Origin of the sequence: Streptomyces sp. NPDC048496 (assembly GCF_043200055.1) — a bacterium.
Classification (GTDB): domain Bacteria; phylum Actinomycetota; class Actinomycetes; order Streptomycetales; family Streptomycetaceae; genus Streptomyces.
Genome location: NZ_JBICXB010000010.1, coordinates 55,840 through 170,415, shown reverse-complemented (window position 1 = coordinate 170,415; position 114,576 = coordinate 55,840). Strand labels below are relative to the sequence as shown.

The 114,576-nt window shown below is 70.4% G+C and carries 94 protein-coding genes, 1 other RNA gene and 7 pseudogenes (2 of these 102 cut by a window edge); 60 read left to right on the top strand and 42 right to left on the bottom strand.

What is annotated here, in order from left to right; translation table 11 throughout:
• The 5 genes and pseudogenes from ACGFSA_RS13780 to ACGFSA_RS13760 form a co-directional block, all read left to right on the top strand.
• Positions 1–774: pseudogene (locus ACGFSA_RS13780) on the top strand (hypothetical protein); its annotated part reaches 139 nt to the left of the window's first position; the annotation flags it as partial.
• A 12-nt stretch (positions 775–786) separates the two neighbouring features.
• Positions 787–1,733 (top strand): annotated as a pseudogene (locus ACGFSA_RS13775) (hypothetical protein); the annotation flags it as partial.
• 127 nt (positions 1,734–1,860) lie between these two features.
• The gene (glnII, locus tag ACGFSA_RS13770) at positions 1,861–2,895 is read left to right on the top strand and encodes a glutamine synthetase (protein ID WP_393303732.1); all 1,035 of its coding nucleotides are present in this window, start codon (positions 1,861–1,863) and stop codon (positions 2,893–2,895) included.
• A 99-nt stretch (positions 2,896–2,994) separates the two neighbouring features.
• Positions 2,995–3,492, top strand: coding sequence for a DUF6891 domain-containing protein (locus ACGFSA_RS13765; RefSeq protein WP_393303730.1), 498 nt, complete (start codon positions 2,995–2,997; stop codon positions 3,490–3,492).
• Positions 3,493–3,837: 345 nt separating this feature from the next.
• The gene (locus ACGFSA_RS13760) at positions 3,838–4,449 is read left to right on the top strand and encodes a winged helix-turn-helix domain-containing protein (protein ID WP_393303728.1); all 612 of its coding nucleotides are present in this window, start codon (positions 3,838–3,840) and stop codon (positions 4,447–4,449) included.
• Between the two features lie 71 nt (positions 4,450–4,520).
• Here the strand turns inward: ACGFSA_RS13760 and ACGFSA_RS13755 are convergent, their stop codons facing one another.
• Complete coding sequence (locus tag ACGFSA_RS13755) at positions 4,521–6,677, bottom strand: MMPL family transporter (RefSeq protein ID WP_393303726.1); 2,157 nt, start codon at positions 6,675–6,677, stop codon at positions 4,521–4,523.
• Positions 6,678–6,963: 286 nt separating this feature from the next.
• On the opposite strand from ACGFSA_RS13755, the gene ACGFSA_RS13750 reads away from it, so the two are divergent.
• Both ACGFSA_RS13750 and ACGFSA_RS13745 read left to right on the top strand, forming a co-directional pair.
• Positions 6,964–8,232 (top strand): sensor domain-containing protein, encoded by a 1,269-nt coding sequence (locus tag ACGFSA_RS13750; RefSeq protein ID WP_393303724.1) that lies wholly within the window; start codon positions 6,964–6,966, stop codon positions 8,230–8,232.
• Complete coding sequence (locus tag ACGFSA_RS13745) at positions 8,217–8,864, top strand: LuxR C-terminal-related transcriptional regulator (protein ID WP_393303722.1); 648 nt, start codon at positions 8,217–8,219, stop codon at positions 8,862–8,864. The genes ACGFSA_RS13750 and ACGFSA_RS13745 overlap by 16 nt, the downstream gene beginning before the upstream one ends.
• Positions 8,865–8,970: 106 nt before the next feature.
• Here the strand turns inward: ACGFSA_RS13745 and ACGFSA_RS13740 are convergent, their stop codons facing one another.
• Complete coding sequence (locus tag ACGFSA_RS13740) at positions 8,971–9,474, bottom strand: MarR family winged helix-turn-helix transcriptional regulator (RefSeq protein ID WP_393303720.1); 504 nt, start codon at positions 9,472–9,474, stop codon at positions 8,971–8,973.
• Between the two features lie 70 nt (positions 9,475–9,544).
• Here ACGFSA_RS13740 and ACGFSA_RS13735 point away from each other — a divergent pair, with 70 nt between their 5' ends.
• The 5 genes and pseudogenes from ACGFSA_RS13735 to ACGFSA_RS13715 all read left to right on the top strand — a co-directional run bounded on the left by ACGFSA_RS13735 (position 9,545) and on the right by ACGFSA_RS13715 (position 12,821).
• Positions 9,545–10,108, top strand: a complete 564-nt coding sequence (locus ACGFSA_RS13735; RefSeq protein ID WP_393303718.1) for a carboxymuconolactone decarboxylase family protein — start codon at positions 9,545–9,547, stop codon at positions 10,106–10,108.
• 50 nt (positions 10,109–10,158) lie between these two features.
• Positions 10,159–11,109: pseudogene (locus tag ACGFSA_RS13730) on the top strand (hypothetical protein); the annotation flags it as partial.
• A 381-nt stretch (positions 11,110–11,490) separates the two neighbouring features.
• Positions 11,491–11,814, top strand: coding sequence for a hypothetical protein (locus tag ACGFSA_RS13725; RefSeq protein ID WP_393303716.1), 324 nt, complete (start codon positions 11,491–11,493; stop codon positions 11,812–11,814).
• Positions 11,815–11,886: 72 nt separating this feature from the next.
• Positions 11,887–12,081 (top strand): annotated as a pseudogene (locus tag ACGFSA_RS13720) (2Fe-2S iron-sulfur cluster-binding protein); the annotation flags it as partial.
• Positions 12,082–12,116: 35 nt separating this feature from the next.
• Complete coding sequence (locus tag ACGFSA_RS13715; protein ID WP_393303714.1) at positions 12,117–12,821, top strand: TetR/AcrR family transcriptional regulator; 705 nt, start codon at positions 12,117–12,119, stop codon at positions 12,819–12,821.
• Positions 12,822–12,966: 145 nt separating this feature from the next.
• Here the strand turns inward: ACGFSA_RS13715 and pulA are convergent, their stop codons facing one another.
• The 7 genes from pulA to ACGFSA_RS13680 all read right to left on the bottom strand — a co-directional run bounded on the left by pulA (position 12,967) and on the right by ACGFSA_RS13680 (position 25,294).
• Complete coding sequence (gene pulA / locus ACGFSA_RS13710) at positions 12,967–18,279, bottom strand: pullulanase-type alpha-1,6-glucosidase (RefSeq protein WP_393303712.1); 5,313 nt, start codon at positions 18,277–18,279, stop codon at positions 12,967–12,969.
• A 398-nt stretch (positions 18,280–18,677) separates the two neighbouring features.
• On the bottom strand, positions 18,678–18,815 hold the full coding sequence (locus ACGFSA_RS13705; protein WP_393303710.1) for a hypothetical protein: 138 nt from the start codon (positions 18,813–18,815) through the stop codon (positions 18,678–18,680).
• Positions 18,816–19,310: 495 nt separating this feature from the next.
• Entirely contained in the window at positions 19,311–20,333 is a 1,023-nt protein-coding gene (locus ACGFSA_RS13700) for a LacI family DNA-binding transcriptional regulator (RefSeq protein ID WP_393303708.1), read from the bottom strand.
• On the bottom strand, positions 20,318–21,994 hold the full coding sequence (locus ACGFSA_RS13695) for a glycoside hydrolase family 13 protein (RefSeq protein ID WP_393303706.1): 1,677 nt from the start codon (positions 21,992–21,994) through the stop codon (positions 20,318–20,320). Before ACGFSA_RS13695 ends, ACGFSA_RS13700 begins: the two co-directional genes overlap by 16 nt.
• A 106-nt stretch (positions 21,995–22,100) precedes the next feature.
• Complete coding sequence (locus tag ACGFSA_RS13690) at positions 22,101–22,985, bottom strand: sugar ABC transporter permease (protein WP_393303704.1); 885 nt, start codon at positions 22,983–22,985, stop codon at positions 22,101–22,103.
• Entirely contained in the window at positions 22,982–23,998 is a 1,017-nt protein-coding gene (locus ACGFSA_RS13685) for a carbohydrate ABC transporter permease (protein WP_393303702.1), read from the bottom strand. The genes ACGFSA_RS13690 and ACGFSA_RS13685 overlap by 4 nt, the downstream gene beginning before the upstream one ends.
• A gap of 21 nt (positions 23,999–24,019) precedes the next feature.
• Complete coding sequence (locus tag ACGFSA_RS13680; RefSeq protein ID WP_393303700.1) at positions 24,020–25,294, bottom strand: extracellular solute-binding protein; 1,275 nt, start codon at positions 25,292–25,294, stop codon at positions 24,020–24,022.
• 407 nt (positions 25,295–25,701) lie between these two features.
• Between ACGFSA_RS13680 and ACGFSA_RS13675 the strand changes: the two genes are divergently transcribed.
• Together ACGFSA_RS13675 and ACGFSA_RS13670 are read left to right on the top strand one after the other, a co-directional pair.
• Positions 25,702–26,769 (top strand): LacI family DNA-binding transcriptional regulator, encoded by a 1,068-nt coding sequence (locus tag ACGFSA_RS13675; RefSeq protein WP_393303698.1) that lies wholly within the window; start codon positions 25,702–25,704, stop codon positions 26,767–26,769.
• A gap of 93 nt (positions 26,770–26,862) precedes the next feature.
• A complete protein-coding gene (locus ACGFSA_RS13670) occupies positions 26,863–27,864 on the top strand; it encodes a phosphatase PAP2 family protein (RefSeq protein ID WP_393303696.1) in 1,002 nt (333 codons plus the stop codon).
• A 189-nt stretch (positions 27,865–28,053) separates the two neighbouring features.
• On the opposite strand, the gene ACGFSA_RS13665 is transcribed toward ACGFSA_RS13670, so the two are convergent.
• Positions 28,054–31,044: a bifunctional [glutamine synthetase] adenylyltransferase/[glutamine synthetase]-adenylyl-L-tyrosine phosphorylase gene (locus tag ACGFSA_RS13665; protein WP_393303694.1), complete on the bottom strand. Its 2,991-nt coding sequence runs from the start codon at positions 31,042–31,044 to the stop codon at positions 28,054–28,056.
• Positions 31,045–31,182: 138 nt separating this feature from the next.
• Between ACGFSA_RS13665 and ACGFSA_RS13660 the strand changes: the two genes are divergently transcribed.
• Positions 31,183–31,698, top strand: a complete 516-nt coding sequence (locus ACGFSA_RS13660) for a pyridoxamine 5'-phosphate oxidase family protein (RefSeq protein ID WP_393303692.1) — start codon at positions 31,183–31,185, stop codon at positions 31,696–31,698.
• 77 nt (positions 31,699–31,775) lie between these two features.
• On the top strand, positions 31,776–32,141 hold the full coding sequence (locus tag ACGFSA_RS13655) for a DUF6191 domain-containing protein (RefSeq protein ID WP_393303690.1): 366 nt from the start codon (positions 31,776–31,778) through the stop codon (positions 32,139–32,141).
• A 30-nt stretch (positions 32,142–32,171) separates the two neighbouring features.
• Here the strand turns inward: ACGFSA_RS13655 and ACGFSA_RS13650 are convergent, their stop codons facing one another.
• A complete protein-coding gene (locus ACGFSA_RS13650; RefSeq protein WP_393303688.1) occupies positions 32,172–32,984 on the bottom strand; it encodes a putative protein N(5)-glutamine methyltransferase in 813 nt (270 codons plus the stop codon).
• A 197-nt stretch (positions 32,985–33,181) separates the two neighbouring features.
• Between ACGFSA_RS13650 and ACGFSA_RS13645 the strand changes: the two genes are divergently transcribed.
• A complete protein-coding gene (locus tag ACGFSA_RS13645; RefSeq protein WP_393303760.1) occupies positions 33,182–33,415 on the top strand; it encodes a transposase in 234 nt (77 codons plus the stop codon).
• Positions 33,416–33,652: 237 nt separating this feature from the next.
• A pseudogene (locus ACGFSA_RS13640) lies at positions 33,653–34,174 on the top strand (hypothetical protein).
• Positions 34,175–34,219: 45 nt separating this feature from the next.
• Here the strand turns inward: ACGFSA_RS13640 and ACGFSA_RS13635 are convergent.
• Positions 34,220–34,333 (bottom strand): annotated as a pseudogene (locus ACGFSA_RS13635) (YdcF family protein); the annotation flags it as partial.
• Positions 34,334–34,440: 107 nt separating this feature from the next.
• On the bottom strand, positions 34,441–35,802 hold the full coding sequence (gene glnA / locus ACGFSA_RS13630) for a type I glutamate--ammonia ligase (protein WP_358858499.1): 1,362 nt from the start codon (positions 35,800–35,802) through the stop codon (positions 34,441–34,443).
• A 273-nt stretch (positions 35,803–36,075) separates the two neighbouring features.
• Between glnA and ACGFSA_RS13625 the strand changes: the two genes are divergently transcribed.
• The 7 genes from ACGFSA_RS13625 (at position 36,076) to ACGFSA_RS13595 (ending at position 43,217) form a co-directional block, all read left to right on the top strand.
• Entirely contained in the window at positions 36,076–36,753 is a 678-nt protein-coding gene (locus ACGFSA_RS13625) for a DUF3105 domain-containing protein (protein WP_393303686.1), read from the top strand.
• 17 nt (positions 36,754–36,770) lie between these two features.
• Positions 36,771–37,484, top strand: coding sequence for a DUF305 domain-containing protein (locus ACGFSA_RS13620; RefSeq protein WP_393303684.1), 714 nt, complete (start codon positions 36,771–36,773; stop codon positions 37,482–37,484).
• A gap of 136 nt (positions 37,485–37,620) precedes the next feature.
• Entirely contained in the window at positions 37,621–38,046 is a 426-nt protein-coding gene (locus ACGFSA_RS13615; protein ID WP_393303682.1) for a CBS domain-containing protein, read from the top strand.
• Positions 38,047–38,146: 100 nt separating this feature from the next.
• Complete coding sequence (locus tag ACGFSA_RS13610) at positions 38,147–38,572, top strand: hypothetical protein (RefSeq protein ID WP_393303680.1); 426 nt, start codon at positions 38,147–38,149, stop codon at positions 38,570–38,572.
• Between the two features lie 61 nt (positions 38,573–38,633).
• A complete protein-coding gene (locus ACGFSA_RS13605) occupies positions 38,634–40,262 on the top strand; it encodes a multicopper oxidase family protein (RefSeq protein ID WP_393303678.1) in 1,629 nt (542 codons plus the stop codon).
• A gap of 87 nt (positions 40,263–40,349) precedes the next feature.
• Complete coding sequence (locus ACGFSA_RS13600) at positions 40,350–42,104, top strand: NAD+ synthase (RefSeq protein ID WP_393303676.1); 1,755 nt, start codon at positions 40,350–40,352, stop codon at positions 42,102–42,104.
• Between the two features lie 204 nt (positions 42,105–42,308).
• Complete coding sequence (locus ACGFSA_RS13595) at positions 42,309–43,217, top strand: type II CAAX prenyl endopeptidase Rce1 family protein (RefSeq protein ID WP_393303674.1); 909 nt, start codon at positions 42,309–42,311, stop codon at positions 43,215–43,217.
• Positions 43,218–43,556: 339 nt separating this feature from the next.
• Here ACGFSA_RS13595 and ACGFSA_RS13590 read toward each other — a convergent pair whose 3' ends face one another.
• The 4 genes from ACGFSA_RS13590 to ACGFSA_RS13575 all read right to left on the bottom strand — a co-directional run bounded on the left by ACGFSA_RS13590 (position 43,557) and on the right by ACGFSA_RS13575 (position 48,163).
• On the bottom strand, positions 43,557–44,753 hold the full coding sequence (locus ACGFSA_RS13590) for a globin domain-containing protein (protein ID WP_393303672.1): 1,197 nt from the start codon (positions 44,751–44,753) through the stop codon (positions 43,557–43,559).
• Positions 44,754–44,822: 69 nt separating this feature from the next.
• Entirely contained in the window at positions 44,823–45,740 is a 918-nt protein-coding gene (locus ACGFSA_RS13585) for an endonuclease/exonuclease/phosphatase family protein (protein WP_393303758.1), read from the bottom strand.
• Positions 45,741–46,036: 296 nt separating this feature from the next.
• On the bottom strand, positions 46,037–46,723 hold the full coding sequence (locus tag ACGFSA_RS13580) for a TetR/AcrR family transcriptional regulator (RefSeq protein WP_393303670.1): 687 nt from the start codon (positions 46,721–46,723) through the stop codon (positions 46,037–46,039).
• 150 nt (positions 46,724–46,873) lie between these two features.
• Positions 46,874–48,163 carry an MFS transporter gene (locus ACGFSA_RS13575; protein ID WP_393303668.1) on the bottom strand — a complete coding sequence of 430 codons (1,290 nt, stop codon included), beginning with the start codon at positions 48,161–48,163 and terminating at the stop codon, positions 46,874–46,876.
• A 137-nt stretch (positions 48,164–48,300) separates the two neighbouring features.
• On the opposite strand from ACGFSA_RS13575, the gene panB reads away from it, so the two are divergent.
• From panB to ACGFSA_RS13560, 3 genes are all read left to right on the top strand, one after another.
• Positions 48,301–49,185 (top strand): 3-methyl-2-oxobutanoate hydroxymethyltransferase, encoded by an 885-nt coding sequence (panB, locus tag ACGFSA_RS13570; RefSeq protein ID WP_393303666.1) that lies wholly within the window; start codon positions 48,301–48,303, stop codon positions 49,183–49,185.
• Between the two features lie 210 nt (positions 49,186–49,395).
• Positions 49,396–50,418: an ATP-binding cassette domain-containing protein gene (locus ACGFSA_RS13565; RefSeq protein ID WP_393303664.1), complete on the top strand. Its 1,023-nt coding sequence runs from the start codon at positions 49,396–49,398 to the stop codon at positions 50,416–50,418.
• Complete coding sequence (locus tag ACGFSA_RS13560) at positions 50,415–51,272, top strand: ABC transporter permease (protein WP_393303662.1); 858 nt, start codon at positions 50,415–50,417, stop codon at positions 51,270–51,272. Before ACGFSA_RS13565 ends, ACGFSA_RS13560 begins: the two co-directional genes overlap by 4 nt.
• Positions 51,273–51,286: 14 nt before the next feature.
• Here the strand turns inward: ACGFSA_RS13560 and ACGFSA_RS13555 are convergent, their stop codons facing one another.
• Positions 51,287–54,679: a BTAD domain-containing putative transcriptional regulator gene (locus ACGFSA_RS13555; protein ID WP_393303660.1), complete on the bottom strand. Its 3,393-nt coding sequence runs from the start codon at positions 54,677–54,679 to the stop codon at positions 51,287–51,289.
• Positions 54,680–54,888: 209 nt separating this feature from the next.
• Between ACGFSA_RS13555 and ACGFSA_RS13550 the strand changes: the two genes are divergently transcribed.
• A complete protein-coding gene (locus ACGFSA_RS13550) occupies positions 54,889–55,689 on the top strand; it encodes a site-2 protease family protein (RefSeq protein ID WP_393303658.1) in 801 nt (266 codons plus the stop codon).
• 23 nt (positions 55,690–55,712) lie between these two features.
• On the opposite strand, the gene ACGFSA_RS13545 is transcribed toward ACGFSA_RS13550, so the two are convergent.
• Positions 55,713–55,886 (bottom strand): hypothetical protein, encoded by a 174-nt coding sequence (locus ACGFSA_RS13545; protein ID WP_266986310.1) that lies wholly within the window; start codon positions 55,884–55,886, stop codon positions 55,713–55,715.
• Between the two features lie 99 nt (positions 55,887–55,985).
• Positions 55,986–56,696 (bottom strand): NADPH-dependent F420 reductase, encoded by a 711-nt coding sequence (gene npdG, locus ACGFSA_RS13540; RefSeq protein WP_393303655.1) that lies wholly within the window; start codon positions 56,694–56,696, stop codon positions 55,986–55,988.
• Between the two features lie 98 nt (positions 56,697–56,794).
• On the opposite strand from npdG, the pseudogene ACGFSA_RS13535 reads away from it, so the two are divergent.
• Both ACGFSA_RS13535 and ACGFSA_RS13530 read left to right on the top strand, forming a co-directional pair.
• Positions 56,795–57,028: pseudogene (locus ACGFSA_RS13535) on the top strand (hypothetical protein); the annotation flags it as partial.
• A gap of 65 nt (positions 57,029–57,093) precedes the next feature.
• Entirely contained in the window at positions 57,094–58,419 is a 1,326-nt protein-coding gene (locus ACGFSA_RS13530; protein WP_393303653.1) for an MFS transporter, read from the top strand.
• A gap of 35 nt (positions 58,420–58,454) precedes the next feature.
• On the opposite strand, the gene ACGFSA_RS13525 is transcribed toward ACGFSA_RS13530, so the two are convergent.
• Entirely contained in the window at positions 58,455–58,685 is a 231-nt protein-coding gene (locus tag ACGFSA_RS13525) for a hypothetical protein (RefSeq protein ID WP_393303756.1), read from the bottom strand.
• 58 nt (positions 58,686–58,743) lie between these two features.
• On the opposite strand from ACGFSA_RS13525, the gene map reads away from it, so the two are divergent.
• On the top strand, positions 58,744–59,601 hold the full coding sequence (gene map, locus ACGFSA_RS13520) for a type I methionyl aminopeptidase (protein WP_393303651.1): 858 nt from the start codon (positions 58,744–58,746) through the stop codon (positions 59,599–59,601).
• Positions 59,602–59,924: 323 nt separating this feature from the next.
• On the opposite strand, the gene ACGFSA_RS13515 is transcribed toward map, so the two are convergent.
• On the bottom strand, positions 59,925–60,596 hold the full coding sequence (locus tag ACGFSA_RS13515) for a PhzF family phenazine biosynthesis protein (protein WP_393303649.1): 672 nt from the start codon (positions 60,594–60,596) through the stop codon (positions 59,925–59,927).
• A 443-nt stretch (positions 60,597–61,039) separates the two neighbouring features.
• Here ACGFSA_RS13515 and efeO point away from each other — a divergent pair, with 443 nt between their 5' ends.
• Genes efeO through ACGFSA_RS13495 form a run of 4 tightly spaced genes read left to right on the top strand, consistent with a single transcriptional unit; the run spans position 61,040 to position 65,365 of the window.
• On the top strand, positions 61,040–62,176 hold the full coding sequence (efeO, locus tag ACGFSA_RS13510) for an iron uptake system protein EfeO (RefSeq protein WP_393303647.1): 1,137 nt from the start codon (positions 61,040–61,042) through the stop codon (positions 62,174–62,176).
• Positions 62,177–62,196: 20 nt separating this feature from the next.
• Entirely contained in the window at positions 62,197–63,492 is a 1,296-nt protein-coding gene (gene efeB / locus ACGFSA_RS13505) for an iron uptake transporter deferrochelatase/peroxidase subunit (protein WP_393303645.1), read from the top strand.
• Between the two features lie 33 nt (positions 63,493–63,525).
• Entirely contained in the window at positions 63,526–64,497 is a 972-nt protein-coding gene (efeU, locus tag ACGFSA_RS13500; protein WP_393303643.1) for an iron uptake transporter permease EfeU, read from the top strand.
• On the top strand, positions 64,430–65,365 hold the full coding sequence (locus ACGFSA_RS13495; protein ID WP_393303641.1) for a hypothetical protein: 936 nt from the start codon (positions 64,430–64,432) through the stop codon (positions 65,363–65,365). The genes efeU and ACGFSA_RS13495 overlap by 68 nt, the downstream gene beginning before the upstream one ends.
• A gap of 97 nt (positions 65,366–65,462) precedes the next feature.
• Here ACGFSA_RS13495 and ACGFSA_RS13490 read toward each other — a convergent pair whose 3' ends face one another.
• Positions 65,463–66,209 (bottom strand): bifunctional DNA primase/polymerase, encoded by a 747-nt coding sequence (locus tag ACGFSA_RS13490; protein WP_393303639.1) that lies wholly within the window; start codon positions 66,207–66,209, stop codon positions 65,463–65,465.
• A gap of 479 nt (positions 66,210–66,688) precedes the next feature.
• Between ACGFSA_RS13490 and ddaH the strand changes: the two genes are divergently transcribed.
• Positions 66,689–67,537, top strand: a complete 849-nt coding sequence (gene ddaH, locus ACGFSA_RS13485; RefSeq protein ID WP_393303754.1) for a dimethylargininase — start codon at positions 66,689–66,691, stop codon at positions 67,535–67,537.
• On the opposite strand, the gene ACGFSA_RS13480 is transcribed toward ddaH, so the two are convergent.
• Positions 67,534–68,535: a small ribosomal subunit Rsm22 family protein gene (locus ACGFSA_RS13480; protein WP_393303637.1), complete on the bottom strand. Its 1,002-nt coding sequence runs from the start codon at positions 68,533–68,535 to the stop codon at positions 67,534–67,536. The two genes, ddaH and ACGFSA_RS13480, sit on opposite strands and share 4 nt — an antisense overlap.
• 187 nt (positions 68,536–68,722) lie before the next feature.
• Here ACGFSA_RS13480 and ACGFSA_RS13475 point away from each other — a divergent pair, with 187 nt between their 5' ends.
• A complete protein-coding gene (locus tag ACGFSA_RS13475; RefSeq protein WP_393303635.1) occupies positions 68,723–70,051 on the top strand; it encodes a hypothetical protein in 1,329 nt (442 codons plus the stop codon).
• Positions 70,052–70,308: 257 nt separating this feature from the next.
• On the opposite strand, the gene ACGFSA_RS13470 is transcribed toward ACGFSA_RS13475, so the two are convergent.
• On the bottom strand, positions 70,309–71,616 hold the full coding sequence (locus ACGFSA_RS13470) for a multidrug effflux MFS transporter (protein ID WP_393303633.1): 1,308 nt from the start codon (positions 71,614–71,616) through the stop codon (positions 70,309–70,311).
• 79 nt (positions 71,617–71,695) lie between these two features.
• Here ACGFSA_RS13470 and ACGFSA_RS13465 point away from each other — a divergent pair, with 79 nt between their 5' ends.
• The 5 genes from ACGFSA_RS13465 to ACGFSA_RS13445 all read left to right on the top strand — a co-directional run bounded on the left by ACGFSA_RS13465 (position 71,696) and on the right by ACGFSA_RS13445 (position 76,231).
• Positions 71,696–72,697 carry a Gfo/Idh/MocA family protein gene (locus ACGFSA_RS13465; RefSeq protein WP_393303631.1) on the top strand — a complete coding sequence of 334 codons (1,002 nt, stop codon included), beginning with the start codon at positions 71,696–71,698 and terminating at the stop codon, positions 72,695–72,697.
• Positions 72,698–72,797: 100 nt separating this feature from the next.
• Entirely contained in the window at positions 72,798–73,571 is a 774-nt protein-coding gene (locus ACGFSA_RS13460) for an SDR family oxidoreductase (protein WP_393303629.1), read from the top strand.
• A 179-nt stretch (positions 73,572–73,750) separates the two neighbouring features.
• On the top strand, positions 73,751–74,629 hold the full coding sequence (locus ACGFSA_RS13455) for a PhzF family phenazine biosynthesis protein (RefSeq protein ID WP_393303627.1): 879 nt from the start codon (positions 73,751–73,753) through the stop codon (positions 74,627–74,629).
• Between the two features lie 460 nt (positions 74,630–75,089).
• Entirely contained in the window at positions 75,090–75,752 is a 663-nt protein-coding gene (locus tag ACGFSA_RS13450) for a ScbR family autoregulator-binding transcription factor (RefSeq protein WP_393303625.1), read from the top strand.
• Positions 75,753–75,829: 77 nt separating this feature from the next.
• Positions 75,830–76,231, top strand: coding sequence for a MazG-like family protein (locus ACGFSA_RS13445; protein WP_393303623.1), 402 nt, complete (start codon positions 75,830–75,832; stop codon positions 76,229–76,231).
• 193 nt (positions 76,232–76,424) lie between these two features.
• Here ACGFSA_RS13445 and ACGFSA_RS13440 read toward each other — a convergent pair whose 3' ends face one another.
• The 3 genes from ACGFSA_RS13440 to ACGFSA_RS13430 form a co-directional block, all read right to left on the bottom strand.
• Positions 76,425–77,234 (bottom strand): hypothetical protein, encoded by an 810-nt coding sequence (locus ACGFSA_RS13440; protein WP_393303621.1) that lies wholly within the window; start codon positions 77,232–77,234, stop codon positions 76,425–76,427.
• A gap of 712 nt (positions 77,235–77,946) precedes the next feature.
• Complete coding sequence (locus tag ACGFSA_RS13435) at positions 77,947–78,876, bottom strand: LLM class F420-dependent oxidoreductase (RefSeq protein WP_393303619.1); 930 nt, start codon at positions 78,874–78,876, stop codon at positions 77,947–77,949.
• A 418-nt stretch (positions 78,877–79,294) separates the two neighbouring features.
• Entirely contained in the window at positions 79,295–79,819 is a 525-nt protein-coding gene (locus tag ACGFSA_RS13430) for a DUF2231 domain-containing protein (protein WP_393303617.1), read from the bottom strand.
• 1,045 nt (positions 79,820–80,864) lie between these two features.
• Here ACGFSA_RS13430 and ACGFSA_RS13425 point away from each other — a divergent pair.
• From ACGFSA_RS13425 to ACGFSA_RS13415, 3 genes are read left to right on the top strand one after another with little or no spacing between them, the layout of a single operon-like run.
• Positions 80,865–81,335, top strand: a complete 471-nt coding sequence (locus ACGFSA_RS13425) for an archease (RefSeq protein WP_393303615.1) — start codon at positions 80,865–80,867, stop codon at positions 81,333–81,335.
• Positions 81,336–81,361: 26 nt separating this feature from the next.
• On the top strand, positions 81,362–82,345 hold the full coding sequence (locus ACGFSA_RS13420) for a CapA family protein (protein ID WP_393303613.1): 984 nt from the start codon (positions 81,362–81,364) through the stop codon (positions 82,343–82,345).
• Between the two features lie 5 nt (positions 82,346–82,350).
• Positions 82,351–83,778 carry an RtcB family protein gene (locus ACGFSA_RS13415; protein ID WP_393303611.1) on the top strand — a complete coding sequence of 476 codons (1,428 nt, stop codon included), beginning with the start codon at positions 82,351–82,353 and terminating at the stop codon, positions 83,776–83,778.
• Positions 83,779–83,909: 131 nt separating this feature from the next.
• Here ACGFSA_RS13415 and ACGFSA_RS13410 read toward each other — a convergent pair whose 3' ends face one another.
• On the bottom strand, positions 83,910–85,385 hold the full coding sequence (locus ACGFSA_RS13410) for an ATP-binding protein (RefSeq protein WP_393303609.1): 1,476 nt from the start codon (positions 85,383–85,385) through the stop codon (positions 83,910–83,912).
• An 848-nt stretch (positions 85,386–86,233) separates the two neighbouring features.
• Here ACGFSA_RS13410 and ACGFSA_RS13405 point away from each other — a divergent pair.
• From ACGFSA_RS13405 to ACGFSA_RS13390, 4 genes are all read left to right on the top strand, one after another.
• Complete coding sequence (locus tag ACGFSA_RS13405) at positions 86,234–87,586, top strand: phosphoribosyltransferase family protein (RefSeq protein ID WP_393303607.1); 1,353 nt, start codon at positions 86,234–86,236, stop codon at positions 87,584–87,586.
• A 321-nt stretch (positions 87,587–87,907) separates the two neighbouring features.
• A complete protein-coding gene (locus tag ACGFSA_RS13400) occupies positions 87,908–88,330 on the top strand; it encodes a hypothetical protein (RefSeq protein ID WP_358859506.1) in 423 nt (140 codons plus the stop codon).
• Between the two features lie 11 nt (positions 88,331–88,341).
• Positions 88,342–88,956, top strand: a complete 615-nt coding sequence (locus ACGFSA_RS13395; protein ID WP_393303605.1) for a cell wall protein — start codon at positions 88,342–88,344, stop codon at positions 88,954–88,956.
• 31 nt (positions 88,957–88,987) lie between these two features.
• Positions 88,988–89,890: a MauE/DoxX family redox-associated membrane protein gene (locus ACGFSA_RS13390; RefSeq protein WP_393303603.1), complete on the top strand. Its 903-nt coding sequence runs from the start codon at positions 88,988–88,990 to the stop codon at positions 89,888–89,890.
• Positions 89,891–90,021: 131 nt separating this feature from the next.
• On the opposite strand, the gene ACGFSA_RS13385 is transcribed toward ACGFSA_RS13390, so the two are convergent.
• Together ACGFSA_RS13385 and ACGFSA_RS13380 are read right to left on the bottom strand one after the other, a co-directional pair.
• On the bottom strand, positions 90,022–92,013 hold the full coding sequence (locus ACGFSA_RS13385; RefSeq protein WP_393303601.1) for a glycoside hydrolase domain-containing protein: 1,992 nt from the start codon (positions 92,011–92,013) through the stop codon (positions 90,022–90,024).
• Between the two features lie 35 nt (positions 92,014–92,048).
• Positions 92,049–92,411, bottom strand: coding sequence for a hypothetical protein (locus tag ACGFSA_RS13380; RefSeq protein ID WP_393303599.1), 363 nt, complete (start codon positions 92,409–92,411; stop codon positions 92,049–92,051).
• Positions 92,412–92,652: 241 nt separating this feature from the next.
• Here ACGFSA_RS13380 and ACGFSA_RS13375 point away from each other — a divergent pair, with 241 nt between their 5' ends.
• Positions 92,653–94,437 carry an ABC transporter ATP-binding protein gene (locus tag ACGFSA_RS13375; RefSeq protein WP_393303597.1) on the top strand — a complete coding sequence of 595 codons (1,785 nt, stop codon included), beginning with the start codon at positions 92,653–92,655 and terminating at the stop codon, positions 94,435–94,437.
• A complete protein-coding gene (locus ACGFSA_RS13370) occupies positions 94,434–96,194 on the top strand; it encodes an ABC transporter ATP-binding protein (protein WP_393303595.1) in 1,761 nt (586 codons plus the stop codon). The genes ACGFSA_RS13375 and ACGFSA_RS13370 overlap by 4 nt, the downstream gene beginning before the upstream one ends.
• Before the next feature lie 117 nt (positions 96,195–96,311).
• Here the strand turns inward: ACGFSA_RS13370 and rnpB are convergent.
• Positions 96,312–96,713, bottom strand: an RNA gene (gene rnpB, locus ACGFSA_RS13365) — RNase P RNA component class A.
• Positions 96,714–96,753: 40 nt separating this feature from the next.
• On the bottom strand, positions 96,754–97,323 hold the full coding sequence (locus ACGFSA_RS13360; protein ID WP_393303752.1) for a Uma2 family endonuclease: 570 nt from the start codon (positions 97,321–97,323) through the stop codon (positions 96,754–96,756).
• 201 nt (positions 97,324–97,524) lie between these two features.
• Between ACGFSA_RS13360 and ACGFSA_RS13355 the strand changes: the two genes are divergently transcribed.
• Positions 97,525–98,283: a MerR family transcriptional regulator gene (locus ACGFSA_RS13355; RefSeq protein ID WP_393303593.1), complete on the top strand. Its 759-nt coding sequence runs from the start codon at positions 97,525–97,527 to the stop codon at positions 98,281–98,283.
• On the opposite strand, the gene ACGFSA_RS13350 is transcribed toward ACGFSA_RS13355, so the two are convergent.
• Positions 98,234–99,676: an RNB domain-containing ribonuclease gene (locus ACGFSA_RS13350; RefSeq protein ID WP_393303591.1), complete on the bottom strand. Its 1,443-nt coding sequence runs from the start codon at positions 99,674–99,676 to the stop codon at positions 98,234–98,236. The genes ACGFSA_RS13355 and ACGFSA_RS13350 overlap by 50 nt on opposite strands.
• A 316-nt stretch (positions 99,677–99,992) precedes the next feature.
• Between ACGFSA_RS13350 and yaaA the strand changes: the two genes are divergently transcribed.
• Positions 99,993–100,793, top strand: coding sequence for a peroxide stress protein YaaA (gene yaaA, locus ACGFSA_RS13345; protein ID WP_393303589.1), 801 nt, complete (start codon positions 99,993–99,995; stop codon positions 100,791–100,793).
• Between the two features lie 73 nt (positions 100,794–100,866).
• Positions 100,867–101,490: a bifunctional 4-hydroxy-2-oxoglutarate aldolase/2-dehydro-3-deoxy-phosphogluconate aldolase gene (gene eda / locus ACGFSA_RS13340; protein ID WP_393303587.1), complete on the top strand. Its 624-nt coding sequence runs from the start codon at positions 100,867–100,869 to the stop codon at positions 101,488–101,490.
• Positions 101,491–101,544: 54 nt separating this feature from the next.
• Here eda and ACGFSA_RS13335 read toward each other — a convergent pair whose 3' ends face one another.
• The 4 genes from ACGFSA_RS13335 to ACGFSA_RS13320 all read right to left on the bottom strand — a co-directional run bounded on the left by ACGFSA_RS13335 (position 101,545) and on the right by ACGFSA_RS13320 (position 105,509).
• The gene (locus ACGFSA_RS13335; protein WP_393303585.1) at positions 101,545–102,771 is read right to left on the bottom strand and encodes a bifunctional RNase H/acid phosphatase; all 1,227 of its coding nucleotides are present in this window, start codon (positions 102,769–102,771) and stop codon (positions 101,545–101,547) included.
• Positions 102,771–103,514 carry a zinc ribbon domain-containing protein gene (locus ACGFSA_RS13330; RefSeq protein ID WP_393303750.1) on the bottom strand — a complete coding sequence of 248 codons (744 nt, stop codon included), beginning with the start codon at positions 103,512–103,514 and terminating at the stop codon, positions 102,771–102,773. The genes ACGFSA_RS13335 and ACGFSA_RS13330 overlap by 1 nt, the downstream gene beginning before the upstream one ends.
• Complete coding sequence (locus tag ACGFSA_RS13325; protein ID WP_393303583.1) at positions 103,511–104,356, bottom strand: Nif3-like dinuclear metal center hexameric protein; 846 nt, start codon at positions 104,354–104,356, stop codon at positions 103,511–103,513. The genes ACGFSA_RS13330 and ACGFSA_RS13325 overlap by 4 nt, the downstream gene beginning before the upstream one ends.
• Positions 104,357–104,465: 109 nt before the next feature.
• Complete coding sequence (locus tag ACGFSA_RS13320; RefSeq protein WP_393303581.1) at positions 104,466–105,509, bottom strand: ABC transporter substrate-binding protein; 1,044 nt, start codon at positions 105,507–105,509, stop codon at positions 104,466–104,468.
• Between the two features lie 202 nt (positions 105,510–105,711).
• On the opposite strand from ACGFSA_RS13320, the gene ACGFSA_RS13315 reads away from it, so the two are divergent.
• Complete coding sequence (locus ACGFSA_RS13315) at positions 105,712–107,028, top strand: hypothetical protein (RefSeq protein ID WP_393303579.1); 1,317 nt, start codon at positions 105,712–105,714, stop codon at positions 107,026–107,028.
• Between the two features lie 402 nt (positions 107,029–107,430).
• Here the strand turns inward: ACGFSA_RS13315 and ACGFSA_RS13310 are convergent, their stop codons facing one another.
• The 3 genes from ACGFSA_RS13310 to ACGFSA_RS13300 are packed head-to-tail and all read right to left on the bottom strand — an operon-like array spanning position 107,431 to position 110,372.
• A complete protein-coding gene (locus tag ACGFSA_RS13310) occupies positions 107,431–108,378 on the bottom strand; it encodes a 3-oxoacyl-ACP reductase (protein ID WP_393303577.1) in 948 nt (315 codons plus the stop codon).
• A gap of 34 nt (positions 108,379–108,412) precedes the next feature.
• Positions 108,413–109,489 carry a Zn-dependent alcohol dehydrogenase gene (locus ACGFSA_RS13305; RefSeq protein WP_393303575.1) on the bottom strand — a complete coding sequence of 359 codons (1,077 nt, stop codon included), beginning with the start codon at positions 109,487–109,489 and terminating at the stop codon, positions 108,413–108,415.
• Positions 109,490–109,517: 28 nt separating this feature from the next.
• The gene (locus ACGFSA_RS13300; protein WP_393303573.1) at positions 109,518–110,372 is read right to left on the bottom strand and encodes a MaoC/PaaZ C-terminal domain-containing protein; all 855 of its coding nucleotides are present in this window, start codon (positions 110,370–110,372) and stop codon (positions 109,518–109,520) included.
• 308 nt (positions 110,373–110,680) lie between these two features.
• On the opposite strand from ACGFSA_RS13300, the gene ACGFSA_RS13295 reads away from it, so the two are divergent.
• From ACGFSA_RS13295 to ACGFSA_RS13280, 4 genes are read left to right on the top strand one after another with little or no spacing between them, the layout of a single operon-like run.
• Positions 110,681–111,631: an ABC transporter ATP-binding protein gene (locus ACGFSA_RS13295; protein ID WP_393303571.1), complete on the top strand. Its 951-nt coding sequence runs from the start codon at positions 110,681–110,683 to the stop codon at positions 111,629–111,631.
• Positions 111,631–112,353 carry an ABC transporter permease gene (locus ACGFSA_RS13290; protein ID WP_393303569.1) on the top strand — a complete coding sequence of 241 codons (723 nt, stop codon included), beginning with the start codon at positions 111,631–111,633 and terminating at the stop codon, positions 112,351–112,353. The genes ACGFSA_RS13295 and ACGFSA_RS13290 overlap by 1 nt, the downstream gene beginning before the upstream one ends.
• An 11-nt stretch (positions 112,354–112,364) precedes the next feature.
• Complete coding sequence (locus tag ACGFSA_RS13285) at positions 112,365–113,567, top strand: sensor histidine kinase (protein WP_393303567.1); 1,203 nt, start codon at positions 112,365–112,367, stop codon at positions 113,565–113,567.
• A 5-nt stretch (positions 113,568–113,572) separates the two neighbouring features.
• Positions 113,573–114,205, top strand: coding sequence for a response regulator (locus ACGFSA_RS13280; protein ID WP_393303748.1), 633 nt, complete (start codon positions 113,573–113,575; stop codon positions 114,203–114,205).
• Positions 114,206–114,253: 48 nt separating this feature from the next.
• Here ACGFSA_RS13280 and ACGFSA_RS13275 read toward each other — a convergent pair whose 3' ends face one another.
• On the bottom strand, positions 114,254–114,576 hold the 3' portion of the coding sequence (locus tag ACGFSA_RS13275) for an MFS transporter (protein WP_393303565.1). Its footprint extends 1,213 nt past the window's final position; 323 of the gene's 1,536 nt are visible here — the last part of the coding sequence; the start codon falls outside the window, past its right edge; its stop codon occupies positions 114,254–114,256.

Below are 114,576 nucleotides of genomic sequence, written 5' to 3'. Positions count from 1 at the left end.
CGCATATCCGCATGCGGCGGCGGAACGTCACGGGGGAAGAGGATGACCGACACGGACACATACGCCGATCTCATTGCCGCCGAGGACGTGCTCCTCTTCGTCCATGCGGCGATCACCGCGACCGGACAGCGCGAGTTCCACTCGGAGGCGTACCAGCAGCAGCTCTCACTGGACTTCCTGCACGAGTACGCGAGGGTCAACTACCGCAAGGTGTACGCCGCTTCGCTCGCCCTCGACATCAATGACCACAATGCCGCACGCATCGTGCAGGGGCTGCTGGAGACCGCCGCCGAGGCGACCGCGGAGGAGCGGCGCACCGAGGGCCGGCTGATCGCCGCCCGACTGTCCCGGCTTCCTCCGCAGCGCGTCTACCGGCTGTTCCGGGCGCTGCGGAGCGCCAAGGTCAACAACCGGCGCACCCGTGCGATCATGCGCGACTGGCTAAAGTCCCGGCCGGATCTGGCGCACGACGCGGTGAAGTACCGCAGCGGTCTGAGGACCGTCGCCCGCCATGCCCATCTGCCCCTCGGCAACCCGGACTCCGAGGCACCGCACGAGCTCGGCGACTTCCTGTTCCGGCCCGGTCGACTGCCGCGCTACCGGCACCGGCTGCTCGACGCCTGGCGTCGCGCCCACTACGAGCAGGGCGCTGTGGACGAACTGCCGTTCACCGTCGCCGAGGGGTTCGCGGCCAAGCACGGCATGAAGCGTGAGGCATTCCTGGAACGGATGGTGCCACGGATGACGCGGCTGGAGCGGCTGCGCACCCAGAGTACGGAGCCGGACGGTGCCGGTACGGGCCGGCAGAGTGCCGCGTACGGTACCCAGCTCGGCACCGGCGGCAACGGTGATCCGAGCGCCGACGCCCGCCCGCCCGTCACCGCGCCGCTGCCGCGCCACCGGCACCGCCACCGCCGCATGGCCAAGCGGCAGCCCGGCGACCGGCTGCGCTTCCTGCCGCTGCACCTCGCGCTGGAGGGCTATCTCTCGCTGCACTTCGGCGGCCCGGCCATCGCCTGGGAGGAGTGGTCGCGGCAGGCACTGCGCGACGGGCTCTCGCCGCGCGCCGAGGACGCGTACATGGGGTGGTCGGTGCGCGTCTCGGCGACGCGCTGCGTGTCTTCGAGATCCATCCCGGCCAGTGCGGGGTGATGGTGTACGCGGCTGACGCGCTCGCCGCCGCCTTCGTGCTGCCGCACCCGGACGACTACCGGCTTCTGCACGCCTCGCTCGTCGAGGACCTGTACGGGGAGCTCATCCACCAGTACGCGCTGTACGGCGGTCCCGTCCCGGAGTTCGGGGCGCGGATCCCCGACGGTGCACGAGTGCGGACGCTCGCCGATCTCCGGGCGGCGGCGCGGGCGCAGGAGCGGGAGTGGCGCGAGGCGCACGACGCGCTGTTCGCGCGGGAGCTGCTGGACACGTCGTACGCCTTCGACCGGGTCCACCGGATGGGGCCGTTCACGCTGTGGCGGTTCCTGCCGCCGTTCACGCGGAACCGGGGCGGCCGGCACATCGGCGAGACGATCACCGACCACAAGGGGCAGGTCGCGTATCTGAAGACGTTCCGGCTCTCCGACGCGCAGGTGCGGCGCGGGCATCTGCTGCACACGCTCACCGACGCCGACTGGCGGCTCGCACGGGCGGCCGCGGCGCTGGGCAGCACCGAGAAGGAGCTGGTGCGCCGGATCCGGGCCGCCGGTTTCGAGCGGCTCCTCAAGGCCCACGTGTAACGCAGGACTCCTCGGTAACACGGGGTTCACATACGGGCAACGGACGGGAAACCGTGTCTTGCGAAGCTGCGCTGCAGAGACCGGACCGCAGACCGCAACACCGCAGCACCCCCGAAGGATGGCTTCCGTGACGTTCAAGGCTGAGTACATCTGGATCGACGGCACCGAGCCGACCGCCAAGCTTCGTTCCAAGACGAAGATCATGGCAGGCGAGCCCTCGGGAGACGTCGCGGAGCTGCCCATCTGGGGCTTCGACGGATCCAGCACCAACCAGGCCCGGGGTCACGCCTCCGACCTTGTGCTCAAGCCGGTCTTCTCCTGCCCGGACCCCATCCGCGGCGGCGACGACGTCCTCGTCCTGTGCGAGGTCTTCAACATCGACATGACGCCGCACGAGTCCAACACCCGCGCCGCCCTGCGTCCGGTCGCCGAGCAGTTCGCCGGCCAGGAGCCGATCTTCGGCATCGAGCAGGAGTACACCTTCTTCGACGGCCACCGCCCGCTCGGCTTCCCCGTGGGCGGCTTCCCGGCCGCGCAGGGCGGCTACTACTGCGGTGTCGGCTCCGACGAGATCTTCGGCCGCGAGATCGTCGAGAAGCACCTCGACAACTGCCTGCAGGCGGGGCTGGGCATCTCCGGCATCAACGCCGAGGTCATGCCGGGCCAGTGGGAGTTCCAGGTGGGCCCGCTCGCCCCGCTGGAGGTCTCCGACCAGCTGTGGATCGCGCGCTGGCTCCTCTACCGCACCGCCGAGGACTTCGACGTCTCCGCGACCCTGGACCCGAAGCCGGTCAAGGGCGACTGGAACGGCGCGGGTGCGCACACTAACTTCTCCACCAAGGCGATGCGCGAGGGTTACGACGCGATCATCACCGCGTGCGAGTCGCTGGGCGAGGGCTCGAAGCCGATGGACCACGTCAAGAACTACGGCGCGGGCATCGACGACCGTCTCACCGGCCTGCACGAGACCGCCCCGTGGAACGCGTACAGCTACGGTGTCTCCGACCGCGGCGCCTCGGTCCGTATCCCGTGGCAGGTCGAGCGGGACCAGAAGGGCTACATCGAGGACCGTCGCCCGAACGCCAACGTCGACCCGTACGTCGTCACGCGGCTGATCGTCGACACTTGCTGCACGGCGCTGGAGAAGGCCAACCAGGTCTGATCCGCCACCGGCTCGGTACGAAGGGGCGCCCGCCAGAAACGGGGGGCGCCCCTTCGGCGTGCCCGGTCCGCTGTCAGTGGCGTGTGCCAGGGTTGACCCATGCTCGACATCAAGGCGGAGACCGAGAACTGGCAGACGCACACCCGTATTTCGGCGCAGGCGCTGAGCGACCTGGCGCGCCAGCTGGTGGAGCGGCTGTGGCTGGAGCGGGTCGACCAGCAGGAGCAGTGGACCGATGTGACGGACGCGGACCGGTTGGAGCAGGACTTCGCCCGGCTGGACAGGAGCGGCATCACGGCCCGGGAGCACTTCACCTGCTGCCGCTCCTGCGGGCTGAGCGAGATCCATGCGGACGGCGAGGAGGACGCCCGGGGCTTCGTCTTCTTTCATACGCAGATCACGGAGAAAGCGGCCGGCGGGTACGGGCTCTCGCTGTACTACGGCGGGTTCGACGAGTCGGAAGCGACCACCGTCGCCATCGGGCGGGAGGTCGCGGCGGCGCTCGGCGCGGTGGGGCTGACGGTGAAGTGGGACGGATCGCCCGACCAGGCGATCGAGGTGACCGACCTGGACTGGCGCAAGCGGCTCATCGGCTGAGGCGGCGGGAGGAGCGCCCGGCGGGGGAAGGTGCGCAGTGAGGGCCAGGTGACGACGTGGTGAGGGACTGAACCGCAAAGGGCCCGTACCGACGGGTGAGAGAGTCCTGCTGCGCCACCGCGTTGTCTGGTCTAATGGGGGCATGGTCGGCTTCCCGTACACCTCATCAGGTCGCAGCGACCTTGAGCCGTTCTGGCCCTCTCGTCAGCATCATGACTTCGACCGGGTGTGTTGCCGCGCGTGGAACGCGCAGGCCCTCTAAAGCCGCTCACCCCGGCCTTCGGTCCGCGCGCACGACGCAAGTCCGTCCCTCGACGACTCCTTCGCGCGAAAGAGCTGACCCTCATGGCGAACACTCGTACCTTCTCCGCCGCTGCCACTGCGGCGTCCGCGGCGACCGTCGCGGCCGCCCCCTCCGCCCGATCCGTTCCTCCCCACCGTCACAGGCTGCGCTCCGTCGCCCCCGACGACGTCGTCCAGTCGGCCGATGTGGCCGACTTCCTGCCGCCGGGCGCGACCTGGTTTCCGGCACCCCAGCACACCGTTCCGGCGCTGCCGGGCCGTCCGCCGATGATCGGCTACCTGGTCCTCGTACCGGCCGACCAGCAGCCCGCCGTCGGGGCCGCGGCCGCCGCGGCGCAGCGCATCGTTCCGGAGCCGCTGGTGACCCCGGGGGCGGGTCCGGTGCGCATCGACCCGGTACAGCGCACCGCGACGGTGGACGGGAAAACGCTCGACCTCACCTTCCTGGAGTTCGAGCTGCTCGCCCATCTGGTCGCGCACCCGCACCGGGTGCACACCCGCGACCAGTTGGTGACGACCGTCTGGGGCTACGGGCACGTGGGCGACGGGCGCACCGTGGACGTCCATGTCGCCCGGCTGCGCCGCAAGCTGGGCGCCGAGTACCGGCGGTCGATCCAGACGGTGCGGCGCGTCGGCTACAAGTACGCCCCCTGACGGCGCTGAAGGCGCAGGAGAGCGGCCCCGGTCCGGTACCCACCCGGACCGGGGCCGCTCCGTGTGCCGGGTCAGGCACGCATCCCGGACCCCACCGGGGCCTCGGCCGGCCCCGTCCCCCTGCCCGTATCCGGCTCGCCGTGCTCCAGCACCGGCAGTCGGTTCAGTCCGCGCGGCGTCCGCCAGTTCCGCTCCCCCAGCAGTGCCATCACGGAAGGCAGCAGGACCATCCGTACGAGCGTGGCGTCCAGCAGCACCGCGACAGCGAGGCCGACGCCCATCTGCTGCATGTCCTGCATCGACAGCGTCCCGAAGACCGCGAACACCGCGACCATGATCACGGCCGCGCCGGTCACCGCACCCGCCGTTCGCCGGATGCCCTCCTCGATCGCGGCCCGGGTGTGCAGACCGCGGTCGCGGGCCTCACGGATCCGGGAGACCACGAACACGTGGTAGTCCATGGAGAGTCCGAACAGGACGACCAGGACGAACAGCGGAATCCACGCCTCGATCGCGCCTACCCCCTCCGAGCCGATCAGCGAGGCCCCCCAGCCGTGCTGGAAGACGGCGACCATCACTCCGTACGCGGCGGCCACGGAGAGCAGGTTGAGCAGGATCGACGTCACGGCGATGACGTACGAGCGGAAGCAGAACAGCATCAGCAGGAAGGTCACCGCCGTGATGAAGGCGAAGACGGGGACGATGCCGCGCTTCAGCTGATCGTTGAAGTCGACGGACCCGGCGAGCTCCCCGGTCACGTACACCTGGGCCCCGGTCCCGTCGAACGCGGCGGGCAACCGCTCCTTGCGCAGCTCGGAAAGGCCGGCCTCGCCGTCGGGGAGCGGCACCTCGATCTCGGCGACGTTCTGCGCCTTGTGGACGCTCACCTTGTCGAAGCCGTCGAACGCCTTGCGCAGTGCGGGCGCCTCGATGTTGTCGGCCTTGACCACCACCCGCGCCGGCGCGGGGCCGCCGGGGAAACTCTCGTCGATCTGCCGGTAGGCGACCGACAGCTGCGAGTCCGAGCCGAACTGCTTCTCCAGGCCGAGCTGTTCGGTCTTCATGCCGAGAGCGGGCGCGGCCAGGGCGAGCAGGACGACGACCGAGGCGACCGCGAAGATCCTCGGCCTGGACAGGACGGGCTTCAGCACCGTGCCGGCGATCCCGCCACTGGTGCGGGCGCGCCGGTTGTCGCGTCGGCTCCCCCGCCGGTTGAGGAACGGCACACGTCCCGCGTCGATCCGGTCGCCCAGCCAGGACAGCAGCGCGGGCAGAACCGTCACCGAGCCCAGCATCGCGATGAAGACCACGATGATCGTGGCGAGGGCGAAGCCCTTGAACAGCATCAGCCCGGACAGGAACATGCCGGCCATCGCGACCATGACCGTGAGCCCGGAGACGAGCACGGCGCGGCCGCTGGTCGCCGCCGCGATCCGCAGCGCCGTCTCGGCGTCGCGTCCCGCCGCCCGCTCGTCGCGCTCGCGCCGCAGGTAGAAGAGGCAGTAGTCGACGCCGACGGCGAAGCCCATCAGGAACATCACGGAGTACGTGGTCTGGAACAGGTGCAGTTGGTGGCTGGCGAGCGACAGCAGCCCGAAGGCCGCCATGCACGCCGTCAGTGCCAGCCCGACCGGGAGCAGCGCCGCGACGACGGCGCCGAAGGCGACCAGCAGAATGCCCAGGGCCAGGGGTACGGCGGTGAACTCGGCCTTCTTGAAGTCCTTGGAGAGCAGATCGCCGAGCCACTTCCCGGCACTGGCCTCGCCGAACTGGTGGATGGTGACGTCGGGGTGGTCCGCGCGGACGGCGGACACGGCGTCGAGCACGGGCTGCACCCTGTCCGGCGCCGTCGCCGCGTCCCCCTTCATGTCGAAGGTGATCAGCGCGTCCTTGCCGTCCTCGGAAGGGATCGGCGCCGCGAGGTTCGCCACCTCGCCGGTCTTCCCAATGGCGGCGGAGACCTCGCGGGCGGCGCCCTGCCAGTCACCCGCCTTCCCGGCGGACACCATGACCAGCTCGCCGGCGGGCTGCCCCAGCCCGGCGTCGTCGAGGATCTTCTCGGCCCGCGCCGAATCACCCACGGCGTTCTCCGAGTCGGACATCTCGACCAGACCGGATGCGCCGCCGATGCCCGTGGCGAGCACGACGAAGAGCAGCCAGCCGAGAATGGCGGTCTTTCGGTGGTGTGCGCTCCACACACCGATGCGTGCCGCGAGGTTGCGCCTCATGCCGTGTTCGCCCCCAGAAGTCAGACGGAATCAAATGGAAGTGGAAGAAGTGCGAGGAAGTGCGAGGAAGTCGACGGCGAATGCGTCGTTGCTGAATCTAGGAACGGGGCGCCGCCCGCCCCAGCCGCCGAAACCCCCTCTCGCGGAGCCGTAGGGCGAGGCCGCCAGGGTGGTGCTGGGTACACCCCGCCAGGGTGGCGAAACGGCTGACACTCTGGGAGCCCGCCGCGTGAGACTGTCTACGGACGAGCCCGATACGGGGGCCGGCGAGGGGAGATGGACCGAGATGAACGCGATACGGGCCCGGGTACGGGGCGCGCTGCTGGCCGCCGGGCGGGGAGTCGTGCTGTCGATCGACAGCCTGGTCGGGTCGATCACGCTCTTCGTATGGACGACGCTCTCCATGGCCTTCATCCCGCTGGGCATCGGCCTGGTCACCACCCCCTACGTCCTGGAGCTGGTCCGCAAGCACGCCGACCGGCGCCGGCTGCTCGCGCTCAGCTGGTCCGACGTCCGCATTCCGGACCCGTACCGCCCCTTCCCGAAGGATCTGCGCACCGGATTCACCGGTCAGGTGGAGCGGACCACGCTGCTGCTGAAGGACCCGGCGACCTGGCGGGACATCCAGTGGCTGCTGGTCGACATGACGGCCGGCTATGTGGTGCTGGCCCTGGCCGTCGGGCTGATGCTCTATCCGGTGGAGGGGGTCGTCCTGGCGGCGGGCCTGTGGCGGGTCTTCACCGACGACCGTTACTGGTACGCGTTCGTTCCGGTCGACAGCCAGGCGACGGGACTTGCCGCCGCCGCGCTCGGTGTGGCGCTCTTCGCGACCGGCGTGCTGGTCAGTGAACGGCTGCTGCGACTGCACTTCGTGATCGCCCGCTCAGTGCTGGCCCCGACCCATGAGCAGGAGCTGACCCGGCGCATCGACCGCCTGACCGAGACCCGGCACGAAGCCGTGGACACCGCGGCCTCCGAACTGCGGCGCATCGAGCGCGACCTGCATGACGGCGCGCAGGCCCGGCTGGTCGCCATGGGCATGAACCTGGGCACCGTGGAGGCGCTCATCGAGAAGGATCCGGCGCAGGCGAAGAAGCTCCTCGCCATGGCCCGCGAGTCATCGGCCGAAGCCCTCACGGAGCTGCGCGATCTGGTCCGGGGCATCCACCCGCCAGTCCTCGCCGAGCGCGGACTCGGGGACGCGGTCCGGGCGTTGGCGCTGCGGATGCCCTTCGAGTCGGACGTCCAGGTGGAGCTGAGCGGCCGGGCGGACGCCGCGATCGAGTCGGCCGCGTACTTCGCGGTGAGCGAGACGCTGACGAACGCCGCCAAGCACTCAGGGGCCGACCGCGTCTGGGTGGACATCCGCCACGCGGACGCCATGCTGCGGGTCTCCGTCACGGACAACGGCAGGGGTGGTGCGGCGGCCGGATCCGGCTCGGGCCTGAGCGGAATCGAACGCCGACTCGGTACATTCGACGGCATCATGGCCGTCAGCAGTCCAGCGGGCGGTCCCACGATGGTGACCATGGAGATCCCTTGCGAGTTGTCCTAGCCGAAGATCTCTTCCTGCTGCGCGACGGTCTGGTCCGGATGCTGGAGGCGTACGACTTCGAGATCGCGGCAGCCGTCGAGACCGGTCCCGAACTGACCCGTGCGCTCGCCGAGTTGGATCCGGACGTCGCCGTGGTCGACGTCCGGCTTCCGCCGTCCCACACGGACGAGGGACTGCAGTGCGCCCTTGCGGCCCGCAAGGCCCGGCCGGGGCTGCCGGTGCTCGTCCTCTCCCAGCATGTGGAGCAGTTGTACGCCCGTGAGCTGCTGGCGGACGGCAACGGGGGCATCGGGTACCTGCTCAAGGACCGGGTCTTCGACGCGGACCAGTTCATCGACGCGGTACGCAGGGTCGCGGCGGGCGGCACCGCGATGGACCCGCAGGTGATCTCACAGCTGCTGTCCCGGCGCGCACAGGACAAGCCGATGGGCGGTCTGACCCCCCGCGAGCTGGAGGTCATGGCACTGATGGCGCAGGGCCGTTCGAACGCGGCGATCGCCTCACAGATGGTGATCACGGAGCGGGCGGTGGCCAAGCACACCTCGAACATCTTCGGGAAGCTCGGCCTGCCGCCGTCCGACGACGACAACCGCCGCGTTCTGGCCGTCCTGGCCTACCTGGACCGGGGGTGACCCAGCACCCCCGGCGGACGGCTCATCCGGTCGCACCCAGGTGCAGCGTGGTCGCCCCCAGGTGGGGGCGGCCCGGGACTCCAGGACCTGTTGACCTGGCGGCATCTCAGCCGTTGAACCACGCCGCCGCGTCGAGCCGGAACGCACCGGCCGGCGCCATCGCGCGCAGGTCGGACTCCAGGGCGCGCAGCCGCTCGGCCCCGAGCGCCCGGGACCACTCGGCGTGCAGCCGGTCGAACCCCTCGGCGGACCGGACCAGTACGTCGACACCGCGCGGGGTGACCCGGACCAGCTTGCGGCGCCCGTCCTGCGGATCGTCGACGCGTTCGACGTAACCGAGACTCTCCAGCCTGTCGACGGTCTTCCCGGCGGCCTGCTTGGAGACGCCGAGCCGTCGGCCGATCTCACTTGCGGTCGCGCCGTCACGGCCGACGGCCTGGAGCGCGAAGCCGTACGCGGGCCGCACGTCGGGGTGACCGCTCTCGGCCAGCTCCCGGTGCAGCTCATCGATGATCGTCCGGAACCCGGCGAACAGGAGCAGGGGCAGCTCGAAGCCCGCGCCATCGCCGGCCGTCGCCGCCTCTCCAGTCCGCCCCGTAGGCTCAGCCATGGCGAAACTCGACAACTTGGTTTACGTTTTCGTCAATCACGTTGTCGAGTTTACCGCGAGAGGTCACGCCATGCCCGCATCCGCGTTCCCCGACCACACCCTCGAATCCGCCCCCGCCGCCGCCCGTCGCACCATGAAGGCGGTAGCGGACAAGCAGGGATATCTGCCCGCCGTCGTCGGCCGGCTGGCCACGTCGCCGCAGCTGCTCGACGGCTTTCTGAAGATCAGCGCGATCTTCGAGTCGACCACCCTGGACCCGCTCTCCCGCGAGGTCCTGATCATGACGATCGCCACTCGCAACAGTTGCCACATCTGCGTGGCGATGCACACCGCGAAGCTCACCGCCCTCGGCGCGGACGCCGACCTCATCGCCGCACTGCGCGAGGAGAATCCACTGCCGCTCCCGAACGAACGACTGGAATCGGTGCGACAGTTCACCCTGGCCGTCATCGCCACGGCGGGCGCGGTCGACGACGACACGCTGCAGGCCTTCCTCGCGCACGGCTACACCCACCAAAACGCCCTGGAAGTGGTCCTGGGCATCGGCGCGTACACGATGTCGACGCTCGCCAACCGGATGACAGGCGCGCCCGTCGACCCCCAGCTCGCCGCGTTCGCCCCCGCCCCCATGTGACCCGTTGTGCGAATGGAAGGCCGGGGTGACCATCGCACGATTCGCTCGTTCAGCTGCTGTACGCGGGCGAGGTGGGCGCGGCCGCGGTGGTGTCGTTCTACGACGGGCTGCGCATCGTGCGGTACGCGGAGGCTCGCAACGCCGATCCGGCACAGGGCGCGGCGCTCGACTTCGCCCGTGTCGACAGTGCGGACGCATCCTCCGCCGACGCTCTGATCGTGAGCCGTGGCAGCGGCACGGTCCGCTATCTGACGGCTCCCTGGGTGCGGCAGGTATCCGTACGGGATCTGCTCGCGCCCAGCCGGGCCGCCCGGCCGCTGCACCGCGACCGGAACGGCGTGACCGATGTGCTGGCGAGCCCGCAGACGGCCGGGGACTGCCGGTCCTGGCCCGCCGTCGACATGCATGACGCCACGGCGACGCGTCTGCTGACGGACCTCGGTGAACTCGCCCCGGCCCGGCTGACCTCCGGGTCGCCGTCGGCGCCGCACGATATGTCCGGGCGGGCGGAGCGGGAGAGCTGGGCACGGACCGCCTGTCTGCTGAACGCGGTGCGATCGCGCGGCGCGCGCTCGGTGAACTCCTGGCCGTACGCGCGGCAGTGGCTGCCCGAGGGCAACGGCTTCGCGCAGTGGCTGTGCACCCGGGCGGAAACCTGGCGCGGCCCGGGAAGCAGGGTCTTCGCCCAGTTCCAGGCCCCGTCGGCGCAGTCCGCCGCCGGTGGTGCGGTGCCGCCCGGGGCGGTGGCGGCGCGTGCGGAGGACTCGCCGGCCTGCGGGGAGCGGGATCCGCGGGTGCCGGCGGGCGTGCTGTGGAAGTCGCACGGCGGCCGATGGTACGTACTGGCCGCGGGCAGCACGGAGTTCTCCTCGCTGACCACATCGGGCGGGGTGGAGGGCCGGGCGCAGGGTCGTCTGCTCGCGGTACAGGCACGGGCGGGCGACCGGGCGCGGCTGAACGGACTACTGGCGGACGGCAGGCGGGTGGGCGCTCTGCGCTGACTGCCGCCGTGCCGTTTCCCGTGGTGCACGCCGTGATCCTCCGCTCGGCCGGTTCATGGTGCCCAGCGGCGGACCCTCCGGCGGGCCCGCGGGATCAGGACACGCAGTCGCTGCCGAACGTGCGTGCACCTGATACCACGGTGGGGAACCCGCAGGTGGGACGGGGCGCCGAGGGGCTGATGGCGACGGTCACGGGAGGGGACGGGAGAACGGATGGAGGTCCACGGATTGCCTACGGGAGTCGGTTCCACGATCGGCGGCATTGCAGCAGATCGGGTGTCCTTGAGCGCGTGGCGCGGCCGTCGACGGTCGTCGGGGGGCGACGGTTGCGGTGTCCAATCCGAGCAGGCGCTTCGGCGCCTGCTGCGACAGGAGATGTCTATGCATGTTTCCCGCTTCGCTGCCGCAGTCTGTGTGGCCGCCGTCGTCGTGCTGGGCGGCGCCGGCGCAGCTCAGGCCGCCGCTCCCGGCGCCGTCGGCGGTGCCCACTCCCTGCAGGCCAATGACGGTCGGCACGGGGATGGCGACCGCCGGGACGACTGGCGCTGGGGCCACGACCGCGACCACGGACGCTGGGGCCACGACTGCCGTGACGACCGGCGCTGGGGCCACGACCGCGACCACGGACGCTGGGGCCACGACTGCCGTGACCACGGGCGCTGGGGCCACGACCAGGACCGGTGCCGGGAGTACCGTTCCCGCTGATCCGATCCGAACCGCAGTATGAACTGGGCCCGTGGCGCCCTCCATCGAGGAGGAACGCCACGGGCCCGACACGTGGCCGCGGTCCGCGAAGAACTCCCGTATGTCTCGCACTCCTGCGAACAGGGCTTCTGCGGAACGTGCCAACAGCGCGTGCTGGAGGGCGAGATCGACCACCGCGACAAACTCCTGACGGACGCGGAGCACGACGAATCGATGCTGATCCGTGTGTCGCGGTGCCGGGGGAAGCGGCTGGTGCTGGACCTTTAACGGCCCGTTCACCTCGGCCCGGTTAGGCTGTTGGTATGACGACCGGGGTGCGGCGCAGGATGGGCGTCCATGAGCGCAAACAGCAGCTGATAGGCGTCGCGCTGGAGTTGTTCAGCCGCCGCGCCCCCGACGAGGTCTCCATCGATGAGATCGCAGCCGCGGCCGGGATCTCCCGGCCGCTCGTCTACCACTACTTCCCGGGGAAACAGAGCCTGTACGAGGCAGCGCTGCGGCGGGCGGCCGACGAGCTGGCGGGACGGTTCGTGGAGCCGCTTGAAGGGCCCCTGGGGGCAAGGCTGTTGCGGGTGATGGGGCGGTTCTTCGACTTTGTGGACGAGCACGGGCCGGGGTTCTCCGCGCTGATGCGGGGCGGGCCCGCAGCCGGGTCGTCGACGGCGAACGCGATGATCGACGGGGTGCGGCAGGCGGCGTACGAGCAGATCCTCGCCCACCTGGGGGCGGAGAAGCCCCCGGCGCGGCTGGAGTTGGTCGTACGGTCGTGGGTGTCGCTGGCCGAGTCGACGGCGTTGATCTGGCTGGACGGGCGGCGGATTCCGCGCGCGGAGCTGGAGATGCAGCTGGTGCACGACTTCGCGGCGCTGGCCGCGGTCAGTGCAGCGTACGACGCCGAGATGGCCGGCATCGTGCTGCGGGTCCTCGACGAGGAGCCGGTCGACGGGCCGTTCGGAGATCTGCTGGCGCGGCTCTCCGCCATCTCGCCCACTCGCGGCCGGCCGTGACGAACTGGCCCGGTCCTCTTTCCCGTACGGCGTACGCGCACGGGAAAGAGGACCGGAACCGGCCGAGGTGGCGGGAGGGACGCGCCCGGGAGTGTGCGATGCGGCTCACTCCCCGGCGGCTGCCCTCAACGCAGTCCGGTACGCGTCACCGCAGGGAGAACACGGCCACCGTGCGTCCCGGGACGGTGAACCTTCCCGAACTCCGCTCGTACGAAGCCTTCTTGACAGCAGGATCCGCCCCCGCAGCCTGGACGGGGTGCAGAGTGTAGTCCTTCCCGGCCAGATCGGCGATCTGCTGGTGCTCGGTGCCGGGGGTCGCGTTGAGGACGATCACCAGCTTCCCGAGGCGCATGGCGATGACACCGGGCGTCTCGTCCTTCCCGGAGAGCGGGAACGACAGGGCGGACTGCACCTGCTCGGTGGTGGAGAGGTCGAACTCCTTCTCCGTCGTGCGGATGGTGAGCAGGTCCTGGTACGCGGCGGACGCGCCGTCGATCTGTGCGCAGCCGGGGCTGAGCGCGGTGGCGGTCAGCAGCGGCCTGGCGTAGGACCACTTGGCCTTGTTGTCGGCCGCGAGCGGCAGTCCGCGGCCGAAGCCGTTGCCGTCCCGGCAGTCCCAGTGCAGTGCGTTGAACCAGTCGCCGCTGTCGTACGAGTTGCGGTCCAGCGACTTGGAGCGCAGCAGGTCCGTGCCCGCCTGGGAGAGCGACGGGCCCTGCGAGAGGGTGGCGGTCGCCATCGCCAGGACCTGCATCCTGGCCCGGTCAGCGGCCGAGGTGCCCGCCGGGAGCTTGAAGGCGAGGGCGTCGTACAGCGTCTCGTTGTCGTGGGCGTCGGCGTAGGCGAGGGCGTCGCCGGGGACCGCGGCGTATCCGGCGGGGGCCCCGTTGTAGTCGACGCCGGAGCCCTTGACCGTACGGCCCGAGGAGTCGGTGAAGGTGTAGTCGGCGAGGTTGCCGGTCAGGCCGACCTTGATCAGATCCTGGTAGTGGAGCAGTCGGGCCTTCTGTTGGGCCGGGGTGCCGTTGGCGGTCGAGGTGTTGGGGTCGGTGTAGAGGCCGCTGGCGAAGCCCTGGACGCCGGGGTCCTCGTCGAACGGGCTGCCCCCGCGGACGGCGTCGCGGGCCCGGTCGGAGAAGGTGGCGATGCCGGTGCCGGCCATGTTCTTCTGGGTGGCCTGGACGAAGCGGGCGTCGTCGGCGATCTCACCGAAGTTCCAGCCCTCCCCGTACAGGATGATCTTCTTCCCGTCGACACCGTCCTTGGCCACGGTCAGCGCGTCGAGCGCCTTGCGGACGGCCAGGATGTTGGCCTTCGGGTGGTGGCCCATCAGGTCGAAGCGGAAGCCGTCGACCTTGTACGCCTTGGCCCACGTGACGATCGAGTCGACGACGAGCTTGCCCATCATGGTGTTCTCGGGCGCGGTGTTGGCGCAGCAGGTGGACGTGGCGACGGTGCCGTCGTCCATGAGCCGCTGGTAGTAGCCGGGCACGATCCGGTCGAGGACGGACTTGTCGCCCTGGCCGGAGGCGACGGTGTGGTTGTAGACGACATCCATGACGGTCCGCAGTCCGGCGCCGTTCAGCCCCTGGACCATCTGACGGAACTCGACGGTGCGCTTGGTGCCGTTCGGGTCGGAGGCGTACGAGCCCTCGGGGACGGTGTAGTGCAGCGGGTCGTAGCCCCAGTTGAACCCGTCGTTCGCTGCGGCCTTCGCCACGCAGGCCTGCTGCTCCTCGGAGTCGGGGGCGTACACGGACAGGTCGCAGGCGGGTTTCTGCCGGTCCGACTTCTTCTCGGGGATGGTGCCGATGTCGAAGGCGGGCAGCAGATGGACGTAGCTCGTGCCGGAGTCGGCGAGCTCTTTGAGGTGCTTCATCCCGTCGGAGCGGGTGTCGGTGAAGGCGAGGTATTCGCCGGGGTGCTGGGACGTGGGGTCCGCGATCGAGAAGTCGCGGATATGCAGCTCCTGGATCTGGGCGTCGCGCAGCGGGACGGCGGCGGGCTTCCTCAGCCCGGCCCAGCCCTTCGGTGCGAGCCCCGGGGCGTCGAGGTCGACGACGAGGCTGCGGGCGGAGTCGGTGGTCAGGGCGGTGGAGTACGGGTCGGTGACCTTGTTGGTGACAGTCTTCTGGACGGTGGGCGCCCACACCTTCACCACGAAGCGGTACGGCTTGCCGGTCCACTTCGCGGTGCCGGTGACCGACCAGACGCCGGTGCGGTCGTCGCGCCGCATCGGGACGCTCTTGCCGTCGAGTTCCAGGGCTACGGTCTGCGCGGTGGGGGCCCAGACGGAGAGCGTGGGCCGGCCGTGGTCGAAGACCGGGCCGAGCGCGGCGGTGCTCGCGTTCTTCCCGTACAGGTCGTCGAGCACACCCGCGCTCTGTACGCCGGTGGCGGCGAGCAGGGCGCCGTTGGCGGCGCGCTGGGTGGCGATCAGCTGGCCGCGCAGTGCCTCGCGGACCCGGTCCCGGTCACGCGGGTCGACGGTGAAGGCCGGGTAGTCCTTGAGGTGTGGGTACTTCGACTTCTGCGCGTCGGTCAGCGCGGACGGGCTGAGCCGCAGCCACTGCCCCTCGTCGGTGAGGGCGCCGTCGACGACGGAGATCCCGCCGCCCGATGCGTGGACGAGCTGCTGACTGGTGGCGTCGGTGGCCTTCACCTTCCAGACGACGGTGTCGGAGTCGATCCACTGCGCCTCGGCCTTGGTGAGGTCGAGGGCGGGCGTACCGCCGGTCTGTGGCAGCAGACAGCCGGGCCGTCCGGCGACCATCCACACCTCGTGGTCGTACGTGGCGAGGTCGAGGGACTGGTCGCTGGGGAGGTCCTTCTCGTCGCCCTTGTGGAGGATGTAGCTGAGCGAGGTGGCCCCCTCGGTGAGCGGGACCTCGAAGGTGACGCCGTAGGCGTCCCTCTTCACCGGCTGGAGCGGCTTCGCCCAGTCGGTGGGGTCCTTCGCCCCGGTCCAGGTGTGCAGTCCCCAGCCGTCGTAGTCGCCGTCGGCGCGGTGGTAGTGCAGGACGGCCTTCGTCCTGTCCTGCGCCGGGTAGGCGCCCTCGGGGGCCGTGTCCGCCTGGCCGTCCTTGCCCTGCTCGATCCAGACCTGCCCGGTCTTCGCGAGCTCGACGGTGCGCTGCGGACCGTCGGCCGTGCCGTCCTTCTCGACCGTGTACGGGACGGAGGAGGTGCCCTCGTCAAGCTTGATCCAGGCAAAGGCGCCGTAGGCGTCGCGCCCGGTGAACTCGGCGGACTTGTCGCCGGACTCGATCGTCCAGCCGTCGTAGTCGCCGTCCGCGCGCTTGTAGTGGACGACGGCGTAGTCGCGCTCGACGGCGACGGGCTTCTCGGCCGCCGGGGCCTGGCCCGCGGTCGTCGAGGCGAGGGCGCTCGCGGTGCGTCCGGCGCGGTCGACCACAACGGCCTTGTAGCGCAGCGGCGTTCCCGCCGCCACGGTGTCGTCCAGGTGCTGGGTGATCTTGTACGGGGCGTGGTCGGCGGATCCGAGAGTGACCCACCCACCATGGCCGGTCTGGGCGGCGAAGACGACCCGGTTCAGCGATCCGCCGTCGGTGTCCGCGGAGATCTCCACGGTGCCGGTGGCTCCGACGGCGGGCGCCTTCAGCGTGATCGAGGGCTTGGCGGCCGGGGCGCCCAGGGGATTCTCGGCGCGCAGCACGATGCTGGAGAGGGCGGGCACGGTGACGGTGATCTTCTTGTCGGAGCCGCTGCGGACCGTACCGGAACCGCCGTACAGCGTACGGAAGTTCATGGCGGCCGACTCGGTGGACAGCTCGACGGTCTTCGCCTCGGTGCCGTTGTTGGTGGCGACGACGTACTCGTTGGTGCGCTTGGGGTCCGTACGGGAGAACGCGTAGACGGAGCCTTCCGCGTACCGCTCGGTCTGGACGCCGTCACGCAGGGCCGGGTTCTCCTTGGTCAGCTCGGAGAGTGCGGCGATGTTCCGGTACAGCGGGTGGCCGGTGTCGTACGCGTCGGAGGCGTGCGTTCGGTCGGTGCCCAGTTCGTCGTCGTCGAGGTAGTCGGCGGTCTTCGAGGCAAACATGGTCTGGCGGGCGTCCTTGTCGCCGCCCGCGCCGGTGAAGCCCTGCTCGTCGCCGTAGTAGATGACGGGGTTGCCGCGGCTGAGGAACATCAGCTCGTTGGCGAGGCGGGCCCGGTCGACCAGCTCGGCGTCGTCGGCCTTCGGGTTGTCCTGCTTCAGGAACGCGCCGATGCGGCCCATGTCGTGGTTGCCGAGGAAGGTCACCTGCTCATAGGCATTGGCCTTGTCGGTGGTGTACCGGTAGTCGTCGCCGAAGACAGCGGCGAGCTTCGAGGCCGGAGCGCCCTGCGAGGCGTACTGCCGGGCCGCTTCCTGGAACGGGAAGTCGAGCGTCGCGTCGAGCCGGCCCCGGGTGACGTACGGGGAGGTGATGGCGGTGTCGGCGGAGTAGACCTCGCCGAACATGAAGAAGTCGTCACGTCCGTGCCGGGCGGCGTAGGTGTCGAGTGCGGTCGCCCACTGGGTCCAGAAGTCCAGGTCGACGTGTTTGACGGTGTCGATCCGGAAGCCGTCGATATCGAAGTCACGGACCCACTTCTCGTAGATCTTCTCCATGCCGGAGACGACCTCGGGCCGCTCGGTCCACAGGTCGTCGAGCCCGGAGAAGTCGCCGTACGTGGTGGATTCGCCGGCGTACGTCGAGTCGCCGCGGTTGTGGTACATCGTCGGGTCGTTGAGCCACGACGGGATCTTCGTGCCGGTGTTCTTCGGGGTGTACGGGAACGAGTCGGCGTCGACCTTCGCCAGGCCCTTGCTGTCGTCGAAGGGGCGGCCGTCCCTGTCGAGGTACGGGTAGGCGCCCTTCGGCCTGTAGCCGTACTTCTTCTCGGCGTAGTCGACGGTGTCCGCGGTGTGGTTGGTGATGACGTCGAAGAAGACCTTCATGCCCTTGGCGTGGGCCCTGTCGATCAGCTTCGACAGGTCGGCGTTGGTGCCGAAGTGCGGGTCGACCTGGGTGAAGTCGGTGATCCAGTAGCCGTGGTAACCGGCCGAGGCATCCTTGCCGGTGCCCTGGACCGGGCGGTTCTTGAAGATCGGGGCGAGCCAGATGGCGGTGGTGCCGAGATCCTTGATGTAGTCGAGCCGGCTGGTCAGGCCCTTGAGGTCACCGCCCTGGTAGAACCCCTTGTCCGTGGGGTCGTAACCGGTCTCCAGGCGCGAACCGGTGAGTCCGCCGCGGTCGTTGGAGGTGTCTCCATTGGCGAACCGGTCGGGCATGACGAAGTAGAACTGCTCGCGGGTCAGGTCGTGCCGGGCCGGCTCGGCGGCGAGCTGGGCGTCCGACGGCGGGCCCGGGGGTCTCGGCGCGGCGGAGGTGGCTGCCGCCGGGACGACGGGTATGAGCGCCGCGCACAGAGCGGCGACGGCTCCCCGTCTGAGGGTGGTACGGGACACGGGTGGAGTCTCCTTGGGTCTACGGGTTACCGGGGGTGGACGGACTTGTCGGGCGGGCCGGGGGGTGGGGGTCCACCAGGGCGTCTCTTCGGACGCCGCGGACTCCCCGACACCGCGTGGAGCCGAGCACTTACTGCGTCGTCCTGCGGGGATCGCCCTGGTGCACCCCCGCCCCGGGGCGCCGGTAGGCCTCCGTGCCGGACGACCATGTCCTGTCGGCCGGTGCGCCGGGAGGGGGCGTATCGGGGCGATCCCCGCAGGGTGACGCAGTAAGAGGGGGTTCGCGCACGGTGTCGGGGAGTCTGCGGCACCCGAGGAGACGCCCCGATGCGGCACCGACCCTGGGGGACCACCCGGACCGGGACGACGTGGTCGGCCTCCCCGGTCCGGGGAGGACCTCAGCTTCGCCAGACGTCGCTCGTCAGCGACACCTTGCCGCCCGGCGTGGACGCCTGGGCGGTCGTGGTGGGGGCCACGAGAGCGGTGGCGCCTGCTATCAGGGCGAGCGCTGCAGACAGGTGGTGTCTGCGTGCCATGTCTTTCCTCCTGTTGTGGGGGAAATGCGGGTGACGGTGCAGCCTCACATGGCAACGCGCCCTGCCCTCAAGGCTCCTGAAGGTTCTTGCTGCAAGAATGCAAACCTTGCCGCGGGGAGACCGTACGAGCCCGCCAGGTTCCGGTCAACCCTTTGGACACCGCCCGCTCACATCGGCGAAATGCCGCGGTTTTCTTTCTGCAAGACCTTACGCAAATCATTGCAGCGCTGTTACGTTTCTCCCGACTCCGGTCCGGTCGGTCGGGGGGTCCCGGAGCTCGGCCATGCCTCTTCAGCAGCCGCGAGCCCGGCTTCGGTCTTCGCGGCGCGCTCGGCCGCCCGTGACAGCCGGGCGCAGACGCTGAGACCTTCCCGTTCCGCCACCGATCTCACGGCGTCGAGCGTCTCGCTCGGGATGGTGGTGGTGACACGCGCAAGGCTCGCACCGGGACTCTTACGGATGTCCCCTGCGCGGCGCCATGCCGAGCGGCCGGCTTCACCGGTCCGAGTGACGCCGGGCCGTCGACCCCCGTACCACCAGCTCCGGCTGGAACACGTACTCCGTTCGCTGCACCGGGTTGCCGCCGATCTCCTCCAGGAGCGCGCCCACCGCCGCCGTCGCCATCGCCTGGACCGGCTGGCGGACCGTGGTCAGCGGCGGGTCGGTGAACGCGATCAGCGGCGAGTCGTCGAAGCCGACCACCGACACGCCCCGCGGCACGTCGAGACCGCGCTCGCGTGCCGCGCGGACCACGCCGAGGGCCATCATGTCGCTGCCGCAGACGATGCCGGTGCAGCCGGCGTCCAGCAGCTCGGCGGCGGCCGCGTGGCCGCCCTCGACGCTGAACATGGTGTGGCGCACGAGACGGTCGGCGTCCGGCCCGGCTGCGTCGAGGAACCCCTCGGTCTTGCGGCGCGAGGGGACATAGCGCAGGGGGCCGACCGCGAGGCCGATGCGCTCATGGCCGAGGTCGGCGAGATGGCGTACGGCGATGCGCGTCGCCATCTGGTCGTCGGGCGAGACGAAGGGCGCATCGATGCGCTCGTTGTAGCCGTTGACGAGGACGAAAGGGACCCCGCGCGCAGCGAGGCGGTCATAGCGCGCGGGGTCGGCTGTGGTGTCGGCATGGAGGCCGGAGAGGAACACGATGCCGCTGACGCCGGTCTCCTCCAGTTGCTCGACGAGTTCGTCCTCGGTGGCCCCGCCGGGGACCTGGGTGCACAGCACCGGCGTATAGCCGTACCCGGCGAGGAACTGCTCGATGACCTGGGCGAACGCGGGGAAGATCGGGTTGGTGAGCTCGGGGATCACCAACCCGATCAGCCCGGAGCTGCGCTGCCGCAGCCGTACGGGCCGTTCGTAGCCGAGTACGTCGAGGGCGGCGAGCACCCGCTGCCGGGTGGTGGTGGAGACGCCCGGCTTGTTGTTCAGCACCCGGCTGACGGTTGCCTCGCTGACCGAGGCCTGTGCCGCTATGTCCGCCAGCCGAAGGGGTGCGACTGTCACACCGTCCACCACACCGTGCTGTCCGCGGGTAGTTCGATGATGCCGTCGGCCGGGGTCACGCGGGTGCTGGCCAGAAGGACAACGCCGGGCGCAGGAATCCGCACGGCCGCACCGGTCGTGTTGGCGGTGCACACGAAGCCGTCGCGGGCGAAGGCCAGCACGCCCTCCGGCGCGGCCAGCCAGGTCACGTCCGAGCCCGCGCCCAGCCCCGGGCGCTCGCGGCGCGCGGCGAGGGCGGCGCGGTAGAGCTCCAGGGTGGAGTCGGGGTCGCCGGTCTGCGCCTCGACGCTCAGCTCGGCCCACTTGTCGGGCTGCGGCAGCCAGCTGCCGCCGCTGCCGAAGCCGTACGAGGAGCCGGCCCGCGTCCACGGGATCGGCACCCGGCAGCCGTCGCGGAAGCCGTCCTGGCCCTCGGCGCGGAAGAACGACGGGTCCTGGCGGACCTCGTCGGGCAGGTCGGTGACGTCGGGCAGGCCGAGCTCCTCGCCCTGGTAGACGTACGCGGATCCGGGGAGCGCCAGCATCAGCAGGGTGGCGGCGCGGGCCCGGCGCAGGCCGAGCTCGCGGTCGCCGGCGGTGCGGATCTGGGTGCCGAGGCCGGGCGGGTTGGCGAACCGGGTCGCGTGCCGGGTGACGTCGTGGTTGGAGAGCACCCAGGTGGTGGGGGCGCCGACCGGGCGCATCGCGTCCAGCGAGACGTCGATGACCTTGCGGAGTTCGGCGGCGTCCCAGGCGGTGGAGAGGTACTGGAAGTTGAACGCCTGGTGCATCTCGTCGTGGCGCACGTAGTTGGCGGTGCGCTCGACGGTGGGGGTCCATGCCTCGGCGACGGCGATCCGTTCGCCGGGGTACTCGTCGAGGATGGTGCGCCAGGAGCGGTAGATCTCGTGGACCCCGTCCTGGTCGAAGAACGGCATGACGTCGTTGCCGAGCAGCTTGAGCTGGTCGTGGGTGCCGAGGTCGGGCAGGCCCTCGGCCTTGACGAGGCCGTGGGCGACGTCGACGCGGAAGCCGTCCACGCCCATGTCGAGCCAGAACCGCAGGATGGAGCGGAACTCGTCGGCGACGGCCGGGTGTTCCCAGTTGAAGTCGGGCTGCTCGGGCGCGAAAAGGTGGAGGTACCAGTCGCCCGGGGTGCCGTCCGGGTCGGTGGTCCGGGTCCAGGCGGGGCCGCCGAAGATGGACTCCCAGTCGTTGGGCGGGAGTTCACCGTCCGCGCCCTTGCCGGGGCGGAAGTGGTAGCGCTCGCGCAGCGCGGAGCCGGGGCCCTCGGCGAGGGCGCGCTTGAACCACTCGTGCTGGTCGGAGGAGTGATTGGGCACCAGGTCGACGATGATCCGCAGGCCCAGGTCGTGGGCGTCCCGGATCAGCCCGTCGGCATCCAGCAGCGTGCCGAACATCGGGTCGATGGCGCGGTAGTCGGAGACGTCGTACCCCGCATCCGCCTGCGGCGACGCGTAGAACGGACTGAGCCAGACCGCGTCGACGCCGAGGTCCTTGAGGTACGGGAGTCTGCCGCGTACGCCTGCGAGATCGCCCATGCCGTCGCCGTTGCCGTCGGCGAAGCTCCGCGGATAGACCTGGTAGATCACCGCGTCCTGCCACCAGCCGGTGCGGTGGCCCGGAGCGTCGTCGGACGTGCCGGTGGAGGGGGCAGCGAGGTGCTGGGTCATGTCGTCCCTGAGGTGTCTGGGTGGGGGGCGGCGCCGGGACCGGGTCGGGGATCCGGCGCCGCCGTGACGTGGTGCGTGCGGTCGTACGGTCGTGCTGCTGCGTACGTCAGCCCTTGACGGCTCCGGCGGACATGCCGGTGACCAGGTGGCGCTGGGCGAAGAGGAAGACCAGGGCCGCGGGTATCGCGATGAGCACGGACGCGGCGGTCATCGGCCCCCACTGGGCTCCGTACCGGTTGACGAAGAGCTGCAGTCCGCCCGCGAGGGTGAGGTTGTCCTCGCCGACCATGAAGGCGGAGGCGTACGCCACTTCGCCCCACGCGGTGATGAAGGAGTAGAACGCGGTGACGGCGAGGCCGGGCTTGGCGAGCGGCAGGATGAGCCGCCAGAACGTGCCGAACGGGGTGAGGCCGTCGACCTGCCCCGACTCGTCGATCTCGCGCGGGATGGTGTCGAAGAAGCCCTTCATCATCCAGGCGCAGAACGGCACCGAGATGGTGAGGTAGGTGATGACGAGGCCGGCGGGCTGATTGAGCAGCCCCATGCCCGCCATGATGTTGTAGATCGGCACGATGAGGACGGCGACCGGGAACATCTGGGTGATCAGCAGCGTCCACATGAGCCCGCGCTTGCCGGGGAAGCGGAAGCGGCTGACGGCGTAGCCGGTGGAGGCGGAGACGATGACGCCGAGGAGTGTGGTGAGCCCGGCGATGAGCAGGGAGTTGCCGAACCAGGTGAGGAACTTCGTGTTCTGGATGAGGTTCGTGTAGTTCTCGAACGTCGTCTCTTTGAAGAAGTCCGTGGTGGTCGCGTACGCGGCGGGCTTCAGCGAGGTGAGCAGGACCCACAGCACGGGGAAGACGGCGATCACGGACGCCACGATCAGCGTGAGGTGCAGTCCGACGGAGGCGAGCGGCGAGCGTTCGCCTCGGAGCCGGACCTTGACCTTGCGCGCCGAGTGGCGCGCGGTGGTTGCGGGGGCGGTGGTCACCAGTCGTCTCCCTGTGTGCGGAGGACTCGCCGGTACACGGCGGCGAAGAGCAGCAGGAGTACGAGGATCAGCACGCCCCACGTGGAGGACTGCGCGAAGTCGCGCGGGCTGATCTCGAAGGAGAACTTGTACGCCTGGGTGACCAGGATCTGGGTGGCTTCACCGGGTCCGCCGCGGGTCAGCAGGTAGATCACCGGGAACATGTTGAAGGTCCAGATGGTGGAGAGCAGGATCACCGTGGTGGAGACCGGCCGCAGTCCGGGCAGCGTGATGTGGCGGAACCGCTGCCAGGCGGTGGCTCCGTCCATCTCCGCGGCCTCGTACTGCTCGCTGGGGATCGACTGCAGTCCGCCGAGCAGGGCGACCATCATGAACGGCACACCGAGCCAGACGTTGACGGCGATGACGGAGAACTTCGCCCAGGTCGGGTCGTTCAGCCACGGGATGCCGTCGATCCCGCCGCCGGAGAGGATCTTGTTGAGCAGCCCGCGGTCCTCGTTGTAGAGGAACCGCCAGGCGAAGACGGAGACGAAACCGGGGATGGCCCAGGGCAGGATGAGCGCCATCCGGTACGCGGAACGGCCGGCGATCCTGCGGTTGAGGATGTTGGCAAGGGCCATGCCGAGGGAGAAGGTGATGGCCACACAGGAGACCGTCCACACCAGGGTCCACCCGAGCGTGCCGAGGAACTGATCGCCCGTGATCGCCTCGGTGTAGTTGTCCAGGCCCACGAACTTGTACGTGGCGGGCATGTGGTTGACACCGATGGACCGCTCGACGTTGCGCTCGGTGGCATCGGTCATCGACAGGTAGATGCCGCGGACCAGCGGATAGCCGATGATGACGCCGATCACGACGACGACCGGGGCGACCATGGTCCAGGCGTACCAGTGGGTCGACAGGGCCCGCCGGAGCCGGCTCGGCGGTGGGGGGTTGCCAGTACCGCGGCTCCGGCCGCGGGCGACGTCGTCGCCCGCGGCCTTCGCCACCGACTGGCTGGTGTGGACAGCCATCAGTCGGCCTGCCTTCCTGAGTTACTTCCAGCCCTTGAGGAGCTTGCGGTAGGAGTCACCGGTGGACTTGGCGCCCTTCTCCGGCGTGGTCTGGCCGGTCAGGACCTTGGTGTACTCGGTGACGAGCGGGGCGAAGAGGCTGCCGGTCTCCGGGATCCAGGGACGCTCGACGGCGGTGTCGACGACCGGCTTGAAGAAGGAGACGATCTCGTTGTCGACGACCTCTTCCCTCGTGTAGGCGGAGGTACGGGTCGGCAGGAGGTTCAGCTCCTTGGTGACCTTGGCCTGGTTCTCCACGGACGTCATGTAGTCGACAAAGGCGTAGGAGGCGTCGAGGTTCTTGGAGCCCGCGTAGACGGCCAGGTTGTGACCACCCTGCGGGGCACCCTGCCCGGCGGAGCCGGCCGGGACCGGGGCGACGCCCAGGTTGGCCTTGTCCTGGAACTCCTTGCCGGCGTAGGTGTCGGCGACGGCCCACGGGCCGTTGATGATCATCGCAACCTTGCCGTCCTTGAAGGACGACTGCATGTTGTCCCAGCCGTCCGTCGCGTCGGTCTTGGCCGCACCGGAGTCGACGAGGTCCTTGACGACCTTCATCGCCTTGACGCCGTCGGGGTTGTCGACGGTGACGGACTTGGTGGACGCGTCGACGAGGTTGCCGCCCTCGCCGTACAGGAAGGACAGGAACCAGTACGCGTCGTCGCCGCGCAGGTACATGCCGGTCTTGCCGGTCTTGTCCTTGATCTTCTTGGAGACGGTCTTCAGCTCGGCGACGGTCGTGGGGACCTCGACGCCGGCCTCCTTGAAGATCTTCTTGTTGTAGAAGATGCCCATGGAGTCGATGACCTGCGGCACCGCGTACGTCTTGCCCTTGTACTTGGTGGAGGCCGCGGCCTGCTTCAGGAAGTCGTCCGCCTTCTGCAGGGCGGGGGTGCCGTCCAGCGGGGCGAGGTAGCCGAGGTCCGCGAACTCAGGGGTCCAGGCGACCTCGGAGCGGATCACGTCAGGGGCGCCGGAGCCGGACTGGGCAGCGTTCTTGAACTTGTTCTGCGCCTCGCCGAAGGGCACGTTGACGTACTTGACGTCCACCTTCGGGTGCTTCTTCTCGAAGTCCTCGGCGATCTTCTTGAAGACCTTGTCCTCGCTGCCCACCGTGGAGGTGTCCCACCACGTCACGGTCCCGGAGAGCTCGCCCGAGCCCTTGCTGGTGCCGTCGGACTTGTCGTCACTGCCGCAGGCGGTCGCCGCGAGCGCCAGGGCCGCGACCAGGGCGGTGGCCGTTATGCCACGTCGCATCTGTGAACTCCTTCAACTGCCGTACCGCTCCGTCGCGGCGCCGGGTCGACGTGAACGTAACAAGGATGAAAGAAGGCCGAAAGACCTTGCGGAAGATTTCTGCAAGCTTCGACGATCGTTACATTCGCGTGTCCTCAAGGTTGCCGTCAAGCCTCTTGACGAGGTTGCTCCACCCCTGACAGGAGAAGGCGCAGGTAGCCGATTCCACAGTGCGACGATCCGACTGCGGGCAGCATGTCACCTTCGCAAGTCCTTGCAAGATGTTGCGACAGCCCTGTCTGCGACGATGCTCCGGGACGAGGCCGCTCACCGGCGCACGCGGTTGCCGCGCGTGGCCCCACGGGTCCGGTCGCCCGATTCCTGCACATGGTGGGCAATCCGACATGCGCCCGGTACAGTCCACTTCCATGACCGCACGGCTTGCCGATATCGCAACTCAGGCGGGGGTCAGCGAGGCTACGGTCAGCCGTGTACTGAACGGCAAACCCGGTGTTGCTGCAGCCACCCGCGAATCCGTACTCGCCGCGCTCGACGTCCTCGGCTACGAACGGCCGGTACGGCTGCGCAGGCGCAGCGCGGGGCTGGTCGGGCTGATCACGCCCGAGCTGGAGAACCCCATCTTCCCGGCGCTCGCCCAGGTGATCGGTCAGGCGCTGACCCGGCAGGGCTACACCCCGGTGCTGGCCACACAGACGCCCGGCGGTTCCACCGAGGACGAGCTCACCGAGATGCTCGTCGACCGTGGCGTCTCCGGCATCATCTTCGTCTCGGGCCTGCACGCCGATACCTCGGCCGATATGCAGCGGTACGAGCAACTGCGCGCCCAGGGCGTCCCTTTCGTCCTGGTCAACGGATTCTCGCCGAAAGTCCAGGCACCCTTCATCTCGCCCGACGACCGGGCGGCGATGCGGCTCGCGGTGACGCATCTGGTGTCGCTCGGCCATCGGCGGATCGGTCTTGCGGTCGGACCCAAGCGTTTCGTTCCCGTACTCCGGAAGATCGAGGGTTTCCGCGCCACCGTGCAGGAGCAGTTGAACCTCACCTCGGACGAGGTGGAGGAACTGATCCAGCACTCGCTGTACACGCTGGAGGGAGGCCAGGCGGCCGCCTCCGCACTGATGGAGCGCGGGTGCACGGCGGTGGTGTGCGCGAGCGACATGATGGCGCTCGGAGCGATCCGGGCGGCACGCAGGCTGTCGATGGAGGTGCCGCGCGACCTGTCGGTCGTCGGCTACGACGATTCGCCGCTCATAGCGTTCACCGATCCGCCGCTGACGACGATCCGGCAGCCGGTCACAGCGATGGGTCAGGCCGCGGTCCGCACCCTGCTCGAGGAGATCGGTGGCACACCGGCTCCGCACAGCGAGTTCGTCTTCATGCCGGAACTGGTCGTACGCGGCTCAACTGCCGCGGGTCCCGGCCCGGATCCGTCCTCCGCTTCCGGAATGACCCCAGGCTCGCACGCCCGCCCGTAGGGCGCATCATGTGCAGCCGGAACCCGACCGGAGGATGATCGGGGAGGGGGGACACATCTGGCAGGGGGGACACATCTGGCAGAATCGATGCCTATGGGTGAATTGAGCGTGAAGTCACAGGAAGGCCGCACGGCGGCCCCCCCGTCACCCATCGTGGACGAGGCGGCCCTTGAGGCGAAGCGGAACGACAGGCCGGCGAGACTGCGCTCGCTGCGGTCCCCCCGCAGGCCGCGCATCTGGTTCGAAGTCCTGCTGATCGCGGTCAGTTACTGGCTCTACTCGCTGGTGCGCAACGCCGTCCCCGAGCAGAAGGCCGCGGCCCTGGCGAATGCCGACCGGCTCTGGTCGGTGGAGAGGTTCCTGGGCATCGCCGTCGAACAGACGGTCAATCACGCGGTGAATTCCGTGACATGGCTGATCATCTCGATGAACTATTACTACGCGACACTGCACTTCATCGTCACCATCGGTGTGCTGGTGTGGCTGTTCCGTTTCCATCCCGGCCGTTACGCGGCAGCGCGTATGGCACTGTTCGCAACGACGGGTGTCGCGCTGCTCGGTTACTACCTGTATCCGCTCGCGCCACCGCGTCTGATGAACGGCGGGCACTTCATCGACACCGTGCGGGTGCACCACACCTGGGGTTCGATGGCCTCGGGCAACTTCAAGAACATGTCGAACCAGTACGCGGCGATGCCGTCCATGCACATCGGCTGGTCGCTGTGGTGCGGGCTGACCGTCTTCGCGCTGGCGTCCGCGCCCTGGGCGCGGATCCTGGGCCTGCTCTACCCGGCGGTCACCCTGGTCGTGATCGTGTCGACAGCCAACCATTTCTGGCTCGACGCGATGGGCGGGACGGCCTGCCTGACGTTCGGTTTCGCGGTGTCGTACGCCTGGTACGGGGCGCTGCCGCACCACCTCCCGAAGCGGGTGCAGGTGCCGCGGGGGCGGGCACGCCTGGCAGGGCTTACGGCCTCCCCCGCGACAGGGAGTGGATCAGCGAGCGGCGTCATGCGGCTTCGATTGCAAGGCGGAGGAAGGAGTCGACGCGGAGCGTCGGTGACTGACGACAACGCCGCAAGAGGAGTCGCATGACGCCGGGAGCCCACTCCCTGTCGCGGGGGAGGCCGTTAGCGCCTGGACGCCGATCCGGGCGGGCCGCCCGGCCACGGAGGCACCGGTGCGCCGGTGAACGCCTCCGGTTCTCCCTCGCCGGACGGACTCGAATGTCACAAGCCGGACGAGCCCGTCCGGCTTGTGAGGAGGCCTTTCCGCCCCGTCCCCTCACGCCCCGTAGAACCGCTCCTCCACCACCGCGCGCGCCCGCCGCGTGATCCGCCGGTAGTCGTCCAGCATGTCTCCCACGTGCCCCGGCTCGTACCCCAGGTACCGCCCCACCGCCGTCAGCTCCCGCGGCCCCGAAGGGAACGTGTCCGCCGGACGTCCGCGCACCAGCATCACCGCGTTGCGGACCCGGGTCGCCAGTACCCATGCCTCGTCCAGCGTCTGTGCGTCCTCGACGGAGATCAGTTCCGCCGCGCACGCCGCGGCCAGCGCCTCGCGCGTGCGCGTCGTGCGCAGCCCCGGTTCCGCCCAGCCGTGCTGCATCTGCATCAGCTGGACCGTCCACTCGACGTCGCTCAGCCCGCCCCTCCCCAGCTTCGTGTGGAGCGTCGGGTCGGCGCCGCGTGGCATCCGTTCGGACTCCATCCGGGCCTTGAGGCGGCGGATCTCGCGGACCGCGTCCTCTCCCAGCCCCTCCATCGGGTAGCGCAGGGGATCGATCAGGTCGATGAAGTCGCGGCCGAGTTCCGCGTCACCCGCCATGGGTTCGGCGCGCAGCAGAGCCTGGCTCTCCCAGACCAGCGACCAGCGCCGGTAGTACGCGTCGTACGACTTCAATGTGCGCACCAGCGGTCCGCTCTTGCCCTCCGGCCGCAGATCCGCGTCGATGATCAGCGGGGGGTCGGCGGTGGGCAACTGCAGCAGTCTGCGCATCTCGGCGACGACGGTGTTGGCGGCCCGGGTCGCCTCCTGCTCGTCGACGCCCTCGCGCGGTGTGTGCACGAACAGGACATCGGCGTCGGAGCCGTAACCGAGTTCATGACCGCCGAAGCGGCCCATTCCGATGACGGCGAACCGGGTGGGAAGGGTGTCGCCCCACTGTTCGCGTACGGCGGCGCGCAGCGCGCCCGCGATGGTGACCGCGTTCAGGTCCGTGACCGCGTTACCGACCCGGTCGACGAGTGTGCCGTGGTCGAGTTCCGCGGGGTTCTCCTCCGTGCCGTACGAGCCGATGAGGTCCGCCGCCGTCGTACGGAACAGTTCGCGGCGTCGCACACCGCGGACCACCGCGACCGCCGACTCGGCGCCCTCGGCCCGCCCCACCGCGGCCAGCACCTCCTGCTCCAGGTGGTTCCGGCTGCGCGGCTTCAGCCCCTGCGGGTCGCCGAGGATCGCCACCGCCTCGGGCGCCCGCAGCAGCAGGTCGGGGGCGAGCCGGCCGGCCGACAGGACGCGGGCGAGATTCTCCGCCGCCGCGCCCTCGTCGCGCAGCAGCCGCAGGTACCAGGGGGTCTTGCCGAGCGCGTCGGACACCTTGCGGAAGCCGAGGAGTCCGGCGTCCGGGTCGGCGGAGTCCGCGAACCAGCCGAGCAGCACCGGCAGCAGGGTCCGCTGGATCGCCGCCTTGCGAGACACCCCGGACGACAGCGCCTCCAGGTGCCGGAGCGCGGCGGCCGGATCGGCGTATCCGAGCGCTTCGAGCCGGACCCCGGCGGCCTTCGCGCTGAGCCGGGTCTCGCCGGGTGCCAGCTGGGCGACGGCGTCCAGCAGCGGCCGGTAGAACAGTTTCTCGTGCAGCCGCCGCACCACGGACGTGTGCCGCTTCCACGCCTGGTTGATCTCGGCGATGGGGTCCGTACGCATCCCGAGGGAGCGCCCGAGCCGCCGCAGGTCCGACTCGTCCTCGGGCACGAGGTGGGTGCGGCGCAGCCGGTAGAGCTGGATGCGGTGCTCCATGGCGCGCAGGAAGCGGTACGCGTCGTCGAACTGCGCGGCGTCCACCCGGCCGACGTAACCGCCCCCGGCGAGCGCCCGCAGGGCGTCCAGGGTCGAGCCGCTGTGCAGGGACGCGTCGCTGCGGCCGTGCACGAGCTGCAGCAGCTGTACGGCGAACTCGACGTCCCGCAGCCCGCCGGGCCCGAGCTTGATCTCGCGGTCGACGCGGTCCGCGGGGATGTTGTCGACGACGCGGCGGCGCATCTTCTGTACGTCGCCGACGAAATTCTCCCGGTCAGCTGCCTGCCAGACCATCGGCGAGACGGCTTCGACGTACTCCGCACCCAGTTCGGGGTCACCGGCCACCGGCCGGGCCTTGAGCAGCGCCTGGAACTCCCACGTCTTGGCCCAGCGCTGGTAGTACGCGAGATGTGAGGAGAGCGTCCGTACCAGCGGTCCGTTGCGGCCCTCGGGCCGGAGGTTGGCGTCGACCGGCCAGATGGTGCCCTCGACGGTCGTCTCGGAGCAGATCCGCATCATGTGCGCGGCCAGCCGGGTGGCGGCCTGGACGGCCTTGCTCTCCTCCGAGCTGTCGACCGGTTCCGCCACGAAGATGACGTCGACGTCGGAGACGTAGTTCAGTTCGTGCCCGCCGCACTTGCCCATCGCGATGACCGCCAGCCGGCACAGGGCGGCGTCGGCGGGTGCGGCCGTCCGGGCGATGGCGAGCGCGGCCCGCAGGGTCGCGGTCGCCAGGTCGGCGAGTTCGGCGGCGGTCTCAGCAACATCTGTCGTACCGCACACATCCCGGGCCGCTATGGCCAGCAGGCACCGTCGGTATGCGATGCGCAGCGTGTCCGGGTCGCGGGCGTCCCCGAGCTCGTGCTCGAATTCGGCGACCCCGGGGTGCAGGTCCGTCGCCTCGTACATGACGAGCGCCTGCCAGTGGCGGGGGTGCCGGGCCAGATGGTCGCCGAGCGCCTCGGACGCCCCGAGCACCCCGAGCAGCCGGTCCCGCAGCGGCTTGGCGGAGACGAGCGTGTCCAGCAGCATCTGCCGCTCGTCGGCGTCCTCCGCCTCCACCAGCCGGACGAGTCCGCGCAGCGCCAGATCGGGGTCGGCGGTCGCCCCGAGCGCGTCGAGCAGCACCGGGTCGGTGCGTACCGACGCCAGGGCGGGCAGGTCGAGCAGCCGCTCGGCGGCGGCGGGGTCGGTGAAACCGTGCCGCAGCAGTCGGGTGAACGTACTGCTTCTGCGCCCCGGCACCGTCGTCATTCCGTGCTCTCCTGCTCGCCGCCCGTTCCCGTCCCAGCATTCCGAGCCTAGCCCGGTGCCGATGAATTCGTAGCGCGTGCGCCGTCCATACTTCGCAGGCACGATCGCTTGCAGGACCTGTATCAGGAGGGCGCGACCATGTCCGGATTCGAACCCGTCGCCGAGTTGCAGCACGAGTACAGCGAGAAGGGGGCCACTGCGCGCCCGTGGTCGGAAGCCGTGGGTGTGCTGACGCGGGCAGAGGTGTTCTGGCTGTCCACGGTCCGCCCGGACGGTCGCCCGCACGTCACTCCGCTGATCGGGCTATGGACGGACGGCGCGCTGCACTTCTGCACGGGCCCGACAGAGCGCAAGGCGCGGAACCTGGCGGAGAACCCGGAGGTCGTGCTGACGACCGGCACCAACACGCTGTCCCGGGGCTTCGACGTGGTGGTCGAGGGCCGGGCGGTCCCGGTGACGGACGAGCCCCGGCTGACCCGGCTGGCGAAGCTCTGGGAGGAGAAGTACGGCGCGGACTGGCACTTCGAGGTCCACGCGGGCGCGTTCGCGAACGGTGCGGGCGGCCGTGCCGAGGTGTTCGGGGTGACCCCGCGCAAGGCATTCGGCTTCGGCAAGGGAGAGCCGTACAGCCAGACGCGCTGGCTCTTCGGCTGAGCGTTGAGCGCTGACGCCTGGCGCATGCCCGCGCAGCGGAACCGCGCGGGCCGCCAGAGCGTTGGCGGGACATGGTGATGATGTCGAGCCTGCTGTTCATGGCCGTACTGGTCATGGTGCCGTTCCTGCTGGCGTCGGCCCGCTATGTGGTCGTCCGCACCGGCCGCCCCGAGTGGTTACGCCGCATCCTCGCGGCGCGCACCCCGCGTCACGGGCTGGGCGTGGGGGCCTCGGTCGCCGACGAACTGCACGCGTTCCTGAATTCGGCCAAGCGCGTGCAGATCGAGCACCGGGTGGAGGAGCAGGTTCTCAAGGACGACGCCCCGGACGGCGCACCGCCCCGGATGGGGGTGGATCTCGACGCGGGGACCGCCGTGTTCCACGCCGGTCCCGTACCACCGCCGTCCCCGGGGAAGCGCGCCGACGGATCACGCGGCGCCTGAGCGAGAACCGCTCGGGCGCCCCGGGACCGGTTACCTGCCGTTCCCGGCAACGGGCTTCGTACCGATGACGACGGTCGCGTACAGCTCGTCGGAGGTGACCACCCGCGCAATCAGCCCGCTCCGGGCGACGGTCTCCTCGGCCCGCTCCGCCTGCCGTTCACTCGTCTCGACCAGCAGATGCCCGCCCGGTGCCAGCCACCGAGGCGCTTCGGCAGTCACTCTGCGCAGCACGTCGAGCCCGTCGCCCCCACCGTCGAGCGCCACCCTCGGTTCATGGACCCGGGCCTCCGCGGGCAGGAGTTCGACGTCCTCGCTGGGTACGTACGGCACATTGGCGAGCAGAATCCCGACGCGGCCGCGCAGCGAGGCGGGCAGCGGCTCGAAGAGGTCGCCCTCGTACACCTCCCCCGCGCCGGCGACATTGCGGCGCGCGCACCGCACCGCGGCGGGTTCGACATCGCTGGAGTGCAGCTCGACCAGGTCCAGGGCGGCGGCGAGCGCGGCGCCCAGCGCACCGGAACCGCAGCACAGATCGACGACGACGGCGGGTCCGTCCGAGGGGCGGACGAGGCCGACGGCCTGGTCGACGAGGAATTCGGTACGGCGCCGGGGGACGAAGACACCGGGGTCCACGCTGATCCGCAGACCGCGGAACTCGGCCCAGCCGAGGACGTGTTCGAGGGGGAGCCCGGCTGCTCGCCGGTCGACCATGGCCGCGAGTTCGGCCGGGTCCACGGCTGTGGAGAGGATCAACTCCGCCTCGTCCTCGGCGAATACACAGCCGGCGGCGCGAAGCCTGTTGACGATGACGGAGTAAGGGAGCGGTGTCGAGGAAAGCGACATGGAGCGGAGCCTTTCGGAATGCCGATGGGTGCTCCGCGGTCCGCCTATTCCGGTCCGACCACGCAATCGTGTGAGGTGAGCACCCAGCCTGATACAGCGGTAATGGGTCTCACCTCCTCGGTCTGTCCCCGTGCTGGGGTCGGCAACACTACGTCAACTACTCAGCCGTAAACAACCGGGCTTGCTGACTCGGTTCGATACGGCTTTGCTTATGCTCCCGACTGCCCCCTACGACAGGGCGGTCACGGGTCACATCCACCGCTTTCAAGGGCGTCTGCGCCCACTACCTGCGCAAGGAGTTCCCCGACCACATCCGCACGTACCTGTGGGGCGGCCACTTCTGGTCCCCCTCCTGCTTTGCCGCCTCCTGCGGTGGCGCTCCACTGGCAGTGGTCAAGGAATACATCGAGAACCAGAAGCGGCCCGACTGAGCGCGGCCCTCCGGGCCGAAGTTGCGCGGACTCTCCACAGCCTTGCCCGATCCTCGGGACACCAGTGCCGACCGGAGGCAAAAGGGGCCGTCAGTGGTCGTCGTTGGTCACCCCGACGGCTCAACTGGTCCAGCTTGATCCTGGCTGCTGGTTGTGCCGGCGCGCATCCGCTCCGGGCCCGGAGCGAGCCGCAGCGGTGCAATGGCAGGATCCGGCCTCTCTTGCGATCCTGGACGGGTGGCACACCGCACCTCCCTGGACGAACCGAACGCCCGTCAACCGCCCGATGCGGTCCGGACCGACTACACGGGCGCAATCTACGGCTCGCTCCTGGCCGCATCAGTGGTGGTTGGGGCCAGCACGCTCGGCCACCATCCGCGCTTTGAGCTCGTGGTGCTTCTGCTGTGTACCGGTGGGGTTTTCTGGGCCGCGCACGTCTACGCCGATTTTGTCGGAGACCGGTTGAGGCACCAGGCCCTGACGTGACGGGAGATCCGCCACGTCTGCGCTCGCGAGTGGCCGATCGTGCAGTCGGCCTTCCTGCCGGCCGCCGCTGTCGCGATCAGTCCCCTCCTGGGTCTGGGTCTCGAAGGGGCTGCCTGGCTCGCGCTGGGCATCGCTGTGGCCCAGCAAGTCAGCTGGGCGAGTGTCGCTGTCATCCGGGCCGGCGCCTCTCGCGGTGCGGTGGTGTCCGTCGCTGCCGTCAACCTGGTGCTTGGGCTGATCATCGTGGCCGCCAAGGTCGCGCTCCAGCACTGAGTTCTCGAAAACCGTCGCGACGCGAGTCACCGTCGGTTCACATCGCATCCGCTCGCGCGCAGTTCGGCTCGTAGCCCCCGTGAAGACAATCAGCGGCACCATGCCGCTCCGGTACAGGTCGACCGTCACATCGGCCACGCCCAGCGCCCCTCCCGGCAGGCTCTGCCCGTGGCACCGCCCAGGGCGGGTGAAACGGCTTCGGGCCGACGGTACAAAACCGTCGGCCCGAAGCCGCGTACGTTCGCCCGGACAGTGCCGACCTGCGGTTACAGCACCGGCAGCAGTGCCTTCAGCTCGAAGGCCGTGACCTCGGAGCGGTACTCCTCCCACTCCTGCTTCTTGTTGCGGAGGAAGAAGTCGAAGACGTGCTCGCCGAGCGTCTCGGCGACCAGTTCGCTCTTCTCCATCAGCGAGATCGCCTCGCCCAGGTTCTGCGGCAGCGGCTCAATGCCCATCGCGCGGCGCTCGGCGTCGGACAGCGCCCACACGTCGTCGTCGGCGCCCGCCGGGAGTTCGTACCCCTCCTGGATGCCCTTGAGGCCCGCGGCGAGCAGCACCGCGTACGTCAGATAGGGGTTGGCGCCGGAGTCGATGGAGCGGACCTCGACGCGGGCCGAACCGGTCTTGCCGGGCTTGTACATCGGGACGCGGATCAGCGCGGAACGGTTGTTGTGGCCCCAGCAGATGTACGAGGGGGCTTCGCCGCCGGCGCCCGCGGCGCGCGAGGAGCCTCCCCAGATGCGCTTGTACGAGTTGACCCACTGGTTCGTCACGGCGGAGATCTCCGCGGCGTGCTTCAGCAGGCCCGCGATGAAGGAGCGGCCGACCTTGGAAAGCTGGTACTCGGCGCCCGACTCGTAGAACGCGTTGCGGTCGCCCTCGAAGAGGGAGAGGTGGGTGTGCATGCCGGAGCCGGGGTGCTCCGAGAACGGCTTCGGCATGAACGTCGCCTGCACGCCCTGCTCCAGCGCCACCTGCTTCATGACGAGACGGAAGGTCATGATGTTGTCGGCGGTCGAGAGCGCGTCCGCGTACCGCAGGTCGATCTCCTGCTGGCCGGGGGCGCCCTCGTGGTGGCTGAACTCGACGGAGATGCCCATGGATTCGAGCATGGTGATCGCCTGGCGACGGAAGTCCATGCCGACGTTCTGCGGGGTGTGGTCGAAGTAGCCGGAGCTGTCGGCGGGGGTCGGGCGGCTGCCGTCGACCGGCTTGTTCTTCAGCAGGAAGAACTCGATCTCCGGGTGGGTGTAGAAGGTGAAACCCAGGTCGGAGGTCTTGGCAAGGATGCGCTTGAGCACATAGCGCGGGTCGGCGAAGGACGGCGAACCGTCGGGCATCAGGATGTCGCAGAACATGCGCGCGGTGCCGGGGGCCTCCGCACGCCAGGGCAGGATCTGGAAGGTGCCCGGATCCGGCTTGGCGATCATGTCGGACTCGTACACCCGGGCGAAGCCCTCGATGGCCGAGCCGTCGAAGCCGATTCCCTCGTCAAACGCCTGTTCCAGCTCGGCAGGGGCCACGGCAACGGACTTGAGATACCCGAGCACATCGGTGAACCACAGGCGCACAAAGCGGATGTCGCGCTCCTCAAGTGTCCTGAGGACGAATTCCTGCTGCTTGTCCATAGCCACATCCTTGCAGTTCAGACGGTCTGTGCACCACCGCCCGGGATAGGGGAGAAGCTCCAGTATCACGACCCGGGATTTCACCCAGATTACGCACTCGACGTGAGATGGAGCACTCGGCCACCCACTACGATCGGCGGCCATGGCGTGCGGGCCTTCGAAGGAGAGGCTCCAGGGGCGGAGCGGCGTCGCAGCTGCCCCGTGCGCGCCGGTTTCCCGATCCGTTCCTGTCCCTCCCCGCCCGTTCGCAAAAGGACCGAAGGACCAGACGACATGAGCTTCGACCGCAGGACCCGCATAGAGCAGATGCGCAACACCGACCGTGCACGCGACCGTCGCAACCGTGCCCTCGTCATAGGGCTGAGCGCCCTTGTCGTCGCTGGTCTGGTCGCTTTCGGCTCTTACGCGCTGCTGGACAGCTCCGAGGCCGCGGACAAGAGGGACGCCGTCGCGGCCGATGAAGCGACGCTGTCCGCGGCGGAGAAGAAGGTGCTGGCCGCCGAGCCGATCGAGGGGCTCAAGACGTGGGACGCGAAGAAGCTGACCCGCAACCACGTCACCAAGACGGTCACGTACCCGATGAAGCCTCCGGTCGGCGGTGACCACAGCCCCGTCTGGATGAATTGCGACGGCGAGGTATACAAAAAGGCGATCCCCGACATGAACGCCGTGCACTCGCTGGAGCACGGGTCGGTGTGGGTGACGTACACGGACAAGGCGTCGGCCGCCGACGTGACCGAGCTCGCGGCCCTGGTCGGGAAGACGCCGTACTCGCTGATGAGCCCGTACCAGGACCAGGCCGGCACGATCATGCTGAGTGCCTGGGGCAAGCAGGTCACCGTGGACAGCGCCGATGACCCACGGGTCGGCCGGTTCTTCGCCAAGTTCGTGCAGGGGGAACAGACCCCGGAGCCGGGTGCGGCGTGCACGGGCGGGCTGGGGTCCCAGTGACCGGTACGAAACAGTGGGTGGCCGGTTCCGCCGTCGCCCTCGCGCTGTTCGTCGCGGGGGTGGCGACGGTCGCCTCGGCGCGGGACGACACGGCGGACGCGAAGCAGCCCGGAGCGGCCGCCGCGGCCGTCCGGGTGCCCGGCCCGGACTCGGCCGACGCAGGGTTCGCCCGTGACATGGCGGTCCACCATCAGCAGGCCGTGGAGATGTCCTTCATCGTGCGTGACCGTACGCAGGACGAGGAGGTACGCCGTTTCGCGTACGACATCGCCAATACCCAGGCCAATCAGCGGGGCATGCTGCTCGGCTGGCTGGATCTGTGGGAGTTGCCGAAGGTGGCCGCCGGGCAGGAGCCGATGGGGTGGATGACGCCCCACGGTGGACACGGCACGCACGGTGATCACGGCATGGACGGCATGGACGGCATGGGGGACGCGGGCGGCTCGCACGGCGCCTTCACCTCGCATGACGGCGCCCTCATGCCCGGCATGGCCACCCGGACCGAACTCGACCGGCTCAGGAAGGCGAGCGGCAAGCAGGCCGAGATCCTGTTCCTGCAGCTGATGACCGACCACCACAAGGGCGGCGTCGCCATGGCGCACGGCTGCGCCGAGCTCTGCACGGTGAAGGCGGGGCAGCGGCTCGCCCGGGGCATGGTCGAGGCTCAGCAGTCCGAGCTGGACGCGATGGCGCAGATGCTGGCGGCGCGCGGGGCGAAGCCCAGGTCCTGAGGCATTCCGCCGGTTCCCGAAGCGGCATGGATGCACCCGAATGGGCGATAGCGGTCGCGTACCTCGAACGGGCCCATGACGATGGGTTCGCTCGGGGTCGGACCGCAGTGCCTATCGGCACCAGGAGGAATTCCTCATGACCACCGCCAAGGACATCATGCACACCGGGGCCCATTGGATCCCCGCGCACGAGACGCTCGACCGCGCCGCCCAGATGATGCGCGAACACAACGTCGGCGCCCTGCCGATCTCGGCCAGCGGCGAGAAGGACCGGATGGTCGGCATCCTCACGGACCGCGACATCGTGGTCGGCTGTGTGGCGATGGGCCACGATCCGTCGAAGGTGACCGCGGGTGAACTCGCCCAGGGAACGCCGCGCTGGATCGATGCGAACGCAGAGGTGAACGAGGTTCTGGAGGAGATGCAGAGCCACCGGATCCGCCGGCTCCCGGTGGTCGAGAACAAGGTGCTGATCGGCATGATCAGCGAGGCCGACCTCGCCCAGCACCTTTCCGAGGACCAGATCGCCGGCTGGGCGGAGAAGGTCTACGCCCGCGGCTGACCGGCGTTCGGCAGCGCGCCACCGCGGGCCCGGCACCCATGGCAACGGGGGGTGCCGGGCCCGCGTGCGAGGTATACCCAGCGGGGGTAGGGTGCCTGGCATGGGCCCGAAATGGAGTGCGATGTACGGACAGCTGTTGCTGTTTGCCGCGCTGCTGTTCGGGATCTTCACCCTGCACACCGTCGGGCATCCGGCGGAACACAGCGGCCATGGGGCCGTGGTGACGGCGGACCACGTGCAGGACCGGGGAGCTCAGGGGATACACCCGGCGAGCGTCATGACGGAGCCCTCGGTGGAGCACGCCTCCGTCCCGCCCCTGCCGATGGGCTACGGCACGGACCCGATGGCGGCCTGTCTCGCCGTGCTGGGCGCCTGGGGTCTCGCCCTGCTCGCCGGCCGGCTGATGGCGCTCCGGACCGCGGAGCATCTCCTCGTGGCCGCCGGAGCGCTGTTGTCGCGTGCGCTGCGGTCCGGCCCCTCGCCCGCGATGACGGTTCCCGGCCGGTTGTCGGCGCTTCGGATATAGGAGCGGGTCGCTCCGCATCCCTCCTTCAGCCCACGCCGACAGCATCAGAGGTGTTCCAGCCATGCCCACTCAGCCCACTCGACGCGCCGTGCTCGGCGCCGGAATCGCCATGGCCGGCACGGGAGTTCTGGCTGCCTGCTCCAGTGGTACGGCCCCGGAACAGCACGCCGCGAACCCGGGCCCCACGCATCACGACGCCATGAACCACAGCCAGTCGCCCGCATCGAGGAGCCGCGGAGAGTACATCTCTCCCGGCGACGCGGAGGTCGCGGCGGTCGAGGCGAAGCGAGGCTCCGGCCCCGTACGGAAGATCAACCTCACCGCCACCCCGGCCCGCCTCGATCTGGGTGGCGGGCTCACCGTCAGCTCCTGGTCCTTCGGGGACCGGCTGCCCGGCAAGGAAATCCGGATCACCGCGGGCGACACCTTGGCAGTCGCCTTCGCCAACCACCTGCCGACGTCGACCACCGTGCACTGGCACGGCCTCCATGTGCGCAACGACATGGACGGTGTTCCCGAGCTGACCCAGCCGGCCATCAAACCGGGCGCGGAGTTCACGTACCGCTTCGCGGTGCCGCAGTCGGGGACGTACTGGTTCCATCCGCACCAGGGCGTCCAGCAGGACCGCGGTCTGTACGGACCACTGATCATCGACAACCCGAAGGAGCCCCTGTCGTACGACAAGGAGTGGGTCGTCGTGCTCGACGACTGGGTCGACGGAGTGGAGGGTTCCACTCCGGAGGCGGTGCTCGCCGAGCTCAGCCACGGCATGGGTGGCATGGAACACGGGTCTTCCGGGGCCGATAATAAGCCCCGCTCCGGGTCCGGGCCCTCGCGGGTGCTGAGGGGCGCCCCGAGCGAACTGCTCGGCGGCGAAGCGGGCAATGTCGACTACCCGTACTACCTGATCAACGGCCGCGTCCCGAAGGACCCGACCACGTTCACCGCGAAGCCCGGCGACCGGATCCGGGTGCGCATCATCAACGCGGGCGGCGACACCCCGTTCCGCGTCGCGCTCGGCGGCCACCGGATGACCATCACCCACGCGGACGGCTTCCCGGTCCGGCACACCACGACGGACGCACTGCTGCTGGGCATGGGTGAGCGGTACGACGTGCTGGTCACCGCCGGGGACGGGGTGTTCCCGCTGACGGCGGTCGCCGAGGGCAAGAAGGCGTCGGCACTGGCCCTGCTCCGTACCGGCGGTGGCGCGGCGCCGGCCGCCTCCGTGCTGCCCGAGGAGCTGACCGGGCAGCTGGTGTCGGCCTTCGAGCTGAAACCGGACGAGTCGGTGGCGGTGGCCGCCCGCAAGCCCGACCGGACGATCCGGATCAAGATGACCGGCAGCATGAGGGCGTTCGACTGGGGCTTCGACCACAAGAATTACGACCCCGATCAGCGCCATCCGGTCAAGGCGGGCGAGCGGGTCCGGCTGGAGTTCTACAACATCACGGAGATGTGGCACCCGATCCACCTGCACGGGCACACGTTCTCCCTCGCGGGACGTGCGGGACCGCGCTCGGTGCTGGGCAGGGCTCCCGGGGCGCGCAAGGACACCGCGATCGTTCTGCCCCACAGGTCGGTGGCCGTGGAGCTCGACGCGGACAACCCGGGGCTGTGGATGCTCCACTGCCACAACGTCTACCACTCGAACATGAACATGATGACGGTCCTCGGCTACCGCCGCTGACCCGGTCCTGGCGGGCCGCGTCGGCCGCGGCAGCGGAAGTGCGGCCCGCAGGGACATCGCGTCAGAAAGACGATTACACTGAGGCGCGTGCCTCAACTACGCCTCGCACTGAATCAGATCGACTCGACCGTCGGTGACCTCGCCGGCAACGCCGAGGCGATCGTCCAATGGACCCGGCACTCCGCCGAACAGGGCGCCCACCTGGTGGCGTTCCCCGAGATGGTGCTGACCGGTTACCCCGTCGAGGACCTGGCCCTGCGGTCGTCCTTCGTCGAGGCGTCGCGGAACGCGCTGGGTGCGCTCGCCGCCCGCCTCGACGCGGAGGGCTTCGGGGAGCTGCCGGTCGTCGTCGGATACCTCGACCGTTCCGAGAAGGCCCAGCCGCGCTACGGCCAGCCTGCCGGCTCTCCGCAGAACGCCGCCGCGGTGCTGCACCGCGGGCGGGTCGCGCTGTCCTTCGCCAAGCACCACCTGCCCAACTACGGAGTCTTCGACGAGTTCCGGTACTTCGTGCCGGGCGATTCGATGCCCGTCGTACGGGTCCACGGTGTCGATGTGGCGCTCGCGATCTGCGAGGACCTCTGGCAGGACGGCGGCCGGGTGCCGGCCGCGCGCGCCGCCGGGGCCGGGCTGCTGCTGTCGATCAATGCCTCGCCGTACGAGCGGGACAAGGACGACACCCGGCTGGAACTGGTCCGCAAGCGGGCGCAGGAGGCCGGCTGCACCACCGCCTATCTGGCGATGATCGGCGGGCAGGACGAGCTGGTCTTCGACGGCGACTCGATCGTCGTCGACAAGGACGGCGACGTGATCGCCCGTGCCCCGCAGTTCGCCGAGGGCTGCGTCGTCCTCGACCTGGAGCTGCCCGCCGCGGCGCCCGAGGCGCCGTCCGGGGTGGTGAACGACGGACTGCGGATCGACCATGTGGTCCTCTCCGACAAGCCTCTCCCCGCCTACGAGGCGGAGTTGACCGGCGGCTACGCCGAGCGGCTCGACGACGACGAGGAGCTGTACTCGGCGCTGGTCGTGGGCCTGCGTGCGTACGCCGCCAAGAACGGCTTCAGCAGTGTGCTGATCGGGCTGTCCGGCGGGATCGACTCGGCGCTCGTCGCGGCCATCGCGTGCGATGCGCTGGGCGCGCAGAACGTGTACGGCATCTCGATGCCGTCGAAGTACTCCTCGGACCACTCCAAGGGCGACGCGGCGGAGCTGGCGCGCCGTACCGGGCTGAACTTCCGCACCGTATCGATCGAGCCGATGTTCGACGCGTACATGAAGTCGCTGGGGCTCACCGGTCTCGCCGAGGAGAACCTCCAGTCGCGACTTCGCGGCACGATGCTGATGGCCGTCTCCAACCAGGAGGGCCAGATCGTCCTCGCGCCGGGCAACAAGTCGGAGCTGGCGGTCGGCTACTCGACGCTGTACGGGGACTCCGTCGGCGCGTACGGGCCGATCAAGGACGTCTACAAGACGTCGATCTTCCGGCTGGCGAAGTGGCGCAACCGGGCCGCGGAGGAACGCGGCCAGACGCCGCCGATCCCGGAGGCGTCCATCACCAAGCCGCCCAGCGCCGAGCTGCGGCCCGACCAGGTCGACACGGACTCGCTGCCCGACTACGACGTGCTGGACCGGATCCTGGAACTGTACGTCGACCGGGACCTGGGGCTGGAGTCGATCGTCGCGGCCGGGTTCGACGAGACGCTGGTGACGAGGACGCTGCGGATGGTGGACACGGCGGAGTACAAGCGGCGGCAGTACCCGCCGGGCACGAAGATCTCCCCGAAGGGCTTCGGCAAGGACCGGCGGCTGCCGATCACCAATCGGTGGCGCGAGTCGGGCTGAAACCCGACGGCCGGGCGCCGGGCACGCCGGGTTCGGGCCCGCCCGGCGCCCGGCGTCGGCGCGGCTGCCGGACGGTCCCGGGAAGCACCCCGGTCCGGTCCGCTCCCCGCTCCACCACGGGCCGTCGTGGTGGAGCAGACTCCACCACCAAGACGGGAGTGGGCTTCCTTCTGTCCCGCCACGGACGCTTCTAGCGTCGTCGGCATGACCATTACCGCACCGCGGGCCCTTCCGCACCGCACCCGACTCCGTGGGCTGCTCACCTATCTGGCGATCGCCTACTTGGGCATGTGGGTGGCCATGTCACCCCTGCTGATCAAGGGCTTCCGTCGCACCGATGGCCGGGCAAGCCCCGGTGACCTGGAGAACCTGTGCATATCGGCGGCCATGATGGCTCCGGCCGTCGCCGCGATCGTGGTGGTGCGGTGGGTGGAGGGCGGCGGCGGGGTGCGCGATGTGCTCGCCCTGCGCTTCCCGAAACCGTGGTCCCACGCGGTGCGGTGGCTGCTGACGGCCGTCCTGGTCCCCGCCGGTCTCAGCGTCGTCACGCTCGCCATCGGCACGGCGGCGGGCGTCTATCCCTTCGCCGGTGCGAGCTGGAGCGGCACGACCGCCTGGGCCGGGACGGCGCTCGTGCAGATGCTGCTGGCCCTGCCGCTGTTCTTCGGTGAGGAGCTGGGCTGGCAGGGCTACCTGCTCCCCCGGCTGGCTTACGGGAAAGGGCGCACACGTCCGTTGACCGCCTATCTGGGCACGGGTTCCGCCTTCGCGCTCTGGCATCTGCCGACCCTGCTGATGGGCGGGCAGTATCCCGGTCAGCCCTGGTACGTCGCCGTGCCCGCCATGCTGGTGAGCTGCGGCCTCGCGCTGCCGGTGTTCACCTGGCTGCGACTGGCCTCCGGATCGGTGATCCCGGCGGTCGTCGGCCACGCCTTCGTCAGCACGGCCAGCATGAGCATGGTCAAGGAATTCGCCGAGCCGGACGCCCCGCTGAAGCCGCTGCAGATGAGCCTCGCGGGCTGGCCCGGCTGGATCGCCATGGCCGCCCTGGTCGTCTTCCTCGCCCGTACGGGCAGACTCGCCCTTCCCGACGCCCGACCCGCGCAGGACTGAGAGCCTGTCGGGTGACCTTCGATCGGAAAGCGGACGCGGTCTGGTGCGTGCGATTCCAAGGCGCTGGAAGCTCCTCGGATGGGGTCTCCCCTGCTCGAACGAAGCTGAGAGCTTGGGGAAAGAGCTACTAGGGCATTTCGGCAACGCGGGAAGCGTGCGTGCCAGGGCGTGGCCGCCCGATCAGAGGTCACCCGACAGGCTCTGAGGCCCCCGGGCCGTGCCCGGCCGGTCCGGGCCCGGAGGCAACCGGACCGCTGTGTCACAGTTCGACGCGGGCGGCGATCGCTGCCGATCACCATCGGTGGCGCGGGTCGGGGTGAGCGGCGACATCCCTCGCGTCTACCGGGAGTGAATCCATGGGATGTCGCGTTTGCTCAGGAACCACTCCGCCGGGGACGTGGGCCCGTCGGTGCCGTGCTGGTGGATGTAGGCGTCGCGGCGTATGCGGTCAGGATCGAAGCCGAGCGCCCCGAGCCGCGTCTCGACAGCGCGCACCATGCCCGAGGGTCCGCTGACGTAGACCTGGCGGCCAGGTCGGTTACGGGCGTACTCACCGACCTGTCGCAGCAGTTCGGCGTCGGCGTCCTCCGGTTCCCCGCCCTCCGGTGGCAGCGCCGCTGTGACGTCCAGCCAGTCGTACGTCTTGGCCAGCCGCTCCAGGCCGTCGAGGTCGTAGACCTCGCGCTCGGTGCGGGCGCCGAGGATGAGCCTCACTTCGCCCGGCCGGGGCAGGGCCGCGGCCGCCTCGATGATCGCCTTCACCGGCGCCCAGCCGGTACCCCCGGCCACGCACAGCAGACCATGACCGGAATCGGGCGGCAGGGTCATGCTGCCGGTCGCGGGGCCGAGACGGACGCTGCCTCCGGAGCGGACCCGGTCCACCAGTGCGGTGCTCAGTCGGCCGCGCTCGATGCGGCGCACATGGAATTCCAGGGTGCCGTCGATGCGCGGAGCGTTGGCGATCGAGTACGGGCGCCAGACCTGGGGCACCTCGGGCACGGTCAGCGCGGCGTGCTGACCGGCCTCGAAGGGATAGGGAAGGTGCGGGCGCACCGTGAGAACCGCGATGTCATCGGTGCGCAGCTCGTGGTGGACGACCTCCGCGTCCCACCAGCGGGGCGTCGACGCGGGGACCTCTTCGGCCGCAGCGATCATCACTTGCGAGATGAGGCCGTAGGCCGCGACCCACGCCTCCTCGATCTCCTGCGTCCAGGCATCGCCGGCAAACACCTTCAGCGTCGCGATGAGGCTGGCGCCCACGGCCGGGTAGTGCTCGGGACGGGTATCGAACTTGCGGTGGTCGAAGCCGAGGGGGCGCAGGTACGCCACGAGGGCTTCGGGGTCCGCGGCGTTCTTGGCTGCCGCGGTGAGGGCGGCGAAGAGCCGGTCCTGCTGCTCGTCCATCTGCTCCGGGAACATGTGGCGGACGCCAGGGTTGTGGTGAAACAGGTGGGCGTAGAAGTACTTGCTCAGCTGATCCGCACGCCGTTCGACGACAGAGAAGCTCCACTCGATGAGTGCAGTATTTATGGACACGGGTGGCAATAATATCCGCGACCCCCACGCCCCCTTCGCACCCCGCGCAAGCCCCCGACGGGGCAGATCTCAGAGTTCGACGCGGGCGGCGATCGGGAGGTGGTCGCTGCCCGTCGCCGGGAGCGTCCACGACGACATCGGCTCGACCCCCTTCACCATGATCTGGTCGATCCGGGCCATCGGGGACGACGCCGGCCAGCTGAAGCCGAAGCCGTCGCCGGCCGCGCCCTGGGTGGACCGCATCTGCGAGGTGACCTCGTTGAGCGAGCGGTCGTTCATCGTGCCGTTGAGGTCACCGAGCAGGATCACCTTGCCGAGGCGTTCGTGGGCGATGGCCTCGCCCAGGGCGTCCGCGCTTTCGTCGCGCTGGTTGGCGGTGAATCCGGCGTGCAGCTTGACCCGTACGGACGGCATATGGGCCACATAGACGGCGACCTCACCCTTGGGCGTCGTCACCGTGGAACGCATCGCCCGGGTCCAGCCCATCTTGATGTCGACCGGCCGGGTGGCGCTCATCGGGTACTTGCTCCACAGGCCGACGGTTCCCTGCACCGAGTGGTACGGGAAGCGGTCGGCGAGCGCCGCCTCGTACGTCGGCACCTGGCCGCTCGGCAGCTCCTGCAGGGCGATGATGTCGGCGCCGGAGCCCGCGACCTTCCGGGCGGTGCCCGTGGGGTCGGGGTTGTCGGCGTTGACGTTGTGGGTGGCCACGGTGAGGTCGCCGCCACTGCCCGACTTGTCGGTGAGCAGCCCGCCGAAGAGGTTGAGCCAGACCACGACCGGCAGCAGCAGGGCGATCAGCGCGGTCGCCGAGCGACGCACCAGGCCCAGGATCATCAGCAGCGGGACGAACACGCCGATCCACGGCAGGAACGTCTCGCTGAGGCTGCCGAGGTTGCCGATGGTGTTCGGGATATCCGCGTGGAACACCATCACGAGGGTGAGCAGTACCGCGCAGGCGGCGAGGACGATGCCGCGCCGCCACATCCCGTTGTCACTGGTCCATCTGTCGCGCAGGTTCCGGAAGCGGGACCCGGTGCGCTGCGGTCCCGCGCTGCCGTTCCCGGTGTCCGCCCTGTACGCCTGCACCATTGCGCTGTCCTCACTGCTTCGCCGTACCCATCGCCGCGCTCCCCGACCCTAGGCGATGAGCGACGTCTTTCCTGCCGTCCAGGACGGCCGTACTGCCACGAGGACGAAGGACGCGGTCCGGCGAGTTCCGGCCGGAGGGATCTTGTGGTGCGTTGTGACACAACGCTCACACTCGGGCAGAGCCGGGCGTGTCATGCCTGGCCTGCGCTTTTGCCGGACGGAAGGGTGGCGGGGGCGGTTGTCCGGGCGGGGACCGGGGTGGTGTCGGGAGCCCGGCGCGGCGCCAGGCCCTCGACCAGCGTGCGGATGATCCGTTCGGCGAGGTCCTCCGGCAGTGGCGCGTCGGGCCGGTGAACGGTCCGTACGAGCATGGGACCGACGAACAGGTCGTCCATCAGCTCCACGTCCAGGTCCGCCCGGAGTTCGCCCGCTTCGACCGCCCGCCGCACGGCCGCCACCATCGCGGCCCGGCGCGGTGCTGTCACCGTGCACTGGTACTCGGCCCACAGCTTGGGGTGGCTCTTCATCTGCGCGAAGACGTTGTGGAGGAGAACCGAGGTGCGCTGGGCGAGTCCGCGCCTGCGCAGCGACTCCAGCATCACGCGGAGGTCGCTGAGCCCGGCGGTGCCGGAGATCTTCGGTTCCGGGGGTTCGATGTCGCGCAGCACATCGACGAAGAGCTCTTCCTTGCCGCTCCAGCGCCGGTAGATGGTGGCCTTGCCGACGCCTGCGGTCCGGGCGATGCGCTCGATGGACAGCCCGGCGAGCGGTTCGCCGGCCTCCAGGAGTTCGACGACGGCGTCCAGGATCGCCCGCTCCGCCGCCGCACTGCGCGGTCGGCCGCGCCGCGGTTCCCGGTCCTCGTCCTGCGCCTGCACCTGGCTCCACCTCTTCGCCGCGCCCGTACGGTCCCTGTCCCGATTCTCACCGACCGGGCGGTGTCCTGCTCCCCGCCCCGGTCGGCCCGGTGTGTCCGGGGTGACCGGGGCGGGGCTTGTCAGCCGTCCGGGCCCGTGGCCGTCATGGTGTCATCGGCGCGCGCCCGCGGGCACGGCCCGGTCGTCGTCGCCCTGTTCGGACCGCTGCCCGGCGGGCGGCTTGCCCGGCAGGAAGATTCCGACCACGAGCGCACCGATCAGGGCGACGCACGCGGAGCCGAGTGCGGTGACGTGCATGGCGCTGACGAACGCGTCGTTGGCCGCGCCGACCAGCGGAGCGCCCGCCGGACCGAGCTTCTCCGCGATGCCGAGGGTCGCCTCGATCGACTCCCCCGCCGCGCCCCTGGCCGCGGCCGGGAGCGTACCGAGGTGGCCCTCGATGTCACCGCGGTAGACGGTGGACAGCACGGAGCCCAGGACGGCGATCCCGAGCGCCCCGCCGACCTGCCGGAACGTGTTGTTGATCGCCGATCCGGAACCGGCCTTCTCGCGCGGCAGCGCCTGCATCACGGCAACGGTGACGGGCGGCATGACATGTGCCATGCCAGTGCCCTGGACGAAGAAGACCAGACACATCACCCAGACGGGTGTAGTGGCGTCGAAGAGTGCGAACGCCGACAGTCCGACCGCGACCAGCAGCATGCCGACGGTGCACACCGCACGGGAGCCGAACCGCTCGACGACCAGCCGGGCGCGCGGCGCGAAGATCATCTGCGCGGCGGCCAGCGGCACGATCAGGAGTCCGGACTGCAGGGCGCTGTAGCCGCGCACGCTCTGCAGGTAGAAGGCGGAGAAGAAGGTCACGCCCATCAGCGCGAAGAAGACCAGCGCCACAGCGGCGACGGCGGCGGAGAACGCGCCGTTCTTGAAGTACGTGATGTCGATGGCCGGGTGGCTGCTGCGCTTCTCGTGCCAGACGAATCCGGCCAGGACGACGAGACCGCCGATGATCGAGAGGAGCACGACGGCGTCGCCGAAGTCGGCAAGTTCGCCGCCGCGGATGATGCCGAACACCAGCAGGACCAGACCGACGATGGAGAGGAGGACGCCGAGCGGGTCGATCCGGCCCGGCTTCGGGTCCCGGGAGTCCGGCACCAGCACCGCCATCGCGATCAGCGCGATGACGACGACGGGCACGTTGACCAGGAAGATCGACCCCCACCAGAAGTGTTCGAGCAGCAGTCCGCCGGTGATCGGGCCGATGGCGATGCCCAGGCCGACGCTGCCGGCCCAGATGCCGATCGCCTTGGGCTGCTCGTCGCGCTCGAAGACGTTCATCAGGATCGGATCACCCAACGGCGGCGGTGGATCGCCTCGGGAACACGGGGCACGGCGGCCGGGGGGCCGGAGGGTATCGACATGGCGGCGAGCGTATCTCATTTCGATACGAGACCGTCTCGTATTGGAAAGTCTTTGCCCAGTCGTGCCCACTTCCCGTGGACGGCCCGGGATGCCACCATGGACGGGATCCGGGGACGCCGTCAGGGCGCCTCGAGATGACGAAGGAGCCGTTGACAATGACGCTTCAGGCTGCGCAGAACCAGCCCGCAACCCCCGCGGGGGTTCCCACCGACAGCAGCAAGGCGCTGTACGGAGGCAAGAGCACTCGCCGCATCACCGTCCACGACATCGCCGCCGCCACCGAGCGCGGCGAGAAGTGGCCCATGCTCACCGCCTACGACGCGATGACCGCGTCCGTCTTCGACGAGGCCGGCATCCCGGTCATGCTCGTCGGCGACTCCATGGGCAACTGTCACCTCGGCTACGAAACCACCGTGCCCGTCACGATGGACGAGATCGCCATCCTCTCCGCCGCCGTCGTACGGGGCACCAAGCGCGCCCTCATCGTCGGCGACCTGCCCTTCGGGGCGTACCAGGAAGGGCCCGTCCAGGCCCTGCGCAACGCCACCCGGCTGGTCAAGGAGTCCGGCGTCGGGGCGGTCAAGCTGGAGGGCGGCGAGCGGTCGCTCCCCCAGACCGAGCTGCTCGTCTCGGCCGGCATCCCGGTCATGTCGCACCTCGGCCTGACGCCGCAGTCCGTGAACACCATGGGCTACCGGGTGCAGGGCCGCAGCGACGAGGCCGCCCACCGGCTGATCAGGGACGCCAAGGCGGCACAGGACGCGGGGGCGTTCGCCGTCGTCCTGGAGCTCGTACCGGCCGAGGTCGCCGCCGAGATCACCCGCAGTCTGCACATCCCGACCGTCGGCATCGGCGCCGGTCCCGACACCGACGCCCAGGTGCTGGTCTACACCGACATGGTGGGGCTGACCGGCGGTAAGGTGCCGCGCTTCACCAAGCAGTACGCGAACATGCGCAAGGTGCTCGGTGACGCGGCGAAGGAGTTCGCGGACGAGGTCGTCGGCGGCACGTTCCCGCAGCCGGAGCACACCTTCCACTAGGGCCTTCCCAGGGCCTTCCCAGGGCGTTCCGAACAAGAGGCCCCAGGACATGCCCGGTCCCCTCCGGGGGATCACCGGTCACTGCCCGCACAACGACGGCCCGCCGGCTTCCCCCATCGGCGGGCTGTCGGCGTGTGCCGGCCACTGCAGGCGTTCTGCAGGCGGCCCTGTCGGCAGGATGTCGGTGGGCTGTCGGTGGCGGGTGGTCCCATGGTGGACATGACGCGAATCGACAAGAACCCCAGGAGCGGCGGCAACGCCGTCGAGGTGCGGGGGCTGGTCAAGCACTACGGCTCGACCAAGGCTCTGGACGGCGTGGACCTCGACGTGCGCGAGGGCACCGTCCTCGGTGTGCTCGGCCCCAACGGCGCCGGCAAGACCACCCTCGTACGCTGCCTGTCCACGCTGATCGTTCCCGATGCCGGACACGCCACCGTGGCCGGCTACGACGTGGTGAAGCAGCCGCGGCAGCTGCGCCGCATCATCGGCCTGACCGGCCAGTACGCCTCGGTCGACGAGAAGCTCTCCGGCTGGGAGAACCTCTACATGATCGGGCGTCTGCTCGATCTGCCGCGCAAGACCGCCCGGTCCCGGGCCGACGAGCTCCTGGAGCGGTTCTCGCTGACCGACGCGGCCAAGCGTGCCGCGATGGACTACTCCGGCGGCATGCGGCGCCGGCTCGACCTGGCCGCCTCGATGATCGGCAGCCCGGCCGTCCTCTATCTGGACGAGCCGACGACGGGGCTCGACCCCCGGACCCGCAATGAGGTCTGGGACGAGGTGCAGCGGATGGTCGCGGAGGGGGCGACCGTCCTGCTCACCACCCAGTACATGGAAGAGGCCGAGCAGCTCGCCAATGAACTCACCGTCATCGACAAGGGCAGGATCATCGCCAGTGGCGGGGTGAACGAGCTCAAGGCGAAGGTCGGCGGCCGCACCCTGCAGATCCGGCCCTCGGACCCGGCGCAGCTGCCCGCGATGGCGCAGGCGCTCAGGGAGGCCGGACTCGACGGGGTCGCGGGCGCGCAGGCCGTCCCGGACGAGGGACTGCTGTACGTACCGATCCTCAGCGACGAACAGCTGACCGCCGTCATCGGCCTGCTCGGCACCCGGGGCTTCTCGCTGGCGCACGTCGCCACCGCGCTGCCCAGCCTGGACGAGGTCTTCCTGGCCATCACCGGCGAGAAGAGTTCTTCCGTCACCGACACGATCCCCGAGGAGGTCGCGGCATGAGTACGACGACTCTGAAACCCGCCCCCGCCGATGCCACCGCTTCCCCTCGGCCGAGGGCGGCCGGCGGCGAGGGCCGGATCGGGCTGCGCGGCAACATGCGGCACATCGGGGCGCTGATGCGGCGCAATCTGCTCCAGATCAAGAAGGATCCGGAGTCGATGTTCGATGTGCTCCTGATGCCGGTCATCTTCATCCTGTTGTTCGTGTACGTCTTCGGCGGGTCCGTCGGCGCGAGCCTGGGCGGCGACCGGCAGACGTACATCAACTACGTGGTGCCCGGCCTGATGGCGATGATGGGCATGAACATCGCCATGGCGGTCGGCACCGGTGTCAACGACGACTTCCGAAAGGGAGTCATGGACCGGTTCCGGACGATGCCGATCGCCCGCTCCTCGGTCCTCATCGCGAAGATCCTGGTCGAGCTGGCCCGGATGATGGTCGCCACGGCGATCCTGCTGGGCATGGGCTTTCTGCTCGGCATGGAGCTGAAGACCTCGGTGTTCGGTCTGCTCGGAGCGGTCGGTCTGTCGGCGGCGTTCGGCGCCGCCATCATGTGGATCTTCATCCTGCTCGGACTGTCGCTGCCGACGGCCCAGGCGGTTCAGGGAATGGGGATGCTGGTGCTCCTTCCGATGCAGTTCGGCTCTTCGATCTTCGCCCCGACCGCGACGATGCCCGGCTGGCTCCAGGCGTTCACCGACTACAACCCGCTGTCCAATCTGGCGGACGCGGCACGCGGGCTGATGATGGGCGGACCGGTCGCCCACTCGGTGTGGCTGACGCTCGGCTGGGCCGCGGCCATCACCCTGGTGACGGCGCCGCTCGCGGTCGCCAAGTTCCGCAAGAGGACCTGACGCGGCCCTCCGGTTCACTCCCGGTACGCGTCGACCAGGGCGACGGCCTCCTCCAGTACGAGGCCGTCGCCCTCGGCGTATGCGGAGTCGTACGCGGCCTCGCCGAGGACCGTCGAGGCCAGGGCCTTTGCCCGCGCCAAGTTGTCCCGCTCCATCGACGTCGGCACATGTCCGGCCGGCAGCAGTCGCGAGCCCGCGCCCAGCAGCCGTGCGGCGAGCCCGGCCGCCCGTTCGTCGCCGAGTCCGGCCAGGGCCCTGGCCACGGTGACGAGATGGATGACGGCCATCTGCGGCGCGACCATCTGCGAGAGCCGGTCACCGGACCGGGCCAGCGCCGTCCTGCCGCGGGCCAGCGCGTCGGCGTACAGTCCCTCCTGGTTGTCCAGCCAGGCCATGCCTCCCAGCACGAAGCCGTCGAAGATGGCCATGGTCTCCGAGCGGAAGTGGTCGCGCAGGGCGAGCATCTGCTCGCGGGCCTCGGCCGTCCGGCCCGAGCGGCCCAGCCACATGGCGAGAAAGAGCCGGGCTATGAGCATCGCCTCGTGGCCCGCCTGTGGTCCCTGGGTGAGCACGTCCCGCAGGATCCGTTCGCCCTCCGCGCCGCGGTCGAGCTCGGTGAGCACCGAGGCGTAGCGGGTACGGAGCACCGCCACCTGGGACTGCGCGCCGAGCTTCTCGGCATAGCCGATCGCGGCCAGGAAGTCCTCGGCCGCGCGGGCGTATTCGCCGCGCCGCTCGTTCGCCTCGCCCCGCGAGGAGAGTGATTCGGCGGCGCCCCAGTCGTCGCCGAGCCGGCTGAAGATCTCCAGGCTCTCGTCGGCGTCGATGCGCGCCTCGTCCGACCAACTGGGGCGGTTGGCCAGCACATTGGCACGCATCTGGAGCGCGGCGGCCAGTTCCCAGTCGTAGCCCAGCTCGCGGCAGGAGCGGACCGTCTCGTCCAGCAGCTCGCGCAGCTCGCCCATGTCCCCGGTGAGCATGACCGCGAAGAACCAGAGCGATGCCGGAGCGCGGCAGGTCTGCGGCTGGCCCGCGTGATACGTGTCGGCGATGACCCGGAGCCGTGCCATGCTCGCCTCGTTGGTCCATTCGTCCATGGCGTGATCCATGCTGACCAGCTGGACCAGCGCCACCTCGCGCCTGGCCTCCTGGAGCAGTTCCGACGACATGGGCGGCGGCGCGTCGGTGCAGCGTTCGTGGATCGACGGTGCGGGGGTGGCGGGTGAGGTGAAGGGGTCGGGGCCCAGCGCGGCGGCGGCGTCCGCCCACTGCAGGGCGTCCGCCCGCAGGTTGCGCATCTGCCAGTACAAGGAGAGCGAGAGCACCATGCAGAGCGCCTCCTGCTCGTCGCGGGCGGCGACGGCGTGGCGCAGCGCGGTGCGCAGATTCTCGTACTCACGTTGCAGGAGGTCGATGGCGGCCCGCTGTCCGGCGCCCCGGAGTTCGGGGTCGGTGGTACGGGCCAGTTCCCGGAAGTGCACCAGGTGGTGCCGCTCGGCGGTGGCCCGCTCCCCGGCCTCGTCGAGCCGCTCGGCGGCGTACTCGCCGACGGTCTCCAGCAACCGGTAGCGCATTTCGCCGTCGTCGGCGGGTGCGGCGACGACGAGGGACTTGTCGACGAGTGAGCCGAGCAGTCCGGCGACCTCGCGCGCGTCCTGCGACCCGTCCGCGCAGACCGCTTCGGCCGCACCGAGCGTGCAGCCGCCGGCGAAGACCGACAGCCTGCGCAGGACGGCGCGTTCGGACGGGTCGAGAAGATCCCAGGACCAGTCGACGACGGCACGCAGCGTCTGCTGGCGCGGCAGCACGGTACGGGCCCCGCTGGTCAGCAGGCGGAACCGGTCGTCGAGCCGGTCGGCGATCTGGCGCGGGCTGAGCATGCGCAGCCGGGCCGCGGCGAGTTCGATGGCGAGCGGCAGTCCGTCGAGCCGGCGGCAGATCTCGGCGGCGGCCGCCGCGGTCTCCTCGTCCGCGTCGGTCCGGAACCCCGGCTTCGCGGCGACGCCGCGGTCGGCGAGCAGACGCAGCGCCATCGGGTCGGGCAGCGGGTCGACGGGGCGGACGAACTCGCCGGGTACGCCGAGTGGTTCGCGACTGGTCGCCAGGACGGTGAGGTCCGGGCAGTGGGCGAGCAGATGGTCGGCGAGCGCGGCGGCGGCCTCGATGACGTGCTCGCAGTTGTCGAGGAGGAGGAGCATGCTGCGCCGGGAGCAGTGCTCGGTGAGCCGGACGAGCGGGTCGCCCGCGCCGCGCTCGGCGGCCCGGAGCTCTTCGGCACCGGCGCCGCGCAGCACGGTCTCGCGGGCACCGAGCGCGGTCAGTACGGCTTCGGGCACGGATTCCGGGTCGTCGACGGGGGCGAGCTCGGCCAGCCAGACACCGTCCGGCCAGGCGGGCGCGACGGATTCGGCTGCCTCCTGGGAGAGCCGGGTCTTGCCCGCGCCGCCGGGCCCGAGAAGGGTGACGAGCCGGGCCTGCGCGAGGTCGTCACGGAGGGCGACGATGTCGTCCTCGCGCCCGACGAAGCTGGTGAGCCTGGCGCGCAGGTTGCCGTGGGCGTGGAGGGCGGGGGTGCGGGCCGGTTCCGTCACGGGGACCTGAGCGGGCGCCCGGCCCGGGGCAGGCGTCCGGTCCGCGGCACCGTCCGGCACCTGTCCCGGCGTCCGGTTCGGCGGTCTGCGCACCGGCTCCTGGCGGATTAACTCCGCGTGCAGTGCGCGCAGTTCGGGGCCCGGGTCGGCGCCGAGGCGCTCGGCGAGCACGGTGCGCACCTCCTCGTACGCCGCCAGCGCCTGCGCCGTACGTCCGGCGTCCCGCAGCGCCCGCAGCCGCAGCGCCTGGAGCGCTTCGTCCATCGGGTGGTCCGCGCAGAGCGCGACCAGTTCGGGCAGGACCTCATCGGCCCGGCCCAGCGCCAGCGACGCGGTCAGCCTGGCGCGGCGGGCGTCCATGCGGCGGGCCGTCCAGCGGGCGGCGGCGGCGCCCCGGTCCGGCAGATCGGCGAGAACCGGTCCGCGCCAGAGTGCGAGGGCGTCGTCGAGGACCGCCACGGCCTTCGCCGGATCGCCCTCCTCCAGTGCGCGCGTACCGTCCCCGGCGAGCCGCCCGAAGCGGTGCAGGTCGACCGCGTCCGGGTCGGCGGCGAGCCGGTAGCCGCTCTCCGCCGAGGTGATCGCCCCATGGCCGAGGACACGGCGGAGCCGGCCGACGAGCGCCTGCAGGGCACCGACCGCGTCGGCGGGCGGATCGCCGTCCCACACCTCGTCGACGAGGACGGTGGCCGGGACGGTACGGCCGGGGCGCAGCGCGAGAACGGTCAGCAGGGCGCGCAGCCGCGCCCCACCGATGACGACGGCCGTACCGTCGTCGTGGAGTGCCTGTGTGGTGCCGAGGATGCTGTAGCGCACGCGCCTATTCTCCTTGACTGCTCCCCTGTCCGAGGGAGGTCTCGCTCCGCGGTGCGCGCAGTCCGTGTGGTGCGCGCCCTGCTCGCCGTGTCCCCACCCTGTCCGGAACCACCGCGTCGGCGCGAGACGTTTCCTCCGTGCCACCGGTACGGTCGGGGCTCGCGCCTGCTCCGACGCACTCCCCGCACCCAGCCACCTGGAGTCCGCTGATGACCACTGCAGCAGCCCGGAGCGACCGGCGGGTCAGCCCGGTCTTTCTCGGGATCGTCGCCGTCATGGCGGTATCGGGCTGGGCGGTGTGGACGGACTTCGGGTATCCCCCGGGGCTCGCGGTCTTCCTCTTCGTCACGGCGGCGTGGGTCGTCTCGCTCTGTCTGCACGAGTACGCGCACGCCCGCACCGCGCTGCACAGCGGGGACATCTCGATCGGGGAGAAGGGCTATCTCACGCTCAACCCGCTCGCCTACACGCACGCGCTGCTGAGCATCGTGCTGCCGGTACTGTTCGTGATCATGGGTGGGATCGGCCTGCCCGGTGGCGCGGTCTTCATCGAGCGGGGCCGGATCAGCGGCCGCTGGAAGCACAGCGTGATCTCGGCGGCGGGCCCGCTGATGAACGTACTGTTCGCGCTCGTCTGCACGGCGCCGTTCTGGCTGCACGCCCTGGACGGGGTCCCGAGGGAGTTCCGGTACGCGCTGGCGTTCCTGGCACTGCTCCAGGTCACCGCGGCGATCCTGAACTTCCTGCCGGTCCCCGGCCTGGACGGGTACGGGGTGATCGAGCCCTGGTTGTCGTACCGGATCCGCCGCCAGGTGGAGCCGTTCGCACAGTTCGGACTGATCGCGGTCTTCGGCGTGCTGTGGATCCCGGAGATCAACCACGTGTTCTTCGACGCGATCCACAGCCTGCTGCGGTCACTGGGCGTGAGTGAGTTCAGGACGTACTGCGGACGCGACGCCTACCAGTTCTGGAGCACGGCGAATCCGGACTGCGCCGTCGACAGGCCCTGAGGGCTGTCCCCCGAGGACAGCCCTCAGCCCGCGGTCCCGGCGCGCTGCTTGCGCAGGTAGTACCACGCCATGTTGGACGAGAGCCCGGCCATCAGCACCCAGACGATCCCGAGCCAGCTGCCCTGGACGAAGGAGGCCACGGCCGCACCGACGGCGAGGACGCAGACAGCGAGGGCGTAGAGAGCGAGGCGGGGCATGGGGGGCAGCTCCTGTCCGGGGGCGGTGCACGGTCCCGTCCAGTGTCCCTCATGCCCCGTTCCGCTCTCCGCGGGGTGCGGCCGTGGGCGTCCGCCGGCTCAGACGTCGGTGGTACGCAGGCCCGCGTGCGCCTTGTAGCGGCGGTTGACCGAGATCAGGTTGGCGACGAGCGATTCGACCTGGTGGGCGCCCCGCAGCCGGCCCGCGAAGATGCCGCGCATGCCGGGGATCCGGCCGGCGAGCGCCTGGACGAGGTCGGTGTCGGCGCGGGCCTCGCCCAGCACCAGCACATCGGTGTCGATCTCCTCGATCGCCTCGTCCTGGAGCAGTACCGCCGAGAGGTGGTGGAAGGCGGCGGTGACCCGGGAACCGGGCAGCAGGGCGGCGGCCTGCTCGGCGGCGCTGCCCTCCTCGGGCTTCAGGGCGTACGCGCCCTGCTTGTCGAAGCCGAGCGGGTTGACACAGTCGATGACGAGCTTCCCGGCGAGCTCCTCGCGCAGCGACTCCAGGGTCTTGGCGTGGCCTTCCCACGGCACGGCGACGATCACGACGTCGCTGCGCCGGGCGCAGTCGGCGTTGTCCGCGCCCTCGACGCCGAGGCCCAGCTCGTCGGCGGCGGCCCGGGCGCGGTCGGCGACGCGCGAGCCGATGATCACCTTCTGCCCGGCGCGGGCGAACCGGTAGGCGAGCCCGCGGCCCTGCGGACCGGTGCCGCCGAGCACACCGACGGTCAGCCCGGATACGTCGGGAAGGTCCCAGGGGTCCTTGGCAGGGGGCTTGGGCGCGCTGCCACTGTCGTTCGTAGTCATGGCGCCGACATTACTGCCCGCTCGGGAAGGGAAGGCCAGGTCGACCTCCTGCGACATCCGTCACTCGGGGGAGGCCGTCAGGGCCCCGTTCGGCTGGTTCGGGGGCGACGGTGCTGTCGCTGGACGACGGCGACCCGGAGGTGGGAGGACTGGCCCATGAGACGCTCGCGGTGACCGGCACCGACGATGTGGACCTGGACACCGTGCAGCATCTGGTGAGCGCGGCGGCCGGCGAGAACAGCGCCCCGGCGCCGCGCGGTCGGCGCGGCTTCCGGGACCGGCTGTCCCGGCTCGCCGACCAGCTGACCGCGCCGCCGCCACCGAGGTGGTGAAGGGCCGCGCACCGCGGCCAAAACCGGTTGCAGGCGGCACGTACGGCACCGGACCATGACCCTTCGTGACCTCCGCCTCCGCCCTGCCCGCCCGGCTCTCCGCGCTGCTGCCCGACCTCTCGCCCTGGCGGTCCTCGGCCGACTTCCGACTGCTGTGGGTCCAGGGCCTGATCACCTACTTCGGCAGCTTCATGGCGCTGATCGCGCTGCCGCTCCAGATCAAGGAGCTCACCGGTTCGCCGCTCGCCGTCGGCGCGATGGGTGCGGTCGAGCTGGTGCCGCTGGTCGTCTTCGGTCTGTACGGCGGGGCACTGGCCGACTCCGCGGACCGCCGCAAGGTGATCCTGGGCACCGAGGCGGGGCTGGGGCTGCTCGCCGTCGTCCTCCTGGCGAATGCCGCGCTGCCCGACCCCGCGCTCTGGCCGCTCTATCTCGTCGCGGGCGGCGTCTCCGCGCTCGCCGGGCTGCAGCGGCCCGCGCTGGACTCGCTGATGGCCAGGATCGTGCCGCACGACCAGCTCACAGCGGCCGCCGCGCTGAACTCGCTGCGCTGGCAGTTCGGCGCGATCACGGGCCCGGCGGTGGCCGGTCTGGTGGTGGCCTATGCCGGGCACGCCACGGCGTACGCGGTCACGGTGGTCACGTTCGCCCTCTCCGTGCTGCTGTGTCTGCGGCTGGCGCCCGCACCGCCCGCCGAGCACGCGCGGAAGCCGTCGCTGCGCGGGATCGCGGAGGGCGCGCGGTACGCGTGGAGCCGGCCGGTGCTGCTGGGGACGTACGCGATCGATCTGGCCGCGATGTTCTTCGCCTTCCCGAACACGATCTTCCCGTTCCTCGCGGACGAGCTGCACGCCGAGTGGTCGCTGGGGCTGATGTACGCGGCGGGGTCGGTCGGGTCCCTGGTGCTGGGGCTGACGAGCGGCTGGACCTCACGGGTGCGGCGGCACGGGCTGTTCGTGGTCTTCGGTGCGGCCGCCTGGGGGCTGGCGATCGCCGCGGCAGGATGGTTCAGCAATGTGTGGCTGGTGCTGGGCTGCCTGGCGGCGGCGGGCGCGGGCGACATGCTCAGCGGGCTCGGCCGCTCCACGATCTGGAACCAGACCATCCCGGAGGAGTTGCGCGGGCGGCTGGCGGGCATCGAGGTGCTGTCGTACAGCGTCGGGCCGCAACTGGGTCAGGTGCGGGCGGGCGCGATGGCGGGCTGGACGGGCACCCGCTCGGCGATCTGGTCGGGCGGGGTGGCGTGCGTGGCCTCGGTCGCGCTGCTGGCGGCGGCGCTGCCGAAGCTGCTCACGTACGACTCCGGGACGGACGAGGACGCCGAACGGCGGCGGCAGGCGAAAGCATCCGGTCACCCGGCGTCCGGACAGTCAAGCCCCTCCGGCGCGTGAGAAACGGCGTCCGGGGCGGAGCCCCGGGGCCGGGCCTACGCGTCGGCCTCCGGGGGCTTGGAGCGGTCGTGCCATTTGGGGTCGTTCTCCCACTCCAGGTTCCGCTCCTGCGCCGTCTCCATGGCGTGCCGGGCCTCCTCGGGCGAGGTGTACGGCCCGAACCGGTCCTTCGCCGGGCACTCCGGACCTTCCTCGACCTTCTTGTGCTCCAGGCAGTAGTACCACTCGCCCGGCTTGCCGACCGTGCGCTTCTTGAACAGGGCCATCATCGACTCCTTTCCTCGGGGCCATGCTGCCCCAAGCACGCTGGTTAGACTCGCTGATATGTCTGGCCAGTCGCTCCTCGTACCAGGGGAGATCACTCCCATCCGTTCCGTACCCGGAAACATCCGGCGCCCCGAGTACGTGGGCAAGCCCGCTCCCACCCCGTACACCGGCCCGGAGATCCAGGACGCCGACACCGTCGAGCGCATGCGCATCGCGGGGCGGATCGCCGCGCAGGCGATGGCGGAGGCCGCGAAGCACATCGCCCCGGGTGTGACGACGGACGAACTCGACCGGGTCGCCCACGAGTTCATGTGCGATCACGGCGCCTACCCGTCGACGCTCGGCTACCGCGGCTTCCCCAAGTCGCTCTGCTCGTCGCTCAACGAGGTCATCTGCCACGGCATCCCGGACTCCACGGTGCTGCGCGACGGCGACATCGTGAACCTCGACGTCACCGCGTACATCAACGGTGTGCACGGCGACAACAACGCCACCTACCTCTGCGGCGATGTGGACGACGAGTCCCGGCTGCTCGTGGAGCGCACCGAGGAATCCCTGAACCGGGCCATCAAGGCGGTCCGCCCCGGGCGCCAGATCAATGTGATAGGACGGGTCATCGAGTCGTACGCCAAGCGCTTCGGGTACGGCGTGGTCCGGGACTTCACCGGGCACGGGATCAATTCCTCGTTCCACTCCGGCCTGATCATTCCGCACTACGACAGCCCGCACGCGACCACCGTGATGCAGCCCGGCATGACCTTCACCATCGAGCCGATGCTGACGCTCGGGACGCACCAGTACGACATGTGGGACGACGGCTGGACCGTGGTGACGAAGGACCGCAAGCGCACCGCCCAGTTCGAGCACACGCTGGTGGTGACGGAGACGGGCGCGGAGATCCTCACCCTTCCGTAGCCCTCGTACGCGATCTTTCCCGCCGGGCGGCGGTGTTCCGGGAGCTGGGAGAGGCGTTCCCGCCCAGCGCGCGGCGACCCGGAGGTCTGCGTTCTCCCGCCCGGCAGACGTGAGCGGCCTGAGCTCCTCCAAGTCCCGGCCAGGATCCGCCGGACGCTCAGAGCCTGTCGGGTGACCTCTGATCGGGCGGCCACGCCCTGGCACGCACGCTTCCCGCGTTGCCAAAATGCCCTAGTAGCTCCGCTACAAGGCCATCCCAGCGCCTTGGAATCGCACGCACCAGACCGCGTCCGCTTTCCGATCGAAGGTCACCCGACAGGCTCTCAGCCGCGGGTGGACAGCAGGACGCGGCCCCCGATCTCCACCGTGCCGTCCGGTGCGGGTGCGGTGAGGATCTGGGAGCCGCACCCCTGGGTGATGTTGAGGGCGCGGCCCAGCTGCGCGCTGAGCAGCAGCGCCGCGGCGCCCGTCGCTTCGTCCTCCACGATCCGGTCGTCGCGCCGCGGGAACGCCCGCGCCCTGACCCGCCCCGCCGCCTCGTCCTCCCACGCCCAGACGTAGAGCCAGCCCTCCCCGGGCGGCGGTCCGGTCAGCGCCTCGACCTCGGTGACGGATGCGTAGCGCTCCAGCGTGCGCGGCGGCGCCCACTCGGGGCGTGCGGTGATCCAGGTGAACTCACCGTCCTGGCGGGCGAAGATCTCCCCGACCGGCAGTTCCAGAATCTCCAGATCGAGCAGCCAGGCGGTGCCGACGAGCGGATGCCCGGCAAAGGGCAGCCGGAGTCCCGGCGTGTAGATGTCGATGTGCCCCCGCTCGGGGTCGTCGACGAACACGGTCTCGCTGAAACCGAGTTGTCCGGCGAGCGCCTGCCGGGACGCCTCGTCGGGGTACGCACTCCCGTCGCGTACGACCCCGAGGGCGTTGCCGTGCCGGCCGTCGGGGCCGCAGAACACCCGCAGTACGTCGATGCCCGCGGGTACGTCGAAGTCATTCACGTGCGCATTCAAGCACCGCGCAGGCGCCGGCCGCGTCGCAGGGCCGGACCGGCAGGCTGCCGGGCCGAGACACCCGAGGAGCCCAAGACTCCTGTGGAGTCCGGAGTTCGGCGGCCCTGTCGAGGGCGATCGCCGTCCGCGCCGTCCGGGGCGAACGGGCCCGGGCGCCGGTGCAGTGCGCCCCGCCGCTGCTCGACAAGCCGGCCGCCGCTCTCGGCCTGCACACCGAAACGGAACCCGACCGCTTGACCCTTGCTTGACCTTTTCTTGGGTCGCCCATGGGAGGCCCGTGATCACCTCGTTCCCCCACGCCCCAAGTGAGAGCTGAATCACTGCACGAGTGGGCATCAGTCAGGTAAGCCTAGGTTAAGTTAGGTTCGCCTCACCTGCCCTGCCTTTGTCCAGTTCAAGTCCGTTCTCTCTTCTGCCTGTGTGGAGCCCGTATGCGAGCCGTTCGTCTCTCCGTAGTCACCGCTGCCGCCACCGTGGCAGCCCTGACCGCCGTCACGGGCTGCGCCGAGAAGAGTGACGGCAAGGGCGAGGGCGCTCTGAGCGTCGTCGCGAAGGACGACTCCTGCACGGTGTCCAAGAAGAAGCTCCCGGCCGGCCACGTCGAACTGGCCGTCGAGAACAAGGGCTCCAAGGTCACCGAGGTCTACCTGCTCTTCCCGGATGCCCGCATCGCCGCCGAGCGCGAGAACATCGGCCCCGGCACCAAGGCCACCATCACGGCCGAGGTCAAGACCGGCTCCTACGACATCGTCTGCAAGCCCGGCATGAAGGGCGCCGGCTACCGGCAGAAGATCGAGGTCACCGGCGGCGCCGCGGCCAAGCGCAGCCCCGAGATGGACAAGGCCGTCACCGAGTTCCGCACCTATGTGCAGGCGCAGGCCGACGAGACCCTGCCGAAGGCAAAGGTCTTCACGGACGCCGTCGCCGCCGGTGACGTCGAGGCCGCGAAGAAGGCGTACGCCGAGTCCCGCATCGGCTGGGAGCGCACCGAGCCGGTCGCCGAGTCCTTCGGTGACATCGACCCGAAGGTCGACCTCCGCGAGGACGGCCTGGAGGCCGGACAGAAGTGGACCGGCTGGCACCGGCTGGAAAAGGCGCTGTGGCACGACAAGAAGCTCGGCGCCGAGGAGAAGGCTCTCGCCCCGGTCCTCTACAAGGACCTGCTCGACTGGCAGAAGCGGGTCGGCACGGCGGAGATCACCCCGACCTCGATGGCCAACGGCGCCAAGGAGCTCCTCGACGAGGTAGCCACCGGCAAGGTCACCGGTGAGGAGGAGCGCTACAGCCACACCGACCTGATCGACTTCAAGGGCAACGTCGAAGGTGCGCAGAAGTCGTACGAGCTGCTGAAGCCGATCGCGTCGAAGAACGACCCGGCGCTGACCGCCTCCCTGGACAAGCAGTTCGCTTCGTTGAACACGCTGCTGGACAAGTACCGCGCGGACAAGACCTCCTACGAGTTCACCTCGTACGAGAAGGTCGGCAAGGCGGACCGCAAGGAACTCTCGGACGCCGTCAACGCCCTGGCCGAGCCGCTGTCGCAGCTCGCTGCCGCGGTGACGAAGTAACGGACGGGGAGGCACCAGGCATGTCCAAGGAGACCCAGAACACCGCCGGCGCGGACACCACCGAGGGGGCCGCCCCCGGCACCGGTGACCGCGCTCCGTCCCGCCGCGCCCTGCTCGGCTGGGGCGGTGCCGGGCTGGCGCTCGGCGCGGTCGCGGCCGGTGGCGCTGTCGCCGCGGTGCGCACGAAGAGCGATACCGTGCCGGCCGCGGACAGCGGCGCCGCGGTGCCGTTCCACGGTGTGCACCAGGCCGGTATCGCCACCGCCGTCCAGGACAGGCTGCACTTCGCCGCGTTCGACGTGACGACGAAGGACCGGGCCGAGCTGATCGCGCTGCTCAAGGAGTGGACGCGGGCGGCCGAGCGGATGACGGCCGGTCATGCGGTCGGCGACGGAGCGTACGGCGGTCTCGCCGAAGCACCGCCGGACGACACGGGCGAGGCGCTGGGGCTCAAGCCGTCCCGGCTCACCCTCACCATCGGCTTCGGTCCCTCGCTGTTCGCCAAGGGGCGCTTCGGTCTTGAGGACCGGCGCCCGGAGGCGCTCGTCGATCTGCCGAAGTTCCCCCGCGACAATCTCGATGCGGCCCGCAGCGGCGGCGACCTGTGCGTCCAGGCGTGTGCGGACGACCCGCAGGTCGCGGTGCACGCCATCCGCAACCTCGCCAGGATCGGCATGGGCCGCACCGCGATCCGCTGGTCGCAGCTGGGCTTCGGCAAGACGTCCTCGACGACGCCCGACGCCCAGACCCCGCGCAACATGATGGGCTTCAAGGACGGCACCCGGAACATCTCCGGCACCGACACCGCGGCCCTGGACAAGCATGTGTGGGTCGGCGAGAAGGACAACGCGGGCTGGATGACCGGGGGTTCGTACCTGGTGGCCCGGCGCATCCGCATGCACATCGAGACCTGGGACCGGACCGGGCTCCAGGAGCAGGAAGACGTCTTCGGCCGGGACAAGGGCGAGGGCGCCCCGGTGGGCAAGGCGAAGGAGCGTGACGAGCCGTTCCTCAAGGCGATGCTGCCGACCGCCCATGTGCGGCTCGCCCACCCGGACAGCAACGACGGTGCGACGATCCTGCGCCGCGGCTACTCCTTCACGGACGGTACGGACGGTCTGGGCCGGCTCGACGCCGGGCTGTTCTTCCTCGCCTACCAGCGCGATGTCCGTAAGGCGTTCATCCCGCTGCAGCGCCGCCTCGCGGCACACGACGCACTCAACGAGTACATCCAGCACGTGGGTTCGGCGCACTTCGCCGTCCCGCCGGGCGTCCGCGACAAGGACGACTGGTGGGGCCGGGCGCTGTTCTCGTAACGGGACTCGAAGCGGACAAAGGAGAACCGAAACGTGTTCAGCAACTTCCTGATCGGCCTGCGCGAAGGCCTTGAGGCGAGCCTGGTCGTCTGTATCCTCATCGCCTATCTGGTGAAGACCGGCAACAAGAGCAAACTGCTGCCGATCTGGGTCGGTGTCGGCATCGCGGTCGTCGTCAGCCTGGCGTTCGGCGCCGGTCTCGAATTCGGCTCGCAGGAGATGACGTTCAAGGCGCAGGAGGCGCTCGGCGGTTCACTGTCGGTCATCTCCGTGGGTCTGGTCACCTGGATGGTGTTCTGGATGCGGCGCACCGCGCGGCATCTGAAGAAGGAGCTGCACGGCAAGCTGGACGCGGCGCTCGCGATGGGCACCGGGGCGCTCGTCGCGACGGCGCTGCTCGCGGTCGGCCGGGAGGGGCTCGAGACCTCGCTGTTCGTCTGGCGCGCGGTGCACGCCGCGGGCGACGGCTGGCACCCGATGATCGGCGCGTTCCTCGGGATCGCCGCCGCCGTGGTGCTGGGCTGGCTGTTCTACCGCGGTGCGCTGAAGATCAATCTGGCGAAGTTCTTCACCTGGACCGGCGGCATGCTGGTGGTCGTCGCGGCGGGTGTGCTCGCGTACGGCGTCCACGACCTGCAGGAGGCCGAGTTCCTGGGCGGTATCCACAACCGGGCGTTCGACATCAGCGCCACGATTCCGCCGGACAGCTGGTACGGCACGCTGCTGAAGGGCACCTTCAACTTCCAGCCCGACCCGACCGTTCTTCAAGTCACGGTGTGGGCGCTGTATCTGATCCCCACGCTCGCACTGTTCCTGGCCCCGGTAGGGTTCGGACGGTCAGTGGGGGCGACGGATCAGAAGGCGCAGAAAGCAACGGATGAGAAGCCTGAGGCCGATTCGGCTGGCGACGGGGCTCGCGGCAGCGACAGTGCTGAGCATGACGGCGAGCGCGTGCGTGACGGTGCACGGCGAGCTGGAAGTCGTACCGGCGGCGACGAAGTCTGAGGCCGCGAAGGCCCTCGCGGACTTCACCGCCGCGTACAACGCGGCGGACAAGGCCTACGATCCCGCGCTCGACGCGGACCGGGTGACCGGTTCGCTCGGCGCGATCAACCAGGCCGGCCTGAAGGCGCGGCAGAAGAACAACCCCGGCGGCAATGCCGGCCAGAGGCCGTTGGAGCTGACCGACGCCACCTATGTCATCCCGAAGAAGGCAGGCTGGCCGCGCTGGTTCGTCGCGGACACCGATTCCAACCGCGACCAGGACAGCGGGAAGCAGGACACCCGCTGGCTGATCGTCTTCCTGCGGTCCGGCCCCGACGCCGGGTGGCGGGCCGCCTATCTGTCGGTCGTGGCGCCCGCCGCGGTGCCCGCCTTCGCGAAGGACGGCGACGGGCGGGCCCGGCCGGTGGCCACGGACAGCAGTGAACTCTCCGTGGCGCCCAAGGACTTGGGCACCCAGTACACGGAGTATCTGCAGAAGGGCGTGCCGGACCTGTTCGCCCCCGGGGTCGCCACCTCGGGCTGGCGGGACGCGCGCAGGACCACCCGCCGCGCGGGCTTCTCGTACCAGTACATCGACCAGCCGCTGGACAGCGGTGCGTTCGGTCCGCTCGGCCTGGAGACCAAGGACGGCGGGGCGCTGGTCTTCTTCAGCAGCAAGCACTTCGAGCAGCAGACCGCGGCGAAGGGACTGCGTCCGCCGGTCAACGCGGATGTGCAGGCGCTGCTGACCGGTGAGGTGAAGACCACCCTCACCAAGGAGCGCGTCTCCAGCCAGCTGGTGTATGTCCCGAAGAAGGGCGCCGCGAACGGCGCCAAGGTGATCATGCTGAGCCGGCTGCCGGGACTCACGGCGGCAAAGGGCTCGTGACGCCGTAACGCTGTGGGCCCGGGAGCCGTGCCCGTGATCCGGTGACCGTGAGCCGGGAGACGGGGGCGCGGGGCTCGTCTGACCCCGCGCTCCGGCTTCAGCGACCGAGCGGCCAGGCCACCGACCCGTGGTCGAAATCGCTCTGATCCGCCGCATCGGCGTACTGCGCGCAGGCGTCGGTGAGCGTCTCCAGCAGCGTCAGTGGGTCCGGCAGCGGGTTCTCCGGCCCGCGGACCCAGTGCACGTCCAGCTCACCGGGGAGCAGGGCGGGCGGCAGGAGCACATAGCTGCCGCGGCAGTGCCAGCGCAGTCCCGGATGCTCGTCCATGGTCTCGGGGTGGCAGTCCAGCTCGCAGGGCCACCACTCGTCCTCGTCCTCGGGGGTGCCGCGGGTGGCGGTGAAGAAGAGCATCCGGTCCTCGCCGGACACGGCCACCGGGCCGACGTCGATACCCGCGGTGATGAGCCGCTCCAGTGCCTGACTGCCCGCGGTCAACGGCACGTCGAGGACGTCATGGATCATGCCGGTCGCGGTGATGAAGTTGGCCTGCGGCTGACTGCGGGCCCAGCGCTCGATCTGGGCACGGTCGGTGGTGGACTGCGTCTGCCAGGCGAAGGAGACGGGGTGCCTGGCGGGAGTGGGACAGCCGATGCGTTCGCACGAACATCGGTAGCCGATCGGGTGGGCGGCGGGCGCGATCGGCATTCCGGCCTCGGCGACGGCCAGGAGCAGCGCCTCCCGGGCGGTGTCGTCGACCGCGCGCTGCTGCGGTTTGGGTCGCCGGCGCAGCCATTGGGAAAACTTGCTCTCTGTGCCGCGAGAACGGCCGAAATCGGCGCCCATCTATCCCCTTACCTCAGCGTTGCCCCTGCCCCTATGGTCCCACCATCCTGCGCCCCGGGTGGCCAGAGTCCTGAAGCGGGGGCGTCGACTGACGCCCCGAGCAGGGCTCTTTGCAATCTTTTGTCCGAAAATGACAGGCGTGGCTGTGGCCGGCTCGGGGTGCCTGTGTCGCGCGGCGCGACTCAGCGGGCGACCAGACCGTGCAGGGCGTAGTCGACGAGCGCGTCCGCGTTTGCCCGTCACGGCAGCAGCGGAACGAGGCGAGACGTATCGTCTCCGTATCTCTCCATAGACGTTACGGAGCATCCCGCGGAACCACCCGATCGGTTCACTGCGCGGTAGCTCCGAACGGCGCACCATGAGCTCACGCACAGACCCGTGCGAGCCCCGGCACCCTGCAGGCAACCCCTGCCGTCCGTGAGGAGCCCTCATTGCCCCGTGAAGCCACATCCTCATCGCTTCGTGAAGCCGCCGTCCCCCTGCCCCGCGAAGCCACTGCTCCGGCGCCCCGTACAGCCACGCCGCGCCGCTACCTGATGTGCGCCCCGGCCCACTTCAAGGTCACCTACTCCATCAACCCGTGGATGGACCCGACCAAGCCGGTCGATCTGCCGCTGGCGCAGGCCCAGTGGGAGGACCTGCGCGACCGCTACCGTGCGCTCGGCCACACCGTCGAGCTGCTCACCCCGCGCCCCGATCTGCCCGACATGGTCTTCGCCGCGAACGGCGCCACCGTCGTCGACGGGCGGGTGCTGGGCGCCCGGTTCGCCTACCAGGAGCGGTACGCGGAGGCGGAGGCGCACCGGGACTGGTTCCGGGACCACGGCTTCACCGAGATCCATGAGCCGGACCACGTCAACGAGGGCGAGGGCGACTTCGCGGTCACCTCCTCGTACCTCCTGGCCGGACGCGGCTTCCGGTCCAGTCCGCTCTCGCACGACGAGGCGCAGGAGTTCTTCGGCCGGCCGGTGATCGGCCTCGATCTGGTGGACCCGCGCTACTACCACCTGGACACGGCCCTCTGCGTGCTCGACGAGGCGGGCGACGAGATCATGTACTACCCGGGCGCGTTCTCGCCGGGCAGCCGGTCGGTGCTGCGGCGGCTCTTCCCCGACGCACTGATCGCCGAGGAGGCGGACGCCGCCGCGTTCGGCCTGAACTCCGTCAGCGACGGGCTCCACGTGCTGGTGCCGCAGGGCGCCGCGGGCCTCTTCGACCCGCTCCGGGCGCGCGGTTTCGAACCGGTCCCGATGGACCTGAGCGAGCTGCTCAAGGGCGGCGGCAGCGTGAAGTGCTGCACGCAGGAGCTGCGGAGCCAGGGGTACTAGTCACCCTCGCCGTGGGGCGGCGGCCAGGCGTCGCCCCACGCGATGTCCCGGGCGGCCCGGTACAGCTCGCCGTGCCGCTTGGTGACCGTGGAGCGCTGCAGAGCCTCGTCGCGGGTGCACAGGTCCAGCAGCACCTGCCCCTTGCGGATCTGCGGCTTGCGGGTGACCCGGGCGCGTACCGGTTCGGTGGCGAAGCGGGTCGCCACGACATAGCTGAACTTCTCGTCCTCGTACGGCAGCGAGCCGCCCTTCACCTGCCGGTGCAGCGAGGAGCGGCTGACCCGGGCCGAGAAGTGGCACCAGTCGGTGCCCGGCTCGATCGGGCACGCGTCGCTGTGCGGGCACGGGGCGGCAACCGTCAGTCCGGCGGCGATCAGCCGGTCGCGGGCCTCGATGACGCGGGCGTAACCGTCGGGGGTGCCGGGCTCGACGATCACGACGGCCTGTGCGGCTGCCGCCGCGGTGTCGACCAGCCCGGTGCGCGCCTGCGCCGTCAGTTCCTTGAGTACGTAGCTGATGGTCACCAGGTCCGTGGGGTCGAGCTCCAGTCCTGCACCGATCCGGGCCCGCCGCCACTCGGCGGTGCGCAGGGCCTCGATGCCGGAGGCCTCGGCGAGCTCGCGGCCGAGGGTGAGCGCGGGCTCGGCCCAGTCCAGGACGGTGGTCCGCTGGCCTTCCCAGGCCCCGGCGACGGCCCAGCTCGCCGCACCCGTGCCGCCGCCGATATCGGTGTGCGTGGCGGGCGTCCACTCCGGAGCGGCCTCACGGAGGGCGGCGAGGGCGGACCGTACCGCTTCGAAGGTCGCGGGCATGCGGTACGCGGCGTACGCGGCGACGTCCGAGCGGTCGCGGAGCACCGGGGCATCGGTGGGGGTGGTCCCCCGGTAGTTGGCGATGAGCCGGTCGACGGCCTGCGCGGCCTGCTTGGGCGGCAGCCCGTCGAGGAGTCCGGCCAGCGCCGTGCGCAGGGCTTCCGCGGTGGAGAGGGTGACGTTCACCGACGAATTGTAGGCGGATACGACCGGTTGTTCCCCGGCCGTTCCCCGGCCGGTGTCTGTCCCGTCCCGCGCCCCGTCGCCCGGCACGGGACCTTCGCGGAACAGCGCCGGATCCGAACTGCCGGTAAATCCTGGCCAGTTGCTACGCTGACCGGCGCGACGCCAGGATTGCTCATCGGAGGGGACCATGAGACAGAAGATCGTGCGCCTGACTCTGGTCGCCGGGGTGCTCGTGCTCGCTCTGCTGCTTCTGCTGGCCACGTGCGGTGCCGGGGGCAGCCAGGACCGGAAGGGCGCCGACAAGCCGGCGAAACCGGTGCTGACGTCCACGGGTCCCGGCCCGGCGACACAGCTCACGGTTCCTCCCGCGTACACCACGCAAAGCGGCTGGGAGCTCGTCAACGCCTCCCCCGACTACGCGATCTCCCGGACCACGGGACGCCTCGGCTATCTGCTGCGGGTCGCCGACCACCAGTACCGGCTGGAGACCATCGACTCGGAGACCGGGAGGGCGGGCTGGAAGGGCGAGAACTGGCGGCCGCCGGCCTCGAAGCACTCCCCGAAGCTGCTCCTGGTCACCAAGAACGACGTGGAGTACTTCGTCACCTGGACGTACGGAAAGGTCGGCGTGAACGCGCTGACCCCGGCCGACACGATCGTCTCCCTCGATGTGTACGAGGTGAAGGACGGCGCCCGGCGACGCGTCGAGGTGCCGTGGTCCTCCGCACCGAGCGTGATCGCCTCCGGCCCCGACATCCTGATCAGCGACGGTCGGACGACCAGTGTGGTGGTCGACCCGGCGACCGGACAGATCTCGAAGATCGCTCCCTCGGCGCTGAAGTACCCGAAGGACTGCCCGTCCTGCAAGCAGCTCACCGAGGTGTTCGGACTGACGAAGAAGGGCCTGCTGGTGAGCGGGGCACGGGAGTTCTGGGTGCAGGGCGGCTGGTTCAGCCGGAACGTCGCCCCGAAGAACACCGACCGCACCAGCGGGATCCCGACGACCGTGGCCCCCGGCTGGGTGCTGGCCAAGTGGCAGCTCGCCAAGGGGCAGAACCTGGCGCAGACCCATGACCTGTGGGCGGTGCACGACGCGGAGACGGGGAAACCGGTGGCCACGGTGGAGTGCAACAAGGTGGCCATCAAGCCGGGCCAGTACCCGCAGGCCGTCATGTCGCCCTCGGGGGGCTATCTGGTGGCCGGGAACCTCGCTTTCGACCTGACGGCGAAGAAGGGTTTCTGCCTGGAGGCGCCGGACGGTTCGAAGCGGCTGACGCTGGCCTCCGTCACGGACGAGGGCATCGCGTACGGCGCGACGAACGTGCGCAACGCGACGGACGCCCTGAACGGCGGCGGCCGCCCGTTCGCCGTCGATGTCGTCACGGGGACCCCGGAGGGGCTGCCGTCCAATGTGCGGCTGCCGGGCACGGAGGCGGAGGCAGGCGTCGGCGTGTTCCGGTGGACGGACGAGCTGGACCGGCTGCATCTGCTCGGCTATCCGCGCGCGCCCCGCTAAGAGCCTGTCGGGTGACCTTCGATCGGAGAGCGGACGCGGCGTGGTGCGTGCGATTCCAAGGCGCCGGGATGGCCTCGTAGCGGAGCTACTAGGGCATTTCGGCAACGCCGGAAGCGTGCGTGCCACGCCGTGACCGCCCGATCAGAGGTCGCCCGACAGGCTCTAAGGGGTGTCCCGCCAGGGATTACGGGACACCCGTTAGGGCGTCGCGGCCCCGGCCGTGATCCGCCGGACACTCCGGGGTCGTTCCCGAGCTTCTACGACTGCCGTTGCCAGGGTCGACACAGGGCCAGGAAGCAGGCCATCGCGCCGACCGCGCACACCACCTGGACTACCGCCATCGGGACGGCCGTCTCCTCCCCCGCGATCCCGACCAGCGGTGAGGCGGCGGCCCCGATCAGGAACGACGACGTGCCGAGCAGCGCCGAGGCGGAACCCGCTGCGTGCTTGGTACGCATGAGCGCCTGGGCATTGGTGTTCGGCATCGCGAGCCCCATCGCCGACATCAGGACGAAGAGCCCGGCGGCGACCGGTATCAGACCGACCTCGCCGAAAACCCCGGACGTCATCAGCAGCAGCGCGACCGCGGCAAGGACGATGACGCCGAGCCCGAAGCCGAGCGCCTTGTCCAGGCTGATCCGGCCCACCAGCAGCTTGCCGTTGATCTGGCCGACGGTGATCAGGCCGATCGAGTTGATACCGAAGAGCAGGCTGAAGGTCTGCGGCGAGGCACCGTAGATTTCCTGGACCACGAACGGCGAGGCACTGACATAGGCGAAGAGCGCGGCGAAGGCGAGGCTGCCCGCGATCATGTAACCGGTGAAGACCCGGTCGCCGAGGAGCCCGCGCATGGTGCGCAGCGCATCGCCGATCCCGCCTGTGTGCCGTTCCTCCGGCGGCAGCGTCTCGTGCAGCCACTTCCAGACGACGAGGGTGAGCACGACGCCGACGACGGTGAGGACGGCGAAGATGCCCCGCCAGTCGGTGAACCGCAGCACCTGTCCGCCGATCAGCGGCGCGACGATCGGTGCGACGCCGGAGATCAGCATCAGGGTGGAGAAGAACCTGGCCATCTCCACGCCGTCGTACATGTCACGGACGACGGCCCGGGCGATGACGATGCCGGCCGCGCCGGCCAGGCCCTGCAGGAGGCGGAAGCCGATGAGGAGTTCCGCGGTGGGCGCGAAGACGCAGATCGCGGTGGCGAGTACGTAGACCGCCATGCCGAGGAGCAGCGGCCGGCGCCTGCCCCAACGGTCGCTCATCGGTCCGACGACGACCTGGCCGAGCGCCATTCCGGCGAGGCAGGCGGTGAGGGTGAGCTGGACGGTGGCCGCGGGGGCGTGCAGGGCGTCGGTGACCGCCGGCAGCGCCGGCAGGTACATGTCCATGGAGAGCGGCGGAAGTGCGGTGAGACCGCCGAGGACGAGGGTGACGAGGAGTGCGGTGCGGCGGGCCGCGGCGGTGGCGGCGGGCCCGGCACCGGTGCCCCAGCCGGTCCCGGTCCCGGCTGTGGCATTCGATATGTCTGCGTGCTGAGCTCGGCTCACGCCGGTCTCCGGCATTCTCATCTCCAAATAGTTGAATCCGCCTCTATGCTCTCAGCTCAGCCGGAGTGGTCGAGACCTTTTCCTGGGGGCAGGCATGAGCAGGACCGTGCGTTGGGGCGTGCTGGCTACGGGTGGCATCGCCGCGACCTTCACCGCTGACCTGCAGGCAATGCCCGACACGGAAGTGGTCGCCGTGGCATCCCGTACGGACACGTCGGCGAAAGCGTTCGCCGAACGGTTCGGCATACCGAAGGCGTACGGCAGCTGGGCCGAGCTCGCCGCCGACGACGAGGTCGACGTGGTGTACGTGGCCACGCCGCACTCCGCGCACCGGGAGGCCACCGCGCTCTGTCTGGAGGCAGGGAAGCACGTGCTGTGCGAGAAGGCGTTCACCCTCAATTCCCGGGAGGCGGAGGAGCTCGTGGCGCTCGCCCGGGACCGTGGCCTCTTCCTTATGGAGGCGATGTGGACGTACTGCAACCCGGTCGTCCGGCGGCTGACCGCACTGATCGCCGACGGCGCCATCGGTGACATCCGTACCGTGCAGGCCGACTTCGGGCTCGCGGGTCCGTTCGGCCCGGACCACCGGCTGCGGGACCGGGCGCTGGGCGGCGGCGCGCTGCTGGACCTCGGGGTGTACCCGGTGTCGTTCGCGCATCTGCTGCTGGGTGAGCCGGACCGTGTCCAGGCCGACGCGCTGCTCTCCCCCGAGGGCGTCGATCTGAACACCGGCATGCTGCTGGGCTGGGAGTCGGGGGCCACGGCACTGCTGAGCTGTTCGGTCACCGCCGACACCCCGCAGACCGCGTCGGTCACGGGCACCAGGGGGCGGATCGACTTCCCGCGCGGTTTCTTCTACCCGGAGCGGTTCGTGCTGCACCGGGAGGGTCACTACCCGCAGGAGTTCACCGCGGGGACCGTGGGCGACGGGCTCCGCGGGATGCAGTTCGAGCAGGCGGAGGTCCTGCGCGCGCTGCGGGCGGGTGAGACGGAGTCGCCGCTGGTGCCGCTGGACGGATCGCTGGCGGTGATGCGGACGCTCGATGCGGTACGTGACCGCATCGGCGTCCGCTACCCGGCGGACGGTATCGGCTGACCGGGACGGAGGCCGGACTTCACGCAGGCGTGAGGCCCTGGGAGCCCGAACCGGCCGCCCCGCGGCGACTCTTGAGGCGAAAGGCGTACGCTGCGGCGTCATGAGCAACAAACTGTTGAATCCTGCTGCGAGGACGGCCGTCGTCACGGGCGCGGGCTCCGGGATCGGCCGCGCGGTGGCTCTCGCCCTGACGGGCGCCGGCTGGTCGGTGGCGCTCGCCGGCCGCCGCCCCGAACGCCTGGCCGAGACCGGGGAACTGGCCGGGCCGGATGCCCGGGCGATCACCGTTCCCGCCGACGTCTCCCGCCCCGAGGACGTGGACGCGCTCTTCTCCTCCGTACGGAAGTGGACCGGCCGGGTCGACCTGCTGTTCAACAACGCGGGCACGTTCGGCCCGCGCTCCGTCCCGGTCGAGGAGCTCTCCTACGAGGACTGGCGCACGGTCGTCGATGTGAACCTGACCGGGGCCTTCCTGTGCGCGCAGGCGGCGTACCGGCAGATGAAGGAGCAGGACCCGCAGGGCGGCCGGATCATCAACAACGGCTCGGTCTCCGCACATGCGCCGCGCCCCCACTCGGTGGCGTACACGGCGACCAAGCACGCGATGACCGGGCTGACGAAGTCGCTGTCGCTGGACGGCCGTCCGTACCGGATCGCCTGCGGCCAGATCGACATCGGGAACGCAGCCACGGAGATGACGGAGCGGATGCAGACCGGCATCCTCCAGGCCAATGGCGAACTGGCGGTGGAGCCGGTGATGGCAGTGGCGGACGTGGCCCGGACGGTGGTGCACATGGCGGAGGTGCCGCTGGAAGCCAACGTGCAGTTCGCGACGGTCCTGGCGACGACGATGCCGTACGTGGGCCGGGGCTGACGATTCCTTGCGCGCGCCGCCGACCGAGCCGAGCCGAGCGGCACGTTCCTGGACTCCCGCTCCCGGACGGAGAGGAGTACCGGCGTCGAGAACTGTCACTGGGCCCGTGGGCCGGGGTCCGGGGCGCATTCCCGCCCCGGGCGGGAATGTCCTGGACCGCGGCAGGGTTGAGCAGCGTCATGAGTGAGATTTCAGGAACCGAGATCCTGCGCTACACCGCCTTCTCCACCGACCCGCAGGGCGGCAATCCGGCGGGGGTCGTCCTCGACGCGTCCGGTCTCGACGACACGGCGATGCTCGCGATCGCGGCGGAGCTCGGCTACAGCGAGTCGGCATTCCTGACCGGACCGGGCACTTCGGGTGAATCAGGCGGTCGCGGATACACGATCCGCTACTTCAGCCCGAAGGCCGAAGTCCCGTTCTGCGGCCATGCCACCGTCGCGACAGCCATCGCCCTCGCCGAGCGCAACGGCCCCGGCGACCTGGTGTTCACCACTCAGGCGGGTACGGTCCCGGTCACCGTCGCCCAGGACGGCACCGAACTCCGCGCCACCCTCACGAGCGTCGAACCGCACGTCATGGATATCGCCCCGGACGACCTGGCCGAGGCGCTGGCCGCCCTGGACTGGCCGGCCCACGACCTGGACCCGGCCCTGCCGCCACGAATCGCCTATGCGGGCGCCCGTCATCTGGTGCTGGCCGCCGGAAGCCGGGAGCGCCTCGCCGACCTCGACTACGGCTTCGCCCGCCTCGAAGCGCTGATGCACCGGCTCGACCTGACCACGGTCCAGCTGGTGTGGCGCGAGTCGGCGACCGTCTTCCACGTCCGCGACCCGTTCCCGGTCGGCGGTGTGGTCGAGGACCCGGCGACGGGTGCGGCGGCGGCCGCATTCGGCGCGTACCTGCGCGAGCTGGAGCTGGTTCCGGACGCCGCGGTCCTCACCCTCCACCAGGGCCAGGACATGGGCCGCCCCGGCACGCTCGCGGTCGAACTGCGCGCGGGCGACGCGCGGGTGCGGGTGAGCGGCACGGGAACGCGTATCCCCGTGGCGGAGTAAGCAACCGGGCCGCGGCCGGACTGCTGACGTCACCGAGGGGTGCGCCGGGCGTGGGCGGCGCCGAAGCCCGCGCCCGGCCCGCGGTCGGCGTTTCGACGACCTGGGGTGCCGTAGCTGTCGTCGTGCGCCCGCCGGGGAATACGGGGCAGCCCTTGAGAGGCCGACCACCCCAGCTGTAACGGCCTCCCCCACGGCGGGGAGTGGATCAGCGAGCAGCGTCGTGCGGCTTCGATGGCGAGGCGGAGGAGGGAATCGACGCGGAGCGTCGGTGACCGACGAGAACGCCGAAGGGGGCCCCTCCCCGCGCGAGCGAAGCCGAGAGCTTGGGGGAAGAGTCCCAGTGCGTCGGGAGCCCACTCCCTGTCGCGGGGGAGGCCGTAAGATACTGGTAGTCCGGTTTCCCCTTTCAGTCAGACCCCTGTGGCGCCGACCACGCCATGACTAGAGAGACTCGTAGCTGATGGCCCAGCAGGCGCGCGCGATCCAGACTCGACGGTCGATCCTGGTGGCGGCCGCCGCCGTGTTCGACGAACGTGGCTACAGCAGCGCCACCATCAGCGAGATCCTCGCCCGGGCGGGGGTGACCAAGGGCGCGCTGTACTTCCACTTCAACTCGAAGGAAGAGCTGGCGCTCGGCGTGCTGGACGTCCAGCTGGACATTTTCCCGCTGCCGCCGCAGCCGACGAAGCTTCAGGAGCTGGTGGACCAGGGGATGATTCTCGCCCACCGGCTCCGCCACGAACCCCTGGTGAGGGCAAGTGTCGGGCTGGCGATGGACCAGGCGGTCGAGGGTCTCGACCGGGGCACACCGTTCCGGGCCTGGATCGACCGGCTCGAACACCTGTTGAGCGCTGCCCGGAGCCAGGGCGAGCTGCTGCCGCACGTGCATCCGCGCGAGACCGCCGAGCTGCTGGCGGGCGCCTTCTGCGGAATCCAGGTGATGTCCCAGGTCCTGTGCCGGCGTGAGGACTTGGGGCGCCGGATCTCCGTACTGCTGCATTACGTCCTGCCGAGCATTTCGACGCCCGCCGTGCTGGCCACGCTCGACATGTCCGAGGATCGCGGCGGGCGGCTGCTCTCGCAGCTGGAATCCGTGCCGAGCCAGGCCGTCGCCACCGGCTGAATGTCCGGAGCCGCACCGTCCGGCCCGGAATCACACGAGGACAACCACCGGTGTCCGGACCTGGCAGTCTGCACCGTATGAACGCCGACACGAACGGCCGCCCGGACGGTACGGACACCGACGACGCGGACCGGTCCCCCTGGGACACCATCGACCACCTCCGCAGCTGGCTGGACGCGGGAACCGGCATCCGCCCCGAGCAGGATCTCCTGCTGCGGATGCTGAAACTCTCGGAGGAGGTCGGCGAGGTCGCCCAGGCCGTCATCGGGACCATCGGTCAGAACCCGCGCAAGGGCGTCACCCATTCCTGGCAGGACGTGGAGGCGGAACTCTGCGACGTCATCGTGACGGCGATGGTCGCCCTCCGCACCCTCACCCCCGAGGCGCCCCAGGTCTTCGCGGGGCATCTGCGCCGGATCGCGGCACGGGTGCCCTCGCCGGAGCGGACCGGTGAGGCGGACGGCGCCCCCGGTTCCTGACGGCCGCTCCCCTACCGGGCAGCGGCACGAGTTCCTCGTCTCGCCTGAGGCCCGCGAAATCCTCCGGGAGGAAGGGATCGTGGTGATCGATTATCGGCCTCTTCAGGAGAAGTGGGCCCCGACAGCAGCGGAATGACGGAATCCGCCACGCCGGTATCGGAGTCGCGGCCGCCGGGAGCTCTGTCGCGGTCCCCTACCAGGAGGACGTGGGGCTGGTGGTGACCTGCCACTGATCGAGGATGCCGTCCCAGTCATGCATCGGTGCGGAGTTCATGGTGGTGTGAGAAGCCTGCTGGTCCCACGTCGTCTCCTGGTGCGACGAGCGATGCTGGGTGGGGTAGTACCACTGCCGGGGCTGGGTCACGGTGGGCGCCTCGGCGCCGTCGACGCGGCGGTGACGGCCGGAACGGTCCAGAGTCTGCGGGGCATGAGTGAGGTGGCCCTGCGCCTCCAGGTACCGGGTGCGGGCGACGAGGCGGGGGAGATCGAGACCGAGCTCGCCTGCCAGTACGGAGAGGTCGGCCCCAGTGCTCCACGCACCGACCAGAACCGCGTCCACGGCCGACGACGACACCCTTCCCTGGACCGCCTCGTCGGCGGCGTCCGGGGTGCCCGGGGCCTGAGGGAGGCATGAAGGTGGGGCCGGAGCCTCACGGGACACCGGCCTTTCCTCCGGCTCCTCGTACGGCGGGCACCTGTCCGCGTCCTCGGTAGGCAGCTCGTGCGCATCAGCAGCGTGGTGGTCCAGGAGCGCCTTGGCGATGGCCCGGGCATCTTCCTTTCCCACGGTGCGGCGAGCCATGCGCACTTCGCGTTCATGGAGCCCCAGGAGATCCGCGACGGTCCCGTCGCTCCCCAGCGTCACCGCGAACGCAGCCAGCGTCCGCATACGGTTCGCCTGTTGCTCGTCGAGGTTGCTCTGCGCATCGCGCACGTCCTCGTCATTCCTGAAATACGCCCGCGCCAGTACGGCATGACGCTCCCACAGCTCCCTCGGTTCCATGTCGGGACCAACGTCCCGCCACAGGATCTGAAGCGATTTTCGACCGAAAGGCACCAAGAAAGGTGAAACTCCATCTAATCTTGCTGTGTCGGACGGTAGTTACCCAAATGGCGGCTGATCGTTACCACCGTCATGAACGCACCCACTTCCGCTACCGCCATCGGCAGAGGCTCGGCGGTATCCATTCCGCACCCCTCGCAGGCCCCACGCCCTTCTCATGCCCGGCCGCGTCCGAGGGCCCAGCTGGATGTGGCTCACGGAGCGCGCGCATCGCGCGAGCAGCTTTCCGGCGCGTTCATGCCGGGTCAGTCCTATACAGAGACGGCAAGTGACACACCGCTGTACGCCGAACTGGTGGCAAGTTGGTCGGCATGCGCCGCCACGGTGCCCGGCATCCCCGACTCCGAATGGCAGCGCCTGACCTCCTATCAATCCTTCCTCTGTGAAGTCGAGTCGGTCCTCAGGGACCTTCGCCCCCACCGCGCCCCCGACACACTGTGCAGCCCTGCCGGTCCATCGGCCTACCCCATGGCCTTGAAGCAGACCCATGACGCCGCCGACGGTCGCCCGCATACGAACTGAAGGCCGTCCGGCACGCATTGCGCGGCCGCTCCCGTCACCGCGGCACAGGGACGGCAACGGGAGCGGTGTGCTGTCGGTTGCCGCGATCCGTCCCGTCGGACGGCGGACCGGTGCTTCCTCGGTGCGACCGTCAGACGCCCGCCGCTCGGGCCGCCCGATACACCTCGGCCGCCACGTCGGCCAGTTCGGCGGCGTCTCGCGTCGTTCCCTGGAGGTCCAGCAGGATCTCCGTCACGCCCACCGCCGCATGGGCCACCAGGTCCTCCACGATCTGGGCCACGCTGCCGTGGAAGGGCTGCCGGTCCGCGCCCTCGAACGGCTTGGCGCTGTATTTCGCATTGGCACGGGCACACACCTCGATCGGCCTCTGCCTGCCACGCTCGGCCGCCAGGTCCTGTACCCGCCGCCACTGTCCGGCCAGTTCCGTGGCACCCATGGCCACAGGCATCCAGCCGTCCGCCCGATCCACCAGCCGACGGGTGGCGCGTGGGCTGTTGGCCGGCAGATAGACCGGGATGGGGCGAACAGGCTTGGGGCCGACCTCGGCCGGTGCGATGGTGGTCAGCTCACCCCGGTACGAGACCGGGTCCGGGCCCCAGACGGCCGCGCAGACGTCCAGCAGTTCGTCCAGGACCGCGCCGCGCTTCTCGAAGGGGGCGACCGAGGCGGCCGCGTACTCGTCGAGTGACCAGCCGGTTCCGAGGCCCGCGACCACCCGGCCGCCGCTCGCGACGTCGAGCGAGGCGAGCGATCGGGCCAGCTGGAACGGTACGTGGAGCGGGGCGACCAGGACGCTGGTGCCGAGCCGGGCCCGGTCGGTGGCCGCGGCGGCAAGTGTGAGGGTGACCAGCGGGTCGGCGACGCTGCGGTACTGGTCGGGCCACGGCAGCCCCGGTACGCCGTACAGCCCCTGAGTGGCCGGCTCCGGAAAGAGCACGCGCTCGAAGACCCACAGGCTCTCGTACCCGACGTCCTCGGCCGCGCGTGCCACCGTGGCCACGTCGCGACCGATGTCGTACTGCTTCATCTGCGGAAGGCCGAGACCGAGCGAGACCGGCATGCGTGCACTCCTTCACGAGGACAGCGGGACGACTACCGTATGTCACGCACCGATCGCCTGTGGTCAACAAGGCGGGTAGGGGCGGGTGAATGCGCGCCGACGGGTGGCCGACAGGTGGCTTCCAGGTCGTGTTGCAGGCCCTTCGGCCGAAGCACTGCGGTCGCGTCCGTCGGCAGCACCCGAGAGACGTCCCATGACCTCGGCCGGTCCCAGGACTCCGGCTTCGGGACGTGCGACACCGATCCGTACGGACAGTGCTGGGCCGATCCGTCCCGACAACCGTGGCGCGCGCACCCCCTGCGAGCACCAGGGCAAGGTCGTGGGACCTCTTCCGGGGCCGGCGAAGCCGACGCCGACGGCATCGATGGTGTCGGCGTGCCGGATCCCGGTCGCGCTGTGGAAAGCCAGGCAGCCGTGTTCAGCCCCTGTTGTCGCCGGCTGTGGCGGAGAACCTGTTGTTCCAGGTGGCCTTGGCGCCCGAGTCACCGATGCGGTAGACCTGCACGACCGCGCCGACTGCCACGGCCAGACACAGCACAACCGATGTCGCTCGCAGGGGAACACTCACCCCTGCCGATGAACCCCTGCCGCCGTCGAACGAGGTGGCAGCCGCATACGCGCGCCGGTAGAACCACCACAGGGCTGCGGTCAGGACGAACAGGCCCACGGTCCACGGCAGGAGCTCGTCGCCCAGTACCGCGTGCCTTGCCACCAGGGCGTTCTGCACGATGTGCTCCTCCAGCCACTCGCCGGCGCCTGTTGTCAGGGGCACCGAGACCAGGGTGACGAGGGCCAGGAGGGGCAGGGCCAGGCCGAAGCGGCGCATGACGGGGGGCCAGGCGGCGCAGACCACGAGAGCCAGTGCGGTGAGTGGCACGAAGACCACGACGAGGTGGACCAGCAGTGCGTGCGCGGGGATGCCGTTGATCAGGGTGGGTTCCACAGATCTGCTCCTTCGAGAGCGCTGCTTGGGTGACCGAGGCCGGCTCGCTGGCGATCTGGTTCCCTTGCGGGTCGGTTCCCGCCGCCACCGCCACGTTGGTGACGGGGCAGACCTTGCCGTCTCCGCCCGCCCTGGGGGTCTTCTTACATGCGTTGGCGTCGGCCTGGGTGATCGTGTACGAGAGTCGACGGCCAGGGCCCGGTAGTCGTGAAGTTGCTCGTGGTGGCGGTCAGGAAGCAGTAGCCCTCGGTCCCGTCGCCGGGACCGCGCACCGTGACCATGTTGGCCCCGGGCGCGGGAACGCGGAACACGGTCCCGGCGGGCGATCGCGTGGTGCAGCCGTTCCCGCGGTGGCGGCGGCCGAGGCCCCGGTGAGACAGGCCGACCCCACACCGGTGAACTCCGGGGCCGTGGCCTGCGTGAACATCTCATCGACCAGCGGGGAGCCCGCGACACGCGGCCGAGCCTGGGCGCTGGTGTCCAGCGCCAGCGGCGCTCCGGCGCCGACGACGAGGGCCATTGCCGCCGCGGCGAGTCGGGCGGTCCGTGCGCGCGGCGCCCGTCGGCCGGACGATGGTGGATGTTGTCTTCGCTTCATGCCCACATGCGTAGCGTTACCCACCGTGCCCATGCTGATGACAGACCGTCATGTGCTCCAATCGCCGCCGCAACGGACCCCCCTGGCGGTATGACCCATGGGCCTGTTCTCCCTGCCGCGTCTCCCCCACACGAACAGTCCGACGCGTACGACCCGGATCCCGGCCCTGCCGCCGCACAGCAGCTCGCCCCTGCCGATGGCGGACCGTACGATGCCGGCCGACTGCCCGGCCGACGATGCGCCCGGCGCCTCTCGGTCGAGGACGCGCTGGAGCCGGGGTGTCGGCGCGCGTCCCATCGAGGTGAAACCGCCGAGCCCTGGACAGTGATCGCGTGCGTCGCCTCGTGCAGGTTGCCCCGAAGCGGTGTACGGGACGACTCTGGAGGAGACATCGCCTGCGGCTCGCAGAACTCGCCGTCAGGCTGTGCATCCGGAGACTACGGAGAGGTGCCGGCCGTGGACGGTCGGGAACCTGTGGGGAAGCGGCCCGGCGCGCGTGGCCACCGGGCTGTGCCACACACCGCGGACATGCGGGTGGAGGCGTGGTCGCCGACGGCCGAAGGCTGCATCGGCGAGGCGGTGCGCGCGGTGGTGGAGGGTTTCGCCGACACGTCCGGGGCCGCGGTCTCCGGGGAACGCGAATACGCGGTCACGGCGGATTCCGACGAGGACCTGCTGGTGTCCGTCCTGGAGGAGGTCGTCTACCGGATGGATGCCGACGGTGAGATCCCGCTCGATGTGGAGGTGGGGCCGATCCGGTCGGCGGGGGGCGGCCGGGAGCTGTCGGTCCGCTTCCGGATGGCAGACGTCGGCACCGCCGTGCCGGTCGGTGCGGTACCCAAGGCCGTTTCGCTGCACGACCTGCAGCTGCGGGGCGACCCCGGCGGCTGGACCTGCCGGGTGACCCTGGACGTCTGAGTGCAGGGCGGGAAAGGGACGGAATCATGGCGCTCACGGTGGCACTGGCCGGCGACACCATGCTCGGGCGCGGCGTCGCCGAGGAGCTGCGCCGCTCGCCGGTGCCGGAGACGCTCGTCTCCGCAGGGGTCAGGGAGGCGATCGCGGAAGCGGACCTGTTCGTGCTCAACCTGGAGTGCTGTGTCTCCGACCGCGGGCACCGCTGGCCCGACCCGCGAAAGGCCTTCTTCTTCCGCGCTCCCTCCGCCGCCGCGAAAGTGCTGGCCGAACTGGGGGTGAACTGTGTGACGCTCGCCAACAACCATGCTCTGGACTACGGGTTCGACGCCATGGCCGACACCCGCACCCTGCTGGCCGGGGCGGGCGTCCACGCGGTCGGTGCCGGGGCGAACGCAGCCGCCGCCCGGGAGTTCGCGGTGCTGGAGGCAGGCGGAGTGCGGCTGGCGGTGGTGGGCGTCACAGACCACCCTGAGGAGTACGCGGCGGGGGAGGACAGTCCCGGTGTCGCCTGGGCCGATCTCCATGCGGGCGTGCCCGGCTGGCTGACGGAGTCGGTGGCCCGGGCCGCTGCGGCAGCGGATGTCGTGCTGGTGACTCCGCACTGGGGTCCCAACATGACCTCCCGGCCACCGCGCCGCGTGTCGGCCGCGGCCCCGGAGCTGCTGGCGGCGGGAGCGACGCTGGTCGCCGGACACTCCGCCCATGTCTTCCACGGGATCACCGACCGGATCCTCTACGACCTGGGTGACTTCGTCGACGACTACGCCGTCGACCCGGTCCTGCGCAACGACCTCGGGCTCCTCTTCCTGGTGACCCTGGACGGCCCGGATGCCGCACACCTGGTTCCCGCGCAGGTGGAGGCGGTGCCGCTGGCCCTGGACTACTGCCACACCCGCTTGGCGAGCGGCGAGGACCTGGAGTGGATCCGCGAGCGGTTCACGACCGCCTGCGCCGAGTTCGGTACCGCCGTCGCCGATCGGACCGGACGGCTGACGGTCGACTGGAGGTGAGGGACGTGGAGATCGCACTGGTGGAGAAGAACCAGTACCGCTTCCGGATCGAGCAGCGGGAGCCGATGCGCGTACCCGGGGTGGTGTTCGCCTCGCGGGCACTGCTGCCGCAGGCGGCGGGGGACAAGGCGCTGGAGCAGGTGGCGAACGTGGCGACGCTGCCCGGCATCGTCCGCGCCTCCTTCGCGATGCCCGACGTCCACTGGGGCTACGGCTTCCCGATCGGCGGGGTGGCCGCCACCGACATCTCCCACGGCGGGGTCATCTCGCCCGGCGGCGTCGGGTTCGACATCTCCTGCGGCGTACGGCTGCTGGCCGCCGGCATCGACCGCGAGGCGCTCGGCCACGACCGGATGCGGCGGCTGATGGACATCCTCGACAGCACCATCCCCCGCGGCATGGGGCGCGGCGGCCTGTGGAAGCTGTCGGGGGCCGGGGAGATGGACGACCTGCTGGTCGGCGGCGCACGCTACGCGGTCGAGCGCGGCCACGGTGTGCCACGCGACCTCGCGCGCTGCGAGGACTACGGCGTCCTGGACGGCGCGGCCCCGGGGCAGGTGAGCAAGCGCGCCGTCGAGCGCGGCCTCCACCAGGTGGGAAGCCTCGGCTCGGGCAACCACTTCCTGGAGGTCCAGGCGGTCGACCAGGTCTACGACCGGGCCACCGCAGCGGCCTTCGGACTGCGGGTGGGCCAGGTGTGCGTCATGATCCACTGCGGCTCGCGCGGCCTGGGACACCAGGTGTGCACCGACCACGTGCGCGTGATGGACCAGGAACTGCACCGGTCTCGCATCCAGGTCCCGGATCGGCAGCTGGCCTGCACGCCGGTCGACTCGCCGCGGGGCCGCGCCTACCTGGGGGCGATGGCGGCGGCCGCCAACTACGGCCGGGCCAACCGCCAACTGCTGTCCGAAGCCACCCGCCATGCCTTCGCGACGGCTGCGGACGTCGGTCTGGAGCTGGTCTACGACATCTCGCACAACACCGCCAAGCTCGAAACCCACGAAGTGGACGGTGTGGCACGTCCACTGTGCGTCCACCGCAAGGGCGCCACGCGGGCGCTGCCGCCCGGCGACCCGAGCCTGCCCGAGGACCTCGTCCGGGCGGGCCAGCCGGTACTGGTCCCCGGGACGATGGGCACCGCCTCGTACGTGATGGTCGGCCTGCCCGGCAACGACGCCTTCCATTCCGCCTGCCACGGCGCCGGCCGGGTCTGGAGCCGCCACCACGCGCTGCGCATGGTCCGCGGGGAGCGGCTTCGCGGCGAGCTGGAGGCCCGGGGCATCGCCGTGCGCCCCTCCTCATGGCGTGGTCTCGCCGAGGAGGCGCCGGAGGCGTACAAGGACGTCGACGCGGTCGCCGCCGTCACCGAGGGCGCGGGACTCGCCCGGCTGATCGCCCGCCTGGTGCCGCTGGGCGTCGTCAAGGGATGAGCCGGCACTGAGCGGAAGGGAGGGGCGCGGTTTCCCCGGAGGCCCTGGTCCGTGGGGGTCCGCGACAAGCGGCGGCTCGGCGTGGACCGCGCGATCCCGTGAGAGCGCGGCGGGAAGCCGGACGCTGCCTCTCACTCTCCGTGGTAGAGCCGGTCGGGATCCACCAGGACCACCTCGCCGCGCGCCTCGGCCTCGCACAGGTGCGGGCTGAACCCGGCCGCGCTGTAGCAGGCCGGCCGAGCCCGGCTCACGTCCTCGCCGCGGTCGGCGAGTTCGGCCAGGATCTGGAACTGCTCGTGCAGGTGGTGCATGTCCATTGCCTCGTCCCAACACGCCCTGCCGACCGAGAGCAGGACCCCGGCACGGCCGTGGACCTCGCCACGGACCACCACATCGACGTCGACCGGCCGGTGCCCCTGGGCCCCTGGAAGCGACCCGGCGGAGGCGGTGACGGGTCGGGGGCCGAAGGTGTCCCGGGACGCGAACCCGGTCACCCAGTCCCGGCATACCTGGGCGAAATGCGGCCGGAGCACCGCGGATTCGAAGACGGACCGCGCCGACTTCCAGACCTCTGCGGGGCCCTGCTGCCCCAGCGCGATGCGGTTGGGGCGTATGACGGCGTGGTCGAAGGCGAGGAGCGGCTCGGTGATGCGGTAGCGGGTCACGCCCGGCCGGAAGGCATCGGGTACGCCCTCGACGAGGCCGCAGTCACGCAGCACGGAGAGGATGTGGGGCACCTCGGTGTCCGGGCGGTCCAGCCAGTCGGCGATCGCGCCGGGCGTCGAGCAGCCCTCGGCGATGGCGGCCAGGGTGGAGTGGCACAGGCCGCGGTCCCAGCCGTCGGGCTCCTGCTCGATGATGTGTCCGGCCTTCCACAACAGCGGAAGACGGGGGTTGAGGACGGTCCGGCACACCCAGGCGTCGAAATCGTCGGGGCCGGCCGGGATGTCCTCGCCGGCCGGGTCGTACCGGAAGGCGGTGCTTGCGCCGACGACGGCGTGGACCTGGAGGGCGAGGCGCGGATCGTCGATGCTCCAGAGCCGCGCGCCCTGCCGGAAGTCCAAGGGCAGGAACTTCAGGTGAAGGTCTGCCGAGGTCGAGGCGGTGCCGAGCAGTCGGCGCATCATCGGCATGGCGCTGCCGCACAGCAGCAGCCGTACCCGGTTGGGCCGGCCCGCCTCGCGCAGTCGGCGGCAGACACTGCTGACGGCGGAGGGCAGTGCGGGGCTCTGCCGGACGAGCTCGGGGAAGCCGTCGATGACGACGGGCAGCGGATGTTCGCTCGCGAGCGTCGCGAAGGCGTCGAGCGCGTCCGCCCAGCAGCTCCAGCGGGTCGGGCGGGTGGCGCCGGTGTGACGGGCGAGCTGGTCGCCGAGCCGCCGGAGGGACTCCGCCTCCGCCACGTCCTGGGCTCCGAAGTAGAAGCCACCGGTCGCCGAGGTCAGTTGCTGAAGCAGGAAACTCTTGCCCTGCCGGCGGGGCCCGGTGACGATGGCGACTGCGGGCCCGGGCCGGGGATCGCGGGCGAAGGCGACGAGCGCGTCCCATTCGGCCTCACGGTCGAAGAGCTCCTTCGGCCGGGCAGCAGTGGTGGTGACGGATCGCACGGGTGGGTTGTCCCATCGTTCGGCGGCAGCCTTCAGACCCAGTAGACCTCCGGGGTGGCCGCCGCGCCTCTCAACGAGCGGGACCGGGCAGCGTATGTCAGTGGCGGGATGCGGTGTGCGGTGTGCGGTGTGCGGTGTGCGGTGTGCGGTGTGCGGGCCGATGATGCCGCGCACCACGGTGGTCCGGTGTCGACGTGGGTGTCCGAAGGCGCAGCGAAGGGGCCGGGGGACAGCGACGACGCCGTCCACCGGGCGGCACGGGCCCGCGACGGTGGACGGTCCGGGACCGACGCGAACGGAATATCGACGACCTGCCCCGTCCGACGGCCGGCACCCCACCGAGGTACCGGCCGCATCATCCGTTCATCCGAACTCATGGGGTGCGGAGGGATGTGTCCCCGGCGCGCCGGGGCGGCGGTCACGGTGGGCTCCGGTGGTGAAGCCGTTCGGCGCTCGCGCCTTCGCGGAACGCGAGTAGCGTGGGGCGTGAGGCAGGGCCGGCAAGAAGTCCGGCTGTCATCCACGAGCGTGGGAGCTGCGGGCGAAGCAGCGATGGCGGCGGTCCGGTACGGCCGGAGCAGTCGTTGGGGTCGGCTGACATCAGACCGTTTCCGCACCGCTCGTAGTCGGTGGCGAACCGAAGAGACCGGCTCGTCGGACGCGCGTGTCCCGGACGGGCCGCCCATCACCGGCGACGTGACTCCGACGGCCCGTAGACGCCGCGAGGGTGCCGCATCGCCGCCGAGGAGCGACCGTGAGCGGCACGTTTCCCGCCCCGGGAATCCCCGGGCGCAGGTGTCCGCGCGGGGAGTCGCGGCCGGGTTCTGCCGCATCGAGGAGGCTGGACCATGCACTTCGCTGACCGCACTGACGCGGGGCGGCGACTGGCCGGGCAGCTGACGCACCTCGCGGACGAGGACGTCGTCGTCCTCGGGCTTCCCCGTGGTGGCGTGCTCGTGGCGGCCGAGGTCGCCGAGGCGCTCGGAGCGCCGCTGGACATCATCGTGGTGCGCAAGCTCGGCGTGCCCTTCCAGCCGGAGCTGGGCATGGGAGCCATCGGTGAGGACGGCGTGCGCGTCGTCAACGAGGAGGTGATGCGTGCGACGCGAACGACCGAGGAGGAACTGGCCGCCGTGGAGGAGCGGGAGCGTGCGGAGCTGGACAGGCGTGCCCGGCGCTACCGGGGCAGCCGGCCGCGTACCGGGGTCAGGGGCCGGACGGCGGTCGTCGTCGACGACGGCGTCGCCACCGGGTCGACCGCCCGGGCCGCCTGCCTGATCGCCCGCGGCCACGGAGCGGCCCGGGTGGTGCTCGCCGTCCCCGTGGCACCGGAGGGCTGGACCGCCAGGATGCAGGACGCCGCCGATGAGCTGGTGTGCCTGAGCACCCCGGTCGGCTTCCTCGGGATCGGGCAGTTCTACGAGGACTTCGCGCAGACCACCGACTCCGAGGTCATCGCCTGCCTCGAGCGGGCGGCAGACCGGCTGCCAGGGAGCGATCCGCTGAGCTCGGCCGCACAGGATGCAGCACGATCCGCCGCTCCGCCCGTCGCGGATCCGGACGTCGTCGTGCACGCCGGACCGGTCCGGCTCGCCGGGCAGTTGGCCGTCCCCGAAGGGGCCACGGGCCTCGTGGTGTTCGCTCACGGCAGCGGCAGCAGCCGGCACAGCCCGCGCAACCGCTCCGTCTCGGACTCGCTGAACAAGGCCGGCCTGGCCACGCTGTTGTTCGACCTCCTCACGGCGGAGGAAGAACTGGACCGGGCCAACGTCTTCGACACCTCCCTGCTGGGCCGCCGCCTGACCGACACCACCCGTTGGCTGCTCGAACAGCCCGAGGCCCAAGGCCTCGCGGTGGGCTACTTCGGCGCCAGCACCGGCGCGGCCGCCGCGTTGTGGGCGGCGGCGGAGCCGGGATCCCCCGTCGTGGCGGTCGTCTCCCGCGGCGGCAGGCCCGATCTGGCCGGGCCCCGCCTGCCGGCGGTGACCGCGCCCACGCTGCTCATCGTCGGAGGCGAGGACGAGGTGGTGCTGGACCTCAACCGCCAGGCCCAGGCACAGCTGCGCTGCGAGAGCCGGCTCGCCGTGGTCCCCGGCGCCACTCACCTGTTCGAGGAGCCCGGTGCTCTCGCACAGGTGGCGGACCTGGCCACAGAATGGTTCACCGGCAACCTGGGTCGTCGCGCAGGACCGGGAGGCTGAGCGTCGCTGTGCCGGAGCGCGGCCGCAGGTCCGTGTCGAGAAGGGCGCCGTGCGTGAAGGACGGCGGCGCGCGAACGGAGCCGATGCCCGGGCACCCCGGCGAGAGCTGCGGGGGCCTCGTGCGACGGCTGTACTCCGAGCGGACCGGGGCACGGTGAACGAGGCCATCTATGCAACGCGCTTGTCTACGCGCATCATTGGGTTGCTTCGCTCGCACAACCATCCCCGGCCGCGGCGTGGGCATCCCCGCTTCACATGTGCCTGCCGGCCGCCGCCGCGCACTTTGTCATGCACTTGTCATCTCCTAGGGGAGGCAACACGATGGCTTGCGGATCCACCAGCCTGTGGGCCGGTGAAACCAGCTGGTTCTGCTGCGGCAATGCCTGGGGCCCGTGCTCCAGCGCCGGTGGCGGCGCCTGCGGCAACTGCCAGTCCAGCGCACGTCACGGCGCGTGGCCCAACGCCTCACAGGCGTGCTGGAACATCACCCGGCCCGACCTCTGTGGCGAGAACATTCCCAGACGCGGCTGCGGTGCGGTGATGAACGTGAAACACCAGTGCTCGGGCGCGACGGTGTGCATCACGATCACCGACTGCGGCCCACGCACCAAGGACTGGTGCGGAGAGGCGACGTGCTGCAACGGCACCTGTCGCACCAACCGCGTCCTCGACCTGACCCCGGCCGCCTTCTCGGCGATCGGCAACCTGAGCTCCGGCAAGCTGCCGGTCTACATCTACGAGTGAGGGGGACGGCCATGACCGCACGACACGACCGGGCCGACGGGATGCGCCGTCGGCGCTTCCTCACCACTGCCGCCCTCGGCGGCGCGACCATCGTCGGCGCGACCGCGCTCGGCGGCCTCGACGCCGAGGCCGCCTTCGCCGCGGAGCCCTCGCTCGACCCCGCGATAGACAGGTCCACCTTCGTGGAGGGCCGCATCACGGGCATCACCGGCAGCGTCCTGGAGGTGGCGGGCTCCAACGGCGGCCACTCCCGGGTGCAGATGACCAACGTCACCAGCGTGTGGAAGGTGCGCGCCACCACGGCCGAGGTGATCGAGGTCGGCGACGGGCTCTACGCACGCGGCGTCACGATGCCCGACGGCACCGTGGCCGCCGACGCGGTGTGGGTGAACATCGTGAACCTGGACACGCAGATCCGCGGCATCGCGAAGAACCGGCTGCACCTCGCCCACGGGCAGCACGAACTGGTCGGTCACGTCGCCCCGGACGCCACCGCCTCCTACGCGGGCCGCGCCCTGACGTCCGACCTGTCCCGGCTGCGTATCGGGCAGAGCGCCCAGGTGCTCGGTGCCTGGCGGCCGTCCGACAACTCCGTGGACGTCGTCCGCATCTCCGTCGGGCACTGATGCGGGACCGAGGACGCAGAGAGAGGAAGAGATGCTGTCACTGACAACGGGCCTCGCCCCACTGGTCCTCGCGGGCCTGCTCGGGTGGACCGGAGCGGTCAAGGTGTTCAGCCGGGGCACCGCCCGGCAGGCGCCGAAGACGGCGCTGGCCCGCATGCTGCGCAGCAGTGGGCGGGCCACGACAGTCCTCCGCGCGACCGGGGCGGGTGAACTCCTGATCGCCGCGGGTCTGCTGGTGGTCCCGGCGAACCCGGTGCCGGGGGCAGCCGCGGCGGTCCTAGGGGCGGGCTTCCTCACCTATCTCGGCTACGGCCGGGCCATGGCACCGGAGTCCTCCTGCGGCTGCTCGGCACGTGAGGACTCCCCCATCACCTGGCGGGCGTTCGCGCGGGCGGCCGTCGTACTCATCGGCGGTGCCACGGCGGCGGTGGCACGGGGCACCTGGTGGTCGGCGGTCTCCGAGCGGCCGGCCGGTTCCGTTGCCTTCCTGGCCGGGGCGGCGGCGGTTCTGATCGTTCTCTCGGCCGATCTCGACCGGTGGTGGCTGCTGCCACTGCGCCGGACGAGGCTGCGTGTCTTCGGGCACCCGCTCCTCGGCACCGCCACCGGGAACCAGGTGCCGGTCGCGGCGAGCGTCGAACTCCTGGAGAACTCCCTTGCCTGGCAGGCCGCCGCACCGGTGGTCCGGTCCGCCCTGCTGGACCACTGGGAGGACAACGGCTGGCGCATTCTCCAGTACTCGGGTGTGCACGGGGACCGGGAGAACGCGCGCCCGGTCACGGTGGTGTTTGCACTCGACGCCACGGCCGGCCGCGACACCGGTGACGACCCGGTCGTCCGTGTCAGCTACGTCGACGCGGACAGCGGGGAGGCGGTGGCCGTGGACGAACTGGGCGCGGTGCCGTCGCGGAAGATCCTGCCGATGGTGGGCTGACGCCACGGACGAATCACCAGCCCGCACAGGCCTCCGGAACACAGTGCACAGCAGCGCCGGACCGATAGCCGGGTCCGGCGCTGCCTGGTTCGGGTCCGCCTCCTGGTTGCCGTCGTCGAGAGGGCGGTCCCTCACCAACCGCCGGAGATTTCGACGCGGGCGTTGAGGCCGCCCTTGCCGTTGCCCTTGTAGAAGTAGAGCTTTCCGGTGGCGCCCTGCCGGGGCGCCACCGCTTCCAGGTCACCCGTACCGTCACCGGTGAAGTCAGCGCCGGCGTAGTCCGAGATCCCGTTCCATCCACCGGAACCGATCTCCGTCCGGGAGGGACCCGCGTCGATCGTGCCGCCGCCGTGGCCCTTGTAGAGATAGAGCTTCCCGGTGGATTTCTCGGTGGCGACGATGTCGTCCCTGCCGTCCCTGTTCATGTCACCAGGACTGACGATCTTGTCCATGCCGTTCCAGCCACCGGAGCCGATCTCCGTCCGGGAGGGACCGGCGTCGATCGTGCCGTCGCCGTGGCCCCGGTAGAGGTAGAGCTTCCCGGTCGACGTCCCGACACCGCCGAGGTCATCCCTGCCATCACCCGTGAAGTCGCCGACGAAGGTGTTGCTGATCCCGTTCCAGCCGCCGGAACCGATCTCCTTACGACGTCCCGGACCGCTACCGGTACCGGGGTAGAGGTACAGCTTTCCACTCGCGATCTCGGTGCCGACGAGATCGTCCTTGCCATCCGAGTTGAGGTCACCGACGGCCAGATTCGCCATGCCGTTCCAGCCACCCCTACCGATCAGCACCCGCGAGGTCAGGGTTCCCGTGCCCGTACCGGGGTACAGCCACAGATTGCCCGTCGACACCTCAACGGCCACCAGGTCCTTCTTGCCGTCCCCATTGAAGTCACCGGCCGTCAGATTTGTCATACCCGGGTCGCCCCTGGTCACAGCCGCGCCGACGTCGACGTAGTTCCGGTCGATGTTGATCGCCGTCCCGCTGTACGACTCGGTGACATTGCCCGCGTGCTGGTGAACACGCTGGTGCTCGGACCAGTACCCGGCGGGGATGTTCACGTCGGCGGTGTCGGCTTTACCGTTCCAGTTGGCGGACCAGACCACGTCCGGACGCTCCAGCGTCGTGGACGAGTAGACGGAGGAGAGGTCCTTGATGCCACTGGAGGAGGAGCTGTACACGCCTGACCGGTAGCGCAGTTCGTGCAGACGGTCGGACCAGCCGGAGAGAAAGTTGAGGACGTTGGTGCGGTACCCCGAGGAGTACGCCTCCATATCGGTGTAGAGCACCGTGCCGGGAACGAATCCGAGCCCTTGTGCCAGATCGACCGCCGCGTCGGCGGCCGACCGTCCCTGGCTGGTCGCGCTTAAGGAGGAGATGCTCCCCGCTTGGAGGCCCGCGTAGACGGGGAGCAGATGCCAGCCACGGCCGCTCTGCTCGGCCACCCATGAAGCGGTGAGGTTCGGTTGGGAGCAGGCCCGGCTCGGTCCGCCCATGTAGATGCCCACCCCTCTGTAGGGTGAGGACGCCCAGTCCGCCATGGCGCCCGAGGAGGGCGCCGAGCAGGCATCGAAGGCTTTTCCGGTGTAGCCGGTGCCCGGGATCGCGGAAGCGGTGGCCGCGGAAGGCCGCGCCCGGGGGGCCGGAACTGTCTGCCGCTCGGCCGTGCTGCTGATGGTGGCGGAGCCCAGGATCTTCTCGATCGCTGTCGTCGACGAACCGTAGCTGACGGTTGCATAGACGCCGGCGCCCGCGAAGGCCAGCCGTACTTCGCGGGAGTCGCCGGCCGCAAGAACACGGGGAGCGGGGGAGCCCGCCGGGACGTTCACGGTGGGCACATCCTCTCGGGGTGCAGCTCCGGTGAACGGCTCCAGCACGATCGCATCGGTCTTCGTGGCGATCAGGTGGCTGGGGCAGAACTGCTCGGCTCCCGGATGCCCCAGGTACACGGCGTGCTGATCGAGTCTCACGCAGGCGTTCGGGTCCGTCTCCAGGTCCACCAGCCTCCACCCGGCCGGAACGTCGATGGAGAGTCCTCGGTACTCGACGTGGGTGAGCGGTTCCGCCGCCGAGGCGGCAGCGGAGTGATGGAACATCGCGGTCAGTCCGATGGCGGCCATGAAGGCACAGGCTGAACGGCGCAGATGACGGTTCTTCATTCTCTCTTCCAGAAGTCGGGCCGATGTGGCAGGTCGGGGCAGGGAGCGCACAGAGGCAGGGCGGGGCCGCAGCGAACTCGGACCCGCCTGGTGGGGTGCCACCAGGCGCCGGTGCCGATTTCGATGCGGGCGTTGAGGCCGCCTGTGCCGTTGACCTTGTAGAGGTAGGGCTTTCCGGTGGCGCCCGGCTGGGATTCGAGGGCTGCCAGGTCACCCGTACCTCTACCGGTGAAGTCACCGCCGTCGTGGTCCGAGATCCCGTTCCAGCCACCGGAACCTGTCTCCGTACGGGAGGAACCGCCATCGATGGCGCCGTCGCCATGACCCTTGTACAGGTAGAACGTCCCGATCGACGTCACGACACCACCAAGATCATCCCCACCGTCACCCGTGAAGTCGCCGACGAAGGTGTTGCTGATGCTGTTTCAGCTGCCGGAACCGACCTCCGCACGACTGCCCTCTCTCGGCGGCCCTGCTGCACGGCCCGACCCGATTCCGTAGCGGAGCAGCGGAACGGCTCGTAGGCTGACCTGCCGCCTTCAGGTCCCGATGCTCCGGTCGGCCGCATCTGTCCCTCAATCTCACGCAAGGATGACCAAGATGATCCACGGACCAGACCTGCCCGCAGGTGCGCGCCGGGTCCCCTACGAGGACCCGGGCCTGCCGGATCACCGGAGTCCCCTGCGGTTCCTGTGGTGGCTGACGACAAGTCAACGCAAACGAGTCCTCCTCGGCTCCGCGTGGGGCAGCACATGGATGTGCGCACTCATGCTTCCGCCGTACCTGATGTCGAAGACGATCGATGACGGGCTCAGGGCCCGGGACACGCGGGCGTTGCTCCTCTGGATCGGCGCCCTGGTCGTCGCGGGGGCCGGGATCGCGATCCTCGGCATCCTGCGACACCGCACCATGACGCTCATTCGTGTGGACGCGGCCTACCGCACGGTGCAGGTCGTCACACGCCACGTCACCCGCTTGGGATCGACGCTGCCCCGGCAGGTGTCCGCAGGTGAGCTCGCACACCTCCAAGCCGGTGACATCAGCAGGATCGCCCAGACACTGACCATCACGGGTCCCGGCGTGGGTGCGGCCGTCGCGTACGTCGCAACCGCCGTCCTGCTGTTCCGGATCTCCGCCGTTCTTGCTCTGGTGATCCTTCTCGGTGTCCCGGCCCTGGCGTTGACGGTCGGCCCCTTGCTGGGGAATCTGCACAGCGCTGAAAGCCGCTACCGGGAGGATCAGGGCACCCTGACCGCTCTCGCCGGCGACATGGTGGCCGGCCTGAGCATCCTCAACGGAATCGGCGGCAAGCCCATGTTCGCCGGACGGTACCGGGAACGCTCCCAGGCCCTCGTTCCTCTCGGATACCGTGTTGCCACCATAACCAGCTGGGTCCAGGCACTCACCGCGTGCCTTCCCATAGTCTTTCTCGCCATCGTGACGTGGATCAGTGCGCGGATGGCGGCCACCGGGGCCATCACCGTGGGCGAACTGGTGGCGGTCTACGGATACGTCGCCGCCCTGCTGGTACCCGTCTCGGCCTTTATCGAAGGGGCAGACGATCTGCCGCGCGGGCTCGTCTCCGCAGGCAGGGTGGTCGACATCCTCGCGCTCGAGCCGGCTCCCGAGGAGCACCGGACCCGACTCGACCCACCGGACTCCCCCAGCCGGTTGCACGACCCCGAGTCGGGCCTGGTGGTCGCCCCGGGGAAGGTGACAGCCCTGGTCGGCGCCCGCCCCGACGAGCCACGCACCGTGGTGGACCGGTTGGCCGGCTACACCGCCTCCGACGTCTCCTGGGGCGAGACCAAGCTGTCCGACTGGGACCGCACCGCTCTCAGACGGCACATCCTGCTCGCCGACAATGATGCCTATGTGTTCGCTGGACCACTACGTTCTGTCGTCTCCGGCAACACCGACCGCTCCGACGAGGATATCTGGCGGGCGCTGCGCGCCGCCGCCGCAGAGGACATCGTCGAAACGCTGGCCGACGGGCTCGACACCCGCCTGGAGAACCAGGCCCGCAACGTCTCGGGCGGACAACGCCAACGGCTGCGGCTGTCCCGGGCCCTGCTCGCGGATCCAGCGGTGCTCCTGCTGGTGGAGCCAACATCCGCACTGGACGCGCACACTGAGGCAACCGTCGCCACCCGCGTGGCACGGTACCGCCACGGGCTGACGACCCTCGTCGTCAGTTCATCGCCACTCGTGCTCGGCCAAGCCGACGAGGTCGCCTACCTCGTGGACGGGAAGGTGCACGCGACCGGCACGCACGGCGAACTCCTCGCCGGTCAACCCGGATACGCAGCACTGGTGTTCCGCGGTAGCACCGAAATCCGTGACGAAGCCGCCGCGGCGCATCACGTGGAAGGACAGCCCCGATGAGCCAGTCCGACGAGACGCCGCGCCTGCCGGTCGCCGACGCCAGGACGGTGCGCCGGGCCGCCTGGCAGCTGTTGAACGACGACCGGGGGGCCATCCGCGGAATCCTGCTGCTGACCTGTCTTGCCGCACTTGCCGGCGCGGCCGGTCCCTGGCTGCTGGGCCGCATCGTCACCGGAGTCGAGGCCGGCGATCTGTCCGTCTCCCGAGTCGACGGACTGGCCGCCGCCGTTCTGAGCTTCGCGGCAGCCCAATTGGTGCTGATGCGCTTTGCACGAGGTCTCTCCCACCGCTTCGGCGAGCGCGCGCTCGCCCGGCTCCGTGAGCAGGTCATCGACCGCACCCTCGCGCTGCCGGGGCGGATCGCGGACGAGGTGGGCACCGGCGATCTGGTCACCCGTTCCACCCTGGACGTCTCCACCGTTGCAGCCACCCTGCGCAATGCGGCCCCGGACATCTTCATTGCCGGCGTCCAGGTCGTGTTCATCTTCGCCGCGGTCTTCCTTCTGGACCCCCTCCTCGGGCTGTGCTCGGCGGTGGGGCTTCCGCTCGTATGGGGAGTGAGCCGCTGGTACCTGACGCGCTCCCGTGCCGCCTACCTCGCCGAGGGAGCGGCCGCCGGTGAGGTCTCCGAGATCCTCAATTCCACTGCGCACGGTGCCCGCACCGTCGAGGCCTACGGGCTGCGTGCACAGCAGAACCACACCCTCGACAAGGCCATCGACACCACCTACCGCGCCAGTGCGCGCACCCTCTCCCTGCGGACAGTGCTGTTCCCGGTCACCGAGTTCGCGCACACCCTGCCCATGGCACTCATCCTCCTCGTGGGCGGGCTGGGCTACCTCGACGGAGCGATCCCCCTGGGCGCCGTGGTGGCGGGTAGCCTATACATGTGGCAGCTGGTCGACCCGCTCAACCAGATGCTCATCTGGGTCGAACAACTGCAGCGCAGCGGCGCCTCGTTCGCCCGCGTCAAGGGCGTCGGACTGGTCTCGCACACGTCTGACGCCCCGGTACCGACCCCTGCGGACGACCTCATCGAGGTCAGCGGCGTGCGGTACTCCTACCTCCCCGGACACGAGGTCCTCAAGGATGTCGAGCTGCAGGTACGTCCGGGCGAACGGCTGGCGGTGGTCGGCCGGTCCGGAGCAGGCAAGTCCACCCTCGGCAAGCTGATGTCCGGTGTGGACGCACCGGACACCGGTCGCATCCTGGTCGGCGGCGTTCCCGTCGCCGCCCTGGCCGCAGCGGGCGAGCTGGGCAACCGCATCGTCCTCATCACGCAGCAGCACCACGTGTTCTTGGGCACCCTTCGCGACAACATGACCATGGCCGCACCCGAGGCCGACGACGAGGCCATCCTCGCGGCACTGGCGCTGGTGGAGGCGGACTGGGTGGCCGAACTGCCGGATGGCCTGGACACCCGGCTGGGCTCGGGCGGAGTCGAACTGGAGGCCGCGCAGTCGCAGCAACTCACCCTGGCCAGGGTGCATCTGGCGGATCCGCACACCCTGATCCTGGACGAGGCCACGTCACTCCTCGACCCGAAGACGGCCCGGCAGGCGGAGCGAGCGATGGCCGCCGTCCGGTCGGACCGCACCATCATCGCCATCGCCCACCGGCTTCAGACCGCACATGACGCCGATCGCGTCGCCGTCATGGAGTCCGGCCGCATCGTCGAGCTGGGCACGCACGATGAGCTGGTCGGCGCGGACGGAGCGTACGCGGCGCTGTGGCGGTCGTGGGACGGCGAAAACTGAGTTTCCGGTGACCCGTGAGGGACTTTTCACCGCCTGAAGCAGCAAACTACTGAAAGCCCAGAAAGGGCCTCCGACGCAGGTCAGAGGCCCTTCCGAAGGCAAAACCGCAGGTAGCGGCAGACGAGTCGGGCTGTACGCCGGGTTCTGTCACCCGGTCGCCTCGCGGCGGCCGGGGAGACGGCCATCCATCTAGGACCGGCATTGCTGCCGGCCTCGTGCGGTCTACCCGCGAACTCGGGCGAGCAGCCCTCGGACGTTCGCGCAGGGCCGTCCTGCGACGGCCCCTCTTGACCTTGCTCCGGGTGGGGTTTACCTAGCCGCCTGAGTCACCTCAGGCGCTGGTGGTCTCTTACACCACCGTTTCACCCTTACCGAGGACCGAAGTCCCTGGCGGTTTGTTTTCTGTGGCACTGTCCCGCGGGTCACCCCGGGTGGCCGTTAGCCACCACCCTGCCCTGTGGAGCCCGGACGTTCCTCGGGAGGATCCGAAAATCCCCACGCGGCCGTCCGCCCGGCTCGTCTGCCGTGTCGACCATGCTACCCGGCGGGGCGGGGTGGCTCAGACGAAGTCGGCGGTGTCCAGATCGAAGCCAAATGGCTCGGGGAGAGAGAGCGTCTCGCCGAACGGGATCGCGCAGTGCCGACGGTAGTCAGCGTCCTCGGGATCGCCGAAGAGGGTGACGGAGGACGTCTCGCGGTCGATCAGCAGGTACAGCGGGATGCCGCCACGGGCATAGCAACGGCGCTTCGCCTCCCGGTCGGCTTCGGGCTTGGCCGAGGTCACCTCCACGACCATCGACACCCCTTCGCACGGCATCCAAGATTCGGCCCCCCGGAAGAGCCGCAGGTCCGTGGGCGCGAACGTCCCATCGGGGATGGCGTGGTTCTTGGGACAGCCACCGCCGCTCCTGAGTTTCAGCCCCTTGTTCCCGGAGAAGTCCATTTCGGTCCGGGCTCGCCTGATCACCTGCTTCAGAACCAGATTGATGTAGTCCTCGTGATCCCCGTCTGGCGGCGGCGTCACAACGATCTCCCCCTCGATCAGCTCGGCCCGGAAGCCCTCCGGCGTATCCAAGGCCAGGAAGCCCTCCAGAAGGACCTCTGCCTGCGTGAGCGGCTCATGTGCCATGGCAGTCATGTCACGCCCTTTCCTCGGTCGCTCGCCAGCTTGGGACATGGTGGGATCAGCCGTCCGTGAGATCGGAGCTCTTCCCTCGATCGTGGCACAGGACCGCGCCGAGTTCTCAGAGGTCGATGGCGTCCGCCGCCGGTGGTGCCGGATGGGCGGGCGCCTTGACCCTGCCGCGGCGTCAACGTTTCTACTGGCCCCATGCGCATCGGAGAGATTGCCGGGCTCGTCGGGGTCACCTCGCGGGCGATTCGGCACTACCACCACATCGGTCTGCTGCCCGAGCCCGGCCGCCGGGCCAACGGTTATCGCGTCTACACCGTGCGCGACGCCGTGCTCCTGGCCAGGATTCGGCGGCTCACCGAGCTCGGACTCGGTCTCGACGAGGTGCGCGATGTGCTCGCCGACGACGCCGGGCGCGAACTGGCCGACGTACTCGGTGAGCTGGATGCCGATCTGGCCCGGCAGGAGAGCGAGATCCGGGAGCGGCGCCGTCTGCTGGCCCGGCTGCTGGACGGGCCCTCGACCGCCGAGGAGCCCGTATCGCCCGCACTCGCCGAGCTGCTGGGCGCCCTGCCCGCCACTGGCTCCCCGACCGCGGCCAAGGACCGCGAGCATCTGGCGCTGCTGGACACGGTGGGTGGTGGCAGCGAGGTCTTCGACGCGCTCCGGCCGCTGGCCGAGGACCCGGCCGTACTGGCGCTCTACGAGCGGCTGGACGCACTGGCCGCGGCGCCCGTGGCCGTGCCGGACGATCCGGACGGGGTGCTCGACCTCGTTGTGGGGAGCCAGACGACGGTGACCGTGGAGCTGACCCGGCCGGTCGAGTTCGTCCGGCCGCTCGGGAAGCGGGAGTGGGCCCGGACCGTCCGCTTCCATGCCGACGACCCGCGCGCCGCCGTCGCCGCTCTCACGCGGGGGCGAACAGTACCTTCGCCGCCCCCGGGTCCGCCTGGGTGAGGCGGACCCGGAGCCGTTCGCCCAGGGGGAGCTTCGTCGTGCCGCCGTCGATGCGGGCCACGATGGCGGGGTGCTCGATGTGGACCGTGCCGATGGTGGGTTCCTGGTCCTCTACGTCGACCACGTACGCGTCGAAGACCTCGCCCACCTGGTCGCTGAGGAGTGCCGCCTCGACCAGGTCGACGCACTCGCGTTCCACCGTGTTGGCGCGGCGGGTCCCTTCGGCCATTTCCTTCGGCAGGCCGGGGAGCGCGGCCGTCACCCACTCGGGCGGCTCCTGGTCCGCGACTGCCGCGACGCACACTTCGGCCGCGTACCGGTCGACGAGGCGGCGCAGGGGCGCGGTGCAGTGCGTGTAGAGGTCGGCCACGGCGGCGTGGACGGCGGGGGTGGGGAGTTCACCGTGATCGAAGGCCGTGTAGCCGGCGCCGCGCAGCAGGGTGGTGCACTCCTGCAGGAACGCGGCGTGGCTCGCCCTTTTCGGGTCGAGCGACCGGACGACCTGGGCGTACGGGACGTGGTGCGGCCAGTCGATGTGCAGGGCCTCGGCCGAGCGGCGCAGCCGGGCGACGGCGCCGTCCGGGGCGACCGGGAGCGTCCGTAGGATGCCGGTGCCCGCCTCGGCCATCAGATGGGCGGCGGCCATGCCGGTGACGAGGGAGATCTGGGCGTTCCAGCCGTAGGCGGGCAGCGGGGCGCGGTACTCCAGGCCATATGCGCCGTCACGCTGGACGATCTCCTGCTCGGGCACATCGAGCGAAATCCCGCCGCGGGCGATCTCCTGCTCCTCGCGGAGCCGGCCGATGTCCTTCAGCAGGGCGAGGGGTTCCTCGGCCGTGCCCGCGTCGATCTGTCGCTGGACGCCCGCGTAGTCCAGCTTGGCCCGGCTGCGGACCAGGGCCCGGCGTACGTCGGTGGCGCCCGCGCGGCCCTCCGCGTCGAGGTCGATCCGCCAGAGCAGGGCGGGGCGGGTCTGCCCGGGGAGGAGGCTGGCTGCTCCCTCGGAGAGCGGGGTGGGGTGCAGCGGCACCTTGCCGTCGGGGAAATAGAGGGTCGTCACCCGGCGATGGGCCTCGGTGTCGAGTGCGCCGCCGGGACGGACGAAGGCGGCGACGTCGGCGATGGCGTAGTGGACCCGGAAGCCGTGCGGGCGGCGTTCGAGGTGCATCGCCTGGTCGAGGTCGGTGGAGGTGAGCGGGTCGATGGTGAAGAGAGGGACGTCCGTCGCGTCCTGGTGTCCTGTCAGGACGAGAGACTTCGCCACCTGCGCCGCCTCCGCGAGGACCTCGCGCGAAAAATCGGCGGGCAGCCGGAGCGTGGTGCGCAGTTCGCGCAAGGCCGCCCGCAACGGGGTGTCGGCTGCGCCGGTCATGTGGAGATGGCGGCGGGGCATGAACCGAGCGTATGGCGGGGCGGGGCGACCGGCATCCCGGGTGCGGGCGGCCCTGCGGTCCGATGCCGGGTGATCCTGCGGTCCGATGCCGGGTGATCCTGCGGTCCGGGGGTGGTCCTGCGGTCCGGGGACGGGTGGCCCTGCGGTCCAGGTGCCGGGTGATCCTGCGGTCCAGGGACGGATGATCCTGCGGTCCAGGGATGGGCCCCAGTGGTCCGGGGGCCGGATTGGGCGGTCCGGGCGTCCCCTTACGCTGGCAGGCAGGCCTTGGGCAGTCGTGGGGGCCGCTTCCCTGTTCGTACGAAGGAGAACCGCCGTGCTCGTGCTGTTGCCGCCCTCCGAAGGAAAGGCCGCCTCGGGTCGCGGAGCACCCCTGAAGCCGGAGTCGCTGTCGCTGCCGGGGCTTGCCGAGGCCCGGGCCGCGGTCCTCGACGAGCTGGTCGAGCTGTGCGTGGCGGACGAGGAGAAGGCCCGCGAGGTGATCGGTCTCAGCGAGGGGCTGCGCGGCGAGATCGCGAAGAACGTCAAGCTGCGGACGGCGGGGACGCGGCCCGCCGGGGAGATCTACACCGGGGTGCTGTACGACGCTCTGGACCTGGCGTCCCTGGACACGGCGGCCCGGCGGCGGGCCGGGAAGTCGCTGCTGGTCTTCTCCGGGCTGTGGGGCGCGGTGCGGGTGGGCGACCGGATTCCGTCGTACCGCTGCTCGATGGGGGTGAAGCTGCCGGGGCTCGGCGCCTTGGGCGCGTACTGGCGGGGCCCGATGGCCGAGGTGATGCCGGAGGCGGCCGGGGACGGGCTCGTACTGGATCTGCGGTCGTCCGCGTACACGGCGGCGTGGAAGCCGAAGGGTGCGGTGGCGGAGCGCACGGCGAGCGTGCGGGTGCTGCACTCCCAGATGGTGGACGGGGTGGAGAAGCGGTCGGTGGTCAGCCACTTCAACAAGGCGACGAAGGGGCGGATGGTCCGCGACCTGCTGCAGTCGGGGGACCGGCCGAAGGGGCCCGCGGAGCTGGTGGACGCGTTGCGGGAGCTGGGGTACGTGGTGGAGGCGCAGGCTCCGGCGCGGGCGGGGCGTCCGTGGGCGCTCGATGTGGTCGTGACGGAGATCCACTGACACCGGGCACGCACTGTTGCAGCATGTGCAACGCTCGTTGCGTATTGCGCGATGACCACGGCAGGATGAGGCCATGACCTCCTCCTCCGTGCTGGACCTTGCCCCCGTAGTCCCCGTAGTCGTCCTGGAGGACGCCGCCGACGCGGTGCCGCTCGCCCGAGCCCTGGTAGCGGGCGGGCTCCCGGCCATCGAGGTGACGCTGCGGACGGCGGCGGCAGTGGACGCGATCAAGGCGATCGCGGCGGAGGTACCGGATGCGGTGGTGGGCGCGGGCACGGTGATCTCCGCGCAGAACGTCGCCGACACGGTGGCGGCCGGGGCCCGGTTCCTGGTCAGCCCAGGCTGGACGGATGTCCTGCTGAACGCGATGAAGGGGTCGGGGGTGCCGTTCCTGCCGGGCGTCTCGACGACGTCCGAGGTCGTGGCGCTGCTGGAGCGCGGGGTCACCGAGATGAAGTTCTTCCCGGCGGAGGCGGCAGGTGGCACGGCCTACCTCAAGGCGCTGTCCGCACCGCTCCCCCAGGCCCGGTTCTGCCCGACGGGCGGCATCTCGCTCGCCTCGGCTCCGTCATACCTGGCACTGCCGAACATCGGCTGCGTGGGTGGCAGTTGGATGGTGCCGGGGGATGCGGTGGCGGCGAAGGACTGGGCGCGGGTGGAGCGGTTGGCGGGCGAGGCGGCGGCGCTGCGCGGCTGATTCCCGGGGCGCCACCACCGGGGGCGGCAGAATCCGGGGTGCGGCTTGCGCTTTCTACCGGAGGTGCGACGTGTCGTTCAGCAGTCGCAGTGACGCGTTGCCGTCCGCGTAGTACGCCACCGCCGACAGCGACGCCGCCGAGAGTTCCATGCGGAACAGGGACTCCGGTGGGGCGCCCAGGGCCAGGCGGACCAGGGTCTTGATCGGGGTCACGTGCGTGACCAGGAGCACCGTGCGGCCCGCGTACCGGGTGGTCAGGCGGTCGCGGGTGGACGAGACCCGGCGGGCCACCTCGGCGAAGCTCTCGCCGCCGCCCGTCGGTGGCGTCCTCGTGGAGGCGAGCCAGGCGTCCAGGTCGGGGCCGTACCGTTCACGGACCTCGGCGAACGTCAGGCCTTCCCAGGCACCGAAGTCCGTCTCGCGCAGGCCTTCCTCGATCTCGACGGTCAGGCCCAGGCGCGCGGCCACCGTCGCCGCCGTTTCGCGGCAGCGGCGCAGGGGCGAGCTGACGATCTCCTGGATGGTGCCGCGGGCCGCGAGGGACTCGGCCACGCGCTCCGCCTGGTGGCGGCCGGCCGCCGAGAGTTCGGGGTCGGTGCCGCCACTGCCGGAGAACCGTTTCTCGGGGGTGAGGGCCGTCTCGCCGTGGCGGAGCAGGACGAACGTCGCGGGTGCACCCATGTCGGGGGCAGCACCCCAGCCGGCCTGGGGGGTGGCCGCGGGTTCACGGCGGGTGGACATCGCCGCCCGTGCCTTCGCGGCGCCTGCCGCCGCGTCCCCGGGAGGACCGGAGACCGGGGGCAGGTCGAGTGCGGCCGTCGACGCCGACGGCTCCCACTGCTTGCCTCGCTTGCCCGCGTCCATCGCCTCGTTGGCGAGCCGGTCCGCGTGCTTGTTCTTCTCGCGGGGGATCCACTCGTACGTGACGGAGGACGCCGGAAGGATCCGGGCCGCCTCCGCCGCGAGCGGCTTCATGTCGGGGTGCTTGATCTTCCAGCGGCCCGACATCTGTTCCACGACCAGCTTGGAGTCCATCCGGACGCGCACCCGCAGCGCACCGTCCGCCGACGCGTCCGGCACCAGCGCCTTCGCGGCCTTCAGGCCCGCGATGAGGCCCTTGTACTCGGCCACGTTGTTCGTCGCGATGCCGATGTACTCGGCGGCCTCGGCGAGCGTCTCCCCCGTGACCGGGTCGATCACGACCGCGCCGTACCCGGCGGGCCCCGGGTTGCCCCGGGAGCCGCCGTCGGCCTCGATGACGAACTGACGCGGCTCCGTCATTACAGGCCCGACTCCGCCGTACGGACCAGGATGCGGTGGCAGTTCTCGCAGCGCAGCACCGTGTCCGGGGACGCCGCCTTCACGTCGTTGACCTCGGTGATGTTCAGCTCCAGCCGGCAGCCCTCGCAACGGCGCTGGTAGAGCCGGGCGGCGCCGACCCCGCCCGACTGGGCACGGAGCTTGTCGTACAGCTTGAGGAGGTCGGCAGGTACGGAGCCGGCGACGAGCTCGCGCTCCTTCGTGACGGTCGCGGCCTCCTCGTCGAGCTCTCGTGTCGCGGCGTCCCGGCGGGCGGTCGCGTCGTCGACCTTGGCCTGGACGGCGGAGACCCGTGCGGTCAGCTCGGTGACGCGCTCCTGTGCGGACTCGCGGCGCTCCATGACCTCGAGGACGACGTCCTCCAGGTCACCCTGGCGCTTGGCCAGCGAGGTGATCTCGCGCTGCAGGCTCTCCAGGTCCTTCGGCGAGGTGACCGCGCCGGAGTCCAGGCGCTGCTGGTCGCGGACGGCGCGCTGGCGCACCAGGTCGACGTCCTGCTCCGCCTTGGTCTGCTCGCGGGCGGTGTCGCTCTCCTCGGTCTGCGAGGCGACCAGCAGGTCACGCAGTTGTGCGAGGTCGGCGGTGAGCGAGTCGATCTCGGCGTGCTCGGGCAGCGACTTGCGCTTGTGGGCAAGCTGCGACAGCCGTACGTCGAGGGCCTGGACGTCGAGAAGTCGGATCTGGTCGGCGGGCGCGGCGTTCAGTTGGGGGCTCCAGAAGAGTGGTGGGTGGTCCAGGGGTCGGTGACCTGCTTCGAGACATGGACCCGCAGGTCCCATCCGTGGCGGTCGGAAATCGCGTCGAGCTGCGCCGCGGCCTGCTCGCACCAGGGCCATTCGGTGGCCCAGTGCGCGGCGTCGATCAGGCCGATCGGAGACTGCTGAACGGCCTCGGAGGCCGGGTGGTGGCGCAGATCGGCGGTGAGGAAGGCGTCGACGCCCGCGGCGCGCACGGCGTCGAAGAGGCCGTCGCCGGAGCCGCCGCTGACCGCGACGGTACGCACGAGCGCGTCCGGGTCGCCGGCCATGCGGATGCCCTGCGCGGTGGCGGGCAGCCGCGCGGCGGCGCGGGCCGCGAAGTCGCGGAGGGTCTCGGGGTGGTCGAGTTCGCAGATCCGGCCGAGGCCTCGAAGGCCCTTGGGGTCGGTCGGGTCGGGTACGAGGGGGCCGGTGACCCGCAGGTCGAGGGCGCCGGCGAGCGCGTCGGAGACCCCTGGGTCGGCGGTGTCGGCGTTGGTGTGCGCGACGTGCAGGGCGATGTCGTGCTTGATGAGGGTGTGCACGACCCGGCCCTTGAAGGTGTCGGCCGCGACCGTCGTCGTGCCCCGCAGATAGAGGGGGTGGTGGGTGACGATCAGCTGGGCTCCGAGTCCGACCGCCTCGTCGGCGACCTCCTGGACCGGGTCGACGGCGAAGAGCACACGGTCGACTTCGGCGGCCGGGTTGCCCACGTCTCCGCAGACCGTCCCGACCGCGTCCCATCCTTCGGCCCGCTCGGGAGGCCAGAGGGCGTCGAGCGCGGTGAGGACTTCAGACAGACGGGGCACGGAGGAAAGGCTACCTTCCGTCCGCGCCCCGTTGCCCATGGCTGAGGCGACCCGTGAGGACCGGGCGACAGCCGGTTACGTATCGTTACGCGCAGTTCCGCCCGGCCGGCTACGTGACCAGGTCGGCGCGGAGGTCGTCGAGGACCAGGTTCGCCGCGGTGACGCCGAGGCCGAGGTACCAGGTCTCGTCCGGGACGTCCTTCGCCCGGCCCTCCTTGACCGCCTTCAGGTTCTTCCACAGCGGGTTGGACTGTGCGGTGTCGCGCTTGGTCGCCTTCGGGTCGCCGTAGACGCCGGTGAAGATCCAGTCGGCGTCCGCCTCGTCGATCTTCTCGGGGCTGATCTCGGTGGCGAGGTCGTCGATCTGCTGGTTCTTGGGCCGTGGCAGACCTGCGTCCTCAAGGATCGTGCCGATGAACGACGCCTTCGCGTAGAGGCGGATGCGGTCCGGCAGGTAGCGGACCATGGAGATGGTCGGCTTGTCGGGGCCGATGTCCTCGCCGAGCTCGGCGGCCTTCTTCTCGTACGCGTCGAGCTGGCTCTTCGCCTTGGCGGTCTTGTCCAGCGCCGCGGCGTTGAGCAGGTAGTTCTCCTTCCAGGTGAAGCCCGGACGGATGGAGAACACGGTCGGCGCGATCTTGGAGAGCTGGTCGTACTTGTCGGCGGCGCGCAGCTGGCTGCCGAGGATCAGGTCCGGCTTCAGGCCCGCGATCGCCTCGAGGTTGAGGTTGTTGATCGTGCCGACGCTCGATGGGTTGCCCGCGTCCTTCTTCAGGTACGAGGGGATGGCCTCGTCGCCCTCGGAGGGGGCGTATCCGACGGGCTTCACACCCAGCGAGACGACGTTGTCGAACTCGCCGACGTCCAGCACGACGACCCGCTTCGGGGCGGACTTGAGCTCGGTCGTGCCCATGGCGTGGGTGAGGGTCCGGGGGAACTGGCCCGCCGCGGCGTCCGTCCCGTACCCGGCCGTCTTCTTCGCCGCGTCGCCGAAGTCCTTGCCGCCCGTCGCCACGGCTGCCTTCTTGTCGCCGCCGGCGGACTTGGCCGAGTCGCCCGCCTTTTCACTGCCGTCGCTGCCGCAGGCGGAGAGAGTGAGGGCGGCGGCCACTGCCAGGCCGACCGCTGCGGTGCTGCGGCGTCTTATGGACATCACGGGGTCACTTGCTCCAGTTGAGGGACTCACAGGATTACTTAGGGCAGCCTAACCTTAACTAGACGCTCCATCAGGAGCACAACCACCCCCTCGCTCTCAGGCGAATCCGGGCATCACCATCCTTATGTGTGAAGTGACGGGTCTCCTGTTGTCCGGCAGGAAGTGCGAAAACTAGCTTCGGTTGCCGGAGGTGACGAGCATGACTGCCCGTGCCATCGAGGGTGAGACGGCCGGGGCCGCCGCGACGGTGGATCCCGCGTCCGGAGAAGCGGAAGAACCCGGGGGTCCGGAGGAGCGGGGCGGGCTCATCGAGCCCGGTGAGCAGGGCGAGTCCGGCAAGCCGAGTGCCCCCAACAGTCCCGGCGAGTCCGCCGGGCCGGGCGGGGCTGCCGCCGCCGGCAGGTTCACCATCACCGCCGACGGCTCGTACGCGGCGCGGCTCACGCTCGCCGGGCAGGCGCCGGACACCGCCTGGTTCCCCGAGCGCTGGACGCTCGACGGGCACGAGCCGTACGCCGTGCCGCTCCCCCTCGACCAGCCCGAGGAGCCGGACTCCGACGTGCTGCCGCTCGCCGACGGCCGGGTGCTGATCCGGCGGCGGGTGGCGGACCGGCACGCCTTCTCCCTGCTCTACCCGACGGGCCCCGGCACCGGCGAACTGCCCCTCGGCACCCTCGAGTGCGCCGACGACACCCCCCTGACCCTTGTGCCGCCGTCGCCGGACGGTGCGAGCGCGTACGCACTGTCGGTCGGTGAACGCTCCACCGCCGTCTGGCTGGTGGCGGGCGGGGTGTTCGGGCCGCAGCAGGTGGCCGAGGTGCCGGGACGGTGCTCCGGCGGGGTCTGGCTGGACCGGGCGGGGCGGATGCTGGCCCTGGACCGGGAGCCTGTGGGCGGCGGTCCGGTGAAGGCGGTCGTCGTGGATCTGGACCGGGGCGGCGAGGTGTCGCCGCTGCTGCAGATCACGCCGGACAGCAACGACCGTCTGCTGCTCGCCGATGCTGACAGCGGGCTGCTGCTGATCCGTTCCGATGCGCCGGGCCACGACCGGCTCGGCTGGGGGGTGCTCGGCAGCTGTCTGCCGGTGCGCTTCCCGGAGTGTCTGCGTCCGGCGGATGTCGCGGTGACGCCGTTCGCCGTGCAGCCCGGGCAGACGCTGATGCCGGAGAGCTGTGCGGTGGCGCTGCGTATCGACGGGGCGGCCGGCAGCTGGGTCGGGGTGTGGCGTCCGGCGGGGCGCAGGCTGCACCAACTCGCCGCTCCGGACGGGTGGTTTGCCGGGTCCGGGGTGTGGACCCGGGACGGCTTCCTCAAGCTCCCGTACGCCGGCCGGGACGTGCCGTGCGGGGTGGCCCTGCTGCAGGCGCCGGAGGACGGGGAACGCGGCGCCGGGCCTGCGTGGACGACGGTCACGGAAAGCGGTATGCAACCGTCCGCGGCTGCCACGCCTCTTCCCGTGTGCAAGCCGGTTCCACTTGGCCAGGCGCCTCTCGTGGGGCGCACGGCACCTGGTTAAATTCTTGGCCGGGGCCAGGGGGCACCCCTACTAGCCGATGGGCGCGGTTGCCGACGGTGACCGTGTCGGGTGGTGGTGGCGCAATGGTCCCGGTGACACACACGCAAGCGATCACAACGGGGTGACTTCCCACATGTCTGAAGCCCGAACCGACACGACCCAGACGCGCCCGCCGGGGGCGGACGCCGCAGGGGCCGACGCCGGCAGCTCCGGAAAGCACCGAGGGGGTGTGTCGATGGAGAGCACGGGCGGGCAGCCGCACGGTCGCCACCGGCGCCCCGCCGAGGGGGGCGGCCGAGCGGCCTGACCGCGACGGAAATCCACGAGGGAACGAGTGAAGGAAGGGCCTCCGCAGCGCTGTTCGGCTGCGGAGGCCCTTCCTTGTGTGCTGCCGCCCGGAGGTCAGCCCCGCTTCAGTCCCAGTACCTCCGCCGCCGCGAACGTCTCGTTCGGCGGACGCTCCGCGTAGTACGGGGAGATCAGTTCGTCCAGCTCGTCGAAGGAGAACGTCTCCTTGGACGAGTCGAACTTCGCGGCCACCCGGGGACGTTCGACGATCGCGACCATACCGCCGTGCACCACGAGCAGCTGGCCGTTGACCTTGGCGGCCGCCGGCGAGGCCAGATAGCCGACCAGCGGGGAGACGTGTTCGGGGGCCAGCGCGTCGAGCCGGCCGTCCGTCGGCTCCTCGAATCCCGCGAAGACGTCCTCCGTCATCCGGGTGCGGGCCCGCGGGCAGATGGCGTTGGCGGTGACGCCGTACTTGGCCAGGGCCAGGGCCGTCGAGGTGGTGAGGCCGACGATGCCGCCCTTGGTCGCCGCATAGTTCGGCTGGCCCGCCGAGCCCGCCAGGAACGCTTCCGACGAGGTGTTGATGATCCGGCCGTAGACCGGGCCGCCGGACTCCTTGGAGCGTGCGCGCCAGTGGGCCGCGGCAAAGCGCGTGGTGTTGAAGTGGCCCTTGAGATGCACCCGGATGACGGAGTCCCACTCGTCCTCGGTCATCGAGAAGACCATCCGGTCGCGCAGGATGCCCGCGTTGTTGACCAGGATGTCGAGCGTGCCGTACGTGCTGACGGCCAGCTCCACCAGGGCGCGGGCCTGCTCGTGGTCGGAGACGTCGCCGAGGTGGGCGACGGCCCTGCCGCCCGCCGCGCGGATCTCCTCGGCGACCTCCTCGGCGGGGGTCTCGGATGCCTCGCCGGAGCCGTCGCGGCCCGGCTGCCCGTAGTCGTTGACGACGAGGGCCGCGCCGAGTCTTGCCAGTTCCAGCGCTTCGGCGCGCCCGAGGCCGCGGCCCGCGCCCGTGACGATCGCGGACAGCCCATCCAGGGGAAGGGGTTGTGACATCGGAATCCCGGAGTCCTCTCGGAAGCGGCGGCGGTCAGAGTTCGATGCAGGTACGGAGGGACTCGCCGGTCCTCATCTGACCGAGGGCTTCGTTGATCTCGGCGAGCTGCACCCGGTGGGTGATCATCGATTCGAGGTCGATCCGGCCCGCCCGCCAGAGCGCGATGGCCCGTTCGTAGGAGCGGAGCACGTCCCCTCCCCCGTACATCGAGGGCAGGATCCGCTTCTCGTCGAAGAACAGCTCGAACATGTTGACCTGGAAGTTGTCGTCCATCGCGCCCGCGCCGACGATGCAGAGCGTGCCGCCGCGCCGGGTGTTCTCGTACGCCGTGCGGGCCGTCGCCGACCTGCCGACGACCTCGAAGACGTAGTCGAAGCCCTCGCCGCCGGTGATCCGCTGCTTGGCGTCGGCGAGCTCGTCGGGCGCGACCGCCTCGGTCGCGCCGAACCGGAGTGCCGCCTCGCGCCGGGACGCGACCGGGTCGACTGCGACGATCTGGGCGGCGCCCTGGACCCTGGCCCCCTGGATGGTGGAGACACCGACGCCGCCGCAGCCGATCACAGCGACCGACGAACCTGCCTGCACCTGCGCGGTGTTGATCGCGGCGCCGAGTCCGGTGGTCACCCCGCAGCCGATCAGCGCGGCGATCTCGAACGGCACGTCGTCGGGGACCGGCACCGCGCAGCCCGCGTCGACGACGACCTCCTCGGTGAAGGTTCCGGTCCCGGCGAAGCCGAACACGTCGCCGCCCGGGCGCTTGAAGTTGGGTGTGCCCGCGTTCATGAACCCGGCCAGGCAGAGCTGTGTCTGGCCGCGCCGGCAGGCGGGACACGCCCCGCAGGCGGGCAGCCAGCAGACCAGCACCCGGTCCCCCGCGCTCAGTCCGGTCACGCCGTCGCCGATGTCGAGGACCTCGCCGGCGCCCTCGTGGCCCGGGACGAAGGGGGCGGGTTGCGGCAGCACGCCGCTCATCGCCGAGACGTCGGAGTGGCACAGCCCGGTGGCCCGGATGCGGAGCTTGACCTTGCCCGGGCCGAAGCCCACCGCCTCGACGTCGTCGAGGACTTCCAGTTTGTCCTGACCTATCTCGTGCAGTACGGCTGCGCGCATGCTGCGGCTCCCCTCAGGTCGTTGCGATTCAGAGGTGTTCGACGAGCGTGTCGGCCAGGACCGGTGCGTCGTCCCGCTCGGCGGCGGTCACGGCCACCTGGACGCGGCCGTCCCCCGCCCACATCCGGATGCGGAGGGTCTCGCCCGGGAAGACCACCCCGGCGAAACGGGTGCCGTATGCGCCGATCCTGGCCACATCACCGCAGAGCAGCGTGTCTGCCACGGCCTTGAGCGTCATGCCGTAGGTGCAGAGGCCGTGCAGGATCGGCCGGTCGAAGCCGGCCAGCTCGGCGAACTCGGGGTCGGCGTGCAGCGGGTTCCAGTCCCCGGAGAGCCGGTAGAGCAGCGCCTGGTCCTTCCGGACGGTCCGCTCGACCACCCGGTCGGGTGCCCGGTCGGGGAGCGCGAGCCGCTCGGACGGGCCGCGCTCGCCGCCGAAGCCGCCCTCGCCGCGGACGAAGATCTGGGCGTCGTTGGTCCACAGCGGGCCGTCGTCGTCGGCGGCCTCGGTGCGCAGGACGAGGACGGCCGCCTTGCCCTTGTCGTACACGGCGGCGACCTTCGATGTCTGCACGGCCCAGCCCTTCACCGGGATCGGCCGGTGCACCCGTACGGTCTGTCCGCCGTGGAGCACGGCGGCGAGGTCGACGTCGATCCCGGGCGAGGACAGTCCGCCGACGACACCCAGGCCGGCGCCTGCGACGGTGGCGAAGCTGGGCAGGACATGGAGCCGGGACTCCAGGGTGTAGCGCAGCTCGTCGGGGTCGGTGGCGGGGATGCCCGCGCCGAGTCCGAGGTGGTAGAGCTGGATGTCCTTGTGGTCCCAGCCGATCTCTGCGGTCCGGGGGTCGGCGGCGATCGCCTTTGCGGCATCAATGGGCATGGGGGAGCTGCTCCTTGATGGTGGGAAGACCTCGGCACGGCCGTCCGCACCGTCGGCCGTACCGAGGTCGTGCGGGACCGGCCGTGACACCTGTTCTAGAACGCGTTCTAGCCGGTTGGCCCTATGTATAACGCAGCTCCCAGCAGTTGTGAAGACTGCTGACACCTCGTCACATGCGGTGTCGGGCAGGCGACCAGGCGCCCGCCGGGGGCCGTTCGGGCGCCCACCCGGGTCATGACATTTGTCATCGCGGAGTCCGTACAAGCGCCTCTGTCGGAGTGCGGGCCCGGATCCGTACCGTCAGCGCCATGGAAAAGACAACGGGGAGCGGGCCCGCGGTGGTCTTCACCGGGGCAGTCAAGACCTTCGGCCGGGCGGAGCGGACCGTACGGGCCGTCGACGGAATCGATCTGACCGTCGAGCGCGGCGAGACCGTCGCACTGCTCGGCCGCAACGGTGCGGGCAAGTCCACCGCCATCAGTCTGCTGCTCGGTCTGAACGAGCCGGACTCGGGCGGTGTGCAGCTGCTCGGCTCCACCCCCGAGCAGGCGGTACGGGCCGGCCGGGTCGGCGCCATGCTGCAGGACGGACGGCCCATCCCCCGGGTCACCGTCCGCGAACTGATCAAGTTCGTCGCCTCCACCTACCCCAGCCCGATGCCGGTCTCCGAATCGCTGGCCCTGGCGGGTGTCTCCGCGTACGCCGACCGGCGCATCGACAAGCTCTCCGGCGGGCAGATCCAGCGCGTCCGGTTCGCCGTCGCACTCGCCGGCAACCCGGAGCTGGTCGTCCTGGACGAGCCGACCGCCGCCCTGGACGTCGAGGCCCGGCGGGCGTTCTGGGACTCCATGCGCGCCTACGCCCGGCGCGGCAACACAGTCCTCTTCTCCACGCACTACCTGGAGGAGGCCGACGAGAACGCCGACCGGATCGTCGTCATCGACCACGGCCGGATCGTCGCGGACGGGAGCACCGACACGATCAGGGGCTCGGCCGGCAGCAGTCTCGTCTCCTTCGACCTGGCGGGCCGGCCGACCGAGGGCCTGGAGCTGCTGCCCGGCGTCGTCACCGTCGAGGTGTCCGGAGACCGGGCGCTGCTGCACACCGACGATTCGGACGCCACCGTCATGGAGTTGGCCCGCCTCGGCGCGATCCGTGGCCTCCAGGTCTCCCGGGCCACGCTGGAGGACGCGTTCCTCGCCCTCACCGCACCGGCCGCCGCAGCACCCGCAACCGATTCCGAGAGGGAGACCGTGTGATGTTCCGCTACATCGTGCTCGAAGTGCGCAGGACCCTGCGTGACGGCTTCTTCCTGATCTTCGGGACCGGGATGCCGGTGATGATGTATCTGCTCTTCACCAACATCGGCGGGGGCGAGGGCGTCGACGGTTGGAAGACTGCCTCGATGGTCGGCATGGCCGCATACGGTGCGCTGGGCTCCGCCATGTCGATCGGTACGGGGGTCGCCTCCGACAAGACGCTCGGCTGGCTTCAACAGCTGCGGGTCACCCCGCTCGCCCCTTCCCGGGCGGTCGTGGGCCGGGCGATCAGCGGTTCGGTGACCGTCCTGCCGACGATCGTGACGGTGCTGCTGGCCGGCGGACTGCTCAACGGGGTGCGGCTGGACGCCTGGCAGTGGATCGCACTGGCACTGCTGCTGTGGATCGGCGCGCTGCCGTTCACCCTGCTCGGCCTCGGCAACGGCTACCGGCTCACCCCGCAGGGCACCGGGGTCGTCAACGTGGCCTCTCTGATGGGCTTCGCGATCGTCGGCGGGCTGTGGTTCCCGCTGGACCTGCTTCCCGAATGGCTGCGTTCCATCGGCAGGTTCACGCCCGCCAACCGGTTCGCCGACCTGGGCTGGGCGACCACGGACGGCCACGCGCCCTCCGCCGGAACGATCGCCGTGCTCGGCGGATGGCTCCTGCTGTTCGGTGCGTACGCCGTCGTCTCGTACCGTCGGTCCGCGAGGACCGTGTGACAGGAGCGAGCATGTCCCGGAACGGATCAGGAACGTGGCGGGAACGCCGCAGGCGGAACTGCGAGGAGGGGCGCCCCGGCCCGCCCGGACCGTACTCGCTGCTGCCCTGGCTGCTGATGGGACTCGGCGCCTTCTCCAACCTCTTCCAGGGGAAGGCGCCGAACCCCTGGATCGGCGGTCTCGGGCTGCTTGTCTTCAACTCCCTCTACATCTCCGTGGTGTTCCGGGGGTTCGACAAGAGGAAGCGCGAGAGCTCCGTGTCGTACGTGCTTCTCGCCCTGATGGCCCTGGTCACGTTCGGGCTGGCGATCGGGTACGGCGGCACTTGGCTGCTGTTCTTCCCCCTGTTCTCATTGGCCTGCGGCGTCATCCTGCGCCACCGGCAGCTGGTACTCAGCCTGTTGGGCCTCGCGGCCGTCGCCAGCCTCGTCGCCGTCTGGCGCGGGGACAACGCCTCGGACCCGTGGACCATCGGATACGGCACCTTCATCTCGGGCGCGGTGACCGCCGCGATCCTCACCCTGTCGGAGACCGTGATGGAACTGCGGGCCACCCGGCAGGAACTGGCCCGCACCGCCGTGGAGAAGGAACGGCTCCGCTTCTCCCGCGATCTGCACGATCTGCTGGGACACACGCTCTCGGTGATCGTCGTCAAGTCGGAGGCCGCGCGCCGGCTCGCGCCGCGCGACATGGACGCGGCTCTCCTCCAGGTCGCGGACATCGAGTCCGTCGGCCGCCAGGCCCTCACCGAGATCCGTGAGGCCGTCACCGGCTACCGCGAGGGGAGCCTCGCCACCGAACTCGACCGGGCCAGGTCCGCGTTGACCGCCGCCGGGATCAAATCGGTGGTCCGCCGCTCGGGACCGCCGCTCACCCCACAGGCGGAGGCGCTGCTGGGCTGGGTGGTGCGGGAGACGGTGACCAACGTCGTACGCCACAGCGCCGCTACCACCTGTTCGTTCCTCGTCGACGGCACAGCCGAACGGGTCCGGCTGACCGTCACCGACGACGGCCGCGGACCGGCGGTCCCGCCGCCCGCGCCTGGCATCGGCGGCACCGGCCTGAAGGGCCTCACCGAACGTCTCGCCGCGGCGGGAGGCTCGCTCACCGCGGGTCCCGGGCCGGGCGGCGGCTTCGTGGTCGGCGCGGAGCTGCCGGTGGACACGGTGGACGCCGCCGGAAGTCCCGCCTCACCCCATACGCTGGGCCGGTGAACGAGATGCCCCGAGATCACCGGCAGTACACGTCCGTCAGGGTTCTGCTCGCCGAGGACCAGGGCATGATGCGCGGCGCGCTCGCCCTGCTGCTCGGGCTCGAACCGGACATCGAGGTCGTGGCCCAGGTCGGCGCCGGGGACGAGATCCTGGACGCCGCGCTGCTGTCCCGTCCCGATGTGGCACTCCTCGACATCGAACTCCCGGGCCGCAGCGGACTGGACGCCGCCGCCGACCTGCGCGAGGAGGTGCCGGACTGCCGGGTGCTGATCCTCACCACCTTCGGGCGGCCCGGCTATCTGCGCCGCGCGATGGAGGCGGGCGCGGCGGGGTTCCTGGTCAAGGACGGCCCGGTCGAGGAGCTCGCGGCGGCCATCCGCCGGGTGCTGGCCGGCGAGACCATCATCGACCCCGCCCTCGCCGCGGCCGCCCTGAGCGCGGGCCCCAGCCCGCTCACGGCGCGGGAACGGGACGTGCTGAACGCATCGGTGGACGGGGCGACGGTCTCCGACATCGCGGCGAAGCTGCGTCTCTCCGAGTCGACGGTACGCAACTACCTGTCGTCAGCGATCGGGAAGACAGGGACGCGGAACCGCATGGAGGCGGTGCGGGCGGCGCGGCAACAGGGCTGGCTGTAGGCGGTGTTCGCAGGAGGAGCGCCGGGGGTGGCCGGAGCCCCCCTGCCCTCAATCGCCGGACGGACTCGACACGCCCGACGGGCTCCCCGCGCGGGACGGAGTCGATGTGCTCGACGGGCTTGAGGTGGCCGACGGGCTTGAGGTGGCCGACGGGCCGGACCTTCCGGAGCGCGACGAGCGGTGGCGCGGCAGCCACAGGGCCATCAGCAGCAGTCCACCCAGCAGGACCGTGCCGGCTGTCCGGAAGGCCAGCGCGAACCCCGCGGTCAGCTCCTCCGCCCCGGTGCCGCCCCCGGTCCGCGCCGCCGCGACCGTGGAGAGCACGGCGAGACCCAGTGCACCGCCCATCGTGCGCGAGGTGTTGACCAGCC

Coding starts and splice junctions, on each gene's coding strand:
- ACGFSA_RS13750 (WP_393303724.1), top strand. CDS start 6,964: ATGAACGCGATACGGGCCCGGGTACGGGGCGCGCTGCTGGCCGCCGGG.
- ACGFSA_RS13315 (WP_393303579.1), top strand. CDS start 105,712: ATGACTGCCCGTGCCATCGAGGGTGAGACGGCCGGGGCCGCCGCGACG.
- ACGFSA_RS13435 (WP_393303619.1), bottom strand. CDS start 78,876: ATGCCGGTCTCGCTCGGTCTCGGCCTTCCGCAGATGAAGCAGTACGAC.
- ACGFSA_RS13525 (WP_393303756.1), bottom strand. CDS start 58,685: ATGGCCCTGTTCAAGAAGCGCACGGTCGGCAAGCCGGGCGAGTGGTAC.
- ACGFSA_RS13370 (WP_393303595.1), top strand. CDS start 94,434: ATGAGCCAGTCCGACGAGACGCCGCGCCTGCCGGTCGCCGACGCCAGG.
- ACGFSA_RS13670 (WP_393303696.1), top strand. CDS start 26,863: ATGGGTGAATTGAGCGTGAAGTCACAGGAAGGCCGCACGGCGGCCCCC.
- ACGFSA_RS13310 (WP_393303577.1), bottom strand. CDS start 108,378: ATGTCACAACCCCTTCCCCTGGATGGGCTGTCCGCGATCGTCACGGGC.
- efeO (WP_393303647.1), top strand. CDS start 61,040: ATGCGAGCCGTTCGTCTCTCCGTAGTCACCGCTGCCGCCACCGTGGCA.
- panB (WP_393303666.1), top strand. CDS start 48,301: ATGACGCTTCAGGCTGCGCAGAACCAGCCCGCAACCCCCGCGGGGGTT.
- ACGFSA_RS13400 (WP_358859506.1), top strand. CDS start 87,908: ATGGCTTGCGGATCCACCAGCCTGTGGGCCGGTGAAACCAGCTGGTTC.
- ACGFSA_RS13695 (WP_393303706.1), bottom strand. CDS start 21,994: ATGACCCAGCACCTCGCTGCCCCCTCCACCGGCACGTCCGACGACGCT.
- map (WP_393303651.1), top strand. CDS start 58,744: ATGTCTGGCCAGTCGCTCCTCGTACCAGGGGAGATCACTCCCATCCGT.
- ACGFSA_RS13405 (WP_393303607.1), top strand. CDS start 86,234: ATGCACTTCGCTGACCGCACTGACGCGGGGCGGCGACTGGCCGGGCAG.
- ACGFSA_RS13765 (WP_393303730.1), top strand. CDS start 2,995: ATGCTCGACATCAAGGCGGAGACCGAGAACTGGCAGACGCACACCCGT.
- ACGFSA_RS13760 (WP_393303728.1), top strand. CDS start 3,838: ATGGCGAACACTCGTACCTTCTCCGCCGCTGCCACTGCGGCGTCCGCG.
- eda (WP_393303587.1), top strand. CDS start 100,867: ATGACCTCCTCCTCCGTGCTGGACCTTGCCCCCGTAGTCCCCGTAGTC.
- ACGFSA_RS13615 (WP_393303682.1), top strand. CDS start 37,621: ATGACCACCGCCAAGGACATCATGCACACCGGGGCCCATTGGATCCCC.
- ACGFSA_RS13495 (WP_393303641.1), top strand. CDS start 64,430: ATGACGGCGAGCGCGTGCGTGACGGTGCACGGCGAGCTGGAAGTCGTA.
- efeB (WP_393303645.1), top strand. CDS start 62,197: ATGTCCAAGGAGACCCAGAACACCGCCGGCGCGGACACCACCGAGGGG.
- ACGFSA_RS13395 (WP_393303605.1), top strand. CDS start 88,342: ATGACCGCACGACACGACCGGGCCGACGGGATGCGCCGTCGGCGCTTC.
- ACGFSA_RS13360 (WP_393303752.1), bottom strand. CDS start 97,323: ATGGCACATGAGCCGCTCACGCAGGCAGAGGTCCTTCTGGAGGGCTTC.
- ACGFSA_RS13685 (WP_393303702.1), bottom strand. CDS start 23,998: ATGGCTGTCCACACCAGCCAGTCGGTGGCGAAGGCCGCGGGCGACGAC.
- ACGFSA_RS13735 (WP_393303718.1), top strand. CDS start 9,545: ATGCCCGCATCCGCGTTCCCCGACCACACCCTCGAATCCGCCCCCGCC.
- glnA (WP_358858499.1), bottom strand. CDS start 35,802: ATGGACAAGCAGCAGGAATTCGTCCTCAGGACACTTGAGGAGCGCGAC.
- ACGFSA_RS13305 (WP_393303575.1), bottom strand. CDS start 109,489: ATGCGCGCAGCCGTACTGCACGAGATAGGTCAGGACAAACTGGAAGTC.
- ACGFSA_RS13285 (WP_393303567.1), top strand. CDS start 112,365: ATGTCCCGGAACGGATCAGGAACGTGGCGGGAACGCCGCAGGCGGAAC.
- ACGFSA_RS13575 (WP_393303668.1), bottom strand. CDS start 48,163: ATGAGATACGCTCGCCGCCATGTCGATACCCTCCGGCCCCCCGGCCGC.
- ACGFSA_RS13680 (WP_393303700.1), bottom strand. CDS start 25,294: ATGCGACGTGGCATAACGGCCACCGCCCTGGTCGCGGCCCTGGCGCTC.
- ACGFSA_RS13440 (WP_393303621.1), bottom strand. CDS start 77,234: ATGGAACCGAGGGAGCTGTGGGAGCGTCATGCCGTACTGGCGCGGGCG.
- ACGFSA_RS13490 (WP_393303639.1), bottom strand. CDS start 66,209: ATGGGCGCCGATTTCGGCCGTTCTCGCGGCACAGAGAGCAAGTTTTCC.
- ACGFSA_RS13610 (WP_393303680.1), top strand. CDS start 38,147: ATGGGCCCGAAATGGAGTGCGATGTACGGACAGCTGTTGCTGTTTGCC.
- ACGFSA_RS13390 (WP_393303603.1), top strand. CDS start 88,988: ATGCTGTCACTGACAACGGGCCTCGCCCCACTGGTCCTCGCGGGCCTG.
- ACGFSA_RS13355 (WP_393303593.1), top strand. CDS start 97,525: ATGCGCATCGGAGAGATTGCCGGGCTCGTCGGGGTCACCTCGCGGGCG.
- ACGFSA_RS13455 (WP_393303627.1), top strand. CDS start 73,751: ATGAGTGAGATTTCAGGAACCGAGATCCTGCGCTACACCGCCTTCTCC.
- ACGFSA_RS13445 (WP_393303623.1), top strand. CDS start 75,830: ATGAACGCCGACACGAACGGCCGCCCGGACGGTACGGACACCGACGAC.
- ACGFSA_RS13335 (WP_393303585.1), bottom strand. CDS start 102,771: ATGACGGAGCCGCGTCAGTTCGTCATCGAGGCCGACGGCGGCTCCCGG.
- ACGFSA_RS13715 (WP_393303714.1), top strand. CDS start 12,117: ATGACGACCGGGGTGCGGCGCAGGATGGGCGTCCATGAGCGCAAACAG.
- ACGFSA_RS13350 (WP_393303591.1), bottom strand. CDS start 99,676: ATGCCCCGCCGCCATCTCCACATGACCGGCGCAGCCGACACCCCGTTG.
- ACGFSA_RS13470 (WP_393303633.1), bottom strand. CDS start 71,616: ATGCCGGAGACCGGCGTGAGCCGAGCTCAGCACGCAGACATATCGAAT.
- ACGFSA_RS13660 (WP_393303692.1), top strand. CDS start 31,183: ATGTCCGGATTCGAACCCGTCGCCGAGTTGCAGCACGAGTACAGCGAG.
- ACGFSA_RS13460 (WP_393303629.1), top strand. CDS start 72,798: ATGAGCAACAAACTGTTGAATCCTGCTGCGAGGACGGCCGTCGTCACG.
- ACGFSA_RS13650 (WP_393303688.1), bottom strand. CDS start 32,984: ATGTCGCTTTCCTCGACACCGCTCCCTTACTCCGTCATCGTCAACAGG.
- ACGFSA_RS13705 (WP_393303710.1), bottom strand. CDS start 18,815: ATGGCACGCAGACACCACCTGTCTGCAGCGCTCGCCCTGATAGCAGGC.
- ACGFSA_RS13605 (WP_393303678.1), top strand. CDS start 38,634: ATGCCCACTCAGCCCACTCGACGCGCCGTGCTCGGCGCCGGAATCGCC.
- ACGFSA_RS13625 (WP_393303686.1), top strand. CDS start 36,076: ATGAGCTTCGACCGCAGGACCCGCATAGAGCAGATGCGCAACACCGAC.
- ACGFSA_RS13560 (WP_393303662.1), top strand. CDS start 50,415: ATGAGTACGACGACTCTGAAACCCGCCCCCGCCGATGCCACCGCTTCC.
- ACGFSA_RS13725 (WP_393303716.1), top strand. CDS start 11,491: ATGCATGTTTCCCGCTTCGCTGCCGCAGTCTGTGTGGCCGCCGTCGTC.
- ACGFSA_RS13655 (WP_393303690.1), top strand. CDS start 31,776: ATGATGTCGAGCCTGCTGTTCATGGCCGTACTGGTCATGGTGCCGTTC.
- ACGFSA_RS13300 (WP_393303573.1), bottom strand. CDS start 110,372: ATGCCCATTGATGCCGCAAAGGCGATCGCCGCCGACCCCCGGACCGCA.
- ACGFSA_RS13320 (WP_393303581.1), bottom strand. CDS start 105,509: ATGTCCATAAGACGCCGCAGCACCGCAGCGGTCGGCCTGGCAGTGGCC.
- ACGFSA_RS13280 (WP_393303748.1), top strand. CDS start 113,573: ATGCCCCGAGATCACCGGCAGTACACGTCCGTCAGGGTTCTGCTCGCC.
- npdG (WP_393303655.1), bottom strand. CDS start 56,696: ATGACTACGAACGACAGTGGCAGCGCGCCCAAGCCCCCTGCCAAGGAC.
- ACGFSA_RS13665 (WP_393303694.1), bottom strand. CDS start 31,044: ATGACGACGGTGCCGGGGCGCAGAAGCAGTACGTTCACCCGACTGCTG.
- ACGFSA_RS13450 (WP_393303625.1), top strand. CDS start 75,090: ATGGCCCAGCAGGCGCGCGCGATCCAGACTCGACGGTCGATCCTGGTG.
- ACGFSA_RS13475 (WP_393303635.1), top strand. CDS start 68,723: ATGAGACAGAAGATCGTGCGCCTGACTCTGGTCGCCGGGGTGCTCGTG.
- ACGFSA_RS13675 (WP_393303698.1), top strand. CDS start 25,702: ATGACCGCACGGCTTGCCGATATCGCAACTCAGGCGGGGGTCAGCGAG.
- ACGFSA_RS13755 (WP_393303726.1), bottom strand. CDS start 6,677: ATGAGGCGCAACCTCGCGGCACGCATCGGTGTGTGGAGCGCACACCAC.
- ACGFSA_RS13375 (WP_393303597.1), top strand. CDS start 92,653: ATGATCCACGGACCAGACCTGCCCGCAGGTGCGCGCCGGGTCCCCTAC.
- ACGFSA_RS13545 (WP_266986310.1), bottom strand. CDS start 55,886: ATGCCCCGCCTCGCTCTCTACGCCCTCGCTGTCTGCGTCCTCGCCGTC.
- ACGFSA_RS13295 (WP_393303571.1), top strand. CDS start 110,681: ATGGAAAAGACAACGGGGAGCGGGCCCGCGGTGGTCTTCACCGGGGCA.
- ACGFSA_RS13550 (WP_393303658.1), top strand. CDS start 54,889: ATGACCACTGCAGCAGCCCGGAGCGACCGGCGGGTCAGCCCGGTCTTT.
- ACGFSA_RS13565 (WP_393303664.1), top strand. CDS start 49,396: ATGGTGGACATGACGCGAATCGACAAGAACCCCAGGAGCGGCGGCAAC.
- ACGFSA_RS13420 (WP_393303613.1), top strand. CDS start 81,362: ATGGCGCTCACGGTGGCACTGGCCGGCGACACCATGCTCGGGCGCGGC.
- ACGFSA_RS13595 (WP_393303674.1), top strand. CDS start 42,309: ATGACCATTACCGCACCGCGGGCCCTTCCGCACCGCACCCGACTCCGT.
- ACGFSA_RS13385 (WP_393303601.1), bottom strand. CDS start 92,013: ATGGCCGCCATCGGACTGACCGCGATGTTCCATCACTCCGCTGCCGCC.
- ACGFSA_RS13290 (WP_393303569.1), top strand. CDS start 111,631: ATGTTCCGCTACATCGTGCTCGAAGTGCGCAGGACCCTGCGTGACGGC.
- ACGFSA_RS13465 (WP_393303631.1), top strand. CDS start 71,696: ATGAGCAGGACCGTGCGTTGGGGCGTGCTGGCTACGGGTGGCATCGCC.
- ACGFSA_RS13740 (WP_393303720.1), bottom strand. CDS start 9,474: ATGGCTGAGCCTACGGGGCGGACTGGAGAGGCGGCGACGGCCGGCGAT.
- ACGFSA_RS13585 (WP_393303758.1), bottom strand. CDS start 45,740: ATGTGGCGGCGCGGCATCGTCCTCGCCGCCTGCGCGGTACTGCTCACC.